The organism is Blautia parvula (assembly GCF_020215665.1).
GTDB classification, from domain to species: domain Bacteria; phylum Bacillota; class Clostridia; order Lachnospirales; family Lachnospiraceae; genus Blautia; species Blautia celeris.
Map to the genome: position 1 here is coordinate 57,672 of NZ_CP084061.1, position 115,343 is coordinate 173,014.

The window sequence follows — 115,343 nt, forward strand, 5'->3', positions numbered from 1 at the left end:
CAAAGTATTTCGTGGGAAATATATGGATGAACTGAAAAATCTCTGGAATACAGATCAGCTTGAGTTTCATGGAACAGCAGAAAAATACCGTAATTATTATGAATTCAAAGAACTTATAGATTCCTGTTATGACGCAGAATGGGTTCCTTACTGTAAGAAAACTTTTAACGGTGCACAATCTGTGATTGATTACCTTGGAAAGTATACCCATAGGATCGCTATCAGCAATCACCGCATCATCCATATGGATGATGAAAATGTTACTTTTTCCGTTAAGGATTACCGGAAAGAAGGACAATGGAAGGAACTGACCATTTCCGGCATTGAATTTATACGGCGTTTTCTGATGCATGTGCCACCCAGACGTTTTGTCAGGATCCGGCATTATGGACTTCTATGTTCCCGCAGCAAACACAAAAAACTCACTTTATGCCGGCATCTCCTCGGATGCAAAAAATATCTTTCAAAGCTCAGGGATAAGGAGATGCCGGAAATATTGAAACAGCTATATGGGATAAACATCCATGTATGTAAATCCTGCGGTGGACATCTTGGAAAACCACAGCTTCGAATACCGCAAAGGCGTTAAAGCCCATTTCCTATTTATATGTTTTTTTAGCCTCAAAATCCTGAGGTTTTATTGTTGTACCTATTTATCTGAAAACACGTGATTTCTGTAGCATCTGCATAGGAGATCCTGTATAATTATGGATAAGAGCAAAAGATTGAAAGTCCATAGGCAGTAGCTGCCCGGACGCTCACTTTGTTCAATTAGGTCAAATCGAAAATGGTGTAAACGAAGGGGCAGTTCACTGGAATGTCAAAACTGCTTTTTCGTTTACCCCATCATCGATTCTAACCTAAAGGATTTGTCCGTTTCTTCATACCCATATTATAGCAGTTCCATATATCCGTTACAATGAAAATTTATTCGGCAAGCCTATTTTTTCGGCTGTCCCTGCATGTTATTATTCTGTGGACTGCCTGCTTTTTGGTTGCCTTTGTTCTTCAAGACAATATCCTCTGCTTTTACATACCAGTCCACATCTGCACCACCAAACGTCTTTCTTGATACCGTATCGGCTACGGGATTGACAAGCTCCACGACTGCATTGTACGGAAATTCCCTTAACGGCACTTCTGGCGGTACAGATACGGGGATAATTCCACCATGCAGACTGCACTTCAAATCATAGATACGCTTTTTAAGCTGGGTACTCGGTGTCCCGTCCTCATTCTGTAAGAACACATCACGCACCGCTGTAAATTTTAATTCTCCAAATGTTTTCTCTTTGTCAATGACAAACCCGTTTGATAATCTCATAAATTCTTCACTCCTTTACTTTTCTTCAACTACTACAATATCATCAGCAAGCAACACATAATCGGTATGTCCCATATCCCCGATTGCGTAACCTCTGCCGTATAACTTCGGATTGACAAGTTTTACTTTCTGTTCATACTTAAAATGCTTTTCGCCAGCCTGCACGGGAATTTCCACCACAACATTTTCGCCTTTCTGTACGTCAGAGTAAAGGTTATAGCTTCGTCTAGTTAAGACCCTTCGGTTATTTTTATCTTTTTCAAAGACTGGCTCGCTTTCGCCTGCAAATTCAAGAGTTCCAAAAGACTGTGCCATATCTGGCACGACATATTTCATTTCCATATTGTTTTACCTCGTTTCTTTCTATATTTGATAAGTTAATTACAATCAATTTCTTATTCTGGCGGTTAGGAAAGTACCAGCAATCCCACCGATAGTAAAGGGTAAAATAAATGCTTACGCACCCTTGACTATCCGTGTTCTTGCAGGTTGTTTGCAGACAAGCCAGAATAAGCGGAAGTCTGCCGTTTGACAGCTTCGGCGGAGAGCGTGATTTTTCTTTCATCATACTGTTACCGCCTTATGATTTCTTCATTTTACGGCGTTTGTAAAGATATGTTCCAGCCAGTCCACCAGCAGACGCAAGCAACATCACGACAAATGCCATTACATTTGTACTGTCGCCCGTTTTGGGACTGTCGCTAGGCTTATTTGGCTTTTCTGGTGTCTGTGGTGTTTCGGGTTTCTCTGGTTCTTCTGGGACTTCTGGCTTTTCCTTAAAGGTAATCGTCTGTCCCTCGTCCTCAATGTCTTTATGTTCGGTAACTTTCTTCGGCTCGTCTGGATTGCTGAAATCGTACAATTCCTCAAAAGTTACAAGCTGTTTGCCGTCAAGAGAAGTAGCGTCAAAGGTAAAGGCAACTTCCACTTTCATAGTTTCGCTATCAGCGGTAAAAGTGTAATCACTTTCCACACGTTTTCCATTGATAAGAAGTTCTGCATTTTCTTCTTTCAATATCTGCCAGCCCACAAGTTTATACTGTGTACCGACTTCCAAGCCCTCTAAGGTTACAGTATCAATGATTGTAACGTCTTTTCCAGCTTCAAGCTCTTTGTTGCCGTCCTTATTGGTAGCAGTCGTATGAATTTTGATGATACGCTCTGTGATAAGTACCGTCTGTCCGTCGTCCTCAATGTCTTTGTGTTCCGCAACTTTTACGGGTTCGTCTGGATTGCTCAAATCGTATAATTCCTCGAATGTTACCAGATTTTTACCGCCAAGCTCGGACGCATTGAATGTATAGGCAATTTCCACTTTCATTTCTTCATCATCAGCGACAAAGGTATAATCGTTTTCAACACGTTTCCCGTCAATGATAAGCTCGGCGTTTTCTTCCTTTAACATCTGCCAGCCTTTGAGCTGATATTTTGTGCCTTTGGTAAGTCCGTCTAATTTTACAGTATCTACAATCGTGATTTCTTTTCCAGCAAGGATAGTCTTTTCGCCGTCCTTGCTGGTCGCTGTGGTATGGATAGAGATTTCTTTTTCGTATTCATCAGTTAAAGTCCCTAAATCAATCACAAGGTTATTTCTTGATACCACGATTTCAAAAGGCGGGATAAGCTCAAAGCCTTTGTTGCTTTCACATTTCAATTCTTCAATGATGTAAGTATCATAAAGTAATGCACCCTTGCTGTCGTCTGGTTCAGAAGTCCCAAACCATACACCGTCCTCGCTGGTCTGTCCTTTGTTGGTATTGTGCTTATGGGAAGCCCAGTCAGCAGAAGTGGAGAATTGCCCGTTATCATCAGTTACCACAACATGACTTTCTCCCGTCGTCTTGCTTGTGATCCGAAAGGGAACATCAGCAAGACGCTTGTGTGTACCTGCACCGATTTTTATGCCCTCAATATCTCCACGCTTAATCTGATTGTAGATAGAATGGGCTTTGTCGGTTAAGTCCACGATTTTTCCATTTTCTGTAATTGTAAAATCAATCTGTTTTGCACCGTCAGTTAAGTAACCGTTGGGAGCTTCACTTTCAACGATACGGAATTTTCCATAAGGTAAGAGGTCAGAAGAAGTAGAAGCGATACCCTCAATATCTGTACGAATAGTTTTTACGACTTCATTTTTCTTGTATAGCTTGCCCTCAACCAAAACAGAATTATCATTTAAGGAAATGATGTCAAAGGCAGTATCTTTCAAAGTGGCACTTCCTTGTGGCTTTGTATCGCCCGTTTCTAAATCTCGTTTCTGAATTTTGACACCGCCACGGATAACTTTGTCAGATACGGAAAACTGGTTACTTCCAGATAGTACGGCAAGGTCGCCGTCCTCGGTAATTTGTGTTACATATAAGCCCTTAATCTGTTCGGACTTATCGCCAGCCTGCATATATGCACCGTCTAACAAGTAGCCGTTTGGAGCTTTCGTTTCCTCAACGGTTAGCGTTCCAAGTGGAAGAACTGCTTTGCCGTCCTGCATATAGAAGCTGTCGCCAGACACCTTGTAAGCGTCCGCTAATTTTGTGATGTAGTGGGTTGTTCCGTCGCTGTCTGTTTCAGAGATTGTCTTTGTAACCCATGTACGAGTAGCTTCGGCAGGGAGATTGTCTTTCTCATAGAAGCCTGCATAATACTTCCATGTAAATTCCGCACCTGCTAAAGAAGCGTTTCCCTGCGGATTGACTTTCTGTGTTTCCATATCAATCTTGAAAAGCTCAATCAAAGTGTCTGTTACTTTTGGTGTATCTGATACTTTCAAAGTCGCTGTCTTTCCAGCTTCAACCTTTAAGGAATATACAGTTTTATCTACTTTATATCCTGCTGGTGCGGATAATTCCTTGATATAGACTATGCCTGCTTTTACCTCTGCAACATCTGTATTTCCGTTTTCATCAGTCGTAAGGGTGGCAAGCTGTTTTGTGCAGTCCTTATCAGCAAAGACACCGTAAGTTGCACCAGCGATTGAGTAATTCCCGTTACCGTCTGTAATGCTGGCATTACTGGAAACCTTTTGCAGTTTCGCTTTTCCGACATTCAGTTTCGCCCAGAATTGTCCCAATTCCTGCCCCTCGCCAGAGTAGATATAACCGCCACATTCATAGCGTCCTTTATTTTCTTTGACAAAGGCTCTTGCACCAGAGAAAACTTCGTCCTGTGTTGCCTTTGGAATTTCATCATAAGAAGCTCGCACGTTATCACATTGCCAGCCAAGATGTACGCTCAATCTCTGCCAGACAACACATTGTTCCAACAGATAAACTTGTTTATAGTTCAATTCCTTGTGAGCTTCGCCATACTGTTTGACATACTCTAAGGATAACGCCACATCTGAAATCTGGTCGGCACTCATGCGTGAGCTTGCGTCAGCTCTGGTCTTGTAGCCGTTCTTAAAATCTGTATTGATGTCAATACAGTAAGCGTCCTCTCCCTCAACGGTCAAATGTCCCTCATTAAAGGTAGAACCAATCGAACCGTCATTCATTACTTTTTCAACGATACCGACACGCTCTTTTGACTCAGTCCAGTATTGTTTACTTTCTGCATGAACGGGTGTAGTCGGTAAAGCAGTAACGACAGTTGCAAGAGCTAAGAAGCCCGTACACAATCGTTTCCATGTCTTTTTCATAAATCTAATGCTCCTTTCATTTTGGGTAATAAAATAGCCGTCCAATAAGAACGACTGAAAATAGAAAAGGAACGTCATTTTAGGCGTTCCATAGTCTATGAAATATTCAATTTTTTCTTGTTTTAATACTGATGTGCTGTACCATATCTTTGCATATCTAGGAAAACCTGCGTATCAAGGCTCATTCGTTAGTAGTAAATAAGTAGTAAATTGATGTGTTTGTTTCCTTGAAAATGCTGATAGATACTGTGTTTTAGCGGATAATCAGATTTTTATTGTGTTTTTATCAAAAAAATCATGAAAGCGAGGAACTTACATGTGACAGAATGGGAAGTATTTGGCGTTATTGTCGCTCTTATAGCCTTTGCAATATCCATAGGGACGCCAATAGTGAAGCTAAACACATCAATCACCCGGTTAATTGACCGGTTAAATATGCTGGATGAGGGGATGGATGAACTGACAGCCAGAAATAGCAAATCCCATGAGAGGCTGTGGAAGCACAATGAAGAGCAGGATGATAAGCTGCATGACCACGAAACACGAATCACTATATTAGAGAAAAAGGAGAAATGAACATGGATTTAAGCTTTTTGACAAACTACATTAACCCGGTAATTTTGGGCATCTGCTTGTTAGTGGGGTATGTGATCAAGACCGCGATACCGGCAATCAAAAATAGGTACATCCCACTTGCCGCTCTTACGATGGGCACCATTATTGCAATACTTATCAACATGAGCAGTGGCATTAATGCAGAGGTGATTATAAGCGGTATGACTTCAGGTTTGGCAAGTACGGGCCTTTATGAAATGCTGCGAAATTTGGTTGATAAAGACGGAAAGAAAAAAGCAGAAAATGGACCAGGAGAAGAGGGCGAGTAATCGCTCTCTTTTTATGAAAGGAGCAATATGGGCGTATTGATAATGGGCAGGGCATCTGCATCCGTGAAGCAGATGCAAAAATATATCAAGAGTAAAAATCCAGGTGTGGAACAGACCGTACTGGATATGATACCGCTATATCTGACAGAGGGTGAAGTAGAGGGAGTAAAAGGAGATATAGCATTTGCGCAATCATGTTTGGAGACAGGAAATTTTACCTTCGCCGGATCTGCAGTCAACCTGAGGCAGAATAATTTTTGCGGAATGGGTGTGATGAAAAATGGAGAGAAAGGTAACAATTTTCCCAGCCCACAATTGGGAATCCGCGCACAGGTCCAGCACCTAAAAGCCTATGCCTGTAACCAACCGCTTAAACAGGGATGTGTAGACCCGCGTTTTCATTTCGTGAAGCGCGGGATGGCGGAATATGTGGAGTGGCTGGGAATACAAGAAAATCCGAATCACACAGGATGGGCGGCAGGTAAAGGATACGGAGAAAAAATCTTGAAGATACATCGGGATATTTTAAATGTGGAAAGTGAGGAAGAAGGAATGAGAATCAATGTACATGCAGGACATAACTTTAAGGTTCCAGGAGCGGCTGGGGTATTTTCTGAAACAACGGAAGACCGGAAGGTGAAAGACCTGGTGATTCGTAAGCTGCAGGCAGCAGGCCATACAGTCTATGACTGTACGGATGAAAATTCCGGAAGTGTAAGCGGAAACCTTGCAGCTATCGTAGCAAAATGTAATGCCCATGCAGTTGATCTGGATGTATCCATTCATTTTAACTGTTATAATGGCGCGGCACATGGAACAGAGGTATTTATATATAATTGGGGCACGGCGGCAGAGCCTTACGCCCAGAGGATTGTAGACAAAATAGGGGAGCTGGGATACACCAAAAGAGGTGTAAAGACAAACTCCAGCCTTTATGTGTTACGGCATACAGCAAGTCCGGCGCTCCTGGTGGAATGTTGTTTCTGTGACAGCGCAGAAGATGCCGGGAAATATACTGCGGAAAAGATGGCGAATGCTATTGTTTCCGGTATTACAGGAAGTGCGATGTCCGGCAATACTCCATCCGGCGATACTAAAGATTGGCTGTCCAGAGGCGATACCGGAGCAGAAGTGACAGAATGGCAGAAAAAACTGAACATCTTTGGCAGTGGAGTACATGTGGACGGAGAGTTTGGACCGGACACAGAGACACAGACTATCCGGGTGCAGCGCCTTGTGGGTGTGAATCCTGATGGATGCGCAGGTGAGAAGACAAGGGTAGCCGTAGATACATACCTGAAAAAGAATAACTGGATACAGGTCCGCGATGGCCGCTGGTGGTACCGCCATGCAGACGGCGGATATGTAAAAAACGATTGGGAGAAGATTGGGGGTGTATGGTTCTTCTTTGATGGCAGCGGCTGGATGAAAACCGGCTGGATTGAATGGAAAAAGAATTGGTATTACCTCAAAGCCAATGGTGCTATGGTATCTGATAACCTGGTCCGTACCGACGGAAAGGTCTACTATGTGGACAAGTCAGGAAAGATGTGCTACACAGATTCTTCCGGTGCGCTCAAATAAACAAAAGGTCCAGGTTTTATCACCAGGGCCTTGAAAATCAAGTTTTATGCTGTTATAATTTAGTTGCTGGGGGAGCGGTGGCAAGCCCGCCCTCCCTTGGTATTCTCTAAGCTATTTTCTTTTTTAATTCGTCTACTTCTTTTTGCAAGTCTTTAATCATCTGCAAAAGCAGGCTCGTGTTTTCGTTTTCAAGCTTGTTGATTCTGTAGTATTGCTTGATTTCTTCCATGTTTGATTCCACCATATTTATCTTATCCGTAAGCCGCGTCTGGACATTGTCAAGTTCAGATAGAATCATGTTTGTTTGTGAGTTAAGTAAATCTGCAATTGATTTTAAATCTTTTTCATCTAACATTTTAAGACCTCCATATTTGATTTGTTAAAGACACTTGCCCTTCTTTAACTGTCTTTATTTCATCGCTTTTAAAAGTGATAATCAAGCTTTTGAAGAGAACTTTGATAAAAGATTTTTCTTTTCCTCCTCATTTTCCACATACATGATGATATCTTTTGGTTGCATATCTAAAATGGTACATACCTTGTTTAGAGAATCCAAAGAAATACTTGTATCTTCATTTTTTATCTTTTTAAGGGTGTTTTGACTTAAAACTTTTGTGGTTTTTGCTTTATACATATTTAAGCCAGCACGTTCTAATGCTTCTCCCACATTAAATTTGTATTTTAACATATGGCATGACCTCCTTTATTAAAGAGTAACACATGCCTCATAGTTAGTCAATAAAATATCATCTTAAAAAGTTATAAACTATTTTTAGTTTAATACCAAGAAACTAATTAAACTTATTTTGGTTTATTTTCGCTTTCCACATATTTGATAATATTTCCAGGTTGCATATCCAGTAATTCACATAATTGTTCAAGTGTTTTAATTCCGACCATATCCCCCTTTCTTAACTTTTGCATTGCAGACTGGCTCAATATGTTTTCTTTTAATATGCGCGTGCTGTTATACCCTGATTCTTTCAAGGTGTCAATAACATTGATTTTATAAACAAGCATTTAGAATACCTCCTTTTCTTATATTGTAAAACTACCTCGTTTTAATGTCAATAAAATAATCCAAAAAAAGTTTAAAAATCCATTGACAATAAACCAAATATGGTTTATAATGTAATCATAGAAAGGAGGTGAGAACAATGGGAAAGAAAAAGAAAAGCGGCAATGAGAAACGGCTCGCAACCATCCTTCTCATTACCGCAACACTTAATCTAATCCAAGCCCTGATTGATTTAATCAATCATCTGCTAGATTAGGGGGCGGGGGCGAAAGCCCCTTCCCTTAAAATAAGGATATCGTTTTCTTTGCCCATTGTCAAGTATGGCAACCATAGAAATTATATTAGATGTCGTGCAGATTATTGTTAGCACAGGAATCATTGTGGTGTTACTCAAAGACCGGAAATGCAAATAGGAACCACCGGACCGGCGCCCGGTTATGCGTCGGTAAAAAGATAAAAGCATTATACATCCGTTTCAGGGGACGAATTAAAGGCATTTAAGAACCACCTAGAAAAAATCGAGGTGGTCAAAAATAGGACTTCTCACCTATACCTCTGGACAGAAAAAGGTGCCCTCCTCCACGCCAAGTCCCTTAACACTGACAAGGCGTGGGAGGTGTATGATTATCTGGTGGATTTCTATTTCCGAGCGCAGAATGAGATAAAGGTGGGTAATCAAATAACAGGTCTAGTCACAACGGCAAAACAGCAGACGTTGCAGGTGGTAAATATCATGGACAATGATGAAGCGCAAAAATTGATTATTAATCTTAAAAAGGGTATGGCAACGCTGGAGGTATTAATAGATGGTTGTAACAAGCGCATAGAAAGAAGTAAGTATGAAAACCTTAAATCAGCGATTGCCGAAGTAACGATGACGGTTGCAAACAATGCGAGCAAATTAGCATTGTTGGAACCAGGGCCGATGGAACAGTGGTATTAAAATAAGACTGTTGAACGGATGGGCCGCTGCTAATAAATGAATTTTAAACCATTGATAACCTCAATGTGCCCATTCCTCAGTACCTGCCTCATCATCGGTTTTACACCCATGGAGAGAAGATAAAGATAGCAGCAGTCACAGAGAGATGTTATACTGAAAGAAGAATACAAAAAGAAAATTACCCATTGTCAAAAACAGAGACACACGGGAGGAAAGAGAATATGTACAAAACAGAAACTTATACAGCAGTGGTACCGGTGGAGGACTACATAGAAGGCTATGTGGATGTGGACACATTTCTGGAGTGCTGCAGGGCATGTCCGAATTATGAAAAGGTATGGTCCTGCCCATCTTATGATTTTGATGTTCTGTCATACTGGAGGAAATACGAGACCCTGGAACTGACAGCCGTTAAAATAATCTTTGATGAGGAGTTTGCAGGGAAGGCATTTACAAAGGCGGAGCAGGATAAAATCCTTGGACAGTCCCTCCGTGTGGAGAAGGAAAAGCTGTCGGAAATGCTCTGGGAGAAGGAAAAACAATATCCGGGAAGTATCAGCCTGTCAGCAGGCTCCTGTATTTTGTGCGAAGGAAACTGTACCAGACCGGATAAAAAAGCGTGTCGATTTCCGGAAAAGATGCGTTATTCCATAGAATCCATCGGAGGCAATGTGGGACTGACACTTAGCAAGCTGATGGGAATAGAACTGGAATGGATGGAAGAGGGAAGGCTGCCCCATTATTTTGTTCTGGTATGCGGGCTTTTGAAGTAAACAATATATGGAAGAAAAAGGAAGTTGACAGAGAAAGATATTTGCTGTACACTTTTATCATAAACTTATAAAAGTATCTGATAAAAGTGAAAAGGAGAATGCATATGGACACTCTGACTGCCAGACCAAGAGTATTGAAACAGGCAAATCTTTCCCTCATACGAAAAGTCCTGAAAGCAAAAGGAACTGCCACCAGGGCAGAGATTGCCTATGAGACGAAGATCAGTTCCACCACAGTCCGTTCTCTGCTGTCTGAAATGATGCAGAACGGAGAAATCGAGAGTGTTGGATACGATGAATCCAGCGGAGGAAGAAAAGCAGAGCGCTATGGGTTCCGGCCCAACCGGTATTACGGCGCGGCTTTCTGCATCACAGGAGACCAGATCTACGGTCTGCTGATCAATGTCTGCGGAGAGATCGTGGAAAAAACAAGGCTGGAGGCAGCAAACGGAGATTTTGAAAGCGCCATCACCGCTTGGATGGATGAACAGATAAAAAAAAGAGAAATCAAGTCTATAGGCATTGGCGTACCCGGCGCGGTGGAAGGGAAAGGGTACTGGAGAACAAATGAGGCGGACGGGAAATTATATAAAATAGATATTGGCGACAGCCTTGAAAAGCGGTACAAGATTCCTGTGGTGCTGGAAAATGACCTGAATGCCACTGCCATCGGATTCGGACGGTGTTACGCAAAGGAGTTTCCTTGTGAGAATCCGGAGAACACGAATATGGCTTTTCTCTACTTTGAAAAGGGCTGTGTAAGTGCCGGTTTTATCTCAGGGGGCAGAGTTGTACGCGGACATCATAATTTTGCAGGGGAGCTGGGTCTGCTGCCCATGGAAGACGGAAAGACGCTGGATGCGTGCATGGCAGAGCCTATGGAGGATGTCAGATATGTTGATCTGGTGGTTCGGGTCATCAGTTTTATCTGCGGGATTCTGAATCCGCAGTATGTGGTCCTTGGCGGCCCGAGTCTGCAAAAGGACTGTATCGGGCCTATCGGTGACGGGCTTTCCGCCTTCCTGCCTAAACACCTGCTGGCAGAGATTCTCTACTCCCCGGATGTGTGGCATGATTATTTTGACGGGATGGCAAGTCTGACCGCTGCAAAGATGTTTGATGAGGTACAGTTTATAAAGGAGCAGCCATGTTTATGAAGCGGAGAGAGAAAATTCTGGATACCGGGCCACGGATCTGCTTTTTTGTGCAGACAGCATTTGGAACGGCGTTTTCGTATCTGACCAGCGGCGTGTTTTTAAGTGGCCTTGCGCTTCTTATGGGAGCAGGGGATGTGCTGGTCAGTTATCTGAGCGTGATCGTGAATATCTGCGGGGTGCTGATCCTTGGATTTGCGGCATATCTGGAGCGGTTTCAGAGCCGTAAGCGGCTGACTGTTATATTTACGGCACTTTCCAGAATCGCCACGCTTTTCATTGTACTCATACCGGCTGTGGTGCCGAACCGGATGCAGATCGCCGTCTTTGTCCTGGCGGTGGTCATGGCTTTTACGCTTCAGGCCCAGACGACGGTAGTGCTGAACCAGTGGATGATGGGGTTTATGGATGAAAAGAAAAGCGGACGTTACATATCACTGAGACAGACGCTGACACTGGGCGTTACGGTCCTGTTATCTGTGGCTGGCGGTTTCTGGATGGACCATATGCAGGGGGAATACCTGGGATTTGCCGTTCTGTTCGGGGCAGCGGCGGTGATGAGTATCTGTGAAGTCATGCTTCTGATGCGGACACCTGACAGCGCGCCGTACCGGCCTTTGAAAATAAATTGCGGACTTGGGGATGCACTGAAGATACCTCTGAAAGACAGGAAGTTTGTGGGATTTGTGGTTTATATCCTGGCTTTTTATCTGCTTCTCAATATTTCAGACAGCTTTACCATGGTGTATATGATGAAATATCTGGCACTTCCCTATAAAACGGTGACGGCTATGTATATGATCATATCCCTGCCCCAGATCGTGCTTCTGGGCTTATGGGGGAGGATCAGCGATAAGCGGGGACATGAATTTGTTTTGAAAACCTCCATCTGGCTTTTTGCAGGTGAGACATTGTTTATGTCTTTTGCGGCGCCGAAGAACTGCCTGTTGTTTATTCCGGCTGCGTTTCTTATATCTTCCGTTGCAAATGCCGGTTTTGTAGTCGCTGTGTTTAACAGACGGTATGAGCTGATGCCGAAAGACAACAGGATCATGTATGATAATTTTTATACGGCAGTTATTGGACTCGGGTTTATTTTAGGCCCCATGATCGGAGGGGCAGTGAAAGGATTTCTGGAGGCAGGCGCAGCAGTGAAATCCACTGCTGCCATAAACGGAATTCACTGCCTGTATCTGATATCTACGGCAGGCATTCTGCTGCTGCAGGTCATTTATTACCGTGTGCAGGGAAGAAGGGAGGTGTGTGTCCATGTCAAGGGTTGATCTTCATATCCATACAAAGTTCAGTGATGACGGGGAGTTTTCTCCGGAAGAGATCATCAGGCAGTGTGAGGCATGCGGGATGGAGTGGATTGCCGTAACAGACCACAATAGTGTCCGTGGCGTGGCCGAGGCTTTAAAAGCAGCCGTTAAAGTCAGGGTTATCCAGGGTGTGGAGCTGGACTGTGTGTATAGAGGACAGAATTTTCACCTGTTGGGATATGGCATTGATGTGAACCGTGAAGAATTTGCAGCCGTGGAACAAGATATTTTACAACAGGAGAGAAGGGCGGCAGAGGAAAAAATCCGGCTTTTCCGGCAGGCAGCAGGTATTGTGGTGGATGCGGATGAAATTCTTGCCGGGGCAGATAACGGCGTTGTGACCGGGGAACAGATTGCTGAACATGTCTTAAAACGCGGGGATGCAGACCGGTATGAAATACTGGCCCCCTACCTTCCGGGCGGGGAGAAAAGTGATATGCCAAATGTGCGGTTTTACTGGGATTTTTTTGCAAAGGGAAAGCCGGCCTATGTGGAGATATCCTATCTATCCCTTCCTGATGCTGCGGCCCTGATACACAGCGCGGGCGGTGCGGCGGTTCTTGCGCATCCGGGGCAGAATCTGGGCGGAGATGATGAACTGCTGGATCAGATCACGGAGGAGAAGATTGACGGCATTGAAGTATTTTCTTCCTACCACAGCAGGGAGCAGGCACTGCATTATCTGGAAGCCGCGGAACAAAAAGGCCTGTTTGTCACCTGCGGCAGCGATTTCCATGGCAAAAATAAGCCGAACATCGTACTGGGAGGTCATAATGCCCTGTGGAGCGATGAAAGACTTACATCAGAATTGAAAAAATGCTCCTTATGGAAACTGCCTGTTCTATAGCAGAACAGGCGGTCCCATAAGGAGCGGTAAGAATTATAATACATCCTCTATTTCACATCCGCAGGCAAAAGGACCTGCAAGCGGCATCATATCGCGCTTTCTTCCAAAGTAATCCCGGTCAAATACAATAGGAGTTCCGTCAGGTGCTTCAAATTTCTGTTCCGGCTCAAATGCCTCACCCAGCAGTTCTGTGCTTACAAACGGAGTCTCAAATTTTGGCAGGTAATCATACAGATTGGTCTCCAGACGGTATTCTCCGCCTTCCTCTTTTAATTCCAGCGTGATCTTGTGTTCCTCATCCACTTTATAATTTTCCTCTGCATCACACGGTTTGGCGCCGTTAAAGTATACATTGCCTCCGGTGTAGATGGGAAGATGGTCATAATAGATGTCTTTGTTGTCATGGTCCACAGCAGTCTCTGCGTTGAAGCGTCCAAAGTACGTCTCTGCCGTGGGATATCCGTCGTACGGTTTTGTTCCGCAGATAAACTGGTATTTATCCATGGTGCCCATGCCCTCAGATTCCGCATAGGCAGCCAGGTCCCGGCGGATTTCCTTCTGCACGAATATATTGTTGTAGAAACGTGCATCACCGTGAAGGATCGTCATAAATCCGGCAACCTCTGTGCGGTGCGGTACGTGATATGGCGTATACCTCGGGGATGGCAGATATTGTCCGCCGTTATCTACACCGGCGCCTACCCAGGTAAAGGAACCTGCGATCAGGTTGTGTACAAGAGCGGTGCCCTGTGTGCTGATGCGGCATGCGCAGTCGGACAGAAGCAGATTGTTGTCAACCAGTGTGGGACCGTGGGAAACCTCGATAAAAATGTCCTCAGCCAGAGCCAGACCATTGGCAATCTCTGTTCCTTTTGGCGGAACATTGTCGTGGAACAGATTCTGTGTGACACGGGTCCCCTGTGCCTGCCAATCCAGCCACAGGCCGCGGGTGCAGTGGTGGAAATGGTTGCGGCGGATGATCACGTCAATGGCAGCATGCATTTTGATACCGCCGATCTCTGCGCCTGCCAGGTCCTGTTTATTGTTGATATGGTGAATGTGGTTGTCCTCGATCACAGAGAACACGCCGCCTAAATGTCCTACAATACCGGTCTGTCCGCAGTCGTGGATGTTGCAGCGGCGGACAATGTGGGAACCGATGTTCTCTTTTGTCCATCCCTCAATCTGTGCCTGGCAGATGGCGTCACGTTCTGTCTGGGTTCCGTCTTTATAGAATCTGGTGGTCCACTTGTTTTCATTGTTCGGCTGCAGATATTTTCCCAGGGAGATACCGGAGCATTTGGAATCGGAAACCTCACAGTCCTCAATGATCCAGCCCTTTGACCAGTGGGGGCCGATCATGCCTTCCTGGTAAGCAGTGGGCGGTGCCCATGTGGTAGCTGCCTGTTTTACCGTGAAGCCTGACAGCGTGATATAATTAACGCCTGTCTTATCCGGGTAGAAGCAGTTGCGCCGCACATTGATCTCCACATTTTCCTTGTTGGGGTCAGCACCCTGGAAGTTGGCGTAGATGACAGTGAAGCCGTCTTCCTGTTTTGTGTACCATTTGTAGAGGGTAAAATCCGGGTCCCAGGAACCTTTGTAAATGGATGGGTTTGTGACATCCTCCAGTGAAAATGCCTCATACATGGATTTGCCGTTTATGTATACCTCACCGGTATGCACCGGTTCCGGAGCACGGTACCAGTCACCTGCAATGACTGTGGTGTAGGGGTTATAGCAGCCGAAGATACCGTTGGGAATACGGGCTGTCCAGACATTGCCCTGATACTGTGTCCAGTTTTTTACAGGTTCCGCGCCGGTAATGACAGCGGCCAGCGGCTCCTCTGAGCGGTAGACAATACGATTGTTTTCGTCTGTACCGCCGTTTTTCGGATTTACATATTCCCGGTAAATACCCGGAGCTACCAGGACTTCGTCTCCTGCGCGGGCGGCAGCGGCTGCCTCACTGATGGTCTGAAACGGTTTTTCCTTAGTACCGCATCCGTTTCTGGGAGCATTTGCGGCTACATAATAAATCATAGATGTTATCCTCCTTTGGCTGTTTAAAACTAGTTACTATTCACAGTCCTGCAAAAAGCGCAGTTCTGTGAACAGTAACTTTTCTATTGACCTTCCCGGTCTTGTGATAATATAATTATACTGTGGATTTAGGGATATATAAATAATCATACTGCCTGAAAATATAAGAATCCTGCCATATACGGAGGTCGCTATGGTACAATTCAGAAAATTGGATATGGACGGAAGAAAAAAGGAAAAAATCGTTTATCAGAATCAGATGCTTCACTATGGCTTATATGTGCCGAGACCGGAGGCGTATTTCTTCGGGGATATTCCGTGGCACTGGCATGATGAATTTGAGTTCGGACATATTTTGGGCGGAAGTATGCAGTATAAGACCAATCATCATGAATTCATACTGCATGAGGGGGACGGAATATTTGTCAATTCCGGGGTTCTGCATTATCTGCATCCTCTGGAGCCTGTGGAGGAGGTAAGGCTGCAGTCACAGTTCTTTGACCGTTCTTTTCTGGCAGGCGCATCGGGAAGCATTCTGGATATCAAATATATTGTTCCTGTGCTGGAACAGAAACAACTGGACGCAGTGCCCCTTTACTGTTCCGATACGGGAAGCGCGGAGTTTCTGGAAAAAATGAGGGAAGGGGCAGAACTGAGCAGCAAGGGGGAGCCATTTTTTGAGCTTCGTCTGCGGAATCTTTTCTCAAAGCTCTGGGAGATGGTGTATTCCTGGGCAATGGATGAGAAGAAAAGCGGGACAGGTTTCAACGCCCTGGAGGATGAACGAATCAAACAGATGCTGTCCTATATTCAGGAACATTACAGTGAGAAGATCACGGTGCAGGATATTGCATCCAGTATACATATCAGTGAGCGGGAGTGCTACCGTCTGTTTCAGACGAGTCTTGGGGAGACACCTGTGGAGTTCATGATCTCCCTGCGTCTGCAGAAGGCACAGGAGCTGCTGCGTTATACGGATAAAAGTGTTCTGGAGGTGGCTGTGGAGACCGGATTCGGGACCAGCAGCTATTTTGGAAAAATATTTAAACAATATCATCATATTACACCGAAACAGTATAAGAAGCTTAATTTTGACAGGAAAGAACATCCCGAAAAGGAGACCTGAAACGTGTGCGGCTGTCTGCGGAAACGCAAACAGCCGCACACGTTGCTTTACGCCGGAAGTTCTCCGTCTGCGGGCATCCGCCTTATCTCTTTCCGGACCAGAAGAACTGCCAGGATACCGGCAGCCGCGTCCGCAATAGGACCGGCATACATGACTCCGTCAATTCCCATAAAGAGGGGGAAGATCAGGATCATGGGGATCAGGAACAGAATCTGTCTTGTCATGGAAAGCACAATACCGCGGGTGGCTTTGCCGATGGAAGTGAAAAAGTTAGCGGTCACCGGCTGCAGGCCGTTCAGGAAGGTACAGAACATAAAAATGCGGAAATACTTCTGGGCAAACTGATAATAAAGCTTGTCTCCGGAACCGAAAAGGCTGACGATCTGCCTGGGGAAGATCTGGAAACATATAAATGCAGTCACAGCCAGAATAGTTGCTGTTCCGGCTGCGCACAGATACGTCTTTTTCACCCGGGAATAGTTTTTGGCGCCGTAATTAAATCCCACGATCGGCTGTGAACCCTGGGCGATCCCGATGACAATGGACAGGAATACCATATTCACCTTGGCTACGATCCCTACCACCGCAAGGGGAATGTCGCTTCCGTAGACGGAGTGGGAACCATAGTGGCGAAGCACATTGTTCATGGTTATCTGGACCACGGTAAGGGCCAGCTGATTGAAGCAGGAGGCCATTCCGAGGGACGCGATAGCTTTGATACAGTGAGACCGGGGAATGAGATTTTTAAGCTTCAGCTCCACGGTTTTATACCGGGGCAGATAGAAGAGGACCAAACAGGCGGAGAATACCTGGCCGGTCACCGTTGCCCATGCAGCTCCGGCAATACCCCAGCCGAAGGTAAAAATGAACAGGGGGTCCAGCACAGTATTGATCAGAGCGCCGGAGACCATGGATATCATGGAATAGGTAGGACTGCCGTCCGCCCGGATCAGATGGTTGCCGCCTGTTGTCAGCATAAAAAACGGAATGCCCCAGGTGGTGATCCCCACATAGGTCATGGAATAGGGCAGAACCTTGGGGGTAGCGCCGAAGGCCAGGATCAGCGGCTTCAGGAACAGGCGGATCAAAATGACCAGGATGAGGCCGCACAGGATGAGGCTGCCGAAACCTGTGCCTGCAATATGCTTTGCCTTTTCTTCATGTTTACGTCCAAGTTCCAGATTAAAATTGGAGGCGCCTCCGATTCCTATGAGGAGAGCGATAGCTGTAGTTATGGTGGTAATGGGAAAAGCCACGTTTGTCGCGGCATTTCCGTACATGCCCACGCCCTGCCCGATGAAGATCTGGTCCACAATATTATACAGCGCGTTGACCAGCATGCTGATGATAGCCGGTACCGCGAATTTGGGCAGTAATTTACCGATGGGGCTGAAGCCCAGCGGGTTTTCTTTTATCTGTTGCGTATTCTCCATATGAGTTCTCCATCCTTTCTGATTTTATTTTAAGCCATCTGAAGAAGAAATCCAATACAGAAATTTGATGAATCTGAAAAAAAGAGAAAATAGTATTGACAGACAGGATAATACTTTGTATATTATATATGAACATATGAATATGTATTCATATGAAAACAAGATGAACGGAAAAGGAGAAAGTAAATATGAGAAAAACATTTAAACTGGTAGATTTAGACTGTGCACACTGTGCTGCAAAAATTGAGGACTCTGTAAGGAAGATGGAAGGTGTAACCGGAGTAGAAGTGAACTTTCTGAGTCAGAAGATGGTTCTGGAGGCATCTGAGGAGTATTTTTCTGAGATTGCGGACAAAGTGGTGAAACGGATTCGGAAAATTGAGCCGGATGTCACAGTGAAAAAAATTTAAGATCATTGCGGCAGGGGGAACTGCCTGCCGCCGCAATTTATGAAAGGAAGAGAATTATGACAAAAAAACAGAAAAAACAATTATACCGCATACTCACATCCATTCTCATTTTTCTGCCGGTCTTATGGCTGCCTCTGAATGAAACAGGAAAATTCATAGGATTTCTTGTCTGTTATGCCGTGATTGGGTGGGATATTATCTGGAAAGCTGTCACCAACATTCTGCATGGTCAGGTATTCGATGAAAATTTTCTGATGACCGTTGCCACTGTGGGAGCCATGTGTCTGGGGGACTATAAAGAAGGTGTGGCAGTCATGCTGTTTTATCAGGTGGGAGAACTGTTTCAGTCCTATGCTGTCAGCAAATCACGCCGTTCCATTGCAGGACTGATGGATATACGCCCGGACTATGCCAACGTTGTGAGGGATGGAAAAGAGACCAGGGTGGAACCGGATGAAGTTCTTGTTGGAGATGTGATTCTGGTCAAACCGGGAGAACGCATACCCCTTGACGGAATCGTTCTGGAGGGCAGCTCCACTCTGGACACCTCTGCACTGACAGGGGAATCCATGCCAAGGGAAACCGGGGCAGGGGCGGAGGTCATCAGCGGATGCATTAATCAGACAGGAACCCTGAGAATCCGCGTATCCAGGCCCTACGGGGAATCCACAGTTTCTAAAATATTGGATCTGGTGGAGAACGCCAGCAGCAAAAAATCAAAGTCCGAGGCATTTATCACACGTTTTGCCAGATACTACACACCCTCAGTTGTGGCAGCAGCAGCACTGCTTGCCATATTGCCGCCTCTTATTACCGGGCAGGCGTTTGCCCCCTGGATACACAGGGCGCTGACCTTCCTGGTGATCTCCTGCCCGTGTGCGCTAGTAATCTCTGTTCCGCTGAGTTTCTTCGGCGGCATCGGCGGAGCTTCAAAGTGCGGTGTGCTGATCAAGGGAAGCAATTACCTGGAGGCACTGGCAAAAGCAGAGACTGTTGTGTTTGACAAGACAGGTACTCTGACGAAAGGGTCTTTTGCAGTGACGCGATGCTATCCCCGGGGAATCACCGGTGAAAGATTACTGGAACTGGCAGCCTGTGCAGAAAAAGACTCCAATCACCCCATTTCCAGGTCTATTGTGAGGGCATACAGAAAGAATACCGAACAGTTTACAGTTTCTGATGTACAGGAGATCCCGGGACACGGTATCTCTGTCACTCAGAATGGAAAAAATGTACTGGCAGGAAATGCAAAGCTGATGAAAAGCAGAAAAATCACGTTTCAGCCAGTGAAAGAAGCAGGTACCGTTGTCTACGTGGCGGAAGACGGGAAATACCGCGGTGCTGTCCTGATCGAGGATGAGATCAAGGAGGACGCAGCCTTTGCTGTCAGCGAACTGAAAAAAGCAGGGGTGCAGAAAACGGTTATGCTCACCGGAGACACAAAGGCAGTGGGCGAAAAGGTAGCAGGGAAATTAGGGCTGGATCTGGTCTATACAGAACTGCTTCCCGCGGATAAAGTGGCACACATGGAAGAACTGCTGGCCAGGACAAGTGAAAAAGGCAGGCTGGCTTTTGTGGGAGACGGGATCAATGATGCGCCGGTGCTCGCAAGAGCAGATATAGGAATCGCTATGGGTGGACTTGGTTCCGATGCGGCAATTGAGGCGGCAGACATTGTCATCATGACAGATGAACCGTCAAAGATAGCGGCAGCTATGCGGATTTCCAGAAAGACACTGGCAATCGTGCGCCAGAATATAGTTTTTGCTCTGGGAGTGAAGGCCGTTGTTCTGCTTCTGGGAGCACTTGGAATTGCATCTATGTGGGCAGCAGTCTTTGCAGATGTGGGTGTTGCTGTCATTGCCATATTAAATGCAGTCCGCGCGCTCCGAGTGCCGAAGGAGGAGAAGGTGTTGAGAAAAGAAAATTTCCGGGAGGCGCCGGCAGGGTGAATTTTACTAAATTGAACCGCTTATTTTCGGCAATTATTTACGAAATCCATTCACTGTGGTAGAATTATTCTATAATTGTATTGACAGAAAAAGAAAAAAGAATATAATGAACTTATCACTTGTCCTACAAGTTGAGACGAAGGGAAGATATATGAAAATAAAACGTGTCAATGTAACCAGCCAGGTGGTGGATTATCTGAAGAAGAATATTGAATCCGGAAACTGGACAGTTGGTGAGAAGATACCGTCAGAAAACCAGATGACAGAGGAGCTGGGCGTGAGCCGTTCCAGTATCAGAACGGCGCTGCAGTATCTGATTGGCCTTGGTGTCCTGGAAAGTGTGCATGGCAAAGGGACTTATCTGATCAACAGCCGTGTGGAGAACTGGGATGAGACGGAGAACAAGATCACATCCGAGGACTGCAGGGATATTGAAAAGGTATTGGAATTCAGAAAAATACTGGAACCAGATGCCTGCAGACTGGCAGTGGAAAAATGTACGCCCAAGATCATCACCGCTCTGGAGACATATCTGGAGCAAATGCAGATGTTCCAGGGAAATCGGGAAAAGTTTGTAAATGCAGACCTGAAATTCCATGAAGTTATCTGCCGTTCTACAGGCAACGCCCTGCTGGAAAAAAGCCTGCACAAGGTTTTCCAGGAGACCAGGCAGAATCATGAACAGATGAATGAACTGTTTGGCTATGATTCAGGGATCCATTACCATGCGCAGATTCTGGATGCATTTAAGAATGGCGATGCGGATGCAGCTCATGATATTATGTATGAACATCTGGACGCAGCTATGAAAAAGCTGTGAATCAGATTCTTACAGAACTGCCTGTTTCCCGTGGGAACGGGCAGTTATATGGAAAATGACAATGTTTTTATATTCTAACTTGTATGATGAGTAACAAGTAATAGGAGGAGAGAGATGTCAGTTAAAATTCAGGACATACGGGTCATATGTACAGCGCCGGAGGGCATTAACCTTGTCGTAGTCAAAGTGGAGACAAATCAGCCGGGATTGTACGGCCTGGGCTGTGCTACATTTGCTTACCGCCATCTGACGGTAAAGCACCTGATCGAGGAATATTTAAAACCGCTTCTTGTGGGGCGGGACGCTGAGAATATTGAGGAATTATGGCAGCTTATGCACCAGAACGGCTACTGGAGAAACGGCCCTATTGAAAATAATGCGATTTCAGGCATTGATATGGCGTTGTGGGATATCAAAGGCAAGATGGCAGATATGCCGGTGTATCAGCTGTTCGGAGGAAAAGTAAGGGAAGGGATTCCGGTATACCGCCATGTGGACGGAAAAGATATCGGGGAAATCTGTGAAAATATTCAAAGATTCCAGGAGATGGGAATTACGCATCTGCGCTGCCAGTGCGGCGGCTACGGCGGGGCACCTTACGGACAGACACCTGAGACAGCGCCGGAAGGGGCACATGACGGGATGTATCTGGACTCCAGGAAGTATATTCGTGACACAGTAAAACTTTTTGGAGAAATCCGTGACAGAATCGGATATGATATGGAATTGGTACATGATGTACATGAGCGCATCGCTCCTGTGGAAGCTATCAAACTGGCAAAGGAGCTGGAACCCTTTGATCTGTTTTTCCTGGAGGACCCGGTTCCGCTGGAGCAGACAAACTGGCTGAGAAACTTGCGGGAACAGACCAGCATCCCCATTGCCCAGGGAGAGCTTTTCAACAATCCTAAAGAGTGGAAAACTCTCATAGCAGAGCAGCTGATTGATTTTATCCGTGTACATATCAGTCAGATAGGAGGCATCACACCAGCCAGAAAACTTCAGATTTTCGCGGAGCAGTTTGGTGTGCGCACCGCATGGCATGGGCCGGGTGATATGTCACCCCTGGCTCACGCGGCAAATATCCATATTGATCTGGCGGCACCTAATTTCGGAGTGCAGGAGTGGTCAGGAATCGAACCGCCTAATTTTGTGATACAGGATCTGAAGGGGCCGCATGGCGCGCTGCTGGAAGTCTTTCAAGGTCTTCCCGAATTTCGCAGGGGTTATGTGTATGCCAATGATAAACCGGGTCTGGGTGTGGATATTGATGAGAAGGAAGCAGCAAAATATCCGTGTGAGAAGACAGTCACCACATGGACGCAGACGAGATTGAGAGACGGTTCTCTGCAGACACCGTAAAGGGAGGGTAACATGAAGGTAAGAAAACTGGCAGCATTGTCCATAGCGGGAATACTCGCAGCACTGGCTATGGCGGGATGCGGCAAAGACAGCAGTATTTATGATGAAAACGGAAAAGTGAGCCTGAGAATGGCACAGACATCAGCAGCAGACGGAGCCATTGGAATCTCCATGGAGGAGTTTGCCGAGAATGTAAAAGAAAAATCAGAGGGCAGAATTGAGATATCTGTTTTCCACAACGGACAGCTCGGCTCAGAGAGAGATAATATCGAGGCATGTGAACTGGGCAATCTGGATATAGCAGTGGTAAATCAAAGTGTGCTGGCGAATTTCATTCCTGAGATCGCAGCGTTTGACCTGCCCTATGTGATCGAGGGTACAGAGCATGCGGATAAGGTGTTTATGGGAGAAATCGGGCAGGACTTTCTCAAAAGACTGGGTAAGGTGGAGCTGAAAGGATTAGGAATCTGGGAATCCGGGTTCCGTAATCTGACCAATTCCAAGAAAGAGATCAACAGTGCCGAGGATGTGAAGGGACTGAGAATCCGTGTTATGGAAAATGAAATCCATCAGAAGCTCTGGAAAGCGCTGGGGGCGGATCCGGTGCCCATGGCCTGGAGTGAGGCATATACCGCAATGCAGCAGGGCGCCATTGACGGACAGGAAAACCCTGCTACGGTCATTGACAAAAATAATGTGGTGGAAGTAAATAAGCATATGGCCATTACAGAACATGTGTATTCCACGGTGTATGTTCTGATGGCGCCCAAAACATGGAATTCCCTCACAGATGAGGACCGGCAGGTCATTGCGGAGTGTATGGAGGAAGCCAACCTTGCGGAGCGGGAACTGAGCCGGAAGATGGATGCGGAGGCTGTTTCCACACTGGAGGAACAGGGAATGAAGGTGACTTATCCGGATAAGACAGAACTGATTGCAGAGACACAGAGTGTCAGGGATACTTACGGTGCAGACTACAAAGAGACTCTTGACAGGATAGCAGCAGCAAAATAGCAAAGGAGAAGGAAGATGGAGAAAGCAAAGCAGGTTTTTAGCAGGCTGCAGGGTGCTGTGAATGCATTGACTGCGGTTATACTGGTGGCAATTATGGTGATCATACTGGTGCAGACTTTTACCAGATACGTTATTTTTTACAGCATACCCTGGTCTGAGGAGGCATCCAGGTATCTGTTCGTGGCAATGATCCTTCTGGGAATCAATATGGGTATATCCCAGAATCTCATGGTACGCATTGACATTATAGATAATTTTCTGCCGTCCGGAGTGAAAAAGGCCTTTGAGATAGGAAGGCAGGTTCTGGCACTGGCTATATCTGCTGTGTTTTTTTACAGCACTTTTGGTATGCTGCGCATTGGAGGATACCAGTTGAGTCCGGCCATGAGGATTCCCATGAATGTTATGTACGGAATCCTGTGTCTCGGATTTGGACTTGCAGTGATTTCCGTAATCTTTAAACTGCAGGAAACCGTAACAATGAAAACAACCGAAGAGAAAGGGGGAAATAACTGATGTCAGCTTCCGCAGCAGCTTTGATCGTTGTACTGATTGTTCTCATGCTTCTCGGCCTGCCGATTACCTGGGCCCTGGGAGGTGCATGCATCTGTGCTATATTTTTAGACCCGGCATTATCACTGGCCATGATCACCCAGAAGATTTTTACGGGGTGTGATAACTTTTCCATGCTGGCTCTGCCCGCGTTCTTTCTGGCAGGTGATATCATGTCAAAGGGCGGTCTTTCCAAAAGGCTGGTGGCCTTTGCAGATTCCTTTGTAGGCTGGATCTCAGGAGGAATTTCACTTGTATCTATTGTGGCGTGTACCTTTTTTGCGGCAATTTCCGGCTCCTCTGTTGCGACAACAGCGGCTATCGGCGGTCTGATGTACCCGGAAATGGTAAAAAGAGGATATCCCAAGGATTATGCGGCAGCCGTACAGGCAATTGGCGGAACACTGGGAATCGTCATTCCGCCGTCCACAGTATTTGTTATTTATGGTAATATTACCGGTGTATCTGTGGCAAAACTGCTGATGGCAGGTGTTCTGCCGGGTATCCTGTGCGGAATCCTGCTCTGTGTATATGCCTTTTATAAAGCAAAAAAATGTAATTTTCCAAAAGAGGCGGGATTTTCCTTCAGGAGATTTCTTCTTTCCTTCAAGGATGCAATCTGGGCATTGATCATGCCCATCGTGATCCTGGGCGGCATTTACGCAGGTATTTTTACTCCGACGGAATCCGCAGTGGTTGCAGTGTTCTACGGATTTCTGGTGTGCATTGCTATCTACAGGGAGATCAGCGGAAAAGATGTATGGGAGATTCTGAAAGGAACTGCTGTCAGCACTGCAAACCTAATGTTCCTGGTTGTTACGGCACAGATGTTCGGATATCTGATCACTTATTATAAGATTCCGGTTGCGGTCACCAATGCATTCATGGCAGTGGCAAGTAATAAATATGTGTTCCTGGCACTGATCATTGTGCTGCTTCTTATCTGCGGTATGTTTCTGGAGGTGGGCGCCACCAATTTGATCCTCGGTCCGATTCTGGCACCGATCGCAGTGGCATTCGGCGTGGACCCGGTTCATTTTGGTATGCTGTTCGTATTTCTGTTGGCACTTGGCCAGGCGACACCGCCATTTGGGACGACTATGTTTGTGGCCTGTGGATTTTCGGAGCAGCCGGTCAGCAAAGTGGCAAAGAATCTAATTCCTTTTGTGGCGGTGGAAGTAGTTTGTGCAATTATTTTTGCCTATGTTCCGGCACTCTCCACACTGCTGCCGAATCTGGTTTCCTGACAGAGAGATGATACTGAATTTTAATTAAGAATATGAAATACTGCCCGGAATTCATTTCGGGCAGGGGGATTACCCGGAAAGGAAAGAAAAATGAAGAATACAATGAAGGAAGTAGTGGTTGTAAGGCCGCATCAGGTAGAAGTGCGTGAAGTCCCGGTTCCCGTTCCCGGTGATGATGAGGTTTTGATTCAGATGAAGGCAGCAGGCGTATGCGGAAGTGACCATCACATTTATCACGGCGCAAATCCCTGTTCTACATATCCTCGTATCCCGGGCCATGAAAATGCGGGGATTGTTGTGAAGGCAGGAAAAAATGCAGCAAATGTAAAAGAAGGAGACCATGTGATCGTAGACCTGATCCACACATGCGGAGAATGTTATCAGTGCAGGATCGGCAGAAAAAATGTATGTGAAAAGGTAATGGTCAGAGGCTCCGGGATGGACGGCGGCTGGAGAGAATATTTTACGGCACCGGCAAATGAAGTTTATAAGATTGATGACAGCGTGTCATGGGAGGACGCGGCTCTTGTGGAACCCTACGCTATCGGTGCGCACTGTACAGCCAGAGGACGTGTAGTACCGGAAGATACTGTCCTGATTCTGGGAACAGGAACCATCGGTGCCATAATCCTGCAGACCTGTAAAGCAAAGGGGTGCAAAACAGTGATCTGCTGTGACATCAGCGACAGCTCCCTGGAACGTGCAAAGGGATACGGCGCAGATTATGTGATCAATACAAAGAAAGAAAATCTGGCGGAAGCAGTCCGGAACATCACAGACGGCCATGGAGTCACCATCGCGTTTGATTCAGCCTGCTTTCCCGGTTCCCTCACAATGATCATGCAGCCGGGGATCGTCTGCAACGCAGGGCGTGTGGTCCCGCTGGGATTTTGTACGAAACCGGAGGAAATCACACAGGCCATGATCAATCAAAGGGAACTGGACATTATAGGAACCAGGATGTCCTGTTATAAATTTGAACCGACCATTGCGTGCATGGAGAAGAAGCAGTTTAACACAGAAGGAATCGCTACTACATTTATAAAATTCAGTGAGATTGAAAAAGTATTTCATTATATGGATAATCCGGAACCGTCGGTAAAGAAAATGGTAATTATGTTTTAGCTACAGCATACATTCAGGTTTTTGAAAGGAGGGCAGGATCCGGTATCCTGCAGCACAGACATGAAGGGAAATGAATTATTTAACATAGAAGGAAAAAAAGCGATCGTGACAGGCGGAACAAGAGGTCTTGGATACGGAATGGCAGAAGGCCTTATGGAGGCCGGCTGTGAGGTGGTCATTGTGGGAACATCCCATAAGGTCCATGAAACAGCGAAACAGTTTCAGGAAAGAGGCTACAAGTGTCATGGTGTAAAAGCCAATCTGGCAGTGCGTGAGGAAGTGTACCGCTGTTTTCAGGAATGTGTGGAAAAGCTGGGAAATGATCTGGACATTCTTGTGACTGCCCATGGCATTCAGAGGCGCCACAGCGCGGAAGTGTTCCCTGTTGAGGAATGGGATGAGGTTCTGAATGTGAATCTGAATTCCGTATTTATCCTCTGCCAGGAGGCAGCTAAAATCATGCTGGAAAAAGGATATGGGAAGATCATCAATATTGCCTCCATGGTATCCTGGTTTGGAGGACAGACCGTTCCTGCCTATACAGCGGCAAAAGGCGGAGTGACACAGCTTACAAAGGAACTGAGCAATGACTGGATCGCAAGAGGAATTAACGTAAACGCCATTGCACCGGGATATATGGCAACAGAGATGAATGCTGCCCTTCTGGATAAGGAAAATCCCAGATATCAGCAGATTACAGACAGGATTCCTGCAAACCGCTGGGGAACAGGGGATGATATGAAAGGAGCCTGTATTTTCCTGGCCTCCCATGCCAGTGATTATCTGGGCGGAGCCATTATTCCCGTAGACGGAGGATATCTTGTAAAATAAAATACAGGAGAAGTATGCTGTGATGTCAGGGGGGGGGGGTGAGCAAAAGGATGAACGGCTGTATTACATTGTCCTGATAAATTTTCTGATAAGGAAGAATGTCTTGTTTTAAAGAAAAATAGGGGATACAATAGAAGATGAAAACTTATATCAGAAAGCATGTGTATCAGGAGGTGAAAAATATGGCAGTTTTAGACGGATGTGAAAGCAAATACAGAACCCCGGTATCGGAAGACCGGATATGTCCAAAATGCGGTGAGGAAGTGGAAGTTTTTACTGTAAGAGGCAGAGTTGTGGAGGAGACCAGTTGTTCCTGCGGATATGTATTTCAGGCGGAGGAAGTGGAACCTCTGAAGACGGAAAAAGAAGAGAAGTAATAGAAAGTTTAGAAGTACCCGGAAGCGGCAGACAGAATAAATGCGGCTTCCGGGTATTTTTATAAAGGAAAATTATTTCCGGCATAACAAAATTTCTGTTTCCGCATACTCTATTATAAGGAGTCATCAGGGGATGTTATGTGGGAAACAGTATGGAAAAGAGCAATTTTTTGCAGCAGGAAAATGTACATAGGATTGCGTTGACTAAGGAGCAGCAGAAGAATTTCAGCAGGCAGCTGAAGCGGGGAATCTGCAGGGAACTCCATGCGCAGAGTCTGCTGACAGATGAGCAGCTCGGCATATTGCTGAATGAGCTGGAAGAATGAGAGTATATGGCTGTTGGAATATGTTTCCGGCGGCCTTATATTTTTATTTCCTGTTTTGGCGTATAAGTCCGGCATACAGGAATTTTAATATAGAAGTTGGAGGCTTTACAGGTGGGAAATAAAGTGAGGGCGGCTGCGTACGGAAGAGTATCGACGGAGAAGGATGATCAGGCAAATTCCCTTAAAAGCCAGCGAAAATATTTTTCCGATTACATCAGTCAGCATGAGGACTGGGAGCTGACAGGTATTTATTATGATGAGGGAATCAGCGGAACCCAGACTGCAAAACGAAAAGGGTTCAATCAAATGATCCAGGATGCCATGGCAGGCAGGATAGATTTGATCCTCACAAAAGAAGTGTCCAGGTTTGCCAGAAATACGGTGGATACCCTGTCTTTTGTCAGAAAGTTGAAGGCAAAAGGCGTCCGGGTTATTTTTACGATAGATAATATTGATACAATGGACGGAGATGGGGAACTGCGTCTGTCCATCATGGCTACCCTTGCCCAGGATGAAAGCAGGAAGACTTCCGAACGTGTAAAGTGGGGACAGAAACGCAGAATGGAGCAGGGTGTGGTATTCGGAAGGGACCTTCTCGGATATACGGTGAAGCAGGGCAGGATGTTTGTGAATGAGGAGGAGGCAGAGATTGTCAGAAGCATATTTCATAAATATACAAATGAGCAAAAAGGTACCCATATCATTGCAAGGGAACTGCAGGAAGAAGGAATACAGCCGAATCGGGGCACTATGTGGTCAAATACTATGATCCTGAAAGTATTGAAAAATGAAAAATACGCAGGTGACTTGTGTCAGAAAAAGACGATCACTCCGGATTACCTGTCCCACAGGAAAAAGAAGAATGAGGGTGAGGAGGAAATGGTTTACCTGAAAAACCATCATACCCCTATAATTGACAGAGTGCTGTGGGAAAGAACTCAGAAGGAGCTGGAAAGAAGGTCTTTATCCTATCACAAGGCTTCACAGTGCAGCCGTTATTGGTGCAGTGGAATGGTGAAGTGTGGTGAATGCGGGGCCGGCTTTGTGGTCCGTACAAAAAAACGAAGGGACGGAAGTATCTACAGGGCATGGAGATGCTATCATCATGCGAACTATGGAAAGAGGAAGGAAGTTGGGGAAGGGGCAGAATACGGATGTGACAACACTGCGGTCAGTGATCTGGCGCTGCGCACCTGTGTGCATTATGCAGTAAAACAGGTGGACTTTGACTGGGATGCCGTGGAAACAGAAATTCTCTGGCGCATTAAAAATTTGAGGCAGGCAGATACATATGCAGAGGATACTGCCGTGATTGAGAAAAAAATAGAGGAAATCCAGACAAAAAAGAAAAAATGTGTTGATCTGGCTTTGGAGGGGATTTTAAGTGCCGATGAACTGACAGAGCAGAAGGAATGGTATGACGGGCAGAAGGAGAGACTGGAGAGAAAACTTCTGAGAGCCAGAAAGGAAGAAGAGACAGAGAAGAAGAGAAGGTCCTGCTTTGAGAGATATGTGGGGGCGGTTGATAAGATATTGCATTTTAATGTGGAGGAAGAGTCTCTTTACCGGGAATTAGTGGATGAGATTATTGTATATCCCGGTCAGATCGTGTGTGTATGGCTGAAATACATACCGTTTGGGATACAGATGAGGATTCATAGCTGTGGAAGACGTGACCGTTATCAAACGGAAATTTTAGAGTCGGTTTTGGTGGGGAAGTGAGAGCAGGGATATGAAAAGATGAGGACAGAAAGCGGAGGGGGTAATAGCGGTTACGATATACCTATATCATTCAGGGTACCCATGGCAATGCGGTTCGGCATGGCAAAACGCTGTGACAGGTAACGCATGGAAGCGGCGATTTCGCCATCCGGTCCACCGGAGTGCAGTAACCTATAATAGTGCTTCAAACCCGCTGTTTATGCGGGTTCCGGGCATTTTTTAAGTGGCAAAATTGTTACAAAAGTATTAAACTAAGAAATTATGATATCAAAATAGAGTTTGCCGGAAACCTTGTCATAAACGATCTGGTTGACGATAGTACGGATAAACATGCCCTTTGTTTCATAGTCATTTTCTGGATCCCGAACGATTTCGTAGACATTCCTTATTTCCTCTACTACATCTTTTTTCTCTGGCTGCTCGGTATTTTGAAAGATATTTTCCAATGAAGCAATCTCTTTCATGAGATACTCCCTTTGGGCATTTAAGCGTTTCCTGTTTTCTTTGTACTCTTCCAGAGTGTCTATCTCATTTTCATAGGCAGCCCGTACACGCTGCTCTTTGATGGTGATGCGGTCCAGCTCATGCTTTAAGTTATCCAGTTCGGATGTATCCGTTGAGGATATATTATCACCTTTGTAGGTATATGTAAAATCCTCTCCATTCACGATTTTTTCCAGATAATCAATGACTGCCGTTTCAACCTTCTTTACAGAAATACTGACAGATGTCTTATGGAACCCTTTGGCATATTTCCAACATTGAAAATATGGACAGGCCTGGTTGCCGGTATAGGAGAGCGTAGCACCGCAAATAGAGCATTTTAACAGACCTGAGAGCCAATGCTTGCAGGCAGACACATTCCGGTTCTTGGCGGGGCGTCTACGGGCATTCATGAGTCTAAGGCGTTTTTTGTAACGTTCTTTTGAAAGACGAGCTTCATGTGTACCCTCAAATTCAGTTCCATTCCAGATTACGGTTCCGGTATAAAAAGGGTTTTTTAAAATAAAGTCAATGTTTCTCCGTTCAAAGAGATTTCCCCGCTTGGTCCGATATCCCAGATCATTGCATTTCCGCGCAATCGCTGTGGTGTCAACATTATAATTGTCGTACTGATCCATAATGTAATCTATGATTCGGTATTCTTTTTCGTTAATAATGAATGGCTGGCCGTTTCCTACGGCATCATATCCGAGGCATGGAGTAGCCTGATATCCGTTCTTTAGAGCTTTTTCCTTCATGCCACGAAGAACTTCGCCGGACAAACGGATGGAATAGTATTCATCCATCCATTCAATGATTCTTTCTATGAGTGTTCCAAACGGACCGTCAATGAGTGGTTCGGAAACACTGATGACCTCCACACCATCTTTTTTCAACATACTTTTGTAAACAATGGATTCCTCCTGGTTCCTGGCAAAACGGCTGTATTTCCATACCAGAATGACGTCAATGGGGTGGCTTTCCTGCTTGGCAGTGGCAATCATCTTTTGAAACTCAGGCCTCTTCTGGGCCCGGCGGCCGGAAACACTTTCCATGTAAACAAAATCATTGGATATGACAATGTTATTCTTTTTGGCATAATCCAGAAGGAGACGTTTCTGTGCGTCCGGGGACAGCTCTGCCTGATCAGCGGTGCTGACGCGGATGTAGAGGGCACCGGTCCGTAGTTGTTTTGTATCATTTTCGGACATTATTTTATCACCTCTTATATATAATATTGATTTTTAGGTACAAAAATAACAGCCAGCGAACTTTTGTTCCGCTTGCGTGGCTGCTCCGGAGATGATACAATATCAGTGTCTAAGTAATAAGTATGCATCTTCGGATGTATGGCCGGTCTCTGTTGGCGCAGGGGCCGGTTTTACTATTTGACATTTCGGTATATTTTGCTATAATATACTTAACAAGACAGCCGACAGGTAGGTGCACGCTACCCGTCCCGGCGAAATATAGTTACACTATTTAAAAATAGCCGTTCCTAAACTTTGACGAGAGCAGGACGGCTATTTTTTATGTATCTGAACAATCAGTGCGATTATACCTGTTATCATGATGATAAAGGTAAAGAGGTCACTATAAGTCACGTACATAAGCACCACCCCTTTCCGCAAGACTCGGAACGGGATAGAGGGCCGCCTGTTCGGCTGCCTGGGTGAGTATATTATTTTTGTGGCCCCTGCTGTTGGGGCAGGGGCCGGTTGTTTTGTATGATGGAATATTTAACATTTGGACAAAACCGCGTAAATATAGGTATCATATTCGTTGGATTTAATTCAAATTAGCTATCGCATAATCGGCTTCTTCAGCAGTAAACTGTTCGCCATACTCTGAAGTAAGCTGGTCACGTATGGCTTCGGGAGACATATCCATTGTATCCTGATAGTTCTTTGCTGTTGCTAAAGCATTTGCATTCCAGTCAGCTTCTATGGTGTCGACAGCATACTGGGCTTCTTCTGGAGTAAATTGTTCTCCATTTTCTGATACAAGTTGATTGTATAGACCCATTTTAGACATATGCATGGTTTCGTTGTAGTTTTCAGCTGTTGCCAATGCATTTGCATTCCAGTCAGCTTCTATGGTGTCGACAGCATACTGGGCAGCTTCAGCAGAAAATTTTTCACCGTATTCTGAGGTGAGCTGGTCATAAAGGCCTGCTTTAGACATATGCATGGTTTCGCTATAGCTTTTGGCTTTATTAAGTGCAGATTTGTACTCCTTGGGGACCTGATCATCTTTGGAATTATCGGTAGCAGACTGCTCCTCTTTGGGTTCAGTAGATTTATCTTGTTCTTCAGTCTTTTCTGTTGATGCGGCTGTTTTTTTGGTCGTGTTTTGGGCCTTGTCTTTGTCACCGCCTATTGTTGAACCGATTCCTCCTATTATTGCGAGTGCAAGAACAATTATAAGTAATGTTTTAAGACAGCTCCCTTTCTTTTTTCCTTCTTTAGACATGTAGATTTCCTCCTTAACTTATACGAATATAGAATCATTGGTCAATTTTATCAACATATACTCCAGGGATAGTAATGGTTCCTCCTAAAGTTGATTTATAGCTGATTGTACCAACAGAAGTTCCATATATCGTTATATGGTCATCTTCTAATATCCTAGAGGAAACTATACTTTTTGAATATTCTGCAAGTAAAACTGTATCATAATCATCGTTGACTGCTAGGCGGATCTGGGTACTAGTATCGCCCTCCATGACTTGAATTACTTTACCTGAAAATTTAACTTTTTTTGAAAGATAATCATCAGGAGTTCTGGCTAACTGGTCATATGAAATACCAGTTTCGTAACCTTGGGCCTCCTCCTCAGCAGCAGCCTGTTCCTGAGCGGATAATGAGGCATCAGCCGCTTGAACTGCCTGCATTAGTTCATTTTTTTTGGTTTCATCAGTTAAAGTATTAACCTTGGCTAAGGCATCATTATATAATTCTCTAGTAGCCCCGGATACCAACGTACCATTAGCAAAATCCCATATTTTATTTACGGCATCAGTAGCGGCAGTTTGATTTTGTGATTCCTTTTGGGCGGCTTCAGCTTCAGCCTTTTTTTGTTCAGCTTCGGCCGCTTCCATTTCCTCAAATGGCTTCATTTTTTCTTTGTACTTATCAAACTCTGATTTTAGTGAATCATAATCAGACTGCAATGCTATAAGGTCAGATTTTGATTTTTCAAGTTCGTCTTTTGAATCTTCTAATTGAGATTCCAGTTTGCTGTTTTTTTCTTTGGCAGAGTTATAATCAGCTTCATTGATTCCGCATGATGTGAACGTCAAGGACATTGACATTGCAAGTAATAGTGCTGCCATTTTTTTCTTCATAAGTTTTTCCCCCAGTACATTATAATATTTATTAATACGCCGAAGCGGATTAATCTACATCTGCTCATCAGGTAATATGTTAAGTGTGCGGTCGTTGGTTAGAGATAATATTCCATTCACCTCCTAGATGGTGGCAGTTGAACTATCTTGCATCATAAGTGGTATAAACGTTATAGTGTACATGTACTTCGTTTCTCTGATTGATATACCTAAACCCTTAAGACTAGCTGTTAAATCTCCTATAAAATATTGATATGAAAAATCAAGTACTAAAACTTCATAATCATCTTCTGGTTTTGTTTTTTTATTCTCACTCCCTATTGAGTCAATATATTGGTCTTTTCTTCGATAGATCATCTGACATAGCCCAACACAGGGCATATAACTCAGAGCACAGATATCTTGCTCGTTCGTACGTAAATACTTTAAATCCGTAGTATTCAAAGACAGCGATATAATCAAATGGGAAGTCTTTAATTCCACATTCTGTACAGACTTCTCAGACTTTTTTATGTAGTTTTTCAGGATTCATTTTGTTCTCCAGAATTACTCAATTCTTTCGGACAAAAGTTGTATCAGGTGCAATTTCTGCTCTTTTGACATTTGTTTCCCATTTCTGGCAATGAGGCGTTCGACATCATCATATGACGGCTCATGTTTTGAGATGTCTTCATCAGTGTCACAAAAATATTCAGCGTCTACGCCAAGTTCTTTAGCAAGCTTAAAGAGAACTTCTATATCTGCTTTTTTACTGTCGCGTCTAATCATAGAATAAATAGTGGTAGGAGCAACTCCAATATTTTGTGCTAATTCATTTGCATTCATGTTTCTTTTTTTTAGTAACTTCTCCAGTTTGGCTCCAATTCCCATCATATCACCGCCTTTCATATAAATATATGATAACACATTTAAATAAGTAAGTAAATGAAAGAATGCGCAAATGCGTAAAAAACATTGAAATATTACTCATTTAGGATTGATGTATGGTTATGAATGACGCATTTGAATATAAGTGGGAATGTAAGGGGGTACTTGAATCTAAAAGCAGAGATGGCAAAGAAGGGAATAATCTTTGAAAATGTAGCACAATTATAGACAGGAAATAGTGGAAAATCAATAAGTATCCCAGACAACCCCAGTTACATACCATAATCAGAGAGGGTGATGGCATGAAAATAGAAGTAGTACCCCGTTTTCGTATAGAAGGGAAATACTATACGATGGACCAGTTACCAGAAGAACAGGTGAGGGAGATTGTCATAGAGAAGCTTGACCTGGCAATGGCCGCATTGAAATACGAGAGGAAAAGAGCCGCCAAATAAGGCGGTAAGAAGGAGAGGAAAAGTTCATGCACTATGAAACCATAAAAGACGCAGCCTTATGTACCGCTCTTGCTACATCAACCAGATTTTAGCAGCCACGGGACTGGGAAAGACAGATAAAAAAGAGTTAATTATGGGATAGATGCGAATAGATGTACGTCCTTATTATATGACTTTCACATTATTTTTTTGTGAATTTAATGATTGGTTTGTTCTTTATCTTATTCCATATAAATAGTAACAGTCCAATAATTGCAATAATAAAACCGTGTATAGGCTTTGTAACAACAAGATAAGCAACTACCAGCCAAAAAATAAGGGATAATAAAGCTTTAAAAAAATCTTTTTTCTTTTTAGTCATAAGTCAACCTCTTTTTCTTTTCATTATACTCCTATGGTAGGAGAAAATCCAGATTAGTGTAATGTTGTGCTTATAAAGAAGGAGGGCCGGGTCAGCAGGCCCGGCAGTATGAAAAAGAAAAGTCTATATGAAAAAGGTTATTGCCCTTTGTTGAGTATTACTATACCGGGAAAATGTGATGAAACTGTGGTAAAAAGATAAAAGAAATGTAAAGAGTTTTTGAAAGATTTATGAAAGCAGATGTGAGGTGATGACGATGGATAAGAAGACGTTCCCTTTACTGAGGTGCGGACGTCTGTACATATAGATGAGTCGAAAGAGACTGACGAGATTGACCGGCGGCTGTGGATAGGAAAGAGAGGGGGGATGGAGTTTGAAGAGTTTATATCGTTTGCAGGCTGTCTTGGAATATGGAAATGTCATTGGTGTTGATGACTTTGCATTTAAAAGCGGCACACATACGGTACAATCATTGTAAATCAGGCTACCCATAGGCCGGTTGCGGTACTTGATGGACGTGATGGAATGACCCTAAAGGAATGGCTTAAGAACAATAAGCATATTAAAGCAGTTACACGAGACAGGAGAAGTGCCTATGCGTCTGCTATTCAGGAAATACTGTCCGATGCTATGCAGATAGCGGATAGATATCATCTCCACCAAAACCTTCTGGAAGCCATTAAGGTATGACAGTTGAAGGGGATGATGGTAAAAAGTATCATATCCGCTCAGTTGGAATGGTGAAATCTGCAGATAGTATCACTGCTACGACACCCTGCTTTGATTGAAGGTGAATTTGATCTTGATAGTTGGTAGTTCACACACTTAGAAACGGAGAATTAGAAGATGAAGACCAGGAAAATTATGAATTTATGTCTTTTTGAGGAAGGCGGTGACGGCAGCCAGACAAGCTCCGGAAATGTGATATTGGACAGAAGCAGACCACAAAACAGGTATGGGATAAGAAATTTATCACGGTAGAAGAAATCGCAGTCATTGTGCCGGACCCGAATCCGTGCTGGATAACTCTGACTATGATATCTGGGGCAAAGTTAAGCTCAGAATTGTGGAAGTATTTGGTCAAAAAAATGGCGGGCCGTATTTTTTGATGTAGATAAGCCGTCTACATGGAGAGATGGCGTTGTTGCTACAGCAACAAAAGGGGTTCTGCAGTTGATTTTGGAGAATCTGATAATCTGTATGAGAAAATTATGGGTGAGGACGGTGCGATTGCGAAGGGCGGAGCATTCCGGCTTTTTTGTTAATGGGCATATAGCTGATATCTCTATGAAAGCGGAGCTCAGAGGTTTGGGGGATGATAGAAATTATATTAGACGTGGTGCAGATCATTGTCAGCACAGGAATCATTGTAGTGCTGCTCAAAGACCGGAAATGCAAGTAAGAACTACCGGACCGGCGCCCGGTTATGCGCCGGATCTATTCGATTTTACTATGAATTTTTATTATAGGTTATTACACTCCGGTCCACCATACTGACTCATAATAAACAAAGCAGCCTTGGCATTCGGCGTTTTAATATTTATCGGATACTGTAATCTCTTCTCATAATTCCACATACTCTGACTCCCTCCTTTCTATTCCCAAGGCCACGGCTGCATCACCCAGTCCCATGAGGTGCTGCAGTCATCATCAGCAGTTGCAATGGTAAGCGGGCCATAATACATGGCGTATTCTTTCAGTGCCTCTTCACGGATGCGAATCTTATCTGTCATAAATTCCATGGCACATTTGTCATCCGGATGGGTGTCGAGGTAGAGGTTCATATCGTTGACAGCGAAGCTGACCTCATTGATCAGCTGCATTAACTGCGCTTTGCTGCGTCTGCATTCTTTCATCGACAGCCACCTCTCTTTCCACAGAATGGTTTGCACAGTTCAGGGAAGATGGTTCCCATCTGCAGTGCTTTACACAGTTCAAAGGTGGTTTTAAATTTCTGCATTGGCACATATGCCATGGTAAGCGGCAGCTTATCAGCATGTTCGTAGATTGAGGTGTTGTCTACCATATCGCAGTTACAGCCGCAGGGTGTACGGCGGCCGCAGTTGTTCCGTGCCGGCATTTCCCTGTTCGGCGGAGAATACGGACGGACGCCCTGATAATTCATTCGACATTTTTCCATATCTGGTTTTCCTTTATATTTACTTATACAGTAATATCTTATGAAAGACTGCATAAAATGTTAAATATTCTTTACGCTGAAGCGCTAAAATGGTATAATAACAAAAACGGGCCGATGCGGGGCAGAACCCGGCGGCAGGTGTTTCGGGGCAAAGGTATGGAAAGGTCCGGAATGCCGTTTTAGAGTAAAATGGATGGAAAGGAATTTACAGCAATGGAGAATTATTATCAGCCGGAAGTCGAATGTGCCTCAAGAGAGCAGATTCGCAAGTGGCAGGACGAGCGCCTGGCAAAACAGGTAAAGCACGTATATGACAACGTGCCCTATTACAGAGCAAAAATGGAGGAAAAGGGCATTGTGCCTGAGGATATCAAATCCGTGGACGACCTACATAAGCTTCCCTTCTTGACAAAAGAAGATCTGCGTGAAGCGTATCCCTACGGACTGCTGGCAGTCCCCCTTTCTGACTGTGTGCGTATTCAGTCTACAAGCGGCACCACGGGCAGAAGAGTGGTGGCATTTTATACACAGCACGATCTGGATCTGTGGGATGACTGCTGCGCCAGAGCTATCATGGCAGCAGGCGGAACGAAGGACGATGTGGTACATGTGTGTTACGGATACGGACTGTTTACAGGAGGTCCGGGACTCAACGGCGGTTCCCACAAAGTGGGTTCCCTGACACTTCCCATGTCTTCCGGTAATACAGACAGACAGATCCAGTTTATGTGCGACCTCGGCTCCACGATCCTCTGCTGTACCCCTTCTTATGCGGCATACCTGGCGGAGACCATCTGCGAGAGAGGTCTCAGGGACAAGATTAAGCTGAAAGCAGGTATCTTCGGCGCTGAGGCATGGAGTGAAGAGATGCGCCGTGATGTGGAGGAGAAGCTTGGAATCCGTGCGTATGACATTTATGGCCTTACCGAGATTTCCGGTCCCGGTGTCTCCTTTGAGTGCAGCGCCCAGGGCGGCATGCATATCAATGAGGACCATTTTATAGCTGAGATCATTGACCCGGCCACAGGCGAAGTGCTGCCGGACGGAGAGAAGGGCGAACTGGTATTTACCAGCATTACAAAAGAGGCATTCCCGCTTCTCCGTTACAGGACAAGAGATATCTGCGTACTGAACCGTGAAAAATGCTCCTGCGGCAGAACGCATGTGCGCATGTCCAAACCAATGGGCAGAAGTGATGATATGCTCATCGTCAAGGGCGTCAATGTATTCCCGAGCCAGATTGAAACGGTGCTTCTCAATAAGGGCTACCCGGCTAACTACCAGATCATCGTAAGCCGCGAGAAGAACAGTGACAAGCTGGAGGTTCAGGTGGAGATGACACCGGAAATGTTCTCTGACTCCATCCGCGAGATTGAAGTGAGAGAGCGCGAGCTGATTGAGGCTCTGAAGTCCATGCTGGGCATTTATGCAGTAGTGAAACTGGTTGCGCCGAAGACCATCGCACGAAGCGAAGGCAAGGCAAAACGCGTGATCGATAACCGTAATCTTTACTAGAAAAAGGGGGGATTTTTATGACAGTAAAACAGATTTCCGTATTTGTGGAAAATAAACCGGGTATGCTGGCAGAGCTGGCAAATGCGCTGAATGAGAATAAGATCAATATGAGGGCATTGTCTCTGGCCGAGACAAAGGATTTCGGTATTATCCGCCTAATCCTGGATGATCCCTTCAATGCAGTCAGAGTATTGAAAGACTGCGGATATGTATGCTCCATCACAAAGGTACTGGCAATCGCCATTTCCAATCAACCGGGAAGCCTTGGAAAAGTCATGCAGATCCTGGGAGACAACCAGATCAATGTGGAATACACTTATGCCTTCACCGCAGGCGTGAAAGACAAGGCATGCATGATCTTAAGGGTAGGGGACAATGAAAAAGCCATTGAAGCCCTGACGAAAAATGGTGTAAAACCTCTCTGCCAGGACGATCTGGATGAGCTGTACAGATAAAAAAGTCTGCTGCACCCGGAAACTGTCTGCATAGGACATGCTTCTGCGAAAAAAAGATGCCGCTGAATCACCGAAAAAGTGATCAGCGGCATTCTTTCTATACTTCCACAAGCATTCCCTGTACCTTGTCGTACCGGCAGTATTTTCCGTTTTCTGATATGAATGGAAAATAATCCCCGGTGCGGATATTCTTTATGTACACGATCTTGGTGGCTTTCATATAGACAAAGGAAAATCTTTCGTTAGGTGAGGAAATCCATTCAAAGAGATTCTGTTTCCCATCCTCAGCCAGTACAAGGGAGTAACCGCCCTCACAGGCATCCAGATGGAAATAGCTCCTCTTCTGTTCACTGTCCTCTGTAAATACATGGCCGTAAATATAGTCGGAAAATGTATTTTCTACAAATTTTCGGAAACTTTTGAGATTTAAAACATCTCCGGAAGCCTCCACAGTAATTCTGTCGCCCCGTTCCAGACGCGCACGGAAAATCCCCAGAATTTCAACGGCCTGGTTTAAAAAAGAAATACTGCTGTACTCCAGTGATTCCAACAAAGTATCGGTTACTTCCTTTGACAGGACAGGAGATTCCTTGGCCTGTGTATACAATTCATCTGGTGTCATAACGTTACCCTCCACTACATGTTTTTAACTACCTAAATTTATTATAATATAGAGGTTGAGAAAGTCAAGGTGAAAAGAATTATTTGTATACTTGTGTTATGGGTATAATATTTGTTAAAATAAAAGAAACAGCCAGCGCGGCATCTGTGGGCTGACAGAATCAGAGGCGGGAAGTGACAGGCATGAAACAGATTTTCAGAAGTATGTGGAGAGCAGTAAAAAAGAATATGGTCAGTCTTTTGCTTTTTGAGACAGGTTACAGAACGGCTTCCTTTCTGCTGGTAATGCATGCTGTCTCCGCTGCGGTCGATTACTCTTTGAAAGCGCAGAACTTCAGTTATCTGACGGCTGAAAACTATCTGAAATTTCTTGCAAGCCCCCTGTCTGTTGTGCTGCTTCTGGGGATTCTGATACTTATCTTACTGCTGTTTCTTATAGAGATTTCCGCCCTTTTATCCTGTTTCAGGCATTCCTACCAGGGACGGAAAATTTATACCAGCGACATGCTCATTGAGGGTGTGAAACGGTCCTGGGATTTTCTGAAAAACAGCCATGTATCCTGGTTCTGGTGTATTATTCTGGCCGCCCCCTTTTTGTCCATATATTTTCTTATCCGGGAAATTTCCTATATCAGAGTCCTGGAATTTACGGCCAGACAGATTTATAAAATAGTCAGTCCCCACTGGATTTTATACGGTCTTATAGGAATTATACTTCTCTTCTCCTTCTTATTCATCTTTTCCCTGCCCTATTGCCTTTTGGAAGAGCAGAAGAGTCGGAAGGGAATGAAAGACGGCCTGAAACTGCTGAAAAGGCAGTGGAAAAAGACGCTTCTGGGATTTGTCCTGCTTCATATAGGAATGCTGGTGTTTATTGCCCTGGTCTATGTGTTGGTGCTGGCAGGCATGACGGGCATCGCCATGCTGACAAAATCCGGTTCTTCGGTAGTCAGCTCAGTGCTCATATACAGCAGTTGGATCGACATGGGGCTTGGAATCTTTGCCGGTGCGGTGCAGTTGATCTGCAGCCTGGCATTTGTGTACGTGGTATATGCCAGATTTCATGTGCAGCCCCGGACAGAGGCTGCCATGGAAGCCATTATCCGTAACCATATCTGGTTTTCAAAAGTGGGCAGGCGGAAGATCGCGGCAGCCCTTACCCTGCTGCTGCTTCTGGGAGAGGGGACGTATCTTGTAGTCCTGGCCTCCTCACACGACAGCGCGGTGAACAGCCTGCTCACCACCATGGGCGTCACGGCTCACCGGGGAGGCGCGCTGATGGCACCGGAGAATACCATAAGTTCTCTGGGATACACCATAGACAGCGGCGCAGACTTCGCGGAGATTGACGTGCAGGAGACAAAGGACGGGGAATTGGTGCTGCTTCATGACAATTCCCTGAAGCGGACAGCCGGTGTCAATAAAAATGTGTGGGAGATGGAATATGCGGAGATAGAGAAACTGGATGCCGGTTCCAGTTTCCACAAAAAGTTCCGGGGTGAAAAAATCCCCACACTGGACGAGGTTTTAAAATTTTGTAAAGGAAGACTGGACTTAAATATAGAGATTAAGTATAATGGTAAAAATAAGGGCATTGTAAAAAAAGTGGTCAGGGTCATAGAACAGAATGGATTTGAGGACCACTGTGTCATAACTTCCATGAATTACGGATTTCTGCAGCAGGTGAAAAAGGCAAACCCCAATATCCGTACCGGCTACATCATGACAATGACTTACGGAAGTATTTCACGGATCACAGCGGCAGATTTTTTCAGTGTGAAATACACATACATTGATGAAGAATTTGTCAGGGAGGCCCATTCCTTAGGTAAAGAAGTCCATGCCTGGACCGTCAATTACCGCGGTGACATCAAGCGGATGATCGATGTGGGAGCGGACAATATCATCACTGATAATCCGGTGCTGGTGCGTAAGGTAATGAACCGGGAAAGTGAGACGGAGACTGGCTTCTGGGAGCTTATGAAGTATGCCCTGAGAATATAAGACAGCTCAAGCGGAGGAAACAGATGGCATTAAATATGGCTAAAAAAGCCGGAACAGCGAAAAAGAGAAAAAGAGGCCAGCCTGTAGGCAGGTTTGCAAACAGAGTGCGCTACTATGATTTTAATCTGGTGGCAGTGGTACTGCTTCTCACCTGCTTCGGTCTGGTAATGCTTTACAGTACCAGTTCCTATCTGGCACAGGTAAAGAGGGGCAGTGACATGGCTTACTTTGGGAAACAGGCACTCATCAGCGCAGTCAGCATAGGATTCGCGCTGTGGCTGTCAAGGTTTGACTATCATGTGCTGTTTCACCTGTCACCCTTTATCTATGTGGCGGCCATGTTTTTAATGTGTCTGGTGCCTACACCTCTGGGTGTTACGGTCAACGGTGCGAAGCGGTGGCTGAAGTTCGGCCCGTCGTGGACACAGTTCCAGCCTTCTGAGATTGCCAAGATAGCTGTTATCACCTTCATTCCCTGTCTGATCATCAAGATAGGGAGGAAGATAAAGCAGTGGCAGTCCATGGTACTGCTTCTGGCGGTGGGCGGCGTGCTGGCCCTGGGCGCTTTCCTCTTGACAGATAACCTGAGTACAGGTATTATAATCGGAGCTATCACTGTACTGCTGATCTTTATGGCGCATCCCAAAATGAAACCGTTTCTCATCGGAGGAGCCATACTGGGCGGTGTGCTGGTGACTGTGATCGTCATCCTGCATATGACACTGGGAAGCGGTGTGGGGAACATTGAGGATTTCCGTCTCCGCCGTATTATGGTGTGGCTGCAGCCTGAGCATTATTCCAAGGACGGCGGCTATCAAATTATGCAGGCACTGTATGCCATCGGTTCCGGAGGATTTTTCGGAAAAGGGCTGGGCAACAGTGTACAGAAGCTGGGGCCTGTTCCGGAGGCACAGAATGATATGATCTTTTCGATCATCTGTGAGGAGCTGGGAGTGTTTGGGGGGATGATCGTACTGGCATTGTTCGGATATCTTTTATACAGGCTGTTTTTTATTGCGCAGAATGCGCCGGACCTGTACGGTTCCATGATTGTGAGCGGAATCTTCTTCCACATTGCCCTTCAGGTCATCTTGAATATCTGCGTAGTCATCAACCTGATTCCCACCACCGGAATCACACTGCCGTTTGTCAGTTACGGAGGTACATCCATTCTCTTTCTTATGATAGAAATGGGAATTGCTCTGAGCGTATCAAAACAGATAAAGTTTGAAACCTAGGAGTACCCGGCAAAATCCTATCGCAAAGGTGAGGATACATGGATTTTGCCTTTGATCGCAAGACATGAACGGCTGCACATAGAAAAGGGTTGACAAATGGTGGTAAAGAAGATATACTTTGGTCATCAAAGTATTTCAAAAAAATCAAATCAGAAAAACAAATTCACAAGATGGATTTGAATAAGATGTATTTTAAAGGAGAATAAGAAATCATGTTAGAAAAAATGAGAGAAATCATTGCAGAGCAGTTAAATTGTGAAGAAAGCGAAATCAATCCGGAAACAAATTTCAAGGATGATTTAGGAGCAGATTCTCTGGATTTATTCGAACTGGTTATGGCACTTGAGGATGAGTATTCTGTAGAAATTCCTGCTGAGGAATTACAGGAGCTGACAACTGTGGGCGCTGTTATGGATTATCTGAAAAATAAAGGCGTTGAAGAATAATAACTGTTCAGCCGGTCTGTGCATGTAACTGCGAAGAGATTGGACAGTTACATCAGATAGGTCCACACTCTGAGAAGTTTCGAGTATGGATGGAAACAAAGAAAGTGCAGATGAATGGAATCTGCCGCGGCGGTTGGCACTGCCATGGCAGGTTCTATTTTTTAAAATAATTACTTTGAAATACAAAATATTCTACAGCCAAAGGAGTTTGGGACGATATGGGAAAAACAGCATTTATATTTCCGGGCCAGGGAGCACAGTATGTGGGAATGGGCCAGGATTTTTACGATACAATGCCTGTCTGCAGACAGGTGATGGATAAAGCCGGTGAAATTACCGGCCTGGATATTCCGAAAATATGTTTTACAGAAAATGAGGAGATCCATATTACTGAGTATACACAGATTGCCATGCTGAGTGTGGAGGCAGCCATATTAAAGGCGCTTGAGCAGGAGGGGCTTGTACCTGACGTGAGCGCGGGTCTGAGCCTGGGCGAGTACGGAGCCTGCATCGCTTCGAGGGTGCTCTCTTTGGAGGATGCCTTCTTTGTTGTGCGCAAGCGCGGAATTTTCATGCAGGAGGCTGTTCCGTCAGGCGGCGCCATGTCCGCAGTCATGGGAACAGATGCGGCAGTGATCGAACAGGCCTGTCAGGAGACAGAAGGCATTGTCTCCATAGCCAACTATAACTGCCCGGGACAGATTGTCATTACCGGGGAGGAGAGGGCAGTGGCAGAGGCTTCCGAAAAACTAAAAGAGCTTGGTGCCAGAAGAATCGTTCCCCTGAACGTGTCAGGGCCGTTTCATTCTGCCATGCTGACAGGAGCCGGGGAAAAGCTGGCAGAAGTTCTGGAACATGTGACAGTCGGGGAGCCAAAGATTCCCTACGCTGCCAACGTGACTGCCCAGTATGTGACAGAGGCCTCCCAGGCAAAGGATTTGCTGATCAGACAGGTATCCTCCTCCGTGAAATGGCAGCAGTGTGTGGAGACAATGATCGCGGACGGAGTGGACACTTTCGTGGAGATCGGACCCGGAAAGACACTGAGCGGATTCATGCGGAAGATCTGCCGCGATGTGAAGATGCTGAACATCCAGACAACGGAAGATTTCACAAAAGCAGTGGAAACACTGAAAAAACAGAGTACAGAAGCATAAGCGAGATGTAAATAACCGGAAAAGTGAGGGAATATAGTATGTTGGAAAATAAAGTAGCCTTAGTCACCGGAGCGAGCCGCGGCATCGGCAGAGCCATTGCCATTGCCCTTGCGGCGCAGGGAGCCGCCGTGGTGATCAATTATAACGGTTCAGAAGAACGCGCCCGGGAAACAGCCGACGCCATCAAGAGCCGGGGTGGCCGGGCATCTCTGTACCGGTGCAGCGTCGGAGACTTTCAGGCCTGCCAGGAGATGATCCAGCACGTGATCAAAGAATACGGGCATCTGGACATACTCGTAAACAATGCGGGGATCACAAGAGACAGCCTGATCATGAAAATGAAGGAAGAGGATTTTGACGCGGTCATTGAGACGAACCTGAAAGGCGCTTTCAATACCATCCGCCATGTTTCACGCCAGATGTTAAAGCAGAGAAGCGGAAAGATCATCAATATATCATCTGTGTCCGGAATCCTGGGGAACGCGGGCCAGGCGAATTACGCGGCCAGCAAGGCAGGTGTCATCGGGCTTACAAAGACCATGGCAAGAGAACTGGCAAGCAGAGGGATCACAGTCAACGCAGTGGCACCCGGTTTTGTGGCAACGGAGATGACAGATGTACTCAGCGAGGAGATCAAAGAGGCAGCCTGCGGTCAGATTCCGCTTGGAAAATTCGGAAAGCCGGAAGATATTGCTGAGATGGTGGTATTTCTGGCATCAGAAAAAGCAGATTACATTACCGGCCAGGTCATCAGTGTAGACGGCGGTATGAACATATAGGAGGATTTCATGAAAAGAGTAGTAGTGACAGGGATGGGGGCCATTACCCCGCTGGGATTAAATGTGGATGAATTCTGGAATGGCATAAAGGAAGGAAAGCACGGGTTTGGGGAGATCACCAAATTCGATGCTTCCGAATATAAGGCGCACCTTGCAGGCGAAGTAAAAGGCTTCGTGGGCAAAGAATACATGGATGTAAAAGCGGCAAAACGTATGGAACTGTTCTGCCAGTACGCAGTGGCTGCAGCAAAAGAGGCCATTGCCCAGTCAGGATATTCCCTGGAAGAAGAGGACCCGTACAGAGTGGGATGCTCTATTGGTTCCGGCATCGGAAGTCTGCAGACTGTTGAGAGAGAGCACAAGAAACTGCTGGAAAAGGGACCGAACCGTGTGAATCCCCTTATGGTTCCCATGATGATCTCCAATATGGCAGCAGGAAATGTGTCCATCCAGTTCGGTTTAAAGGGAAAGAGCATCAATGTGGTGACAGCCTGCGCGTCCGGTACACATTGTATCGGTGAAGCTTACAGAACCATTCAGTTCGGTGATGCGGATATTATGGTGGCAGGCGGCGCGGAGTCCTGTATTACCCCGGTGGGGGTCAGCGGTTTTGCGGCTCTGACTGCCCTTTCAAAATCTACAGACCCGGAACGCTGCTCCATTCCTTTTGACAAAGAGAGAGACGGATTTGTCATGGGAGAAGGTGCAGGTATTGTTGTTCTGGAGGAGCTGGAGCACGCAAAGAAACGCGGCGCAAAGATCCTGGCTGAGGTTGTGGGATACGGCGCAACCAGTGACGCCTACCACATCACCTCTCCGGCTGAGGACGGAGAAGGTGCGGCGAGAGCCATGAAGAATGCTGTGGATGAGGCCGATATCTCCCTGGAAGATGTGACTTACATCAATGCCCATGGCACCAGCACACACCACAACGACCTGTTTGAGACAAGAGCCATCAAGAAGCTGTTCGGGGAACATGCATATAAAATGAAAGTGAATTCCACAAAATCCATGATCGGACACCTGCTGGGAGCAGCAGGAGCCGTGGAATTTATCGCCTGTGTGAAAGAGATGGAACATAATTTCGTACACGTAACCGCAGGATACCAGGTACCGGACGAGGAGTGCGACCTGGATTATGTGACAGGAAACGGTGTGGAGATGGAAATCCCCTATGCACTTACCAACTCACTGGGTTTTGGCGGACACAATGCCAGCCTGTTGATCAAAAAGTACGAAGACTAGGAGGCCGCATATGGAATTTGATAAGATCATTCAGTTAATTAAGACAGTCAGTGACTCAAACCTGACCCAGTTTTCTATGGAGGAGGGCAGTCTGAAAATCTCCATGAAGACCAACAAACAGACCAAGATCATTGCAGCACCCATGATGGCACCTGCTCCCGGACCGGATATGGGCCCGGCAGCAGGCAGCCCTGCGATGCAGAACTTCCAGTCACAGGCAGGCCCGGCCCAGACAGAGGTTACATTCCAGGAAGCTGAGGAGACCATCCTCTCCGGAAATGTGGTGAAATCCCCGCTGGTAGGCACTTTTTATAATGCGTCCTCACCGGATGCGGAGGCATTTGTAAAAGTTGGAGATACTGTAAAAAAAGGCCAGGTTCTTGGAATCGTGGAAGCCATGAAGCTGATGAATGAGATTGAGTCTGAATTTGACGGAACCGTGGAACAGATTCTGGTGGAGAATGAAGAAGTTGTAGAGTACGGACAGCCCCTGTTCGTAATCCGTTAGGAGGCGTAGATATGAAACTGAACACAAAGGAAATTATGGAGATTATCCCTCACAGACAGCCGTTTCTGCTGATTGACACCATTGAGGAGCTGGAACCCGGTGTCCGCGCGGTAGGGAAAAAGTGTGTGAGCTACAATGAACCGTACTTTGCAGGACATTTCCCGAAGGAACCGGTCATGCCCGGCGTGCTTCAGCTTGAGGCCCTGGCTCAGGTAGGTGCAGTGGCAATTCTGAGCAAACCGGAGAATAAGGGAAAGACAGCGTATTTCGGAGGCATCAGCTCCGCGAAATTCAAGACAAAAGTAGTGCCGGGTGATGTACTGACCCTGGAGCTGGAGATCATCAGGGAAAAAGGGCCTATCGGCGTGGGAAAAGCAGTTGCCAGGAATCAGGACGGCAAAATAACCACATCCGCTGAGATGACATTTGCAATCGGATAGGAGATCGGATATGTTTCAGAAGATATTAATCGCAAACAGAGGAGAAATTGCAGTCCGCATCATCCGTGCCTGCAGAGAGATGGGAATTAAGACGGTGGCAGTCTATTCAGAGGCGGACAGGGATGCCCTTCACGCGCAGCTTGCGGATGAGGCGGTCTGCATTGGCCCGGCGGCTGCACAGGAGAGCTATCTGAACATGGAGCGCATCTTAAGCGCCACCATCGCCACAAAGGCGGAAGCCATCCATCCGGGATTCGGCTTTTTGTCTGAGAACAGCAAGTTTGTGGAGATGTGTGAAAAATGCAATGTGACCTTTATCGGCCCCTCCGCAGCAGTCATCAACAAGATGGGGAATAAATCAGAGGCCAGAAGGACTATGATGGAGGCAGGCGTCCCTGTGGTCCCCGGCACCAAAGAGCCGGTGTACACTGTGGAGGAAGCACTGAAGGAAGCAGAAAAGATAGGCTTTCCCATAATGATCAAGGCATCCTCAGGCGGCGGCGGTAAAGGCATGCGCATATCTGAGAGCAGAGAAGACTTTGAAGAAAATTTCAGTACGGCCCAGAGGGAGTCTGTCAATGCATTTGCTGACAATACCATGTATCTGGAACGTTACGTGGGCAGGCCGCGCCACATCGAAGTACAGATCATCGCAGACCGGTTCGGTCAGGTGGTACAGTTAGGGGAGCGTGACTGCTCCATCCAGCGCCGCCATCAGAAAATGATCGAGGAGTCCCCTTCCTGTGCCATCTCAGAAGAGCTTCGCAGGAAAATGGGGGAGACAGCGGTGCGTGCCGCAAAAGCGGTAGGTTACGAGAGTGCTGGGACCATAGAGTTTCTGCTTGACAAAAGCGGTGAATTTTTCTTCATGGAAATGAATACCAGAATTCAGGTGGAGCATCCGGTAACGGAATTTGTCTCCGGCGTGGACCTGGTGAAGGAGCAGATCCGGGTGGCGGCGGGACTTCCCCTGTCTGTGAAGCAGGAAGATATCTGCATGAGAGGCCATGCCATTGAGTGCAGGATCAACGCGGAGAACCCGGCAAAGAATTTCATGCCCTGTCCCGGCGTGATTGAGAATCTGCATGTCCCGGGCGGAAACGGTGTCCGCATTGACACAGCAGTGTATAACGGCTATCAGATACCGCCAAACTATGATTCCATGATCATGAAGGTCATTGTCCACGACAAGGACAGAGCGTCTGCCATTGCGAAAATGAGGAGTACGCTGGGTGAAGTGATCATTGAAGGGGTGCAGACAAACCTGGATTTCCAATATGATATATTGAACCAGAAGGATTTTCTGGATGGGAATGTGACTACACATTTTATAGAAGAGCATTACGAGTAACCGTTTAGGCATCTGAACAGTTATCATTACGAGTAAGGAGCAGGCAGATATGTCCAGATTAAAGGATTTATTCAAGAAGACTACCAATGTACAGGAGCCGGAGACCGAGGAGAGTAAAGTGCCCGGGGAAGAGACACCCGGCAGTGAAAACACCCCCTCCGTCCCGGAAGGTTTATGGGTCAAATGTCCCAAATGCGGGGAACTCCTCTACAAGGAAGACGTTGTAAAAAATGATTATGTATGTCCGAAATGCAAGGGATATTTCCGGATCAAGGCCAAGACCAGAATCCGTATGGTCGCGGACAAGGGATCTTTCCAGGAATGGTGTACAGGGCTTCATACCTTTAATCCCCTGGACTATCCGGAGTATGAGGAGAAGATTGCAAAACAGCAGGAAAAGACACACCTGGAAGAGGCTATCCGCATTGGTGAGGCCAGGATTGACGGCACCAGGGTGGTGCTGGGTGTCTGCGACGCCCGTTTTCTCATGGGGAGCATGGGATACGTGGTGGGGGAGAAGATCACCCGCTCCTTTGAGCGGGCCACAGAGGAAAAACTGCCGGTTATCCTGTTCTGCTGTTCCGGCGGTGCCAGAATGCAGGAGGGCATGGTATCCCTGATGCAGATGGCAAAGACTTCCGCAGCCATTAAAAGGCACAGTGAGGCAGGGCTTCTCTATATTCCTGTGCTCACAGACCCCACCACAGGCGGGGTGACAGCCAGCTTTGCCATGCTGGGAGATATTATCCTGGCCGAGCCGGGAGCGCTGATTGGTTTTGCCGGCCCGAGAGTTATTGCGCAGACCATTGGACAGAAGCTGCCGGAAGGGTTCCAGAAACCGGAATTTCTGGTAGAGCACGGCATTATTGACGGAATCGTCACAAGGAACCTGTTGAAAAAAACCTTATCAGGGCTTGTGAAGTTTCATGAAAGAAAGAACGGCTACTGCCAGTTCACCAGGATTACTCTGCCGGAAATGGCGGAGGAAGGGGAGAAGAAACACAGACGCAGAAACCGGGATAAGAACATGACTGCCTGGGAGCGGGTGGAGACGGCAAGGGATTCCAAACGCCCCACCAGCCTTGACTATATAGAGACTGTTTTTGAAGAATTTATGGAACTGCACGGAGACCGGGCATTTCGGGATGACGGTGCCATTGTGGGAGGTCTGGCTGTGCTGGACGGGCAGCCGGTGACCGTGATCGGTGTGCAGAAGGGGAGAAATACCAAGGATAACATTTTAAGAAACTTCGGCATGCCCTCCCCGGAAGGCTACCGAAAAGCCCTGCGCCTTATGAAGCAGGCAGAAAAATTCAACCGGCCTGTCATCAATTTCATTGACACCCCGGGTGCATTCTGCGGCATCGAGGCAGAGGAGAGAGGGCAGGGGGAGGCCATAGCCAGAAACCTGCTGGAAATGTCTGACCTGAAGGTGCCTGTGCTGAGTATCGTTATCGGCGAAGGCGGAAGCGGCGGTGCGCTGGCCCTGGGTGTGGGCAATGAGGTCTGGATGATGGAAAATGCCACATATTCTGTGCTCTCACCGGAGGGATTTGCCTCCATTCTCTGGAAGGACAGCAAGAGGGCAAAGGAAGCGGCAGAGGTCATGAAGATCACAGCCAGGGACTTGAAGAATCTGGGAATCATCGAACATGTGATACCGGAGGATATTCCTGCCTGTGCCCAGAACCTGCCGGAGATTGCCGAGGATATGAAAAACCGTATGCACCAGTTCCTTTCAGAGATGGAAGGAAAGACACCGGAAGAGCTGGCGGCCCTCCGGTATGAGCGATTCAGAAAAATGTGAGCCAGAAAGAGTTAGAGTATGAGAAAACCATTGATGATAGGTGATTTGACAGCTAAGATACCTGTGATACAGGGCGGCATGGGAGTGGGGATCAGCCTTTCCCGTCTGGCGGGCAGTGTGGCTGCCTGCGGCGGTGTAGGCGTCATATCCACCGCGCAGATCGGCTGGCGGGAGCCGGATTTTCGGGAACATCCCTTTGAGGCCAACTACAGAGCCATAGGGAAAGAAATCCAAAAGGCCAGGGAGATCGCAGAGGGCGGCATTATCGGCGTGAACATAATGGTAGCTACCCAGAGATATGAGGAATATGTGAAAACTGCGGTGAAGGCAGGCGTGGATCTGATCATCTCAGGCGCCGGACTGCCCATTGACCTTCCGAAATATGTGGAGGGCACGAAGACAAAGATCGCCCCTATTGTATCCTCCCTGAAGTCCCTGAACGTCATCTGCCGTATGTGGGAGAGAAAGTATAAGAAGGCGCCTGATCTGGTGGTCATTGAGGGACCAAAGGCAGGAGGCCATCTGGGATTTTCCAGGGAAGAGCTGGATACCTTTACAGATGAGTCTTATGACGGCGTGATTCGCTCCATTATTGAAAAGGTAAAGGAATACGGTGAGAAGTTCAGCAAAAAGATTCCTGTGGTAGTGGCAGGCGGCATTTATGACAGAGCGGATATGGACCATGCGCTTTCGCTGGGCGCAGACGGAGTACAGATGGGGACCCGGTTCGTGACGACGGAGGAGTGCGACGCCGCGCCGGAATACAAACAGGCATACATCCGGGCTGAAAAAGAGGATATCTGTATTGTGCAGAGTCCTGTGGGAATGCCGGGAAGAGCGATCAAAAATGCTTTTATGGACAGGGTGAAGACGGAAAAGTGCAGAATCGAACACTGCTATCACTGCATCGTCACCTGCAGGCCCGCAGAGATACCGTATTGTATCACACAGGCACTGGTGAATGCAGCGGAGGGAAGAGTGGAGGACGCGCTTCTGTTCTGCGGCTCCAATGCCTGCCGCTCCCATAAGATTGAAAAAGTGGAAGATATCATGAAAGAGCTTGGCTGAAATGAGAAGGTGCCGGGATAAGAAATGAAAAAGGAAAGCTGCTGATATCTGCGGGAAACCGCGGAGAGGGCAGCTTTTTTGTGTTTTAAGAGGCCCGGCCGAATGATTCGACCGGGCCTCCCTAAAAGAGGATTTATTTTATGAAGGCTTTACATGTTGACCTTCATTTTATATTTTTTCTCCTGATATCTGCTTCCCTGTTCTCTGCCTTCGGTGTGCTCATTTACAGTCCCGGTGTTTTGGACACTGTGGAAATCATTCAGATGTGCACTGCCGAATTCTTCTTCCATCCAGATGTGGCGGAAGTTCTTTTTCTGCTGAATAGCCTGGCAGAATCTGCCAATCACAAAAATGGTTTTATCCCGTAACCCCGTTTCTGTTGTGCGTCTGGAAGAACGAAGCCAGTATTCCATCAAAGTCCAGCAGACTAACAGGAATCCAGCGGCAAAAATTAAAGTGACTATCAATCTTTCCAACATTATGAACACCCCTTTCCACGTTTTACTTGTTATCTTTATATTAATTCTTTTGATAAAAATAGTCAATGATTAAATGGAAGAAAAATCATATTTTCTAAAAATTTAATAGTATAACAGGATTCGTTTGATTTTATACTACAGAGGCAGATACCATTTGACGCCAGATATTGTCACAGACCGGAGAGATAGGATGACCGTCCTTATCTGTGAGAACCGGCAGGCGTGTCTCTTCCAGCTCTTCCAGGCAGGCAATCTTTCCCTCCGCGTAGTCTGTCATGCGGGCAGCACAGCTTTTAAGGCGTTCCATCAGACCGCCCAGCCGGATATCCAGGACTTCATATCCGAAACATTTATTTTCCGCAAACCACTGTTCCTTCAGGGCATGTTTAAATTGTTCCACAAGCCCTGCGGTTTTGATGCAGGATTCGGCAGTCGCCAGAAGAGCGGCTCTGTCTTCCGCGTCGTAGGCAGCTTTCGCATCAAGGCCCAGGGTCACTTTTCTGGCGAGCACTTCACTCAGAAGCGCAAGCGTGCCAAAAACAGGGGCATACTCCCCGCCCTTTTCGGCAATGGCCCGAAGCTCTTTTGCACAGCGTCTGTAATGCTCCGGATAGGTCTGTGCATCCACATGGCAGTCATAGATGCCCATGAGGACATCCTGATACAGCAGATATCTGGCGGGGGCGGCACTCATTTTACCGGGCATAGGATTATCAGGTGTCAGGTTCGGGTTGTCCAGCTTCAGAAAATCTTCCAGCACAGCGCCGGTGCAGGCCAGAAGACGGGGCGCCAGATCCCGGTCGCCGGCGGCCCGGGTATAGTTAAATTCTGCGAAGAGTGAGAGTACGGGAAGTACGGCGGACTGGGAAGCTTCACCGCCGTCATCCCCCCATCCGGTCACAAGTACATTGGTGATGCCATGTTTTTCACATTGTCTCAGGGCAAGACGGGATACCTGCATGCTGTGGCTGATAAGAGGGGCATACCCGTTCCATTTCCAGGCACCTCCGGCAAACCCCACATTTCCGGCCAGTTCCCTGTGGTATTTCATCATCTGGTCATAGGTCTCTTCGTCTCGGGAATAGTAATCCCAGTAGAGAAGCTCTACATTTGCCGGAATCTTCTTCTTGATCTCCTCTGTGATATGGAATTCTTTGCCGTAGTATTCGCCTCCGGAGATCATTTTGAAAAACATATCACTCCACATCATAGCGGTGTATCCGTATTTTTCACAGATTTCCAGGACGCGGTGCAGATGGCGTTCCATAATATCAATGCGTTCCTCATAGCCGAAACGGTTCAGGTAAGCGCCACGGCCGATCATCTCCGCTTCATCCATTCCGATGTTGATGGTACGGCTTTGAAAGGTCTCTGACCAGGTGCGTACCATGGCTTCTATCAGACTGTAAGTATCCTCGCTTCCGCACAACAGAATATCTCCCGTGTCATGTACCGGCTCAAAGGCAGGCCAGCGGAAAATCGCGTTTAAATGGGCCAGGGTCTGGATGCAGGGCACCATCTCTATACCGAGGGCTGCCGCGAATCTGTCCAGCTCCTGCAGCTCCTGTCTGCTGTACCGGCCCCTGAAATGTCCGAAATAAGGGTATCCCTCCACTTCATACGTGTCCTCTGTGTAGAGCATGAGCCGGTCATATCCCATGAGGGAGAGTTTGATAATAAGCCTTCTCACAAAATCAGGGCTGCACACAGCGTTGCGGGAACAGTCAGCCATGTAGGTGAGATGCTCAAAGACTGCCTGTTCTTCTTTGGCAGCGCTTTGGCGGTTTTGGGTGATCCATTCCTTGATGATCCCGAGGCCGCGGAAAAATTCAGAGGTTCTGCTGTATGTAATGCAGGCTCTATCCCCGTCCAGACGGACAGACAGGCCGCTGCCGCTTTTTTCCGAAGTGATTTCTATGCAGCGGTCCCCGGTCATATCTCTTTCCAGATATTCCGCAGCGGATAAGGCTCCGGTCATCAGAGACGGGTCTATATGTGCAAGATTAAAAATTTCCATAAGTGATCTCCTTTTCTTACTCTTCAAACTTATTCCGGTGTCCTTTTATTGTAAAGGAGTTTTAGGGAGGAGTCAACGAAAGAAACTTCAGCACGAAAGAAACTTCAGCAGCACGGATAAAACAATAAAGATGCACCAGAATAATAATGTAAAAAGCATAGGTAAAAGACTATGATCATTGTTATGATAAAACTATTTTACAGCCATGAGAAAAGAGACTATACTATGATAAAATCATAGAATGAAAGCTGGTGTTTTTATGGAGAGAAAAGAAAAGATACGGATTTTGTGGAAGTTGTTTTATTCTACATTGTACCTGAGTGCTTTTACCTTTGGGGGAGGATATGTGATCATTACCCTGATGAAGAAAAAATTTGTAGATGAGTACCGCTGGATTGAAGAGGAGGAGATGCTGGATCTGGTGGCTATCGCCCAGTCTTCACCCGGACCCATTGCAGTAAACGGAGCCATTGTAGTGGGGTATAAGCTGGCGGGCATGGCGGGCGTTCTGGTCTCCATTCTGGGAACGGTACTGCCTCCATTTGTGATTCTTACGGTTGTTTCTTTCTTTTATGAAGCTTTCCAGTCTAATTTCTACGTGAAAACCATACTGGACGGCATGCAGTGCGGGGTGGCTGCAGTCATCGCCTCTGTAGTTTATGACATGGGAAAAGGTGTGATAGAGGGGAAGAGTCTGGTGTCCAATCTGATCATGGCGGCTGCCTTTACTGTCACTTTTTTCTTTCAGATGAATGTGGTCTATGTAGTGCTCATATGTATCGGACTTGGGGTGTTGAGGGTCCTGTGGGGAAGAAGAGGTGAGAAGTCATGATCTATCTGCAGTTATTCTGGAGTTTTCTCCAGATAGGATTATTTAGTTTTGGAGGCGGCTATGCGGCTATGCCCCTGATTCAGAATCAGGTAGTGGCTGTCCATGGCTGGCTGACCCAGAGAGAGTTTACCGACCTGGTCACCATTTCCCAGATGACACCCGGACCGATCGCCATTAATTCCGCTACTTTTGTAGGCTCTAAAATTGCAGGAACGGGAGGCTCTTTGGCAGCTACTATAGGCTGTATCCTGCCTTCCTGTATTATCGTGTCCCTGCTGGCTTATATGTATATGAAGTACAGAAAACTGGACATGATGCAGGGTATCCTGAACACTCTGCGGCCTGCCGTGGTCTCCATGATCGCCACTGCCGGCATGGCAATTCTGATTACTGCCTTCTTTGGTGAAGAGGGAGTCGTGAAATTGTCAGCTATGCGCTGGGATGCGATAATCATCTTTATTCTGGCCGTGGCGGCGCTGAGGCTGAAGAAATGGAATCCCATCCTTGTCATGGTGCTGGCCGGTGTTCTGGAACTGGCCTGGAAAGCAGTCGGCGGCCATTAAACAAGAGACTGTCTGAAGCATTCTGCCTCGGGATTTTCATGCCCTCAGTCTGAAAATACCTGGCAGGAAACTGGCATGTGGGCAGTAACAGTACAAAATCTATATTGTGTTTCCAGTTCCGTGAATATTGACTTTTCGACCTGTGTATACTATACTAAGAATAGTAATTCGCTGTAGTAATACGGTGAAAAACAGGACTTATATATGTTCATAATGCGGGTTGAACGTTTCTACCAGCTACCGAAATAGCTGACTATAAGTCCCCTGATAATTGGGGGCTTTGCAGTCTGGTTCCGGTGGCTGGTTTTTTATTTTCAGAAGGATTCTGAAAAGTACGGCGGCCGGATTCAGCAATCGCTCCTTGTATAGGAGGTAAAACATGAGAAAAGAAGAAAACAGAGCAGATACCTTTATATTGAAGGGAAACATCTGCTACAGTGAGACGGCAGAGACGGTCCGGACCGTTCCAAATGCTTACCTGGTATGCCGGGAGGGCATCTGCCAGGGGGTGTTTGAGGAACTTCCGGAAGAATGGAGGGACTTCCCGTTGACAGACTGTGGGAATGCCCTGATCCTGCCGGGATTGGTGGATCTGCATCTGCACGCGCCTCAGTACGCATTTACGGGCCTTGGTATGGATATGGAGCTTCTGGAGTGGCTGGATACACGGACATTTCCCGAGGAGGGAAAGTACGGGGATATGGCATACGCGGAAAAGGCATATGGCATATTTACAGAAGACCTGAAAAACAGCGCAACCACCAGGGCGTGTATCTTTGCCACACGCCATGTGCCGGCAACCATTCTCCTGATGGATATGCTGGAAGGATCGGGCCTTAAAACTATGGTGGGAAAAGTAAATATGGACCGGAACGCGCCGGATTATCTCTGTGAGGAAAGTGCGGAAAAATCAGCTCTGGACACCCGCCTGTGGCTGAAGGAGGTAAACGGAAGATACAAAAATGTCAGGCCCATCCTCACACCGCGGTTTATCCCAAGCTGTTCAGATGATCTTATGAAAATGCTCAGTGAAATCCGAAAGGAGTATGACCTTCCCATCCAGTCTCATCTCTCTGAGAATAAAGGGGAGATTGCCTGGGTGAAGGAACTGTGCCCCTGGTCCTCTTTTTACGGGGATGCCTATGAGCAGTTCGGTATGTTCGGGGGAAATTATCCGGCAGTTATGGCGCACTGCGTACATCCCACAGAGGAAGAGATAGTATTGATGAGGAAAAACGGGGTCTTTGCAGCCCACTGTCCTCACTCTAACACCGATTTATCCTCAGGGGTGGCACCGATAAGGAGATATCTGGATGAGGGTATCCATGTGGGCCTGGGAAGTGATATTGCAGGAGGCCATGTACTCTCCCTGTTTCAGGTGATGGTGGGCGCTGTGCAGGCATCCAAACTTCGCTGGCGTCTGGAGGATGATTCGCAGAAGCCGCTCACTGTGGATGAGGTGTTCTACCTGGGCACAAAGGGAGGCGGCGCCTTCTTCGGGCAGGTGGGCAGCTTTGAAAAAGGGTATGAATTTGACGCGGTGATCATGGATGACTCCAGACTGAAAACACCCAGAAAGCTGACATTGAAAGAACGTCTGGAACGTGTGGTATACCTGTCAGATGACAGGGATGTGAGAGGAAAATATGTGGCAGGCAGAAAAATCTTTGCAGCTATTTAGTCAGGTCTGCGCATTTGCTGCACAGACCGTGCACAAAAGTGGCAGCAGCGGCTGTTCACAGATGGAAAAGAGGGATGATTTATGGGAGTTGGCAGTTCAAAGAATCGTGTGGATGCCTGGGAAAAAGTAACGGGGCAGGCAAAATACACGGCGGATCTGATGCCGCAGAATCTGTATACGGCAAAAGTGGTACACAGCACCATAGCAAACGGATGGGTAAAAAGTTTTGATCTGGAAGAGGCATTAAAGGTTCCCGGCGTGGTGAAGATCGTCACCTGTTTTGATGTGCCTGATATTCAGTTTCCGACACCGGGGCACCCCTGGTCAGTGGAAAAAGCACATCAGGATATTAAGGACAGAAAGCTTCTGAACCGGCGGGTACGCATGTATGGGGATGACATTGCAGCCGTGATCGCGGAGGATGATATCGCAGCCAGACGTGCGGCAGATAAGATTAAAGTGGAATATGAGGAATACCCGGTGATACTGGACCCGGAGGCATCCATGAAGGAGGGAGCACCTCTTCTGCATGAGGAAAAGCCGGGAAATGTGATCGCGCACACCAGTTTTGTGCTGGGGGACGGAAGTTTTGAGGAGGCGGCCTGTGAGGAAGGGCTGGCCGTGATCGAGAAGGAGTACAGGACACAGCCGGTCCAGCACTGTCACATTGAGGTGCCGGTTTCCTATGCCTATATGGAGAAGGGAAGGATCGTCATAGTGACCTCCACCCAGATTCCCCATATTGTGAGGCGTGTGGTCAGCCAGGCTCTGGGGATTCCCATTGGGCAGATCCGGGTGATCAAGCCGTATATCGGCGGCGGATTCGGCAACAAGCAGGATGTGCTGTATGAGCCGTTAAACGCGTTTTTATGTACCCAGGCAGGCGGTCACGGCGTCAGGCTGGAGCTGTCCAGGGAGGAGACTCTTGGCTGTACCCGTGTGCGCCATGCGTTTACCTGGAAGATCAAAGGGGCAGTCAGGGAGGACGGCACACTGGTGGCGAGGAAATATGAAGCCTACTCCAACCAGGGCGCTTATGCTTCCCATGCTCACGCCATTGCAGCCAACGCAGCCAATATTTTCAAACAGCTTTACCAGGATGAGAAGGTTCTGGAGTCGGACAGCTACACGGTTTATACGAACCTGATGACAGGCGGTGCCATGCGCGGATATGGGATTCCTCAGGGGGATTTTGTGACAGAGTGCGTGGCTGACGATCTGGCCCGCGCTGTGGGTATGGACCCCCTGGAGTTCCGGTTGAAAAACTGTGTGAAGGAAGGGTATAAAGATCCGCATCTGGGCATTGCCTTCCACTCTTACGGGCTGAAAGCCTGTATAGAAAAAGGGAGGGAATATATCCGCTGGGAGGAAAAACGAAAGGCATATGAGAACCAGTCCGGGCCCGTGAGAAGAGGCGTGGGTATGGCAATCTTCAACTATAAGACAGGGGTTTATCCCATTTCTCTTGAGACGTCATCCTGCCGTATGGTTCTGAATCAGGACGGCTCCATGCAGCTCTTTATGGGGGCAACTGAGATCGGCCAGGGAGCTGACACGGTGTTTACCCAGATGGCAGCAGAGATCACAGGCATAACGGAGGACAGGATACATATAGAGACCGTACAGGATACAGATACCACGCCTTTTGACACAGGAGCCTATGCTTCCAGGCAGACTTATGTGAGCGGAAAAGCTGTGAAAAAGACAGGAGAATTGTTTAAGCAGAGGATTCTGGAGTATGCGGCATTTAAGCTGAAGCTGCCCTGCGGGGATATGCCTTTGGGAGAGGAAAAAAATGCAGAGGCAGGCGCAGGTGCTTCTGAAGCTGCGGAAGCATGTGCTGAATCGTCAGCGTGGAAGAGGCTGGATATCAAAGAGAATCAGGTGATCGACAAGGCCTCAGGGGAGGTGCTTCTTTCCCTGGCAGCCCTCGCGGAGGAGGCATTGTACAGCCTGGAAAAATCTGTGCATATCACTGCTGAGACGACCAGCCACTGTAAGGAAAACTCCTTTGCCTCAGGTGTCTGCTTTGCAGAGGTGGAGGTGGATATGCCGGTGGGTAAGATCCGCATACTGGATATCATCAATGTCCATGACAGCGGAAAACTGATTAATCCCAGCCTTGCCAAAGCGCAGGTGCACGGGGGCATGAGCATGGGCATTGGTTATGCGCTGAGTGAAGAACTGCTGGTGGATGAAAAGACAGGAAGGCCGCTGAATGCCAACCTCCTTGACTATAAGATCCCCACAGCTATGGACACACCGAATCTGCATACGGATTTTGTGGAGATGGATGACCCCACAGGTCCTTTCGGCAACAAAGCGCTGGGAGAACCTCCCACTATTCCTGTGGCTCCGGCTATCAGAAATGCCGTGCTGCACGCCACCGGAATTGCTTTTGATTCCCTTCCGCTGTCACCGCAGAAACTGGTGGAGCGTTTTATGAAAGAGGGAATGATCGGAGCCGAAAGCGGGAAGTTAAAAGGGGGTGAAACACATGTATGACATTGAAAAATATTATCAGGCCAAAGATGTGGAAGACGCTGTGAGAGCACTGGAGGAAGACGCGGATGCGGTGGTGATCTCCGGAGGAAGTGATGTGCTGATCAAGATCAGGGAAGGGAAGCTTGCCGGCTGTTCCCTGGTAAGCATACATGGGATACCGGCTCTTGAAGGAGTCAGGATGGAGGCGGACGGCACCATTGTCATAGGTCCTGCCACTACATTTTCACACATCACCTATGACTCTGTGATACAAAAATATATCCCTGCACTGGGATGGGCAGTGGATCAGGTGGGAGGCCCCCAGATCCGCAACATAGGAACCATCGGGGGAAATGTCTGTAATGGCGTGACGAGTGCAGACAGCGCGGCTCTGCTTTTTACTCTGAATGCGGTGCTGGAGCTGACAGGTCCAAAAGGCACAAGAGAGATACCTGTTGCTGAGTTTTACACAGGTCCGGGCCGGACCCTGCGGGAACATGCAGAAATTCTGACTGCCATAAAGATCACCAGGGAGAATTACCGGGGATTTTACGGACATTATACAAAATACGGGAAAAGAAACGCTATGGAGATTGCCACTCTCGGCTGTGCGGTACATGTGAAATTAAGTGCTGACAACATGCGGATTTCGGAGTTCCGGCTGGGATTCGGCGTGGCTGCGCCTACCCCCATACGCTGTTTTAAAACAGAGGAAACGGTAAAAGGAATGGCGGTCACAGACCCGGAACTGTATGAGAAGATACAAGAGGGAGCAGTCTCTGAAGTGACACCCCGTTCCAGTTGGCGTGCATCCAGGGAATTCCGTCTTCAGCTGGTGCGGGAGCTGTCCGTGCGAACTGCAAAAGAAGCCATAGAAAAAGCTTCAGGAGGTGAGGCAGATGCTTAAGATCATAACCATGACCGTCAATGGAAAAGAGACAGAACTGGCAGTGGATGACAGGGAAGCCCTGCTTGATACTTTAAGAAACCGCCTGGGACTTACCAGTGTGAAACGCGGCTGTGAGGTAGGGGAATGCGGCGCCTGTACGGTCCTTGTGGACGGCGAAGCCATTGATTCGTGTATCTATCTGACCATGTGGGCGGAGGGAAAACACATCATGACCGTGGAGGGCTTAAAGGGCAGAAATGGGGAACTTTCCCCTATCCAGACAGCTTTTGTGGAGGAGGCTGCAGTCCAGTGCGGCTTCTGCACACCGGGTCTTATTATGAGCGCAGTGGAGATTGTGGGCACAGGGAAGAGATACAGCAGAGAAGAACTGAAAAAACTGATCTCCGGACATCTGTGCCGCTGTACAGGGTATGAGAATATTCTGAATGCCATGGAAAGGATTGTGGAGGAGACTTACCGGACGGTAAATCGGGAATAAAAGAGAATTTCACACGCCGCTGGCCTGCGGGAACAGTAATACTTATTTTCCGCTGAAGTGGGAAAATTCTGTTTCCCACTTGAAAAGTAGAAAACCTTACGGTATAATTTCAATGATATGGGGTATTTGGCCGACAATGTCCATGTACCCCTTTTTCGTGGAAAAACCAGGAGAAAAAAGGAACCGATAAGGAGATTGACAATATGAGTACCGTAAGAACAAGATTTGCCCCAAGCCCCACAGGAAAAATGCATGTGGGAAATTTGAGAACTGCTTTATATGCGTATCTGATCGCAAAGCATGAGAACGGAAGCTTTATGCTCCGTATTGAGGATACAGACCAGGAACGTTTTGTGGACGGCGCGCTGGAGATCATTTACCGCACACTGGCAAAGACGGGACTGGTTCACGACGAAGGCCCGGATAAGGACGGCGGCTACGGCCCTTATGTCCAGAGTGAGAGAAACGCACAGGGCATTTATCTGAAATACGCCAAACAACTGATCGAACAGGGAGATGCATATTACTGTTTCTGTACAAAAGAGCGTCTGGATTCCCTGAAAGCCAGCGTGGGAGAGGACGGCAAGGAAATTGCGGTCTATGACAAGCACTGTCTGCATCTAAGCAAAGAGGAAGTGGAGGCAAAGCTTGCTGCAGGAGAACCCCATGTGATCCGCTTCAATATGCCGGCAGAGGGAACCACAACCTTCCATGATGATATTTACGGTGACATCACTGTGCCGAACAATGAACTGGATGACCTGATCCTGATCAAATCAGACGGCTATCCCACCTATAACTTTGCAAACGTGATCGATGATCATCTCATGGGGATCACCCATGTGGTGCGCGGAAATGAATACCTGTCCTCCTCACCGAAATATAACAGGATCTACGAGGCATTTGGCTGGGAGATTCCCACTTATGTACACTGTCCGCTGATCACCAATGAGGAGCACAAAAAGCTGAGCAAACGCTCCGGCCACTCCTCCTATGAGGATTTGCTGGACCAGGGATTTCTCACAGAGGCAATTGTAAATTACGTGGCGCTGCTTGGATGGTGCCCGGAGGACAACCGTGAGATCTTCAGCCTGGAAGAGCTGGTGAAAGAATTTGACTATCATCATATGAGTAAATCCCCGGCTGTGTTTGATATGACAAAGCTGAAATGGATGAACGGAGAATACATCAAAGCGATGGATTTTGACAAGTTCTATGACATGGCGCTTCCGTTTGTGAAAGAGGCAGTCAAAAAAGATCTGAACCTTGAGAAAATAGCGGGCATGGTAAAGACAAGGATTGAAGTTTTCCCGGATATCCCGGCTCTCATTGACTTCTTTGAGGCAGTACCGGAGTATGATGTGTCCATGTATACACACAAGAAAATGAAAACCAACCCGGAAATCTCACTGGAGGTTCTGAATAAGGTCATACCGGTTCTGGAAGGTTTTGACAATTATACAAACGATGCGCTGTATGAACTGCTCTGCGGTTTTGCAAAGGAAAACGGCTATAAAAACGGACAGATCCTCTGGCCTGTACGCACCGCCCTTTCCGGCAAGCAGATGACACCTGCCGGTGCTACGGAGATTCTGGAAGTGCTGGGAAAAGAGGAGTCCATGAAACGTCTGCATGCTGCAGTGGAAAAACTGGAGCAGGCATAAACAAATACTATTGGAGTAACCCATATATGCAGAAAAATTCCTCACAGGAACGAGCAGTATCCCACAACCGGGGCCCCATGATGCTTCTTGCAGGCCCCGGTTCCGGGAAAACCACCACCATCACCAGGAGGGTGGCTAACTTAATAAAGGAATACCAGGTAACTCCTTCATCCATTCTGGTGGTGACGTTTACAAAAGCGGCTGCCAGGGAGATGAAGGAGCGTTTTTTACGCCTGTGTGATATGGAAGGTATGGCAGGCCCTTACAGGGAGGTGACTTTTGGCACGTTCCATGGCATTTTTTACGGAATCCTACGCCATGCCTATCGGCTGTCCGCAAAGAACATTCTTGGGGAAGAGCGGAAATACGATATTTTAAAGGAAATCGTCTACCGCCAGAGAATGCGGATCGACGACGAGAAGGAGTTTTTTGAGGGGCTGGTACAGGAAATCTCCATTGTAAAGAACGGCAGGATGCCCATAGAGCATTATTATTCCGCCAACTGCCCGGATGACACATTCAGAAAGATTTACCGCTCCTATGTGGATGCCTGCAGACAGTCCAGGCTTCTGGATTTCGATGACATGCTGCTGTACTGTTATGACCTTCTGACAGGAAGAAAAGATATCCTGGCCGGTTGGCAGAATAAGTTCCGGTATGTGCTTGTGGATGAGTTCCAGGACATCAATCAGCTTCAGTATGACATTATAAAGCTGCTGGCAGCGCCCCAGAATAACCTCTTTATCGTGGGGGATGATGACCAGTCCATCTACGCGTTCAGAGGGGCAAAGCCGGAGATTATGCTCCATTTCCCAAAGGATTTTCCGGATGCAAAGACAGAACTGCTGGCCTGTAATTACCGCTCCACAAAGCAGATCGTGGAGGCCTCCAAACGTGTGATCGGGAGAAACAAGAACCGCTATCCAAAGGAGTTTTTTACGGAAAACGGAGAGGGAAAACCGGTGGTGGTGCGTGCGTTTGAGGACGGCAAGGAGGAGGAGCTTTTCGTAAAGGAATGTATAAAAAAGGCAGTGCAGGAGGGGGAAGCCTACGAGGAGACAGCTATTCTCTACCGCACGAATCTGGGAGCCAGGTTCCTGGTGGAGACATTGATGGAATACCAGATCCCCTTTCAGATGCGGGATGCCCTGCCGAATCTGTATGAGCACTGGATATCCAGAAATATCATTTCCTATATAAAGCTGGCCCAGGGCGACAGAAGCCGCCGGGAATTTCTGCAGGTTATGAACCGTCCAAACCGTTATATATCCAGGGACGCGCTGGACGATGCCACAGTGTCCTTTGAGGGGCTGCGCTGGTTTTATGAGGGAAAGGACTGGATGTGCGACAGAATCGACAAGCTGGAGGAAGACCTGACAACACTGAAGCGCATGACACCCTATGGGGCAATCAATTATATCCGGTACGGCATCGGGTATGAAGAGTATCTGAAGGATTACGCCTCTTACCGGAAGATCAAAGTGGATGACCTGTATGAAGTCATGGAGGAGCTGGCAGAGAGTGCCAAAGGATATAAAAGCTTCGGTGAATGGTTTGCGCATATTTCCGACTACACGGACAAGTTAAAGGAACAGGCAAAGAAACAGGATATTGAGAAAAAAGGCGTCACAGTGTCCACTCTGCACAGCATCAAAGGCCTGGAATTTGACCGGGTGTTTCTCATGGATGTGAATGAAGGGACTATTCCCTACCATAAAGCTGTTTCAGACAGCAGCATAGAGGAGGAGCGGCGGCTCTTCTATGTGGGCATGACAAGGGCCAGAAAAGAGCTTTACATACTTTATGCAAAATGCAGGCACGACAAGGATTTGGAAGTGTCAAGATTTCTCAAGGAAAGCGGGCTTATACCGGAAAAGAAGGAGTAACGGCTGTGGAAAAGGTTTGGGTTTTTTACGGAAAAACAGAGGGACTGACAGGCAGAGCAGAAGCAAAAGGTGAAAAAGGAAGGCTGGAAACACGGGCCGGACGTGTTCTTCTTGCCCATGCCTTAAAAAAGCTGTACGGACTGTCCGTTCCGGATGGAGAGGAAGGGGCAGCCCAGCTTGAAAAGATGCTTGCAAAAGGAGAAAACGGAAAGCCATATCTCCACGGATATCCTGAGATCCATTTTAATATCAGCCATTCCGGCGCATATGCGGTCTGCGCTCTGGCAGGGATTCCGGTAGGGATTGACATTCAGATCCGTCAGCCGGTGAGAGGAAAAAGGCTTCTGGAGCGGACTATGAATGCCCTGGAACAGGAAGTGATCCAAAACGCCAAAGACCCGGAAATGGCATTTGCGTTTTTCTGGGCCAGGAAGGAGAGTTATCTCAAATGGAGCGGGGAGGGAATCACCAGGGACCTTTCAAAACTGTCCATGGAAGATGCTGTCATGGAGGAAATTCCGGTGGAAGAGGGATACGTCTGTCAGGTCTGTACGGCAGTTCCGTTTTCCTTTGAAAAAATAGAATTACCGTTACAGCTTTGAAGAAAGGAAAGTCCGTTCAGAAAAAGACAGCCGCAGGCGGCACGCTTCGGCGTAGGAAGACTGCGGCGTGAAATTCTGAATTACTGCATGAAAAAGTCCTGCGGGCAGAAGGCGGCTGCGTTTCGACGCAGAACCCCGGCCGGCAGGACTTTTTCAAATATGGCCATACTTTGTGAAAGTACAGGGGATGGATTGAAACAGATTAAAGTGCCATAGAAAGCTCGTCAATCTGTTTCAGCTCTTCTTCTGTAAACGGAGCACTTTTGAGTACTTTCAGGTTATCAAGAATCTGTTCTGCCTTGGAGGCACCTACAAGTACACTGGTCACTACGTCATCTTTCAATACCCATTTCAGCGCCATCTGCGCAAGACTTTCTCCTCTTTCGGATGCAATCCGGTTCAGACCCCGGATGCAGTCAAGACGGCTGTCTGTGAGCTGTTCTGCGTTTAGGAAACGTCCGTCTGTGACTACCCGGCTGTCCGAAGGGATTCCTTTTAGATAGCGGTCCGTCAGCATGCCCTGGGCCAGCGGGCTGAAGGAGATGATCCCTTTTTTCTCCTCCGCGCAGGCTTTCTTCAGACCGTTGTTCTCTATGGTGCGGTTGAAGATGTTGTAGGAGTTCTGGTTAATGACAAAGGGGCATTTCAGTTCCTTTAAAATAGCAGCCGCCCTCTTCATAGTCTCCCCGTCGTAGTTGGACAGTCCCACATACAGGGCTTTTCCGCTTCTCACTGCCTGATCCAGGGCACCCATGGTTTCCTCAAGGGGAGTTTCCGGGTCCATTCTGTGATGGTAGAAAATATCCACATATGCAAGGCCCATGCGCATAAGACTCTGGTCCAGGCTGGCAGTCAGATATTTTCTGCTGCCCCAGTCCCCGTAAGGACCCGGCCACATATCATAGCCTGCCTTGGTGCTGACGATTATCTCATCCCTGTAGGCGGATAGATTTTCTTTAACGATCCTGCCGAAATTTTTCTCCGCGCTTCCCGGTTCGGGTCCGTAATTGTTTGCCAGGTCAAAGTGGGTGATGCCGTTGTCAAAGGCAGTAAAGCACAGCTTTTTCATGTTGTCATAGACTGCGGTGTCACCAAAATTGTGCCATAGTCCCAGGGAGACTGCAGGAAGCTTTAGGCCGCTGTATCCGCAGCGGTTGTATGTCATGGTTTCATATCGTTTGTCATCTGCTCTGTACATAAGTGATCTCCTTTTGTAACTGTTCAGTGTCCTCACAGTTACAGGCAAAAATCCATACAAAATCGCCTTTGGCGATGGGATTTTTGCTTGGCTGTGAAACGTTTTCTTACGGTCAGCGCAGTAAATGCGCAGACCTGCTGAATAATTGTCATCTTTTTTTGTTTCTTTACAAAGTTTAGCACTTCAAGTATACTTGAAGTCAATAAAGGACCTTAACTTTGTTATATACGCCGAAAATAAGGAGGGTATTATGACAACATACACAATAAAACAGGTTTCCCAGATGTTTGGGCTGCCGGCATCCACGCTCAGGTACTACGAGGAGATTGGTCTTTTGCCTGCAGTGGAAAAGACAAAGGCAAATCAGCGCATTTATACCGAAGAGCATATCGGCCGTCTGGGCGCCATACGCTGTTTTAAGGAGACAGGCATGTCCATGGCAAAGCTTCTGGAGTTTTTTACATACGAGGAGGAGGAACAGGAGCATATCGGGGAAATCCTCGCTCTGCTAAAGGAGCAGGACCGGCATGTGGCAGAGCAGATTGAGAAACTGCAGTCTGCCAGAAAGCAGATAAACCGTAAACTGAGATATTACAGTGACATTAAGGCGTCCATGGACAGCGGGAGTACATATCCTTTCTGGGGTGACTACTAAAAAAGGCTGCCGCTGTTTCCGAATGCGCGTCATAGCGTGTGAGTCTTCTCATGACCGAAAAACAGCTCTCCCTGCCGCTGCTTCCGGGTGCGTATCAGAGTGTGTTGATCTTTTTCTGGTCAAAGGCTTTCCGGTACTGGGTGGGAGTCATGCCTTCAAACTGCCGGAACAGTTTCATGAAATGCTTTTCATCCGCGAATCCACACATGGAAGAAATCTGCCGAATGGTCAGGGAATGGCTGTTCAGCAGATTTTTTGATACGCTGATGCGTGTGCGGTTGATATAGGTGACAAGGGGATAACCGGTGTATTGTTTGATCAGTGCGGACAGGTAGGTAGGGTGGTACCCGAATTTTTCCGCCAGGCCGCTGACTGTAAGGGGCTGGTCAAAATGGCTCTGCACCCATTCTATGATATCCTGCACGGCAGTCGGCAGAAGGTCCTGTCCAAAGTGCTCTGCCTGCAGATACTCACGGCTGATCTCCAGAAGCAGCAGATTCAGCGCATGGCGGCAGCTCCAGGTCCTCTGATAGCTGCTGCGCTTAGCCAGATCCAGAAGCTGGAGAAACAGGAGCTGGGAACGTTTTTCCGGGGAGATTCTGCCGTGCTCCGGAAGAAAAACCTGCTCGGCAGAGAAGGCATCTGTGAGGGGAAGGCCCCGGGCCTGCTGATAGATTCCGGCAGAATGAGGCAGATTTTTGACCGTATCCGCAGGAGTGCCCGGCAGTGCAAAATGCACCCAGCAGTAGGAGAGATATCCATGGGAGGGCTTATAACCATAATGGGTGCTGCCGGGAAACAGGACGAAGAATTCTCCCGGGCCCACATCGCAGGCCCTGTCGTCCTGGCAGATGTGCAGTGTTCCCTCCTGTACCAAGATCAGAACAAAGAAGTCCAGGGTCCTGCTTAAATGCATAAATCCGTTTTCACTTATAAGGTTGCCGCAGGTCAGGTATTCTGCCGGCTTTGAGGCATCACAAATACAATGCAACATCTGGGATATGACCACCTTTTCTTTTGATTTATATGTTGTTTCCGAAATTGTAGATGATACAATCATTTCATAAGATAAAACCTGATAAACAAAGGGAAAAAATAGGAATCCGGCTGCTGCCTTACAAAGTTTTCCATATCTTTATGGTAGCACGGGGAATCTTGGAATTCAACATGAAATTTAGGAGGTATGGCATGTTAGAAAAGAAAGTGAAAATGATGCCGCTGGGCGATGTATCGATTCAGGATGATTTCTGGAAAGAGTATATGGAGCTGGTGAGAAACCATGTGATCCCTTACCAGTGGGAGGCATTAAATGACAGGATCGAGGGGGCGGAGCCCAGTTACTGTATGCAGAATTTCCGTGTTGCCGCTGGTATGGAGGAAGGCTGTTTTCAGGGAATGGTATTTCAGGACAGTGATGCCTATAAGTGGCTGGAGGCTGTGGCCTACTCTCTCATGTGGCATCCGGACAAGGAGCTGGAGGCAACGGCGGATGAGGCCATTGATATCATCTGTGCGGCACAGCAGCCGGACGGGTATCTGGACACCTATTATATCCTGAATGGTCTGGAAAAACGCTTTACAAACCTTATGGATCACCACGAGCTCTACTGCCTGGGTCATATGGTGGAAGGTGCTGTAGCCTATTATAAGGCAACCGGAAAACGGAAATTTCTGGACACAGCCATTGGCTATGTAAATTGTGTTTATGAAAATATAGGAAATGCGCCCGGTAAGAAACCCGGATATCCCGGTCATGAGGTAGCGGAGATGGCCCTTGTGGGACTCTATGAGGTGACAAAGGATGAAAAACATCTGGAGCTTGCCAAATATTTCATTGACCAGAGGGGGCAGGCACCGCTGTATTTTGCAGAGGAGAGGGAAAAAAACGGCAATGATTTCTTCTGGAAAGACAGTTATTTCCAAGACCAGTATTATCAGGCCGGCAAGCCGGTCCGCCAGCAGGACAGGGCAGAAGGCCATGCGGTACGTGCCGTATATCTCTATACGGGAATGGCTGAAGTGGCCAGTGCAGCCGAAGACCGGGAGTTATTTGAAGCCTGCCGGAAAATCTGGAATAATATTGTGGAAAAGCAGATGTATGTAACCGGTTCTATCGGTTCCTCGCAGTACGGTGAGGCATTTACCTTTGACTATGATCTGCCAAACGATACGGTTTACGCGGAAACCTGTGCTGCCATCGGATTTATTTTCTTTGCCAGAAGGATGTTTGAGATCACAAAGGACAGCCGGTACACAGATGTGATGGAGCGCTGTCTCTACAACGGAGTAATCAGCGGCATGTCCCTGGACGGTAAGAAATTCTTCTATGTAAATCCTCTGGAGGCCGTGCCGGAGGCTTCCGAGAAAGATTATCACAAAAAACATGTGAAAGTGGAGCGTCAGAAATGGTTCGGATGCGCCTGCTGCCCTCCCAATGTGGCCCGTCTCCTCTCCTCCATCGGGGGATATGCTTATGAGTACAATGAGAAAGAGATCTATATGAATCTGTTTATCGGCGGCAGTATGCAGGCTGTTCTGAACGGGAAAAAGAATCAGTTCCGAGTGGAGACTGATTATCCGTGGAGCGGTGATGTGAAGATACAGGTGGAAAATGAGGCGGATACGGCGTTTACATATGCCATCCGCGTGCCGGGCTGGTGCCGCGGCTATAGCCTGAAACTCAATGGGGAAGCGGTGGATTGTCCTGTGGAGAACGGATATCTGCTTTTAGACCGCTGCTGGAAGAACGGGGACGTGCTTGTATTTTCCATGGAAATGCCGGTGGAACTGGTGGCAGCCAATCCAAAAGTCAGGGAGGATGTCGGTAAGGTGGCAGTGATGCGCGGTCCGGTTGTGTATTGCCTGGAAGAGGCGGACAACGGGGACCAGCTCCAGGAATTATACCTGGATGAGAATCCACAGTTTACAGTGAAATATGAGAAAGATCTGCTGAAAGGGGTTGTGACACTGACCACAGAGGGAAAACGCCTCTCAGAGGATGAGTGGGATGAGAAAACGCTTTATAAACCCTATGCGGGAAGAAAATTTGAGCGCAAGACGCTGAAATTCATTCCATACTATGCCTGGACAAACAGGACAGTGGGTGAGATGCTTGTGTGGGTGAGAATTTGAGATACAGACAGAGACCATAAATAGGAAACGCCGGACTGCGTGGGAGGATTGTTATCCCGGGGTCCGGCGTTTCCTGATTTACTGCCCTTTGGAGTGGGCTTTCGTCTCACTGTCCAGCACATTCCGCATTTCCTCCAGCAGGATATCATCGGTAAAATACGATTTTCCGTACTGAAGATTAAAGTCGTAGTCAAAGTCCGGCGGATTTTTTCCTGTATTATGCTGGATGATCGTCTCCGCCTTATCCAGAGCCTTTACCAGACGGGCTTCGGGCGTTTGGCCGTCCTCATACTCCTGCCAGACGGCCATGAAATCTTCTTTTTGTTTTTCGGGCAGCAGGGAGAAGACACGGCTGGCAGCACGGTATTCCTCCTGGTACTTGCGGGAACTGTCCGGGAGGAGTGCGGCGGAGATGTCGCCTTCATAGATTTCCCCTATGTCGTGGAGAAGGCACATGAGCAGTGTTTTTCGGATGTCCAGCCCGGGGTACTCTTCCAGCATGACCGCGGCAAAGAGCGCAAGGTGCCAGGAATGTTCCGCGGTACTTTCCTGTTTCCCGGAACCGGTCCAGGCTGTCCTTGTCACGGATTTCAGCAGTTCCGTCTCTTTCATAAAAGCCAGATAGGCGTCTATGGTTTCTTTCATGATCTCTCTCCTTTTTAAAATGAACCGCGTCCAAAAGCGTATTGGAAAATTTTCAAGCGCTTACATGAACTGCTGCAAAAAAATGCAGTTTCAGGACTTGCGGAGATAGTATCAGCATAAGATAAGAAGAAAAAAAGGTCAACAGAAATCTGCGCAAACCCATATATACTCTGCGTCGAGATATTTTTCGTATGAAACAGGGATTGTCCTCATATATTATCTTAAAGAGGTGAGACAATGAGAGAAAGGGATATTATACGGTTATTTCCCCAGAAGATCAGGGCAGCCCTGGAGCATGCGGAGTTTGATATGGAGCACTTGTATGAAATCAGGCTGAGGGTCAACGCGCCGCTGATCTTAATTTACAAAGGGAATGAGTATTTTCTTACAAAAGAAGGAAAACTGACCAAGCAGATGCAGGGCGTCTGCCAGGTAGAGGCAAAGGACCTGCGGGAGACCATGGAGTATGTGAGCAATTATTCCATGTACGCATTTGAGGAAGAGATCCGGCAGGGATTCATCACCATTCAGGGAGGCCACCGTGTGGGAATTGCCGGTAAAACGGTACTGGACGGAGCAAAGATCAAAAGCCTGAAATACATATCTTATATAAATCTGAGACTTTCACACCAGATAAAAGGATGTGCCAACCAGATTCTTCCCTATGTGGTCAACAAGGGGAATGTCTGCCACACCCTGATCATTTCCCCGCCCATGTGCGGGAAGACCACCCTGCTGCGCGACCTGATTCGACAGGTCAGTGACGGCAATACCTATCTGCCGGGCATGTCAGTGGGGGTGGTGGATGAGCGTTCCGAGATCGCCGGTTCCTATCAGGGGATTCCGCAGAATGACCTGGGAATCCGCACGGATATTTTGGATTGCTGTCCAAAGGCGGAGGGTATGATGATGCTGATCCGCTCCATGTCACCGGAAGTGGTGGCCGTGGATGAGCTGGGGGATTATGAGGACATTCATGCCATTGAATCCGTTATCCACTGCGGATGCAAGCTGTTTGCCACGGTTCACGGAAGCTCCATTGAGGATATCAAGAGGAAGCCCCTGATGCAGCGTCTGGTGCAGGAAAAGATATTTGAGAGGTATATTATTCTCCACAATAAGGACAAGGCAGGAAAAGTGAAGGCCGTGTTTGATGAGAGGGGCACCTGTCTGTTTGATGAAACAAGGAGGAGAGGAACTTTATGCTGAAAGTGCTGGGAGTCTGTCTTGTGGTGCTCTCCTGTACGGCTCTGGGTTTTGAGAGAAGCCTGAAGCTTACCAGAAGACTTTCCGGTCTTCGGGAGCTTCAGCGGATGGTCCTGCTTATAAAAGGAGAGATCAGCTACCGCAAGGAGGCGCTTCCGGAGGCTCTTATCCGGGCAGCAGGCAGACTGACCCCGCCGTTTTCCGATTTTTTGAGAAATGTGGCAGAGCGGGCGGATGCCTATGACGGAATCTTGTTTGCCGATATTTTTATGCAGGAGGCGGAAACCGCGTTCGGAGACAGTGCGCTTACAAAAGAAGACAAGGAGGAGCTAAGACAGCTGGGCCAGTATCTGGGCTATCTGGATATTTCCCAGCAGGAAAATGCCATGGCTTTGTTTCAGCAGGAATTGGAGCGGAAAATTCAGGCAGTGCAGGCTGAGATTCCTGTGAAAAAAAGACTTTATCAGAGTCTGGGGGTGCTGGGAGGAATATTTCTTGCCATTACGCTGATCTGAAAAAAGGCAGGGCACGCGGGACATGAGATCCAGGAGGAAGGGAGGAAGATAAGTGGAGGTAACAATTTTATTCAAAATCGGCGCAGTGGGGATTCTGGTCTCTGTGCTGTGCCAGATTTTAAAACACAGCCAGCGGGAAGAACTGGCTTTTTTGACAAGCCTTGCCGGACTTTTACTGGTGCTGTTCTGGGTGCTGCCTTACATCAACGATTTATTCCAGACCATACAGGAGTTATTTGCGCTGTAGAGGAAAGGAGGGCTTTGGATGGAAGTGGTGAAAATCGTCATGCTGGGCATGACAGGAGTGGTGCTGGCGCTGTTTTTAAAAGAGACAAAGCCGGAGTATTCTCTGTATCTGAGCCTGGCAGTGGGAATCTGCATCTTTACCTTCATGGCGCAGAAGCTCTCCTACCTGCTGGACTCTGTGCTGAAGATCCAGGAGTATGTGCCTGTGGATACAAAATATCTGACCATACTGCTGAAAATGATAGGGGCTGCCTACATCGGCCAGTTCTCCGCCAGCATCTGCAAAGACGCGGGATACGGGGCTATTGGGAACCAGATTGAGATCTTTGTCAAACTTTATATCATGGTATTGTCCATGCCGGTGCTGCTTGCACTGATGGAGGCCATCTACGGGTTTCTGGTATGAAAGGGGGGATAGGAAAAAGAGTCAGGGCAGCAGGATGCGTGCTGGCAGTGCTGTTTCTGGTATTGGCTGCGGCAGTGGAGGTGAGAGCCTCTTTTTTTTCGGCAAATGCAGGACAAGATGTGATGAAAAACCAGCCGCAGAATACCGTAACGCAGGATGGGCAGCCAAAAGATAACGGGGACGGAAAAGCGGCGGAGAAGGGGAATGCGGCAGAGAACAGGAATGCGGCAGAGAATGGGAATGCGGCAGAGAATGGGAATGCGGCAGAGAACGGGAATGCGGCGGAGAACGGGAATACGGCAGAGAACAAAGACGCAGCAGATGAAAAGTCAGAGGAAGAGATCCGTCAGGACACACAGAGTGCCACAGAGGAAAAACTCATGGATGACATGGAGTTAGAGCAGATGCAGGATGCCATCAATGAGCTTCTGGGGGAGGAAAGCTTCAGTCTGGAGGACGCCCTGCATAAGATTTTAAGCGGAGAGAAGCTGTTCTCAAAAGAGTATTTTTTTGCGCTGGCCAAGAATTTTCTGCTGGAAAACCTGGCGGCGGAGAGGGATACCATGATCCATGTGGTGCTGCTGGTGCTGCTGGCTTCTCTGTTTTCCAATTTTTCCAATGTATTCAACAACGGACAGATGGGGGAGATCAGTTTTTACATTGTATACATGCTTCTTCTGGCAGCTTTGGTGCATTCCTTCGGTACACTCAGCATAGAGATAAGTGAGGGGCTGACAGGCTTTGTCACTTTTATGAAAGCGCTGATGCCCTCCTACTTCCTGGCAGTCACTGCGGCTACGGGGAGTGCCACAGCCATGGTCTTCTATGAAGTGGTCCTGGTGCTGGTGTATGTGGTACAGGTTATCTTTTTAAAAGGTGTTCTGCCGGGTATCCATATATACGTGCTGCTTCAGCTTGTAAACTTTCTGCACAGTGAGGATTTCCTCTCCAAAATGGCAGAGCTTGTGAGGACCATAGTGGAATGGGTCATGCGGACCTGTATAGCAGTTGTGATCGGAATGCAGATCATCCAGAACATGATAAGCCCTGCCATAGACACGCTGAAGCGGGACGTCATCGGCAAGACGGCGGCAGCTATCCCGGGCATCGGAAACGCCATAAACGGCGTGACAGAGGTAGCCCTCGGAACCGCTGTCCTGGTGAGGAACGGGCTGGGAGTTATCGGGATCATAGTCATCCTGTGTGTGGGACTTCCCCCTGTCATCCGGCTGGGGATGACGACTCTGCTCTACAAGCTTTTGGCAGCCATTGTCCAGCCTATTTCGGACAAAAGAATGGTGGGGGCTCTGGCTACCATCGGGGACGGCTGTATGCTGCTTTTAAAGGTGCTGCTCACTATGGAACTGCTGTTTTTGATCACCATTGCAGTACTCACCATTTCATTTATCGGACATTAGGAGGCCGGCAATATGACAGATACCCTTTACGGCTGGATGCGGAACCTGGCGTGCTACTTTATTTTTTTATCCGCAGTGATGCATTTTCTGCCGGACAACAATTATAAAAAGTACATTCAGTTTTATATGGGACTGCTTCTGATACTCCTATTGCTCTCGCCTGTGCTGGATTTCCTGCAGCTTGAGAATAAAATCGACGCGGGTGTGGACCGGTACATGGAAGAGGAGGAGCGGGACCGGGAGGAATGGGAGAACTATGCAAGGGAGATTGAGGAGGAGTACGGCTGGAATAAAAAAAGTGAGGATACCGGGGATACACAGCCGCAGGATGAGGAAGATTCCCTGCAGGAAGGAGCGGTGGGACCATGAAGCCATTTCCGGAAATGCTGAAAAAGGAGCAGATTGTGGTAGTGCTGCTGGCAGGCATCCTGCTGCTCATCATTGCCATGCCTGTGAAGAAAAAGGATACCGAGGAACAGACTGCCAAGAGTACACCCACAAGCGAAGCAAGCCAGAAAACCAATTATGAGGACCAGCTTCAGCAGCGGCTTAAGGAGGTGCTGGCTGAGGTAAAGGGAATCGGAAAGACAGACGTCTTCGTCACATTTGAGGACACAGGAGAGAGGGTGGTGGAAAAGGACGGCACAGACACCGTATATTCCAAGGATTCCAAGGGCAACCAGGAGCCGTATCTGTCAAATGAGCGTTACCCGAAAATAAGCGGCGTAGTGGTTGTGGCCGAGGGCGGGGAAGATCCCCATGTAATTCAGAATATTCAGGAGGCTGTGCAGGCATTATTTCAGGTAGAAGCCCATAAAATTAAAGTAATGAAGATGGTGACTGACCGCTGACGCCCAAAAAGGCGTTCTTTCGGCAGGGCAGTTGCTAAAATGAATTAAAGGAGTAGCTCGCATGAAAAAAATCTTTAAGAAGAATCAGGTCATTATCACCGCACTGGCAATCATGATCGCGGTTGCCGGGTACATCAATTATTCAGATAACCATCTGGGGATTGACAAGACACTTAAGAAAGCCAGCACAAACACAGCGGATGATAAGAGCAAAGAGACAGCGGACGCAGACGGAATCGTGGAGGATATTGACAGCCTGGATTACGACCTTACAGACGAGTCCGCTTTACTTGAAGAGAATGCAGCGGCGGAAAACGGGGATACCGGCACCACAGAGGACAATAATACAACACAGGATCAGAGCTCCTCATCCACAGACGGCACAGCCACTGGGGAGGACGGAAACACCACGGACAACAATGCAGACAGCAAAGACGCGTCCGCTGAGACACCAGGTGAGGCAGTTCTGACAGGAGCATCCAATTTTGTGGCACAGGCAAAGGTCAGCAGGGAACAGGTGCGCTCCGCCAACAAAGAGACCCTTCTTGAGATCATCAACAATGAGAACATTGGAGACGAGCAGAAACAGGAAGCCATTGCATCTATGGTGAAAATGACAGATCTGGCTGAGCAGGAGGAAGCTGCGGAGCTGCTGCTGGATGCCAAGGGATTTGAGAACGTGGTAGTGAATCTGACCAATGACTCCGCGGACGTGATCGTTCCCCAGGAGTACATGGCAGATGATAAACGCGCCCAGATCGAGGACATCGTAAAACGGAAAACAAGCGTTCCGGTAGAGAATATCGTGATCACACCAATGGATGAAGGAACCTCCGACGGGGAATAATGAGATAAGAGAAAGTTTAAGAAGTCCTTGACACCATATTCCCGGTATACTAAAATGTTTTAAGCGTGTTAAAAGAATAAGGAGGTCCCTCAAGTGGCTGACTATACGAAAGAAATTACGAAAAGACGTACATTTGCGATCATATCCCATCCCGATGCCGGTAAGACCACACTGACGGAAAAGTTCCTTCTCTACGGAGGAGCCATCAATCTGGCAGGAAGTGTGAAGGGCAAGGCAACCTCACGCCATGCGGTTTCTGACTGGATGGAAATTGAAAAAGAGAGAGGTATTTCCGTTACTTCCTCTGTGCTGCAGTTTAACTATGATGGTTATTGCATTAACATATTGGATACTCCGGGACATCAGGATTTCTCGGAGGACACATATCGTACCCTGATGGCAGCAGATTCTGCGGTCATGGTCATTGACGCCTCAAAAGGTGTGGAGGCACAGACCAGAAAGCTGTTCAAAGTCTGTGCCATGCGTCATATCCCTATTTTTACCTTTATCAACAAGCTGGATAGGGATGCAAACGATACCTTTGATCTGCTGGACGACATTGAGAAGGAGCTGGGAATTCCCACCTGCCCCATCAACTGGCCCATTGGTTCCGGCAAGAAGTTCAGAGGTGTGTATGACAGAGATACCGGGAAGGTACTCACCTTCTCCGATACCATGAAAGGTACAAAAGAGGGGATTGAGGAAGAGATCGGCATTGACGAACCGCGCCTTGATCAGGTGCTGGATGCAGAACAGAAGGAACAGCTTCTGGAAGAGATCGAACTGCTGGATGGTGCCAGTGCGGAATTTGACCAGGATCTGGTCAACCAGGGAAAACTGTCTCCCGTATTTTTCGGCTCCGCCCTCACCAACTTTGGTGTAGAGACATTCCTTGAGCATTTCCTGAAAATGACATCCTCACCGCTGCCAAGAACTGCGGATATCGGAGTCATTGACCCTATGAAGGAAGAATTCTCTGCTTTTGTATTTAAGATTCAGGCAAATATGAATAAGAACCACAGAGACCGAATCGCGTTTATGCGTATCTGTTCCGGAAAATTCGACGCTTCCCAGGAAGTGTACCATGTCCAGGGAAATAAAAAGATGCGTCTTTCCCAGCCTCAGCAGATGATGGCTTCAGATCGTCATGTGGTGGAGGAGGCCTATGCAGGTGACATTATCGGTGTCTTTGACCCGGGCATTTTCTCCATCGGCGACACAGTGTGTTCACCGGGAAAAAAATACGCCTATGAAGGTATCCCAACCTTCGCGCCGGAGCATTTTGCAAGGGTTCGTCTCATGGACAGCATGAAGAGAAAACAGTTTGTCAAAGGTGTCAACCAGATTGCCCAGGAAGGTGCGATCCAGATCTTCCAGGAATTTATGGGCGGCATGGAGGAGATCATTGTAGGCGTAGTAGGTGTCCTGCAGTTTGACGTGCTGAAATACAGACTGGAAAATGAGTATAATGTGGAAATCCGTCTGGAGAACCTGCCGTACGAACATATCCGCTGGATTGCCAACAAGGAATCCGTGGATATTGAAAAGCTGACAGGAACCTCAGATATGAAGAAAGTAAAAGATATGAGAGGAAATCCGCTGCTTCTGTTTGTCAATGCCTGGAGTGTGGGCATGACGCTGGACAGGAACGAAGGCCTGGAGCTTGCGGAATTTAGCAGAAACTGAGAAAAAGAGTCCGACAGGGCTCTTTTTTAATTGCCTGTTTTCAAAGGAGGAAAAATACAGTATAATAAAAAAGCGGCAGAAAGTTTCGTCAAACAGAGAGGGGAGTGCACAGCAACGGGGGTAATAAAATGGAATACCAAATAATTTACGGCAGCAGGACTACAGTGGGAATCCAGATCACACCGGAAGGGAATGTGGTAGTCCGGGCGCCAAAGCATTATCCTAAGCGAAAAATCAAACAGTTTGTACGAATGAAAAAAGAATGGATACATAAAAAGGCAGAGGCCGGGAAAACCGATGCCTGGTATATCAATGCCCAGCCATATCAGAAGGAAGAAAAGGCCCAGTACCTTGATTCTGCACTGGAAATCTTCGCTGTGAAAGCAGATTACTATGCGTCACTTATGGGAGTTTCTTATGAGCAGATCCAGGTTATGGAAAAATATGGTCAATGGGGAAAATGCACAAAGGACGGCAGGCTCTTTTTTAACTGGAGACTGATCCTTGCACCGGAGGAGGTGCTGGACTATGTGGTCATCCTCACACTGGCCCGTGTGAAAAATTATCCTTTTCTGACCATCAGACTGGTGGAACAGCTCATGCCGGATTTTCAGGTATGGAAACAGTGGCTGAAAGAGCGTTCCATTTTGTTATGGAGCCGTGAGTGAGCCGAAGATCCATTTTAACAAAATAAGTAATGATTGCAAAGGCAAAGCTGTCAAATAGCTTTGCCTTTTGTATTTTACGAAAAATTATGGATATTTATCGGATGAATTGCATGAAAATACATTCTTGTTCCGGAGATACAAATAATATTTTGAAATACAAAGTAATATAGATATAATTTACAGAAAAATATAATAAAAATAAACAAATTGCATTGACTATAATCGGTCGAATCTCTATAATAAAGGTAACAGTGCAGCGTGAACACAGGAGGTGGATAGGCGTATGAGAGAAGCAAAAATCATTGCCGTTGCAGGTAAAGGAGGTGTGGGAAAGACATCGGTTTCCGCCATGATCGTTCGTATCCTGACACGGAAATATCCGGATGCCAGGATCCTGGCCATCGACGCGGACCCGGCTGTAGGGCTTGCCACAGCACTTGGGGTTACTGTGGAGAGCACCATGGATGACATACGGAAGGCAATTGTTGAAAATGTTCAAAAAGGTCAGAAAAAGGAAGCGGTGGAGTGCCTGGGGGAGGCCAGAAATTTAATGTTTGATGCTCTGAAAGAGCAGGAGGGATTTGCGTTTCTGGCGATCGGACGCCCGGAGGCTGCAGGATGTTACTGTGCGGTAAACGCATATCTGAAGGAAGTCATCACCATGATGGCAGAGCAGTTTGACTATGTGGTGATTGACGGTGAGGCCGGGATTGAACAGATCAACCGCCGTGTTATGGAGCGCGTGACCCATTTGATTCTCATCACAGATCCCAGCCAGAAAGGGCTGCAGGTCATCAAAACCATAAAAAAAGTGGCGGATGAGCTGGTCATGTATGAAGCCTGCGGTGCGCTTGTGAACCGTCTGCCGGATACGGAAATGCTGAGGTTTCTGGATTTTGAGAAGATTCCTTTTCTCGGGTCCATCGGACAGGACAGCAGTCTGACAGAGTTTGATCTGAAGGGGGAGAACATTTTAGACCTGCCTGACAGTTCCCTGCTGGCAGCAGGCGTGGGAGAGGCACTGGAAAAACTGCATATTGTATAAGGAGGTGTGAACCGGGTGAAAGATTTAAAGCACTTGTTTTACTTTGAAAACCTGCTTCAGGAGGCTAACAATGAACTGGTACAGCAGGCAAAAAAGGAGGGAAAACTGGCGATTGGATATACCTGTTTCCATATGCCGGAGGTTCTGCTCAATGTGGACAACTGTTTTTCTCTCAGGATGAGGGCGCCCAGGACAGGTTCCCTGGAGATTGCCACATATTACATGTCAAACTATACCTGTGAGTATTGCCGCGCCCTTTTGGAGCGGGCAGTGGAGGGCGGCTACAATTTCCTGGACGGTATAGCAGCGGTTGATGCCTGTGCCCAGATGAACCGTTCCATGGAAAATATCCTGGTGCAGAAGCTGATACCGGGAGACAAATTTTTCATGTCCCATGTGGATGTGCCCTATAAGGTGACGGAACATGGGGTGGAGCACCAGGCAGAACAGATTCGGACAAAGGTCTTTAAAAAACTTGAGGAAAACTACGGGGTGGACACTTCGGATGATGCCATCAGAAAGGCCGTGGAGGAGCACAATAAAATCTGCCGTATCATCACAGAGATCGGGGAATACCGCAAGGAAGAGAATCCCCGCATTACAGGCTACGAATTCCATATTCTGAACCTGGTCACCTATGTCTGTCCGAAATATCTGATCCTGGACAGGCTGCAGGAGACGCTGGAGGAGATTAGAAACAGAGAACCGGATGAAAAAAAGAATTACCGGGCCAGGGTGGTCATTGCGGGCAGTGAGATCGATGACCCTGATTTTACGAAGCTGGTGGAGGAGGCCGGTGCCCTTGTGGTAGCAGACCGTTTCTGCTTTGGCTCCTTTCCGGGAAGACAGGAGATACACATTGGAGAAGAGGAGGACGCACTGAAGGCAGTATGCCGCAGATATATGGAGGACAGCCAGTGTGCCCGTTATATGAGCCACGAGAAGATCCAGGCAAGACGTGATTTTGTGAGAAAACTCTATGAGGATTACCATGCGGACGGCATTATATATGAGCAGTTAAAATTCTGTGACTACTGGGGATATGAAAGAGCCTTAGTCAGTCATATCATGCAGGAGGAATACGAACTTCCGGTACTGTCCGTGGACAGACCTTACAGGGTCGGCTCCTCCGGGCAGATGCGTACCAGGATCCAGGCTTTTGTGGAACGGATGGAAATTAAGAAGATCCAGAACCAGAGAGGAGGCGCCCTCCATGGATAAAAAAATAGAAGAACTGCTGGAAAAGGGAAAAGAACTGAAAACACAGGGCAGTGAGATTCTGAAAAAGGAGAAAAAAACAGTCTCCAGAGCCTTTCATGCCTGGAAAGACATGGACCATCACAAGGGAGATGTCCACACCGGTGAGCTGACAACCGCCTTCAGAGAGTGGAGAGGTGTAAAGGACACAGCCTACGACTTTGCAAAATGGCTGCAGGTGTGGGGAGATATGAGCCTTATGATCATGAAAAATCCTGTGGGTTCCGTAAAGGGACTGTGGAAATACAGATGGTTCAGTTCCTATCTGCAGACCCCCATGTTCATTGACGCCCAGCTCACAGGACTGCGCGGGCCGCAGCTCCGTATTGCCAGGGAGCATATGAGGATGATCGTGCGGTTCTGTACCCGCCTTCTGGAAAACACCTTCAAGGCAGATGAGAACCTGAACGGACCCAATGCCTTAAGCGATAAAATCGTACTTTTTGACGAGATGATGCCCATACATATCATGGCAGGTTTTCCGAACCTCATAGGCATGCCGTCCCAGATGGCCCCTGTGTACATCACTTCCCTTCTGGATCAGCAGATGCAGGTACATTATCTGGATGAGACGGAAAACTACGGGCTTCCGGCAGACGTATGTCCCCTTCCCTCCGCGGAGGCAGGATGCGGCATCGCCGGGGATTATCCCATATTCGGAAAATGCTATATAACCAGCAGCATGCCCTGCGACGGAAGCGTTATGACAAATATATTCCAGGACAGATATTTTAAGCTCCCCACCTATCCGCTGACTCTTCCGGTGCGCTATCTGGATGAGCAGGCCGTGGACTATGCGGTGGAGGAGATCAAGGGTATGATCCGCTTTATCGAGGAGAATACAGGGGAGACATTTGACTGGGACGCTTATTTTGAAGCCATGGAAAGATACAATAAGGAGACAGAGTATGAGCAGGAGAAATGGGATGTAAACCAGACCGCGTATCCGCAGATCACAGGCTCCATCCTGGCTATCTACCGGGAGCTGAGCTATATGGCAGACGCAGGCCGGGATCCCAGATTTTTGAAGACAGATGAGAGAGTGAACAAGATCATGATGAAGGCCTACAGGGAGAAGAACCCCTGTGCAAAAGAGATGCGGCACCGGGCTGTGGTATGGTCCTGTCCGGCCCACTATTACGCCAACTTCGGAAATTGGGCAGAACAGTGCTGGGGGATTGATGTGCTCATTGATATGGAGAGCATGATGTCCATGAAATTCATCAATACGGAGGACAAAGAGGAATCTTTAAAGGATATTGCATGGACCTATGAGCGAATGGCCATGAGAAAACACACCAACGGCGGCTATGCCAATGTGCTGGATGAACTCTGGAAGGTCTGTGAGGAATTCCATGCGGATATGGTTATCATGTACAGCCACATTTCCTGCAAGACCATGGCAGGGCTTCAGGGACTGTTTGACGATCAGGCAAGGGAGCGGGGAATCCGTTTTATCTGGGTGGAACACGATCTGATGGACCCCAGAACGGTCTCCAGGCGCCATATGAGAGAGTCCGTGAACCGCTACATGCGCACAGTCATGCATGAGGAACCCGTGGACCCGTCTTTGGAAGATTTTGACGATGAGAAAGAATGGTAGATATCCGGGAAAAGGAGGTTGCAGGCAATGAAAAAATATTATGGGGGTTGTGACGTGGGCTCCACCTATACCAAATGCGTGATACTGGATGAGGAGGGAAATATAGCTGCCCACACAACAATAAAAAGTAAGATCAATCCATCGGAAAGCTCCGTGATCGCCATGGATGAAACCGTAAAACAGGTGGAGGAGTTAAAAAGCCCGGAGGACCTGGCTTATCTCATCGGCACCGGCTACGGAAGAAACAAGGTACCCTTTGCGGACGAAAATATCTCGGAGATAAGCTGCCATGCCATGGGTGTCCATGTGACGAATCCGGAAGTGCGCGCCATCATTGATATCGGCGGACAGGATGTGAAGGGAATTGCCATAGACACAGACGGCACCGTCAAGAACTTTGCCATGAATGACAAGTGTGCCGCCGGAACGGGACGCTTTTTCGAGACCATGGCAAATGCCTTTGAAATGTCCCTGGAGGATTTTTCAAATCTGTCTCTGAGCGCGAAAAATGTCATTCCCATCACTGCCCAGTGCACCGTATTTGCGGAGAGTGAAGTGATCACACTGGTAGGCGAGGGAAAGGCAAGGGACGAGATCGCAGCCGGCATTGAGCTGGCAGTGGCAAAACGCTGTTTTGTCATGGCAAAGAAAGCCGGTGTCACGGACAGGATCACCCTGACCGGAGGCTGCGCCAAGAATGCAGGACTGAAAAAGGCCATTGAGCATGTTCTGAAGGTAAAAGTGATCGATCTGGATGTGGACCCGCAGCTTATGGGCGCCCTGGGCGCAGCGGAATATGCCCGCCAGAAGGGCAGAAGATAAAGGAGGAATCCCTATGAAGAAAGAATGCTGTGTAAAGACATGCTGTATCAAAAAGCACGGATGCATCCTGAAAAAGATACTGGCAGTAAGCGGAATCGCAGCCGTCCTGCTTTTCATCATATATATCTTTAACCTGGATGTGAAGCTGATCGGCTTTGTCTATAAGCTGCTTGGCAAACATTACGACGATATGGACAGGGAGAGAAAACTGTAATGGATATACAGGATCAGATCATCCGGGATACCCGTTCTCTGCTGCAGCAGATCCCTGCCGCCTGTTTTCCCTATAATGCACAGGACTGCGCACCCGCCCGGAAGGACAGCCAGGTGCTGCTTCTAAAAGAGACGGCCTTTGAGCTTGGCGGCAGAGAGAAAAAGAGCGCAGCGTATACCTGTGTTTCCTCCACGCCGGGCATAGTGGGGGAAAGCAAAACCCTGCTGTACGGGCCGGATCTTGGGCAGATCAGGGGGCCTCTTTCCTATGCCAGAATCACATTTGCGGAGACGGAGGAGATTGGGGAGGACGACAGGGCGTATCACATCTGTAAGGACATTGACCTGATCAAATACAGTGTCTACCCCGAAGGATTTATGGTAAGAGCCTCCTCTATGGAGGAGCGGGAACAGGTCAGAGTAGGAAAAAAAGCCGTTAAGGAAGGGCTGTCCTTTGCCCGGGTAGGCAGTCTGTATATAAATAAATATCTGGAATACCCCGGTGTAAAAGCTGTGCAGGTACTGTTCATAACCGAGGAGTCAGCAGATATTTTGTCGCTTAAGCGGCTGGCAGAGAAGAATAAAATGATAACAAAAGCACTGAATAAAATCATGGAAAAAGCAGACAAAGAGTGCAGCACCTGCGGATTAAAGGAAATCTGCGATGAGGTGGAAGGGCTTCGGAAACTGCATTTCCAGAACAGAAAGAGGTGACATGTTTGAAAACTGATAAAATCGTTCAGAAGCTGGTAGACAGCTACGGAAGCTGGGTACAGGAGGAGAAGGAAAACTGTCCCGGACACTCTGCTGTCATGAGCAGTAAGCTTTACCCCTACGACGCGATCTTTTCACCTATACGGGTCAACCGCATGACATTGAAAAACAGGGTGGTCATGGCCCCCATGGGCAATCTGAACATGTGTGAGGAGAACGGACGGCCAAATGACAAGATGCTCCAGTATTTTTTTGCCAGGGCAAAAGGAGGGACCGGCCTTCTTACAACCGGCCTGATCCCCATCAGCCACGGGATTGACAATACCGTTACCGAGCCCGGGAAGCTGAGCTTTTTCCCCAGGATCGACAGAAGCCGGACGGTTTTCTCCGGGTGGAGAGATCTGGCTCAGGGAGTACATGCATACGGGAGCCGCATTTTTATCCAGCTCACCCCGGGGCTCGGAAGGGTAGGACCGCCCCAGTGTGTCATCAATGAGATGAAGCTGCCCTGTTCCGCCTCTCTGAACCCTAATTTCTACATTCCGGAGCTTCCCTGTCTGCCGCTGACAGACCTGGCTCTCCATAAAATCATTAAAAACGGCGGCCAGGCCGCCTCCGACGCCAAGACAGCGGGACTTGACGGCGTTTACCTCCACGGCCATGAGGGTTATCTGCTGGATCAGCTCACAAACCCTGCGTTCAACAGGAGAAAAGCAGGGAGATATGCTTACTGGCAGAACTTCGGCCTGGACCTGGTAAGGGAAATCAGAAAACGAGTGGGAGACGCTTATCCTATCATGTACAGGATCGATCTGTCCCTGGCTCTCAATGAGACGTACAAGGAGCGGATGGAGAGCGTAAAATCCCTGAAGAAATTCGGAAACGGAAGAACCATCTACGATACCCTGCGCTACATGGAAAATCTGATAAAAGCCGGCGTGGATATGTTTGACGTGGATCTGGGCTGCTATGACAACTGGTGGCTGCCCCATCCCCCGGCAGGTATGCCGGCAGGCTGTTTTTTGGAAATTTCCAGGATCGCAAAGAAATATTTCAAGACCAGGGAAGTGAAATCCAATGCCGGTCTGGAGGTACCGATCGTGGCAGTGGGGAAACTGGGATACCCGGATTTGGCGGAAAAGGCTTTAAGAGACGGCATGTGCGACCTTGTCATGCTGGGGCGTCCCCTTCTTGCTGACCCGGACTGGTGCAAAAAGGCATATGCCGGGGAGGTGGACCGGATCCGTCCCTGCATCGGATGCCAGGAGGGCTGCATCAACGAGTTTGTGGAGGGCGGCCATCCCCAGTGCGCAGTAAACCCGAGAACCGGCTTTGAGGACGTGATACCGGAGACTCTGCCAAAAGCGGAGAACAAAAAGAAGATCGCAGTTGTGGGAGCCGGCCCATCAGGCATGCAGTTTGCCCTGACCGCATCTGCCCGCGGCCATGAGGTAACCCTGATCGAGCGGGAAAAGGTGCTTGGCGGCAAGGTGGTTCCCGGCAGCAGACCGAAGATAAAATTTGATTTTAAAAACTATCTGGATTACCTCATAAGGGAAGTACGGCTGGCAGAGGAAAAAGGCGGCATTATCCTGCAGACCGGTGTGGAGGCAGACACACAGTGGCTGAAAGAACAGAACTTTGACGCCATTGTCTACAACATCGGAACCACCAGCGTAGTCCCCAGAATCCCCGGCGTGGACCAGGCAGACTGGGTGCAGGCCACAGACCTTCTCTGCGAACCCGAGAAACTGGGAGATGCCAGAAGAACCGTGGTCATCGGCGGCGGCGTTGTGGGATGTGAGACGGCATACTGGCTTAAATACGAAAAGGGCTGCGACGTGACCGTTGTGGAGATGCTCCCCTACATTATGAGCGGCGCCTGCACAGCGAACCGTTACCATCTGATCCATTACATGGAGAAGGCGGGAGTGAAGCTGTTAAACTGTGCAAAAGTCACGGGATTTACTAAGAACAGTGTACAGATAGAAAAGAACATCTCAAAAGGGGTTCCGGACCCCTACAATACCTGGCAGCCACAGCTTCCTGAAAACATTGCCAATCCCCTGGCTAAAAAAATCGGCCCGGAGACAGAGGTACAGGAGCTTCCCGCCGATCTGGTGGTATTTGCCATGGGAGGCAGACCGGATGAGAGTCTGTATCTGGAAGGGCTTCGGATGCATGCAGCCAAAGAGCTTTACAACATCGGAGACAGTTTCGCAGGCGGAAGAGTGTTGGAGGCGGCACGGGCGGCTTATCGTTTGGCACGGGATATTTAGACGATAGGTGGTTGGCAGGGGGGACGGGCTGGCGGGGGAGGCTGTTGTGGTCTTCTGGCAGCCAGCTTCGTTCCCCTTCCGTCCGCCCTCCACCCTGCCACAAAAAAATTTCTCTTTTATTTTCTATAGGAATTTGGTATAATAACAACCAGGAGATTTTCCTATAGGAGGTTGAAACTATGGCGGAAGACAGAAATACGTATAAGATACATGATAACGGTTCGCTTGGTGAAGTGCAGATTGCTGATGAAGTGGTTGCCATCATCGCCGGACTGGCTGCTACAGAAGTTGACGGTGTCGGCTCCATGGCAGGAAATATCACCAATGAACTGGTAGGCAAGCTGGGCATGAAGAACCTTTCCAAGGGCGTCAAAGTGGACGTGCTTGAGGACGTTGTATGTGTGGATTTGGCCCTGAATATTGAATATGGTTTCAATATCCTGGAAACCAGCAAAAAGGTGCAGGAAAGAGTAAAATCTGCGATTGAAAATATGACAGGTCTGAATGTTTCCGATGTGAATGTGCGGATTGCCAGTGTGGAGATGGAAAAGACCAAATAAGGTGTAAAGCCGTTAGAGTACCCTGACAAGTGAAGCACAGCATTTTAGAAATGAAAAAATGAAAAGGTGTCTTTTACAAAAAGGGCACCTTTTCTTTATAGAAGATGGAATGGATTACAAACACAAACGGAGGATAACCATGGGTAGAAGAGAAATGAGGGAGCACATTTTCAAGCTCCTGTTTTTGAGAGAATTTAATCCGTCAGAGGAGATGCCGGAGCAGATTCGGATGTATTTTGAATCTCTGGAGGAACTGACCCCGATGAATGAGGTCTATATGCAGGACAAATACGGAAAGATTCTGGAACATCTCGCTGAGATTGACGAAGTCCTGAATCAGGCATCCTCCGGATGGAAAGTGAGCCGTATGAGCAAGGTGGATGTGAATATTCTGCGTCTTGCGGTCTATGAGATGAAATATGATGAGGATGTGCCTGTGAAGGTGGCGATCAACGAGGCAGTGGAGCTGGCGAAGAAATTCGGCGGCGATGATTCCTCTTCCTTTGTCAACGGTATTTTAGGAAAGATTGCCAAGGAGCTGTCATGAACAGCGTCTACTCCGTAGGCCAGGTGAACACCTACATTAAAAATATGTTCACACAGGACTTCCTTCTAAATAAAATCTATATAAAAGGGGAAGTATCCAATTGTAAATACCACACTTCCGGCCATATTTATTTCTCCCTGAAGGACGAGACAGGAGCCATGGCCTGCGTTATGTTTGCAGGAGCCAGAAAAGGCCTGGCCTTCCAGATGAAGAACGGGGATAAGGTGATCGTGGGCGGCAGTGTGAATGTATACGAAAGAGACGGCAAATACCAGCTCTACGCAAAGGAGATCACCCTGGAAGGGGCCGGCCTTCTGTATGAGCGTTATCTGGCTCTGAAACGTGAGCTGGAGGAGATGGGAATGTTTGCCCAGGATTATAAACAGCCCATACCAAAACACATCCGCACCCTGGGTGTGGTCACAGCTCCAACCGGGGCTGCCGTGCAGGATATCAGGAATGTGGCCGGCAGAAGAAATCCCTATGTGCAGATCATTCTCTACCCTGCCCTTGTACAGGGAGAAGGTGCGAAGGAGAGCATTGTGAAAGGGATTCAGATGCTGGATGACTATGGTGTGGACGTGATGATCGTGGGAAGAGGCGGAGGCTCCATTGAAGATCTGTGGGCCTTTAATGAGGAGGAAGTGGCACGTGCCATTTTCAACTGCAGGACGCCTGTGATCTCAGCCGTAGGGCATGAGACAGATACCACCATTGCGGACTATGTAGCAGATCTGCGGGCTCCCACGCCCTCCGCGGCGGCAGAGCTGGCAGTGGGCGATGTGCGCATGCTGCTGAAGACCTTTGAGGATTACAGGGATAAGCTGTCAAGAAGCGTGGAGAACAGAATTTTACTGCTTCGCCAGCATTTGCGCCTGTATCAGAACAAGCTTAGGTTCTTAAGCCCGGAGAATCAGATTCGGGAAAAACGTCAGCACCTGATGGATTTGGAGGATAAGATGGAGGCTGCCATGAAGAATCAGATCTATATGGCAAGAAGAAGCTTGGACATCTATATTGAGAGGATGAAGGGTCTGTCACCTCTTGAAAAGCTGAATCAGGGATTTTCTTATGTGGAAGATGAAAGACATCATGCGGTGACCAGTATAGAGCATGTGAAGACAGACGATATTCTGCGTATCCAGGTCAGTGACGGCTGCATACTGTCACGAGTGACAGGCGTGCAGGCTGTGAGCAGAAATGACCGTCCCGGCAGTTCCGACAGCGCACAGATGGGACAGTGATTTGAAAACAGACCGGATAGTAAACCGAAAGCAGATGGGACAGTAGGCAGACCGGACAGTGAACCGAAAGCAGGCCGGACAGTAGGCAGACCCGACATCGAACCGAAAGCAGACGTGACAAAGAAGGAAAACGCTAAGAGAGGTGTGACATTTGGCAGCGAAAAAAGAAGCAGAAGAAAAGACGATCGAGGAATCCTTAAAAGAACTGGACACCATTGTGGAAAAGCTGGAGAGCCGGGAGATTTCCCTGGAGGACTCCTTTACCATGTACCAGCAGGGCATGGAGCTTTTAAAACAGTGCAGCAATAAAATTGATACTGTGGAAAAAAAGATGCTCAAGATGAATGAGAATGGTGAATTAAGTGAATTTTAAAGAAGAATTACAAATGAGGACGGAACTGGCGGAACAGGTCATCAGAAAATACCTGCCCCGGGAGTCCGGATTTTCAAAAAAGATGGCTGAGGCGGTGAACTATAGCATGCTGGCAGGCGGAAAGAGACTGCGTCCTGTCTTTATGTATGAGACATACCGCATGTTCGGAGGCACTGAGAAACTGGTGGAACCGTTTATGGCAGCCATGGAGATGGTGCACACACATTCCCTGATCCATGACGACCTGCCGGCCCTTGACAATGACGAGTACCGCAGAGGAAGGAAGACCACACATGTGGTCTACGGGGAATCCGCGGCTATACTGGCAGGGGATGCTTTGCTGAATTATGCCTATGAGACGGCATTTACCGCGTTTGATATGGAAAGCGCGCGCGGGGAAGGCAGACAGGCAGAGATCGCCCGGGCCCTTCAGATCCTGGGAAGGAAAACAGGCATTCACGGAATGCTGGGCGGTCAGGGCGTGGACGTGGAAAATGACGGAAAACCTCTTTCCAGGGAAATGCTTGATTACATTTATGAGAACAAGACTTCAGCCCTGATCGAGTGTGCCATGATGATAGGCGCCGTGCTGGCAGGGGCATCCGGGGAAGAGACAGAAAAAATAGAACAGGCAGCAAGCCGTATCGGCATTGCCTTCCAGATCCAGGATGATATACTGGATGTGACAGGCAGCTCAAAGGAGCTTGGAAAAGCTGTGGGCAGCGACGAGAAAAACCATAAAACCACATACGTGACCCTGGAAGGAATCGAAAAAGCGGGAGAGAAGGTCAGGATTCTGACAGATGAAGCCATCGGGCTTCTGCAGGAGCTTCCCGGAGAAAAAGAATTTCTCACAGAATTGCTGATCTCACTTTGCACCCGCAGAAAATAGAGGTGCAGTAAGAAATGCTGTTAGAGCAGATAGAAAAAGAAAATGATATCAAGAAGATCCCGCCTGAGAATTTCCCGCAGCTTGCACAGGAGATCAGGGAATTTCTGCTGGAACATCTGAGCAGAACAGGGGGACATCTGGCTTCCAATCTGGGAGCTGTGGAGCTTACCATGGCTCTGCACTATGTCTTTGACCTGCCCAAGGATAAGATCATCTGGGATGTGGGGCATCAGTCCTATACCCATAAAATCCTGACCGGGCGGAAGGAAGGCTTTGATGAACTTAGAAAATTCGGCGGACTGAGCGGTTTCCCCAAAAGGTCGGAGAGCTCATGTGACGCTTATGATACAGGACACAGCTCCACTTCCATTTCCGCAGGGGTGGGCTATGTCAGCGCGCGTGATCTGAAAAAAGAGGATTACCGGGTGGTCTCCGTGATTGGGGACGGTGCCCTGACAGGCGGCCTGGCCTACGAAGCACTCAACAACGCGGCGCAGTTAAAAAAGAATTTTATCATTGTCTTAAATGACAATAAAATGTCCATTTCCGAGAATGTGGGCGGCATCTCCCAGTACCTGAGCAATCTGCGCACAGCGGAATCCTACACAGGGCTCAAGACAGAGGTGAAGCGCACGCTGAACAAGGTGCCGGGGATCGGCCCTGCCATGGTGCAGAGGATACACAAGACAAAGGACAGTATCAAACAACTGATCATTCCCGGTATGTTCTTTGAAGATATGGGCATCAAATATCTGGGACCCATCAGCGGCCACGACTGCGGGCGTATGATCCAGGTACTCAATGAGGCCAGGAAAGTGGAGGGGCCGGTGCTGGTCCATGTGCTCACGGAAAAAGGCAGGGGATACGAGCCTGCCATGCGGCATCCCGCCAGATTCCACGGCACAGCGGCATTTGACCTGGAACACGGAATTCCCCTTGCCAACAGCGGGAAGGCCAACTACACGGATATTTTTTCCACAGTCATGAGGAAATTCGGCGACAGGGAGGAACGCGTGGTAGCAGTCACAGCGGCCATGCCGGACGGAACAGGGCTGAAACGGTTCCGCAATATGTTCCCGGAACGTTTTTTTGATGTGGGCATTGCCGAGGAACACGCCGTGACCTTTGCGGCAGGCCTTGCCCTGGGGGGATTGATTCCCGTGGTGGCGATTTATTCCACTTTTCTGCAGAGGGCAGTGGACCAGGTGATCGAGGATGTGTGCCTCCAGAATCTGCATGTGATATTCGCAGTGGACCGGGCAGGCATTGTGGGAAGCGATGGGGAGACCCATCAGGGCTGTTTTGACTTATCTTATCTGTCCATGATTCCCAACATGACCGTGATGGCTCCGAAAAACAAATGGGAGCTTTCCGATATGATGAAATTCGCGGTGCGCTACAGCGGCCCTATCGCAGTGCGCTATCCCCGCGGGGAAGCCTATGACGGCCTGGAAGAGTACAGGGAGCCTATGGTGTACGGGAAAAGTGAGCTGATCTATAAAGGGCGCGACATTGCGCTGGTGCCTGTGGGCAGCATGGTCAGGACAGCAGAGGAAGTTTACAATATGCTGAAAGAGGAGGGCAAAGACCCCACTCTGGTAAATGCCAGGTTTGTGAAGCCTCTGGATACCAGGATGCTGGATAGCCTGGCAAAGGCCCATAAAGTGCTGGTGACCATGGAGGAGAATGTGAAATCCGGAGGTTTCGGAAGTGCTGTGCTCTCCTATATGCATGAGAACCATCCTGAGGTAAGGGTGGAGATTGTGGCCATTCCGGACGCATTCATTTCCCACGGCAATCCGGAAGTGCTGAAAAAAGAAGCGGGCATGGATGCTCTGTCAGTATACAAGAAAATCAAGGAGGCATACGAAGGATGAAAGAGCGTCTGGATGTGATGCTGGTTAAACAGGGGCTTGCGCCTTCCAGGGAGAAGGCTAAGGCTATAATTATGTCAGGCAATGTCTATGTGGACAACCAGAAAGAGGATAAGGCGGGCTCTATGTTCGCCGATACCGTGAAGATAGAGGTAAGGGGCAGTACCCTTAAGTATGTAAGCCGTGGCGGGCTGAAGCTTGAAAAGGCTATGGAGCGCTTCGGTGTAACTCTGGAAGGCAAAGTGTGCATGGATGTGGGCTCCTCCACAGGAGGGTTTACGGACTGCATGCTGCAGAACGGAGCTGTGAAAGTCTATGCCATTGATGTGGGGCACGGACAGCTTGACTGGAAGCTCAGAAATGATGCGCGTGTGGTCTGCATGGAGCGTACCAATATCCGCTATGTGGTGCCGGAGGATTTGGGGGAGAGAGCCGGATTTTCGTCCATAGACGTATCCTTTATCTCCCTGACAAAAGTGCTTCTGCCTGTGCGGGAGCTGCTGCTGGAAGGCGGCGAGATCGTCTGCCTGATCAAGCCCCAGTTTGAGGCGGGGAGAGAAAAGGTGGGGAAAAAAGGCGTGGTCCGTGACCCGGGAGTACATGAGGAAGTCATTGAAAAAGTGATGGCATATGCAAAGAGCATCGGATTTGCCGCCCTGCACCTGGACTTTTCACCAATCAAAGGGCCCGAAGGTAATATTGAGTACCTGTTGCACTTAAAGAAAAAAGATGGAGAAGAGCCAGCAGAAGATGCCGCTCTGGATGTTCATACAGTGGTAAGCGAGGCGCACAAAGAGCTGGACAAATAGACAAATGGAAAAATTTTTTATCATAGCCAACTGTGAAAAAGACGAAGGACTGAAAATTTCCAGAAAAGCGGAGGCCTATCTCAAAAGCAAAGGAAAAATGTGTACCATCGGGGCAGAGAAATCCTGCGAAAGAGATGCCGACAACCATTACACGGACGCGTCTGCCATACCGGAAGGGGTGGAGTGCGTCATTGTCCTGGGCGGGGACGGCACACTGCTCCACGCGGCCAGGGATGTGGTGGACCGGCAGATTCCCCTGCTGGGCATTAACCTGGGAACCCTGGGATATCTGGCGGAGATTGACCATTCAAATATTGAGTCAGCCCTGAACCACCTGATGCTGGATGAATATACCATTGAAAAACGCATGATGCTCAGCGGCAGGGTATTCCATCAGGGAGAGCTTATGGCCAGGGACGTGGCACTCAATGATATCGTCATCGGAAGAGAAGGACCTCTTCGCGTCACACGGTTTCATAATTTTGTAAACGGGGAATTTCTGAATTCCTACACAGCAGACGGCATTATCATTTCCACGGCAACAGGTTCCACAGGATACAGCCTCTCCGCAGGAGGGCCTATCGTATCCCCGGAGACGAATATTCTGATCATGACACCGGTAGCGCCGCATACCCTGAATACGAGAAGCGTGATCTTCCCGGCGGATGATGAGATCACCGTGGAGATCGGTGAGGGCAGGCAGAAGGGTATGGCCCGGGCAGTGGCATCTTTTGACGGGGATACCAATGTGACCATGACCACAGGAGACAGGATTGTCATCAGACGCTCCGTCAGGGATACCCAGATCGTGAAGATCAGCAACATCAGCTTTCTGGAAGTGCTGCGGCGGAAGATGAAGAACTGACAATGGCTTGAATCGAAATTTCACACAAGGAGGGAACCATGAAGATTGCCAGACATTCAAAAATCATAGATTTGATCAACCAGTATGACATTGAGACACAGGAAGAACTGGCTGCAAAACTGCAGGAGGCCGGCTTTGCGGTAACGCAGGCCACCGTTTCACGCGATATCCGGGAGCTGAAGCTGATGAAGATCGCCAAGCCGGACGGCGGCTCCAGGTACACCGTTATGGGGCAGCGTGACAGCCAGAACAGCGAGAAGTACATAAGGGTTTTGAAAGATGCCTTTCTATCCATGGAGATGGCACAGAATATTCTGGTGATCAAAACGGTTTCCGGTATGGCAAATGCAGCAGGTGCAGCCCTGGACAACATGAACTACAGTGAAGTGGTGGGCTGCATCGCAGGGGATGACACCATTGCCTGCATCAACAGAAGTACAGATGACACGATCATCCTGATGGATAAAATTAAAAAAATAATCAATGCTTATGAAGAGAGTACAAGGTAGAGAGTATGCTGGTACATTTACATGTAAAAAATCTGGCGCTGATCGATGAGATAGAAGTGGACTTTGCGGAAGGCCTGAATATCCTTACAGGTGAGACAGGCGCAGGTAAATCCGTACTCATCGGCTCTGTCAATCTGGCGCTGGGACAGAAGGCTTCCAGAGAAATGATCCGGGAAGGCGCCGAATTTGCTTTTGTGGAGCTGGTCTTTGAAGTGAATGAAAAAACAGCGGCACATTTGAAGGCCATGGATATTTTTCCTGAAGATGGGCAGATTATTATCAGCAGGAAAATTACCGGGAGCAGAAGTATCTGCAAAATTAACGGTGAGACCTGCACCGTGTCCGCTGTGAAGGAAGCAGCGTCCTATCTGCTTGATATCCACGGACAGCATGAACACCAGTCCTTATTATATCCGGAAAAACAAATGGATATTCTGGATGCATACGGCAGAGAGGATATTCTTCCCTGCAGGGAACAGGTGAGCAGACTTTACAGAGAATATGCAGATATGAAAAAAGAACTTTCCACCTACCAGCTTGACGAGGAACAACGGAAGCGGGAGATGGACTTTCTTGCATTTGAGATTGGTGAGATAGAAGATGCCCAGTTAAAGGAAGGCGAGGATGAAACTCTGGAGACAGAGTACCGCCGCCTGATCAATGGCAAAAAGATCACGGAAGCGTTAAATGAGATCCATGAGCAGACCGGATATGAGAGGGATGGAAGCGCCGACCGAATCGGAAGATCTGTGCGGCGTCTTGCCCAGGTGACAGAATTTGATGAGAACCTGTCCGGGCTGTACGCGTCACTGAGTGATGTGGATGCACTTCTGAGCGATTTTAACAGGGAACTGTCCTCCTATTTGAATGATTTTTCTTTTTCCCAGGAAGAGTTTCTGCAGCTTGAGGAGAGGCTGAACCTGATCAACCACCTGAAGGCAAAATATGGAAGGACCATCCGGGATATCCTCTCTTATAAAGAAGAGAAAGAAAAAGAACTGGAACGTCTCCAGAACTTTGAGCTTTACAGGGAACGGCTGAAAAAAGAGCTGTCCGTGAAAGCGGAGGCACTCACCGGGAAAAGCGATGTCCTGACCAAAGCCAGAAAGACCTGGGCAGGGAAGCTGGAGCGTGAGATCACCCAGGCACTGAAGGATTTGAATTTTCTGGAAGTGGTATTTCGTATCGACTTTGCAAGAAAGGAAGCTTTTGGAGAAAACGGTGTGGACCGTATCTGCTTTATGATCTCCACCAATCCGGGCGAACCGGTGAAGGATCTGACAAAAGTGGTATCCGGCGGTGAGCTGTCCAGAATCATGCTTGCCATCAAGACTATTCTGGCTGACAAGGATGAGAAGGAGACCCTGATCTTCGATGAGATCGACACAGGAATCAGCGGCAGGACAGCCTGGAAGGTGTCTGAGAAGATGGCAGTCATCGGCAGGCAGCATCAGGTGCTCTGCATCACCCATCTGCCCCAGATCGCGGCCCAGGCGGATTTCCATTTCCTTATTGAAAAAAATGTGGAAAATAAGGGGACGCGGACCAGGATATTGAAGCTTGGAAAGCAGGACTCCGTAAGAGAACTGGCAAGGATGCTGGGCGGTGACAGGATCACAGACGCCGTATTATCCAATGCTTCCGAAATGAAAGATTTGGCACGTCAACAAAAAAATACAAGATTGAAATAGATGAATCATCACATACTAAAAAGGGTACACAAGAGTGTATCCTTTTTTCTTTTTAAAAAAATTATGAAAGGATGTGATTTTTTGTCGAAAAAGCGTAATTATCGGCGCCTTCTTTTCGTATTCTTAATAGCAGATATTATTGCAGCCGGCACAATGGGATATAAGGAGGTTAAAGACTCCATACCGGACACCCTGTATGTCCGTTCAGGAAATGAGGATGGGATCAGCAAAATGCTGGATAATCCCCTGGTCACTTACCCGGAAACCCTGAACGTGGCAGACAGCGGCACCTACCGGATTCCCTGCAGCCTGCTTGGAGTAGTTCCGCTTAAGGATGTGAAAGTGGAGACTGTGGAGGAGAAATGGGTATCTGTGTGCGGCATGCCCATAGGCCTCTATATGGACACACAGGGAGTTTTGATCGTGGATACAGGGGAAATCATTGGCAGCGATGGAATTCCCTGTGAGCCGGCCGCTAACATTGCCAAATCAGGAGATTACATCCTGCAGGTTGACGGAGAAGCTGTCAATTCCAAAAAAGATCTGATCTCAAGGATCCATGACTGCGGCGGAAAGCCTGTCACCCTTCTTGTAAAGCGCGGCGAGGAGGAAGTTCCCATCTCCATCGACCCGGTCATGGGGGAGGATCAGGAGTATAAACTGGGCATCTGGGTCAGGGACAATACCCAGGGTATCGGCACCCTCACTTATGTGGAGGAGGATGGAAGCTATGGTGCGCTGGGCCATGGGATCAGCGATACGGATACAGGTGAGCTTCTTGATATAGCCGGCGGGGAACTGTATCAGGCACAGATCGTATCTGTCTTAAAAGGGACAAAGGGAAATCCGGGGGAACTCTCGGGCTATATTGATTATGATGACAGCAAAAGGATCGGCACCATTGACAGCAACACGCAAAAGGGTATATTCGGTTCTGTGGGCGATGGCTGCATGTATAAGCTTCCGCTTACTTCCATGGAGGTGGGCTACAAACAGGAGGTGGAGACAGGGGAAGCCCAGATACTGGCAGAACTGGAAGGTGAGGTAAAGGCTTACCAGGTAAATATCACGGATATTTACAGGGACCAGGCGGACACGAACAAAGCTTTTGCCATACAGGTGACAGATCCGGAGCTGCTTGCGGCAACAGGCGGGATCGTGCAGGGCATGAGCGGAAGTCCTATTGTACAGAACGGAAAACTGATCGGCGCTGTGACACATGTTTTTGTACAGGATTCTACCAAAGGCTACGGCATTTTTATTGAAAAAATGCTGGAGGATTAGGCGAAAAAATATCTGCAAAATCAGGTTAGATGTCGAAAAAATGATGAATGTGGCAGAATACGGTGAAAGTTGTAAGATGATTTAGCTTGATTATGAAAACAACTGATAATATAATACAAGTAGTCTTCAGAAATGACGATTCAACAGGGCGCCCGTCATTTACTGAAGAAAAAGAGCAACATGACATGGAGGACGAGTTATGGAAAAGTTAAATGTCGCTATAGCAGATGATAATGAGAAAATGTTGGATTTACTGGGGAATCTCATCAATGAAGATAAAGAGCTGGAATTGGTAGGTCATGCCAACAATGGCGCCGATATATACGATATAATCAGAGAAAAAGAACCTGACGTAGTACTTTTAGATATCATAATGCCGAAAGTGGACGGATTGAGCGTGATGGAACGTGTCGGAAGGGACGGCAATCTGAAAAAACATCCCGCTTTTATCGTGGTATCCGCTGTCGGACAGGAGCAGATCACAGAAGATGCCTTTAATCTGGGGGCAAATTATTATATTATGAAACCGTTTGACAACAAGATGCTTCTGTCCCGCATCAAGCATATCAGGCAGTCCAGGGACACGAGAGTGAAGGAACTGCGCAAAGTCAATGCATATGAGGATAAGGGTACTTATTTCGAGAGAAATCTGGAAGCAGATGTGACCAACATCATCCACGAGATTGGTGTTCCTGCACACATCAAGGGCTATCAGTATCTGAGAGATGCGATCATACTCTCTGTCAATGACATGGAAATGCTCAATTCTATTACGAAGATCTTATATCCAACCATAGCAAAAAAACACCAGACAACACCCAGCCGCGTAGAACGGGCAATCCGCCACGCCATTGAAGTGGCATGGAGCAGAGGAAAGATGGATACCATCGACGAGCTGTTTGGCTATACCGTAAGTACAGGAAAAGGCAAACCCACCAATTCGGAATTTATTGCCTTAATTGCAGATAAAATCAGATTAGAATACAAGAAATAAAAATCACCGCCAAAAAAGCACTTTTCATTGCACTGAAAATAGGGTATAATCATTATAATAGGCAGGTTGAGATACTGTCTAAAATATGCAGGCATGGCAGACTTGGGAGGTTTGTGAGGAAGGTGCCTGGCTGAAGGAGGGTATTTCAGTGAAGAAGATATTGTTTGTGGCTTCAGAGGCCGTACCGTTTATTAAAACAGGAGGGCTGGCAGATGTTGTCGGCGCGCTGCCCAAGTGCTTTGATAAGAATTATTTTGATGTGCGGGTGATTATCCCCAAATACATGTGCATGAAGGAAGAGTTCAAGAACCAGCTTCAGTATGTTACACATTTTTATATGGACATAGGCTACCGCAGAGAATATGTGGGCATCATGCAGATGGAATATGACGGTGTTCAGTTCTATTTCATTGATAACGAATACTATTTTTCAGGATACCAGCCATATGGTGATATCCGTTTTGACATTGAGAAATTTGCGTTTTTCTCAAAAGCCGCACTGTCCATCCTGCCTGTAATTGATTTCAGGCCTGATGTGATCCACTGCCATGACTGGCAGACAGGACTGGTACCGGTTTACTTAAAGGACAGGTTCCAGGAAGGTGCCTTTTATCAGGGTATTAAGACAATCATGACCATACATAACCTGAAATTCCAGGGTACCTGGGATATTAAGACGATCCGAGAACTGACCGGACTTCCGGCATATTATTTTACCCCTGACAAGCTGGAGTCATTCAAGGACGGCAACCTCTTAAAAGGCGGACTGGTGTATGCGGATGCCATTACAACTGTGAGTAATACCTATGCAGAAGAGATTAAGACTGAATTTTACGGAGAAAAACTGGACGGACTGCTTCGCGCCCGCGCCCATGACCTGCGCGGTATCGTAAATGGAATTGACTATGATGAATACAACCCCGAAACTGACCGTATGATCGCGAAGAACTACAATGCGAAGACGTTCCGCAAAGAAAAAATAAAGAACAAGACAGCTCTGCAGAGCGAACTGGGATTGAACCAGGATCCGAAGGCTATGATGATTGGTATTGTGTCACGTCTGACAGACCAGAAGGGCCTTGATTTGATCGCTTATGTAATGGATGAGCTGTGCCAGGATGCGATCCAGCTTGTAGTGCTGGGCACTGGTGAAGAACGATACGAGAATATGTTCCGCCATTTCGCATGGAAATATCAAGGCAAGGTGTCCGCCAATATTTTCTATGACAATGCGTTATCTCACAGAATCTATGCATCATGTGATGCGTTCCTGATGCCGTCACTGTTTGAGCCATGCGGCCTGAGTCAGTTGATGAGCCTTCGTTACGGAACCATTCCCATTGTGCGTGAGACTGGCGGTTTGAAAGACACAGTAGAACCATACAATGAATTTGAAAGTACAGGAACAGGCTTCAGCTTTACGAACTACAATGCTCATGAGATGCTGAGTACGATTCGCTATGCAGAGTCTGTATACTACGATAGGAAGCGCGAGTGGAACAAACTGATCGACCGCGCAATGGCCAAGGATTATTCCTGGTCCAATTCTGCGAACCAGTATGAAGAAATGTACAACTGGCTGATTGGATCATGACAGGAAGGATTCTTGTAAAAAGCTGAGAGTGAACCGGATGCGGCAGAGGCTGCGTCCGGTTTTCTGGTTGTGCAGCCGCGCAGAGAAAAGATCACTTACCCGGCTGCAGAAGAAAGAAGGGATAGATATGAAAGTTCTTTTGACGGAAGACGATGACAAACTGCGCACAGAGCTGGCGCTGTTTTTTAAAATGCACGGATATGATACCGGGGAGATCACGGATTACAAAAATGCAGTGGAGGAGATCTGCCGTGCAGGGGGCGATATTCTGCTTTTAGACCTCTCCCTGCCGGACGCAGACGGAAAATACATCTGTAAGGAGCTGAGAAAACGTCTGGCGATTCCCATTGTCATCATAACCAGCCAGAATACGGAGATGAATGAGCTTCTGTGTCTTAATTACGGGGCAGATGATTTTATAGCGAAGCCGTTTAATCCCCAGATCCTTTTGGCCCATGTGGAGGCAGTGCTGAAGAGAAGCCAGGGAAGCCTGCAAGAGACAGAGGAGATATCCTGCGGTGACTTTATTCTGGATATTTCCCGGAGCGTGGCAAAAGCAGGGGAGCAGGAGGCGGACCTGACGAAAAATGAGAGCAGGATACTGTACTGCCTTGCGAAAAACAGGGGAAAGATCGTGTCCAGGGATGTGATCATCAATGATCTGTGGGACAGTGAACTGTTTGTAGATGACAATACCCTGACTGTGAATATCACAAGGCTTCGGGCAAAACTGGAATCTATCGGACGAAAGGGCGTGATCCATACCAAGAGAGGGCAGGGGTATCTGTTAGAATGAATCTGAGAGAATATATAAAGGAGCGATGGCTGCAGTTTATTATGCTGCTGGCAGTTCTCACGGTGGTGATCCTTTTCGGTGTGCTGGTCATGATACCGAACTTTTACCTGCTGCTGGTAGGGGTCTCTTTTGTCAGCATCTGGTTCGCGGTGTGGTGCACGGATTATATGAGAAAACGCCGTTTTTACAGGACAGTGGAAAATCATCTGGCACATCTTGACCAGAAATACCTGCTTCCCGAGCTGCTGGAATGCCCGGGTTTTCTGGAAGGGAAATTCATGTATGAAACCCTGCAGGAAATGGCGGAATCCATGAACTGGCGGGTGGGAGAGTACAGACGCAAAAGCGATGAGTACAAGGAATACATTGAACTGTGGGTTCATGAGGTGAAGCTCCCCATAGCCACCGGGAAAATGATTCTGGAAAACAACAGGGACAGCTGCAGTGAAAGCCTTTCGGAGGAGCTGGACAAGATCGATGACTTTGCAGAGCAGGCACTTTTTTACGCCAGAAGCAATTACGTGGAAAAGGACTATATACTGAAAAAGCTGAATCTGGAGGAGCTGGCACGCGAGGTTATACGCAAAAACAAGAAAGCACTTATAGGCGGAAAATTCTCCATAGCCCTGCATGACCTGAATGTATGTGTGTATTCTGACAGTAAGTGGCTGGCCTTTATTCTGAACCAGATCCTGGCAAACAGCATCAAATACCGGAAGGAAGACAGCGCGGGAATCGAGTGGTATGCTGCTGCCGAAAAGGAAAAAGTCATCCTGTGCATGAAGGACAAGGGCATCGGTATTCCGGTCATGGATGCAGGCCGTGTTTTTGACAAGGGTTTTACCGGCTCCAATGGCCGTTTTGGCAAAAAGTCCACGGGTATAGGCCTCTACCTGTGTAGAAAACTCTGTGAGAAAATGGGACACAAAATCTACCTGACATCCAGGGAAGGGGAAGGCTGTGAAGTCTTTATTGAATTTCCAAAAGGCAGTATGACCGGATTTCTGGAGTGATCCCTTCTGCCTATGTGACTCTGTTACGGAAAACCCATCCGAATCTGTGTATGATAGTGGCAATGAGAAAACAGACCAACCACAAAAAAGGAGTGTTTCAGATATGCCAAAAAAGACAGTGATAATCGGAGGCGTAGCAGGAGGAGCCACAGCAGCGGCCAGACTGCGCAGAAGAGATGAGAATATGGAGATTGTTGTTCTGGAAAAAGGAGACTATATATCCTTTGCCAACTGCGGCCTTCCCTACTATATCGGGGATGTGATAAAGAGCAGAGATGCCCTTCTTCTCCAGACACCGGAGGCCATGAAGAAAAAATTCAATATTGATGTCCGCACAAAAGCAGAGGCAGCCGCCATTGATCCGAAGGAGCACAAAGTCCTGGTACGCAGCCTTTCCACCGGAGAGGAATACGAGGAAACCTACGACAGCCTTATCCTTGCCACCGGTTCCTCTCCCTTAAAACCGCCTATCCCCGGCATTGACGGGCAGGGTATTTTCACCCTCTGGAATATTCCGGATACGGACAATATAAAGCATTACATGGAACAGCATCATCCGGGCAGGGCGGCCGTGATCGGCGGAGGCTTTATCGGCCTTGAGATGGCGGAAAATCTGCACAGGGCAGGTCTTGACGTGACGATCATAGAGATGCAGAATCAGGTCATGGCGCCTCTTGACTACGAAATGGCGCAGCTTCTCCACGAAAACATCCGCATGAACAACACCAGGCTGATCCTGGAGGACGGTGTCGACCACTTTGAGACACAAAACGGCAGTACAAAAATCCATCTGAAAAGCGGCAGAATCGTGGAGGCTGAGCTGGTTCTCCTCTCCATCGGCGTAAGGCCCAACAGTGCACTTGCAAAAGACGCAGGCCTTGCCTTAAATGCCCGTGGAGGCATTCAGGTCGATGCCTGTCTCAGGACTTCCGAACCGGATATCTATGCAGTAGGTGATGTCATAGAAGTCAACCATCTGGTGACCGGTGAGAAAACCATGATTCCCCTTGCAGGACCTGCCAACAAGCAGGCCAGAATCTGCGCGGACAACATTACGGGCAGCCAAAAAACATACGAGGGTTCCATGGGAACCTCTGTTGCCCAGGTCTTTGACCGGACCGCAGCTGCAGTGGGTCTGAACGAAAAAGCCCTTCTGGCATCCGGCAGGAAAAAGGGAACAGATTATGAGACTGTTGTCATCAACCAGAAATCCCATGCCGGCTACTATCCCCAGGCTACACCCATCACTCTGAAGCTTCTCTTTGACAAAGAGGGAAAGATACTGGGGGCCCAGGCAGTAGGCCAGGATAAAGTGGATAAAAGGATAGATACCATAGCCACGGTCATGAGCATGAAGGGAACCACAGAGAATCTTGCAAAACTGGAACTGGCCTATGCCCCGCCCTTTTCCTCAGCCAAGGATCCTGTCAATATGCTGGGCTTTGTGGCGGAGAATATTCGGAACAACATGGTATCCTTTGTCACCCCCGCGGAGCTGGATCTGCTTCTGCAGGCAGAGCATGAGGGCGTTACCGTCCTGGATGTTACAGAGGAGGCTGAACGCATGGTATTTTCCATTCCCGGTTCTGTCCACATGCCTCTCGGCACCCTGCGGAGCCGTCTCAGGGAGCTGAATCCGGATAAGAGGATTGTAGCGTATTGTTCCATAGGCGTGCGTTCCTACAATGCGGCCCGCATCCTTATGCAGAGCGGATTTCAAAAGGTAAGTGTACTGGCCGGCGGTACATCCTTCTACAAAACATATCACCACACTGCATCCGGTGAGACACCGCCGGTTTTTACTTCCGCTGAAAAAAGCCCTGCGGCGCCGGAGCCTGCCAAAGACTCACCGCAGAAGCTTCAGATTCTGGACTGCAGCGGCCTTCAGTGCCCCGGTCCCATCATGAAAGTAAATGAGACCCTGAAGAAGATGCCCGAAGGCTCCAGACTTCAGGTGTCCGCCACAGACATGGGATTTGCCCGGGATATAGACGCCTGGTGCCGGAGAACCGGCAACACTCTATTGTCCACAGAACGCCAGGGCAGGGAAAACATTGTGACTATTCAAAAAGGCACTGCATCCTCCTCAGCTGTAGATGCAGCCTCCTGTCCGTCCCACAACCGGGATGATTTGAGCGCAGCCTCCTGCCCGTCCCACAACCGGGATGATTTGAGCGCAGCCTCCTGGCCGTCCCATGACCGGGATGATCAGGGAAAGACAATTATCGTCTTCGACGGTGATTTAGACAAAGTTCTGGCCTCCTTCATCATAGCCAACGGCGCTGCTGCCATGGGCCGCCCGGTCACCATGTTCTTTACCTTCTGGGGCCTGAACGCTCTTAGAAAACCGGAAAAAGTCCATGTCAAAAAGCCTTTTATTGAGAAAATGTTCGGTTTCATGATGCCCCGGGGCACCACAAAACTGAAGCTTTCCAAAATGAACATGATGGGCATGGGCACCAAAATGATGAAAAAAGTCATGAAATCCAAAAATGTCTCCTCTCTGGAAGAACTCATCAGGCAGGCCCAGGAAAACGGCGTAAAGCTGGTAGCCTGCACCATGTCCATGGATGTCATGGGCATTACCCCGGAGGAACTCATAGACGGCGTAGAACTGGCCGGTGTAGCCTCCTACCTGGGCGACGCGGAGCAGTCCAACGTAAATCTGTTTGTATAAGCAAAACGTCCGGCATCTGTTTTTTACAGAGCCGGGCGTTTCTCTTTGTCCTCCGGAATCACCTGAATTTGGCGTGCGGGAATCCTGAGCTTCAGCAGAATATTTTTACATACAAGAACAGAAAGTATGTTCGAAAAACATTGTCATACTCCTGCTAATCCTGTATACTATAACTAAATTCAGCCCTGAAAAAGCAGCACCAATCCATTTCAAAAATTTTTGGGGCAGCTACTAATATGAACAAAGGACGGTGTTTTGATGATTATTACAAAAGCTACAAAAGAGGACTTATCAGAAATTCTACAACTGCAATATTTGTCTTATCAAAGCGAGGCAAAACTATTAAATAATTTTGATATTCCGCCACTAAAGCAGACATTACAAGAGGTTCAAAACGAATATGATAATGGGACAATATTAAAAGTTCTTGATGATAATAACAGAATTATCGGTTCAGTACGTGGCTATATAGAAAATGGTACTCTATACATTGGAAAATTATTCGTACACCCATTTTGGCAAGGAAAAGGGATAGGCACAAAATTATTAAAAGAAATTGAACACACTTGTCCACATAACCGATGTGAATTGTTTACAAGTTCAAAAAGTGCAAAAAATTTACAGCTGTATGAACAGGTTGGATATGAAATTTTTAAACAACAGGAAGTTTCGAATGAACTTACTTTTATATACTTAGAAAAATAGACAACAATGGAGGATGAATCGTCTGCCTGTTAAATTATTGTGTTATTTTACGGCACATGAGTTTAAGACGCATGATATAAGAATAATGTTGACCGGAAAACCGATAGATATATAAGCGAGGATAAATATGAATAAAAATTTTATTAACCTGACAACCGAAAACCTTCCCGCTGAGCATTTATGCTGCATCATCCGCAGCAAAAAGCCCCATCCCGGCGTTGAGGCAAAGCGGCAATGGCTTTCTTACCGCCTGAAAGAGGGCCATGTCTTCAGAAAATTAAACGAAAAAGCAGTGGTCTTCATAGAATACGCTCCTCTGGAAACCGCCTGGGTCCCCATAACCGGCTATAATTACTATTATATATACTGCCTGTGGGTCACGGGTGCCCACAAAGGAAACGGTTACGGCAGATTACTGATGGAATACTGCATAGCCGACGCCAAAGCAAAGGGAAAGTCCGGCATCTGCATGCTCGGCTCCAAAAAACAAAAAGCCTGGCTTTCCGACCAGGCATTTGCCAAAAAGTTCGGCTTTGAAGTTGTCGACACCACAGACTCCGGCTACGACCTTCTTGCCCTCTCCTTCGACGGAACCACCCCTCAATTTACCAAAAGCGCCAAAGCCCAAACAATCGAGAACAAAATCCTCACCATCTACTACGACCATCAATGCCCCTACACCTACCAAACCATAGAAACCATAAAAAAATACTGCGAATCCACCAATACCCCCTCCGCCTTCATCCAGGTAGACACACTACAAAAAGCAAAAACCCTCCCCTGTGTATTCAACAACTGGGCCATATTCTACAAAGGAAACTTTGAAACCGTAAATCTTGCAGACCTCAACACCATAAAACGAATCCTAAACAAATAAAAATAATTTTTCTGCATAAAGAAAAAGAAGCTTCCACGGTTTTAAATATCAACCGTGGAAACTTCTTTTTTCTACCGCTTTCACTGTCCCTTATATCACATCAAAGAAACAAAGGCGTAAACACCACCGCCACAATCGTCATCAACTTAATCAAAATATTGATCGAAGGCCCCGAAGTATCCTTAAACGGATCCCCCACTGTATCACCGACAACCGCCGCCTTATGCGCCTCGCTGCCCTTACCGCCGTGAGCCCCCTCCTCAATAAACTTCTTGGCATTATCCCATGCCCCGCCGGAATTTGCCATAAAAACAGCCATCAGCACTCCTGTGACCAATGCCCCGGCCAATAACCCGCCAAGCGCTGCCGGCCCCAGAACCAGCCCCACAAACAGTGGAGCCACAACAGCCATAATACCTGGAACCAGCATCTCTCTTAACGCTGCCTGGGTAGAAATCTGCACGCAGGAAGAGTAATCCGGCTTCCCTGTCCCTTCCATAATACCCGGAATCGTCTTAAACTGCCTCCGCACCTCCTCGATCATTTTATTTGCCGCCTTGGAAACAGAATCCATGGTAAGCGCAGAGAATAAAAACGGCAGCATACCGCCAATAAACAGCCCCACAATAACCTGCGGATTCAGAATATCGATGGTATCCAGATTCACCGCCTCCGCGTAAGACACAAACAATGCCAAAGCCGTTAACGCCGCGGAGCCAATGGCAAATCCTTTGCCCATGGCAGCAGTGGTATTTCCCACAGAATCCAGCTTATCCGTAATATTCCGTACAGATTCATCAAGCCCTGCCATCTCCGCGATACCGCCTGCATTATCCGCAATCGGCCCATAGGCATCGATGGCGATGGTGATACCGGCTGTGGAAAGCATTCCCACTGCGGAAAGAGCAATCCCGTACAGTCCGCTGAAATGATAAGCAGCCAGGATTCCGACAGCAATAAAAAGGATCGGGAGCATAGTGGAACGCATACCCACAGACAGTCCGCTGATAATAGTAGTGGCAGCACCTGTCTCAGACTGGGATGCAATCTTCTGAACCGGCTTAAAATCCCCGGAAGTATAATACTCTGTGGTGATACCGATCAGCAGTCCCACGATCAGTCCGCTGATAATGGCGACAGCCGCCTTAAAATTTCCAAAGAACATATGACTTAACACAAGGGAGAGCACCAGTACCACTACACTGGAACCGTAAGTTCCTACCTTCAGTGCCTTGCCGGGGTCTGCGCTGCTGCTGGCTTTCACCAGGAAAGTGCCAGCCATGGAAGCCAGAATCCCCACACCTGCCAGCACCAGCGGGAATACGGCACCGGAACCCTGAAAATAGATCAGCCCCAGCGTGATGGCAGATACCAGGGAACCCACATAAGATTCAAACAGGTCAGCCCCCATACCGGCCACATCACCTACATTGTCACCTACATTATCGGCAATAACAGCCGGATTTCTGGGGTCATCCTCAGGAATCCCCGCCTCCACCTTTCCAACCAGATCGGCGCCCACATCAGCCGCTTTTGTATAGATACCGCCGCCCACACGGGCAAAAAGCGCGATAGAGGAAGCGCCCAGGCCGAAACCGGAGATGATTCCGGCATCCTTTGTCACAAGATAAACCAGGCTGACACCCAGAAGGCCCAGGCCGGTTACACACATACCCATAACAGAACCGCCTGAGAAGGCAATAGAAAGTGCCTGTTTCATGCCGGATTCCTTTGCAGCGCCTGCTGTGCGCACATTGGCCTTTGTGGCAACCTGCATGCCGCAGTAGCCGGATACGGAGGAGAAGACCGCTCCCATAAGAAACGCGGCTGCAGTCATCCAGCTTTTCAGAGCGATACCTAAAATCAGGAAGAACACCACAACGAAAATGATCAGTATCTTGTACTCAGCCGTTAAAAAAGCCTGTGCCCCCTCATGAATGTAGGAGGCGATCTCCTTCATCCTGTCATTTCCGGCCTGCTGTTTTTTTATGGTGCAGGTCAGAAAGAAGGCGAAGAGAAGTCCCAGTATCCCTATAACAGGGACGAGATAAAGCAGTTGTTCCATAATATAATTCCCTTCCTTTCCCTGTGAGGACATTTGGCTGCGCAGGGGTGCGGAGGAGTTTCACCCGGCGTGGACGTTTGTCCTGTCACAAATAAGTTTTGTAATATCATTATATAACAAATATGTCGAAAATACATAAAAAAACTTAAAAAAACATGACATTTTTCAGTAAATCGCTAATTTTTATCAAAAACGCATGGAAAACCTTACAAATCTGAAAGATAAATGTAAGTCAAATCGATGGGATGGATTTTTAAACGGTTGTATGATAGAATCATCAATCAAGGAAGGAGTTACCATCATGAATACAGTATTGGAAGTAGCGAATGTGGAAAAATATTATGGAAATAAAAGTAACCTGACAAAAGCCCTGGACGGAATCAGCTTTTCTGTGGAGGAGGGTGAATTTGTGGGGATCATGGGAGCGTCGGGAAGCGGTAAGACAACACTGCTCAACTGTGTCTCTACGATTGACCGTGTGACCAGCGGAAAGATCATCGTCAATGATATAGATGTGACAAGACTCAGGGGAAATCACCTTAATCAGTTCAGAAGAGAGGAGCTGGGTTTTATTTTCCAGGATTTCAACCTTCTGGATACATTGACCGCCTATGAGAATATTTCCCTGGCACTCACGATTCAGCGCATCAGCCCGGCGAAAATCCATAAGTCGGTAAAAGAGATCGCAGATAAGCTGGGAATTGAGGACATTTTAGAGAAATATCCCTATCAGATGTCAGGAGGCCAGAAGCAGCGTGTGGCCTGCGCAAGAGCCATGATAACAAATCCGCAGATCGTAATGGCCGATGAGCCCACAGGCGCTCTGGATTCCAAGTCTGCCAGGATGCTGCTGGAGAGCTTCCAGTATCTGAACCAACAGATGGCTGCCACGATCCTTATGGTCACGCACGACGCCTTTACCGCCAGTTATGCCAACAGGATTCTGTTTATCAAGGACGGAAAGCTGTTCAATGAACTGGTAAGGGGAAGGGACACGAGAAAAGAATTTTTCAACCGCATCATCGAGGTGGTTACTCTCCTGGGAGGTGAGCTGAACGATGTTATTTAAGCTTTCGGTCAAGAATATCAGAAAGAGCCTGAAGGACTATGCTATCTATTTCATGACACTGATACTGGGGGTTGCCATTTTTTATATTTTCAACTCCCTGGATTCCCAGCAGGCCATGACGGATCTGTCCTCCTCCACAAAAGAGATCATACGGCTCATGATCACCATGTTAGGCGGGGTCTCCGTGTTTGTTTCCTGTATCCTGGCGTTTCTCATCGTTTACGCCAACAATTTCCTGATCAGGAGAAGGAAAAAAGAATTTGGGGTATATATGACACTGGGAATGGGAAAAGGGCAGATATCCAGGATCCTTGTGGGAGAGACCTTTCTCATCGGTCTTCTGTCCCTGGCAGTTGGACTGTTCATCGGCGTTTTGGGAGCGCAGTTCATGTCCGTGCTGGTGGTGAAAATGTTTGAGGTGGATATGGAGTCCTATGTCTTCGTATTTTCCAAAACGGCCTTCTTCAAAACGATTTTATACTTTGGGATCATGTACCTGGCTGTCCTGGTCTTCAATACTGTCAGCATCTCAAAATGCAGCCTCATAGACCTTTTATCTGCCGGGAAGAAGACAGAGCAGATCAAAATGAAAAAGCCGGCAGTCTGCATACTGCTGTTCCTTGCTTCCGCTGCGCTTCTGGGAGTGCTCTACTATCTGGTAGCTGTTACACCGGATAAGCTGGATACCGGTTCCTACGGGATCATCATTTTACTGGGCTGCCTGGCTACATTCCTGATCTTCTGGTCTCTGTCAGGATTTCTTCTGCACATGGTGAAGCGGAATAAAAAATATTATCTGAAGGATTTAAACGCTTTTGTTCTCAGACAGATCAACAGCAAGGTCAATACCACGGTGTTTGCCATGACAGTCATCTGCATTATGCTTTTTATGACGATCACAGTGCTGTCAAGCGGTCTCGGAATAAACCACTCTTTCCGGGTATCTTTAGAGGAAATGACTCCGGTGGATGTGAATACGGAATATATGCCGCCTGAAGGGGAGAGCGCAGGGATTTCTGTTTCGGATAAACTGCAGGAGGAAGGATTTGACCTTACTGCTTTTCAGGATGACTATGTGGATATGGGTATCTATGCCACAGACCAGCTCACCATGGGCATGACTATTGGGGAAAACATAGACGAGGTGACAAAGAATTTTATGTTCCTTGACGCGAATCTGCCGGAGGACATTGTAAAACTGTCAGATTACAACCGCCTTGCAAAGCTTTACGGCAGGGAACAGTATGAGCTTGGGGATGGGGAATATCTGGTGCTCTGCAATATAGATGATGTGAAACTGCAGAGAGACAAAATGCTGAAAAAGGGGGAGAAGATCCGGCTGGACGGCGTGTCCTATTCACCCAGATACGAGGAATGCCAGGACGGTTTTCTCATGATGATGACCAACCGTATTAATCCGGGAATCTATATACTTCCGGACCATGCGGTAAAGGAAGCCTGGAGGACAGGCGGATTTCTGGCAGCCAATTATGCCGTGCAGGATAAAAAGGGCGTGGAGGAGACAGATATCAAGATCAACGCTGTGCGAAGAGAGAGCGGAATTTACAGCAATACCAGGACAGATATTGTGTCTGCCAGCATGGGGCTTTCCACGATCATTACATTTGTAGCCATATACCTGGGAATCATATTCCTGATCTCAGGGGCAGCCATTCTGGCCCTGAAAGAGCTTTCGGAGAGTTCAGACAACCGTGAACGGTATGATGTGCTGCGCAAGATCGGTGCGGATGAGAGCATGATAAACCGCTCCCTGTTCAAACAAATTGGGATATTTTTCCTCATGCCGCTCAGTTTGGCAGTGGTGCATTCCGTCTTTGGTCTGCAGTTTGTTAGGAAGATGATGATCACCATAGGAGAAGTGAACCGTTTCGGCTCCATTGTCACCACAGCGGCCGTTCTGCTGGTTATTTACGGCGGATATTTCCTCACCACATATCTGGGCAGCAAACGAATTATTCAGGGAAAATGAGAATAAGAAAAACCCGGACCTGCCATACTATTTCTGTAGACAAAACGGTGTTAGAACCACCAAAAACAGAAATAGGAGGAAAATGTCATGACAGAACTTTCAGTACTTGACTTACAGAATCTGCGCCATCTGATCGGCGGATTTGAGACTACCCACTGCAAAATGCAGGACTATGCACACGAGGCACAGGACCCACAGGTGAAACAGTTCTTCCAGAAGGCTGCACAGTCAGCTATGGAGAGCAAACAGCAGCTTATGCAGTATTTACAGTAGGAGGTAGGAAAAATGACAGATAAGACAATGGTAGTAGATACCCTGGTTGGTATCAACGGTGAACTGGTACACTATGGTGAAATGATTCCCCAGACAGAAAATGCCCAGTTAAAACAGGCTTTAAAACAGATGAGAAACCAGAGTGAAATGTCACAGGAAGAGATCTATCAGATCGCCAGAGCAAAGAGCTATTACGTTCCCGCTGCGAAAGCGACACCGGAAGAGATTTCTCATGTAAAAAGCGTACTGACACAGTTATCTGCACAGTAGACACTTCTCACACACCGCTGGCCTGCCGGGCACGGAGTAAACAGCAGTGCACAGGGACATCGGAACACATCCGGTGTCCTTTTTTTCTTGACAAATCCCGCCAGATGCTACATACTGAACACATACCGTCAAAGGCAGCTCTGCCTTTTTTATCTGTTCAAGCAGCATTCCGCTGCGCCGGTATTCCCATAGAAAAAGAACGCGCAGAAAGGGTGTGATGCGTATTGCAGGCAGGAAAATAACAGTTGACAAGGAACGAAAAGTGTACTATTATGATAACAGCAATACGAACATAAGTTCGTAGAAATGACAGAAGAAGAAATTATTGAGATGAATCGAATAAAGGAGATTTCAAATGGTCAAAGAAGATAAATTAAAAGCCCTGGATGCGGCCCTGGGACAGATTGAGAAGCAGTTTGGTAAAGGCTCTGTTATGAAACTAGGCGATTCCTCTGTACATATGAATGTGGAGACAGTACCTACAGGTTCTCTCAGCCTTGACATTGCACTGGGTCTGGGAGGCATCCCGAAAGGAAGGATCGTAGAGGTCTACGGTCCGGAATCCAGCGGTAAGACCACCGTGGCGCTGCATATGGTGGCTGAGGTACAGAAAAGAGGCGGAATTGCCGGATTTATTGATGCAGAGCATGCTCTGGACCCGGTATATGCCAAGCATATCGGCGTGGATGTGGACAATCTCTATATTTCACAGCCGGATAACGGGGAGCAGGCCCTGGAGATCACAGAGACTATGGTGCGTTCCGGTGCTGTGGACATTGTGATCGTGGACTCTGTTGCGGCTCTGGTTCCGAGAGCGGAGATCGAGGGTGATATGGGTGATTCCCATGTGGGTCTGCAGGCGCGTCTGATGTCACAGGCTCTCCGTAAACTGACGGCTGTCATCAGCAAATCCAACTGTATCGTTATCTTTATCAATCAGCTCCGTGAGAAAGTCGGAGTTATGTTCGGCAACCCGGAGACCACCACAGGCGGCCGTGCCCTGAAGTTTTATTCCTCCATCCGTCTGGATGTCAGAAGGATTGAAGCTCTGAAGCAGGCCGGAGAGATCGTTGGAAACCGTACCAGGATCAAGGTAGTTAAGAATAAGATCGCGCCTCCTTTTAAAGAGGCAGAGTTTGATATCATGTTCGGCCAGGGAATCTCCAAAGCCGGTGATATCCTGGATCTGGCAGCAGATCTGGGCATTATCAATAAAAGCGGCGCATGGTATGCATATAAGGACGGAAAGATCGGCCAGGGACGTGAAAATGCAAAACAGTACCTGAAAGAAAATCCGGACGTGGCAGCAGAAGTGGAAGCAAAAGTCAGGGAACACTACGGACTTGTTGAGGGAAATACAGAAGAAGAAGACAAGAAAGGTGCAAAAGAGGAGAAAAAGGCTGACGCCAAAGCCTCTGACACAAAAGCACCGGATATGAAGGCCGCGGAGGCACCTGCAGCGCAGGGTGCGAAAAAGGAAAATGGGGTTGTATAATGCTTGTCACAAAAATACAGGCTGTAACAAAACAAAAATACAGGATTGAACTTGACGGACAGCCCGCCTTTGTTATTTACAAAGGCGAGCTGTCTCGCTATGGAATAAAAGAAGGACAGGAGATTCCAGGACCGGTTTATCAGGAGCTTGTGGGACAGGTTCTCACCAAACGGGCCAAACTGCGCGCCATGCACCTTTTGGAGAGCATGGACCGGACCAGGGCGGAGCTTGAGAGAAAACTGCAGGCAGGTGAGTACCCCAGGGAAGCTGTGGAAGCGGCACTTGCGTATGTGGAATCTTTTGGATATCTGGATGACAGAAGATATGCCCGGCATTATGTGGAATGTAAAAAAGAGGGCAGAGGAAAAGCAAGGCTGAAGATGGAGCTGGCCCAAAAAGGTGTAGACAGAAGCATCATAGAGGAGGTTCTGGAGGAGGCGGAGCTGGATGACTCCAGGGACACGATCCGGGAACTGGTAAGGAAGAGAAGAAGGGGCAGCGGCCCCATGGATGACAGAGAACGGCAGAGAATTTACGGCTATTTAATGAGAAAAGGTTTTTCCTCCTCTGATATTTTGTCCGTATTAAAAGAAAAAGAGGATTTTTGCTGAAAAATCTTGGACAGATTTCACATACTTGTCTTTTAGAAAAATAGGTTTTATGTTGACTTTTCAGTAAAAACAGTATAAAATTAAACTGTTGTATTTGTACAATGAAAACTAAATAAGGAGGTGCTCCTGTGGCAATCTATGTAATAGTTGCAATTGTTGCTGTGGTAATCACGCTGCTGATTGCAGTTCCTGTTACAGCCAACATTTCAGTTAAGAAAAAAACTGAAAAAGATGCTGAGACGATCGGAACGGCAGAAGTAAAAGCAAGAAGCATTATAGATGAAGCATTGAAATCTGCGGAAACGAAGAAACGTGAAGCTCTCTTAGAAGCAAAAGAAGAAAATCTCCGTACTAAAAATGAGTTGGAGAAAGAGACAAAAGAGAGACGGGCAGAACTTCAGAAGTATGAGAAGCGTGTTTTATCCAGAGAAGAAGCAGTGGACAAGAAGGCTGATGCCCTGGAAAAACGAGAAGCAGATTATACAGCAAAAGAAGCCGAGCTAAAAAAGAAAGAAAAGAAAGTCGATGAATTACATGACCAGAGAGTACAAGAGCTGGAGAGAATTTCCGGCCTGACCTCCGAACAAGCAAAAGATTATTTGTTAAAAACTGTTGAGGACGAAGTAAAAATTGACACTGCCAAGCTCTACAAGGAATTGGAGAGCAAAGCAAAAGAGGAAGCCGATAAGAAGGCCAAGGAATACGTGGTGACAGCCATTCAGAAATGTGCGGCAGACCATGTATCGGAAGCTACAATTTCCGTTGTACAGCTTCCAAGCGATGAAATGAAGGGCCGTATTATCGGTAGGGAAGGACGCAATATCCGAACTTTGGAAACACTTACGGGCGTAGATCTCATTATTGACGATACCCCGGAAGCAGTCGTATTGTCCGGTTTCGATCCGATCCGGCGTGAAGTAGCACGTATTGCGCTGGAAAAACTGATTGTGGACGGAAGAATTCATCCGGCCAGAATCGAAGAGATGGTGGAAAAGGCACAAAAAGAAGTAGAGACCATGATGAGAGAAGAAGGTGAATCCGCAGCCCTGGAAGTTGGCGTACACGGTATTCATCCGGAATTGATCCGTCTGCTGGGACGTATGAAATTCCGCTCCAGTTACGGCCAGAATGCTTTAAAGCATTCTATTGAGGTGG

The 115,343-nt window shown here is 47.7% G+C and carries 113 protein-coding genes, 2 pseudogenes and 1 riboswitch (2 of these 116 cut by a window edge); of the genes and pseudogenes, 91 read left to right on the forward strand and 24 right to left on the reverse strand.

From position 1 onward, the window contains the following. On the forward strand, positions 1-589 hold the 3' portion of the coding sequence (locus tag LC508_RS00380) for an IS91 family transposase (protein WP_225305402.1). It extends 563 nt beyond the left edge of the window; only the last 589 of its 1,152 coding nucleotides appear in the window; its start codon lies off the left edge, out of view; it ends in the stop codon at positions 587-589. Positions 590-940: 351 nt separating this feature from the next. Here the strand turns inward: LC508_RS00380 and LC508_RS00385 are convergent, their stop codons facing one another. From LC508_RS00385 to LC508_RS00395, 3 genes are all read right to left on the reverse strand, one after another. Further along, entirely contained in the window at positions 941-1,324 is a 384-nt protein-coding gene (locus LC508_RS00385; RefSeq protein WP_054352306.1) for a YdcP family protein, read from the reverse strand. A 15-nt stretch (positions 1,325-1,339) separates the two neighbouring features. After that, complete coding sequence (locus LC508_RS00390; protein ID WP_054352307.1) at positions 1,340-1,666, reverse strand: YdcP family protein; 327 nt, start codon at positions 1,664-1,666, stop codon at positions 1,340-1,342. Between the two features lie 238 nt (positions 1,667-1,904). After that, positions 1,905-4,958 (reverse strand): SrtB-anchored collagen-binding adhesin, encoded by a 3,054-nt coding sequence (locus LC508_RS00395; RefSeq protein ID WP_077709439.1) that lies wholly within the window; start codon positions 4,956-4,958, stop codon positions 1,905-1,907. 318 nt (positions 4,959-5,276) lie between these two features. Here LC508_RS00395 and LC508_RS00400 point away from each other — a divergent pair, with 318 nt between their 5' ends. The 3 genes from LC508_RS00400 to LC508_RS00410 are packed head-to-tail and all read left to right on the forward strand — an operon-like array spanning position 5,277 to position 7,426. Then, entirely contained in the window at positions 5,277-5,534 is a 258-nt protein-coding gene (locus LC508_RS00400) for a hypothetical protein (protein WP_033143700.1), read from the forward strand. Positions 5,535-5,536: 2 nt separating this feature from the next. Further along, positions 5,537-5,842, forward strand: coding sequence for a phage holin family protein (locus LC508_RS00405; protein WP_054352308.1), 306 nt, complete (start codon positions 5,537-5,539; stop codon positions 5,840-5,842). 27 nt (positions 5,843-5,869) lie between these two features. Further along, a complete protein-coding gene (locus LC508_RS00410; RefSeq protein WP_118594029.1) occupies positions 5,870-7,426 on the forward strand; it encodes an N-acetylmuramoyl-L-alanine amidase in 1,557 nt (518 codons plus the stop codon). 106 nt (positions 7,427-7,532) lie between these two features. On the opposite strand, the gene LC508_RS00415 is transcribed toward LC508_RS00410, so the two are convergent. From LC508_RS00415 to LC508_RS00425, 3 genes are all read right to left on the reverse strand, one after another. Continuing rightward, positions 7,533-7,781, reverse strand: a complete 249-nt coding sequence (locus LC508_RS00415; RefSeq protein ID WP_033143695.1) for a hypothetical protein — start codon at positions 7,779-7,781, stop codon at positions 7,533-7,535. Between the two features lie 81 nt (positions 7,782-7,862). Continuing rightward, on the reverse strand, positions 7,863-8,114 hold the full coding sequence (locus LC508_RS00420; RefSeq protein WP_033143696.1) for a helix-turn-helix domain-containing protein: 252 nt from the start codon (positions 8,112-8,114) through the stop codon (positions 7,863-7,865). Between the two features lie 113 nt (positions 8,115-8,227). Next, positions 8,228-8,446: a helix-turn-helix domain-containing protein gene (locus tag LC508_RS00425; RefSeq protein WP_033143697.1), complete on the reverse strand. Its 219-nt coding sequence runs from the start codon at positions 8,444-8,446 to the stop codon at positions 8,228-8,230. A 731-nt stretch (positions 8,447-9,177) separates the two neighbouring features. On the opposite strand from LC508_RS00425, the gene LC508_RS00430 reads away from it, so the two are divergent. The 5 genes from LC508_RS00430 to LC508_RS00450 all read left to right on the forward strand — a co-directional run bounded on the left by LC508_RS00430 (position 9,178) and on the right by LC508_RS00450 (position 13,483). After that, positions 9,178-9,387, forward strand: coding sequence for a hypothetical protein (locus LC508_RS00430; protein ID WP_146051727.1), 210 nt, complete (start codon positions 9,178-9,180; stop codon positions 9,385-9,387). 221 nt (positions 9,388-9,608) lie between these two features. After that, positions 9,609-10,160: a DUF2284 domain-containing protein gene (locus tag LC508_RS00435; RefSeq protein WP_033142249.1), complete on the forward strand. Its 552-nt coding sequence runs from the start codon at positions 9,609-9,611 to the stop codon at positions 10,158-10,160. Positions 10,161-10,264: 104 nt separating this feature from the next. Continuing rightward, positions 10,265-11,317, forward strand: a complete 1,053-nt coding sequence (locus LC508_RS00440) for an ROK family protein (RefSeq protein ID WP_103732404.1) — start codon at positions 10,265-10,267, stop codon at positions 11,315-11,317. Next, positions 11,314-12,597 carry an MFS transporter gene (locus LC508_RS00445; RefSeq protein WP_225305286.1) on the forward strand — a complete coding sequence of 428 codons (1,284 nt, stop codon included), beginning with the start codon at positions 11,314-11,316 and terminating at the stop codon, positions 12,595-12,597. Before LC508_RS00440 ends, LC508_RS00445 begins: the two co-directional genes overlap by 4 nt. After that, positions 12,584-13,483 (forward strand): PHP domain-containing protein, encoded by a 900-nt coding sequence (locus LC508_RS00450; RefSeq protein WP_103732402.1) that lies wholly within the window; start codon positions 12,584-12,586, stop codon positions 13,481-13,483. Before LC508_RS00445 ends, LC508_RS00450 begins: the two co-directional genes overlap by 14 nt. Before the next feature lie 33 nt (positions 13,484-13,516). Here LC508_RS00450 and LC508_RS00455 read toward each other — a convergent pair whose 3' ends face one another. Beyond that, on the reverse strand, positions 13,517-15,526 hold the full coding sequence (locus tag LC508_RS00455; protein WP_033142245.1) for a right-handed parallel beta-helix repeat-containing protein: 2,010 nt from the start codon (positions 15,524-15,526) through the stop codon (positions 13,517-13,519). Positions 15,527-15,719: 193 nt separating this feature from the next. Here LC508_RS00455 and LC508_RS00460 point away from each other — a divergent pair, with 193 nt between their 5' ends. Beyond that, positions 15,720-16,652, forward strand: a complete 933-nt coding sequence (locus LC508_RS00460) for an AraC family transcriptional regulator (RefSeq protein ID WP_033142244.1) — start codon at positions 15,720-15,722, stop codon at positions 16,650-16,652. 47 nt (positions 16,653-16,699) lie between these two features. Here the strand turns inward: LC508_RS00460 and LC508_RS00465 are convergent, their stop codons facing one another. Continuing rightward, positions 16,700-18,085, reverse strand: a complete 1,386-nt coding sequence (locus tag LC508_RS00465; RefSeq protein ID WP_054352312.1) for an MATE family efflux transporter — start codon at positions 18,083-18,085, stop codon at positions 16,700-16,702. A 188-nt stretch (positions 18,086-18,273) separates the two neighbouring features. On the opposite strand from LC508_RS00465, the gene LC508_RS00470 reads away from it, so the two are divergent. From LC508_RS00470 to LC508_RS00525, 12 genes are all read left to right on the forward strand, one after another. Continuing rightward, complete coding sequence (locus tag LC508_RS00470) at positions 18,274-18,495, forward strand: cation transporter (RefSeq protein WP_033142242.1); 222 nt, start codon at positions 18,274-18,276, stop codon at positions 18,493-18,495. A 56-nt stretch (positions 18,496-18,551) separates the two neighbouring features. Further along, entirely contained in the window at positions 18,552-20,447 is a 1,896-nt protein-coding gene (locus LC508_RS00475; RefSeq protein ID WP_103733171.1) for a heavy metal translocating P-type ATPase, read from the forward strand. A 151-nt stretch (positions 20,448-20,598) separates the two neighbouring features. Further along, entirely contained in the window at positions 20,599-21,267 is a 669-nt protein-coding gene (locus tag LC508_RS00480; RefSeq protein ID WP_033142240.1) for a FadR/GntR family transcriptional regulator, read from the forward strand. Between the two features lie 114 nt (positions 21,268-21,381). Beyond that, entirely contained in the window at positions 21,382-22,629 is a 1,248-nt protein-coding gene (locus LC508_RS00485) for an enolase C-terminal domain-like protein (protein WP_033142239.1), read from the forward strand. 12 nt (positions 22,630-22,641) lie between these two features. Next, the gene (locus LC508_RS00490; RefSeq protein WP_054352313.1) at positions 22,642-23,643 is read left to right on the forward strand and encodes a TRAP transporter substrate-binding protein; all 1,002 of its coding nucleotides are present in this window, start codon (positions 22,642-22,644) and stop codon (positions 23,641-23,643) included. Between the two features lie 15 nt (positions 23,644-23,658). Then, the gene (locus LC508_RS00495) at positions 23,659-24,159 is read left to right on the forward strand and encodes a TRAP transporter small permease (RefSeq protein WP_054352314.1); all 501 of its coding nucleotides are present in this window, start codon (positions 23,659-23,661) and stop codon (positions 24,157-24,159) included. Then, positions 24,159-25,442, forward strand: coding sequence for a TRAP transporter large permease (locus LC508_RS00500; RefSeq protein ID WP_033142236.1), 1,284 nt, complete (start codon positions 24,159-24,161; stop codon positions 25,440-25,442). The genes LC508_RS00495 and LC508_RS00500 overlap by 1 nt, the downstream gene beginning before the upstream one ends. A 90-nt stretch (positions 25,443-25,532) precedes the next feature. Continuing rightward, positions 25,533-26,567, forward strand: a complete 1,035-nt coding sequence (locus tag LC508_RS00505) for an alcohol dehydrogenase catalytic domain-containing protein (RefSeq protein WP_033142235.1) — start codon at positions 25,533-25,535, stop codon at positions 26,565-26,567. 60 nt (positions 26,568-26,627) lie between these two features. Continuing rightward, a complete protein-coding gene (locus LC508_RS00510) occupies positions 26,628-27,398 on the forward strand; it encodes an SDR family oxidoreductase (protein WP_103732174.1) in 771 nt (256 codons plus the stop codon). A gap of 182 nt (positions 27,399-27,580) precedes the next feature. Next, positions 27,581-27,775 carry a hypothetical protein gene (locus LC508_RS00515; protein ID WP_033142252.1) on the forward strand — a complete coding sequence of 65 codons (195 nt, stop codon included), beginning with the start codon at positions 27,581-27,583 and terminating at the stop codon, positions 27,773-27,775. A 140-nt stretch (positions 27,776-27,915) separates the two neighbouring features. Continuing rightward, positions 27,916-28,101, forward strand: coding sequence for a hypothetical protein (locus LC508_RS00520; protein WP_054352315.1), 186 nt, complete (start codon positions 27,916-27,918; stop codon positions 28,099-28,101). A gap of 111 nt (positions 28,102-28,212) precedes the next feature. Further along, positions 28,213-29,823: a recombinase family protein gene (locus tag LC508_RS00525; RefSeq protein WP_158587300.1), complete on the forward strand. Its 1,611-nt coding sequence runs from the start codon at positions 28,213-28,215 to the stop codon at positions 29,821-29,823. A 59-nt stretch (positions 29,824-29,882) separates the two neighbouring features. Here the strand turns inward: LC508_RS00525 and LC508_RS28440 are convergent. The 5 genes and pseudogenes from LC508_RS28440 to LC508_RS00550 form a co-directional block, all read right to left on the reverse strand. After that, positions 29,883-29,981, reverse strand: a pseudogene (locus LC508_RS28440) (manganese catalase family protein); the annotation flags it as partial. 93 nt (positions 29,982-30,074) lie between these two features. Next, entirely contained in the window at positions 30,075-31,517 is a 1,443-nt protein-coding gene (locus tag LC508_RS00535) for a recombinase family protein (RefSeq protein ID WP_103732172.1), read from the reverse strand. A gap of 577 nt (positions 31,518-32,094) precedes the next feature. Continuing rightward, a complete protein-coding gene (locus tag LC508_RS00540) occupies positions 32,095-32,778 on the reverse strand; it encodes an Ltp family lipoprotein (RefSeq protein ID WP_118594027.1) in 684 nt (227 codons plus the stop codon). A gap of 34 nt (positions 32,779-32,812) precedes the next feature. After that, positions 32,813-33,652: a coiled-coil domain-containing protein gene (locus tag LC508_RS28295; protein ID WP_118594026.1), complete on the reverse strand. Its 840-nt coding sequence runs from the start codon at positions 33,650-33,652 to the stop codon at positions 32,813-32,815. A gap of 546 nt (positions 33,653-34,198) precedes the next feature. Continuing rightward, complete coding sequence (locus LC508_RS00550; RefSeq protein ID WP_225305287.1) at positions 34,199-34,525, reverse strand: helix-turn-helix domain-containing protein; 327 nt, start codon at positions 34,523-34,525, stop codon at positions 34,199-34,201. Between the two features lie 296 nt (positions 34,526-34,821). Between LC508_RS00550 and LC508_RS00555 the strand changes: the two genes are divergently transcribed. Continuing rightward, positions 34,822-34,974, forward strand: a complete 153-nt coding sequence (locus tag LC508_RS00555) for a hypothetical protein (protein ID WP_158587361.1) — start codon at positions 34,822-34,824, stop codon at positions 34,972-34,974. A 181-nt stretch (positions 34,975-35,155) separates the two neighbouring features. On the opposite strand, the gene LC508_RS00560 is transcribed toward LC508_RS00555, so the two are convergent. Continuing rightward, entirely contained in the window at positions 35,156-35,335 is a 180-nt protein-coding gene (locus tag LC508_RS00560) for a hypothetical protein (protein WP_118594146.1), read from the reverse strand. 471 nt (positions 35,336-35,806) lie between these two features. Between LC508_RS00560 and LC508_RS28445 the strand changes: the two genes are divergently transcribed. Together LC508_RS28445 and LC508_RS28200 are read left to right on the forward strand one after the other, a co-directional pair. Continuing rightward, positions 35,807-36,025, forward strand: coding sequence for a transposase (locus LC508_RS28445; RefSeq protein WP_242980828.1), 219 nt, complete (start codon positions 35,807-35,809; stop codon positions 36,023-36,025). Between the two features lie 156 nt (positions 36,026-36,181). Further along, on the forward strand, positions 36,182-36,316 hold the full coding sequence (locus tag LC508_RS28200; protein ID WP_255611219.1) for a hypothetical protein: 135 nt from the start codon (positions 36,182-36,184) through the stop codon (positions 36,314-36,316). 497 nt (positions 36,317-36,813) lie between these two features. On the opposite strand, the pseudogene LC508_RS28450 reads toward LC508_RS28200, so the two are convergent. The 3 genes and pseudogenes from LC508_RS28450 to LC508_RS00580 all read right to left on the reverse strand — a co-directional run. Then, positions 36,814-36,912, reverse strand: a pseudogene (locus LC508_RS28450) (manganese catalase family protein); the annotation flags it as partial. Between the two features lie 18 nt (positions 36,913-36,930). Further along, a complete protein-coding gene (locus LC508_RS00575; protein WP_033142230.1) occupies positions 36,931-37,191 on the reverse strand; it encodes a spore coat protein CotJB in 261 nt (86 codons plus the stop codon). After that, the gene (locus tag LC508_RS00580; RefSeq protein WP_225305288.1) at positions 37,188-37,475 is read right to left on the reverse strand and encodes a spore coat associated protein CotJA; all 288 of its coding nucleotides are present in this window, start codon (positions 37,473-37,475) and stop codon (positions 37,188-37,190) included. The genes LC508_RS00575 and LC508_RS00580 overlap by 4 nt, the downstream gene beginning before the upstream one ends. A gap of 213 nt (positions 37,476-37,688) precedes the next feature. On the opposite strand from LC508_RS00580, the gene LC508_RS00585 reads away from it, so the two are divergent. Both LC508_RS00585 and LC508_RS00590 read left to right on the forward strand, forming a co-directional pair. Beyond that, on the forward strand, positions 37,689-38,990 hold the full coding sequence (locus LC508_RS00585) for a phenylacetate--CoA ligase family protein (protein ID WP_033142251.1): 1,302 nt from the start codon (positions 37,689-37,691) through the stop codon (positions 38,988-38,990). 17 nt (positions 38,991-39,007) lie between these two features. Further along, on the forward strand, positions 39,008-39,445 hold the full coding sequence (locus LC508_RS00590; RefSeq protein WP_033142228.1) for an ACT domain-containing protein: 438 nt from the start codon (positions 39,008-39,010) through the stop codon (positions 39,443-39,445). 97 nt (positions 39,446-39,542) lie between these two features. Here LC508_RS00590 and LC508_RS00595 read toward each other — a convergent pair whose 3' ends face one another. Then, the gene (locus LC508_RS00595) at positions 39,543-40,067 is read right to left on the reverse strand and encodes a hypothetical protein (protein ID WP_033142227.1); all 525 of its coding nucleotides are present in this window, start codon (positions 40,065-40,067) and stop codon (positions 39,543-39,545) included. Positions 40,068-40,249: 182 nt separating this feature from the next. Here LC508_RS00595 and LC508_RS00600 point away from each other — a divergent pair, with 182 nt between their 5' ends. The 11 genes from LC508_RS00600 (at position 40,250) to LC508_RS00650 (ending at position 52,109) form a co-directional block, all read left to right on the forward strand. Further along, positions 40,250-42,070, forward strand: a complete 1,821-nt coding sequence (locus tag LC508_RS00600; protein WP_033142226.1) for a glycerophosphodiester phosphodiesterase — start codon at positions 40,250-40,252, stop codon at positions 42,068-42,070. A 23-nt stretch (positions 42,071-42,093) separates the two neighbouring features. Next, positions 42,094-43,308: an FtsW/RodA/SpoVE family cell cycle protein gene (locus tag LC508_RS00605; RefSeq protein WP_181014481.1), complete on the forward strand. Its 1,215-nt coding sequence runs from the start codon at positions 42,094-42,096 to the stop codon at positions 43,306-43,308. Between the two features lie 212 nt (positions 43,309-43,520). Further along, on the forward strand, positions 43,521-43,754 hold the full coding sequence (gene acpP / locus LC508_RS00610) for an acyl carrier protein (protein ID WP_033142225.1): 234 nt from the start codon (positions 43,521-43,523) through the stop codon (positions 43,752-43,754). A gap of 218 nt (positions 43,755-43,972) precedes the next feature. Next, entirely contained in the window at positions 43,973-44,911 is a 939-nt protein-coding gene (gene fabD, locus LC508_RS00615) for an ACP S-malonyltransferase (RefSeq protein WP_103731204.1), read from the forward strand. Between the two features lie 38 nt (positions 44,912-44,949). Beyond that, a complete protein-coding gene (gene fabG / locus LC508_RS00620; RefSeq protein ID WP_103731203.1) occupies positions 44,950-45,690 on the forward strand; it encodes a 3-oxoacyl-[acyl-carrier-protein] reductase in 741 nt (246 codons plus the stop codon). 9 nt (positions 45,691-45,699) lie between these two features. After that, complete coding sequence (fabF, locus tag LC508_RS00625; protein WP_033142222.1) at positions 45,700-46,935, forward strand: beta-ketoacyl-ACP synthase II; 1,236 nt, start codon at positions 45,700-45,702, stop codon at positions 46,933-46,935. A 10-nt stretch (positions 46,936-46,945) separates the two neighbouring features. Continuing rightward, positions 46,946-47,443 carry an acetyl-CoA carboxylase biotin carboxyl carrier protein gene (accB, locus tag LC508_RS00630; RefSeq protein ID WP_103731202.1) on the forward strand — a complete coding sequence of 166 codons (498 nt, stop codon included), beginning with the start codon at positions 46,946-46,948 and terminating at the stop codon, positions 47,441-47,443. Positions 47,444-47,454: 11 nt separating this feature from the next. Then, a complete protein-coding gene (gene fabZ, locus LC508_RS00635; RefSeq protein WP_033142220.1) occupies positions 47,455-47,883 on the forward strand; it encodes a 3-hydroxyacyl-ACP dehydratase FabZ in 429 nt (142 codons plus the stop codon). A 10-nt stretch (positions 47,884-47,893) separates the two neighbouring features. Continuing rightward, a complete protein-coding gene (locus LC508_RS00640) occupies positions 47,894-49,234 on the forward strand; it encodes an acetyl-CoA carboxylase biotin carboxylase subunit (RefSeq protein WP_033142219.1) in 1,341 nt (446 codons plus the stop codon). 49 nt (positions 49,235-49,283) lie between these two features. Further along, complete coding sequence (locus LC508_RS00645) at positions 49,284-51,041, forward strand: acetyl-CoA carboxylase carboxyltransferase subunit alpha (RefSeq protein WP_181014398.1); 1,758 nt, start codon at positions 49,284-49,286, stop codon at positions 51,039-51,041. A gap of 18 nt (positions 51,042-51,059) precedes the next feature. Further along, entirely contained in the window at positions 51,060-52,109 is a 1,050-nt protein-coding gene (locus LC508_RS00650; RefSeq protein ID WP_054352322.1) for an NAD(P)H-dependent flavin oxidoreductase, read from the forward strand. Positions 52,110-52,258: 149 nt separating this feature from the next. Here LC508_RS00650 and LC508_RS00655 read toward each other — a convergent pair whose 3' ends face one another. Together LC508_RS00655 and LC508_RS00660 are read right to left on the reverse strand one after the other, a co-directional pair. After that, on the reverse strand, positions 52,259-52,588 hold the full coding sequence (locus LC508_RS00655) for a hypothetical protein (RefSeq protein WP_033141218.1): 330 nt from the start codon (positions 52,586-52,588) through the stop codon (positions 52,259-52,261). 130 nt (positions 52,589-52,718) lie between these two features. After that, entirely contained in the window at positions 52,719-54,605 is a 1,887-nt protein-coding gene (locus LC508_RS00660; protein WP_103731201.1) for a beta-N-acetylhexosaminidase, read from the reverse strand. 259 nt (positions 54,606-54,864) lie between these two features. Here LC508_RS00660 and LC508_RS00665 point away from each other — a divergent pair, with 259 nt between their 5' ends. From LC508_RS00665 to LC508_RS00705, 9 genes are all read left to right on the forward strand, one after another. Beyond that, positions 54,865-55,437: a chromate transporter gene (locus LC508_RS00665; protein WP_103731205.1), complete on the forward strand. Its 573-nt coding sequence runs from the start codon at positions 54,865-54,867 to the stop codon at positions 55,435-55,437. Beyond that, positions 55,434-56,000 carry a chromate transporter gene (locus LC508_RS00670; RefSeq protein WP_033141217.1) on the forward strand — a complete coding sequence of 189 codons (567 nt, stop codon included), beginning with the start codon at positions 55,434-55,436 and terminating at the stop codon, positions 55,998-56,000. Before LC508_RS00665 ends, LC508_RS00670 begins: the two co-directional genes overlap by 4 nt. Positions 56,001-56,178: 178 nt before the next feature. Next, a riboswitch (purine riboswitch) is annotated at positions 56,179-56,276 on the forward strand. 103 nt (positions 56,277-56,379) lie between these two features. Continuing rightward, positions 56,380-57,681, forward strand: coding sequence for an amidohydrolase family protein (locus LC508_RS00675; RefSeq protein ID WP_103731200.1), 1,302 nt, complete (start codon positions 56,380-56,382; stop codon positions 57,679-57,681). An 81-nt stretch (positions 57,682-57,762) separates the two neighbouring features. Beyond that, positions 57,763-60,186, forward strand: a complete 2,424-nt coding sequence (gene xdhA / locus LC508_RS00680) for a xanthine dehydrogenase subunit XdhA (protein WP_103731199.1) — start codon at positions 57,763-57,765, stop codon at positions 60,184-60,186. Next, on the forward strand, positions 60,179-61,072 hold the full coding sequence (xdhB, locus tag LC508_RS00685) for a xanthine dehydrogenase subunit XdhB (protein WP_103731198.1): 894 nt from the start codon (positions 60,179-60,181) through the stop codon (positions 61,070-61,072). The genes xdhA and xdhB overlap by 8 nt, the downstream gene beginning before the upstream one ends. Next, positions 61,065-61,553, forward strand: coding sequence for a xanthine dehydrogenase subunit XdhC (gene xdhC / locus LC508_RS00690; protein WP_033141213.1), 489 nt, complete (start codon positions 61,065-61,067; stop codon positions 61,551-61,553). Before xdhB ends, xdhC begins: the two co-directional genes overlap by 8 nt. 203 nt (positions 61,554-61,756) lie before the next feature. Then, entirely contained in the window at positions 61,757-63,217 is a 1,461-nt protein-coding gene (gene gltX / locus LC508_RS00695; protein ID WP_033141212.1) for a glutamate--tRNA ligase, read from the forward strand. 26 nt (positions 63,218-63,243) lie between these two features. Continuing rightward, positions 63,244-65,103: an ATP-dependent helicase gene (locus LC508_RS00700; protein ID WP_033141211.1), complete on the forward strand. Its 1,860-nt coding sequence runs from the start codon at positions 63,244-63,246 to the stop codon at positions 65,101-65,103. A 5-nt stretch (positions 65,104-65,108) separates the two neighbouring features. Next, a complete protein-coding gene (locus LC508_RS00705; protein WP_052099420.1) occupies positions 65,109-65,705 on the forward strand; it encodes a 4'-phosphopantetheinyl transferase family protein in 597 nt (198 codons plus the stop codon). A 202-nt stretch (positions 65,706-65,907) separates the two neighbouring features. Here the strand turns inward: LC508_RS00705 and LC508_RS00710 are convergent, their stop codons facing one another. Continuing rightward, complete coding sequence (locus LC508_RS00710) at positions 65,908-66,903, reverse strand: aldo/keto reductase (protein WP_103731197.1); 996 nt, start codon at positions 66,901-66,903, stop codon at positions 65,908-65,910. 250 nt (positions 66,904-67,153) lie between these two features. On the opposite strand from LC508_RS00710, the gene LC508_RS00715 reads away from it, so the two are divergent. Further along, positions 67,154-67,558: a MerR family transcriptional regulator gene (locus LC508_RS00715; protein WP_054352326.1), complete on the forward strand. Its 405-nt coding sequence runs from the start codon at positions 67,154-67,156 to the stop codon at positions 67,556-67,558. 94 nt (positions 67,559-67,652) lie between these two features. On the opposite strand, the gene LC508_RS00720 is transcribed toward LC508_RS00715, so the two are convergent. After that, positions 67,653-68,552, reverse strand: a complete 900-nt coding sequence (locus LC508_RS00720; RefSeq protein WP_158587362.1) for an AraC family transcriptional regulator — start codon at positions 68,550-68,552, stop codon at positions 67,653-67,655. Positions 68,553-68,746: 194 nt separating this feature from the next. Here LC508_RS00720 and LC508_RS00725 point away from each other — a divergent pair, with 194 nt between their 5' ends. Next, a complete protein-coding gene (locus tag LC508_RS00725) occupies positions 68,747-70,690 on the forward strand; it encodes a glycoside hydrolase family 127 protein (protein ID WP_103731195.1) in 1,944 nt (647 codons plus the stop codon). Positions 70,691-70,768: 78 nt separating this feature from the next. On the opposite strand, the gene LC508_RS00730 is transcribed toward LC508_RS00725, so the two are convergent. Next, positions 70,769-71,335 (reverse strand): HD domain-containing protein, encoded by a 567-nt coding sequence (locus LC508_RS00730; RefSeq protein ID WP_054352330.1) that lies wholly within the window; start codon positions 71,333-71,335, stop codon positions 70,769-70,771. Between the two features lie 237 nt (positions 71,336-71,572). Here LC508_RS00730 and spoIIIAA point away from each other — a divergent pair, with 237 nt between their 5' ends. The 35 genes from spoIIIAA (at position 71,573) to LC508_RS00905 (ending at position 106,415) form a co-directional block, all read left to right on the forward strand. Next, complete coding sequence (gene spoIIIAA / locus LC508_RS00735) at positions 71,573-72,544, forward strand: stage III sporulation protein AA (RefSeq protein WP_033141206.1); 972 nt, start codon at positions 71,573-71,575, stop codon at positions 72,542-72,544. Continuing rightward, positions 72,538-73,056, forward strand: coding sequence for a stage III sporulation protein AB (locus LC508_RS00740; protein ID WP_103731194.1), 519 nt, complete (start codon positions 72,538-72,540; stop codon positions 73,054-73,056). Before spoIIIAA ends, LC508_RS00740 begins: the two co-directional genes overlap by 7 nt. A 52-nt stretch (positions 73,057-73,108) precedes the next feature. Next, complete coding sequence (gene spoIIIAC / locus LC508_RS00745; protein WP_026255597.1) at positions 73,109-73,303, forward strand: stage III sporulation protein AC; 195 nt, start codon at positions 73,109-73,111, stop codon at positions 73,301-73,303. An 18-nt stretch (positions 73,304-73,321) separates the two neighbouring features. Further along, a complete protein-coding gene (locus LC508_RS00750; RefSeq protein ID WP_018596529.1) occupies positions 73,322-73,708 on the forward strand; it encodes a stage III sporulation AC/AD family protein in 387 nt (128 codons plus the stop codon). After that, positions 73,705-75,126 carry a stage III sporulation protein AE gene (locus LC508_RS00755; protein WP_118594148.1) on the forward strand — a complete coding sequence of 474 codons (1,422 nt, stop codon included), beginning with the start codon at positions 73,705-73,707 and terminating at the stop codon, positions 75,124-75,126. The genes LC508_RS00750 and LC508_RS00755 overlap by 4 nt, the downstream gene beginning before the upstream one ends. 12 nt (positions 75,127-75,138) lie before the next feature. Then, positions 75,139-75,495 (forward strand): stage III sporulation protein AF, encoded by a 357-nt coding sequence (locus LC508_RS00760; RefSeq protein WP_052099419.1) that lies wholly within the window; start codon positions 75,139-75,141, stop codon positions 75,493-75,495. Beyond that, complete coding sequence (locus LC508_RS00765; protein ID WP_033141203.1) at positions 75,492-75,977, forward strand: stage III sporulation protein AG; 486 nt, start codon at positions 75,492-75,494, stop codon at positions 75,975-75,977. Before LC508_RS00760 ends, LC508_RS00765 begins: the two co-directional genes overlap by 4 nt. Positions 75,978-76,038: 61 nt before the next feature. Beyond that, entirely contained in the window at positions 76,039-76,824 is a 786-nt protein-coding gene (locus LC508_RS00770) for a SpoIIIAH-like family protein (protein ID WP_033141202.1), read from the forward strand. A gap of 93 nt (positions 76,825-76,917) precedes the next feature. Further along, positions 76,918-78,510, forward strand: a complete 1,593-nt coding sequence (locus LC508_RS00775) for a peptide chain release factor 3 (RefSeq protein WP_033141201.1) — start codon at positions 76,918-76,920, stop codon at positions 78,508-78,510. A 128-nt stretch (positions 78,511-78,638) separates the two neighbouring features. Further along, positions 78,639-79,178 (forward strand): M48 family metallopeptidase, encoded by a 540-nt coding sequence (locus tag LC508_RS00780; protein ID WP_033141200.1) that lies wholly within the window; start codon positions 78,639-78,641, stop codon positions 79,176-79,178. Positions 79,179-79,461: 283 nt separating this feature from the next. Further along, positions 79,462-80,223 (forward strand): ATP-binding protein, encoded by a 762-nt coding sequence (locus LC508_RS00785; protein WP_054352336.1) that lies wholly within the window; start codon positions 79,462-79,464, stop codon positions 80,221-80,223. Positions 80,224-80,238: 15 nt separating this feature from the next. Further along, complete coding sequence (locus LC508_RS00790) at positions 80,239-81,444, forward strand: 2-hydroxyacyl-CoA dehydratase family protein (RefSeq protein WP_103732582.1); 1,206 nt, start codon at positions 80,239-80,241, stop codon at positions 81,442-81,444. Next, on the forward strand, positions 81,437-83,083 hold the full coding sequence (locus LC508_RS00795; RefSeq protein ID WP_052099418.1) for a 2-hydroxyacyl-CoA dehydratase family protein: 1,647 nt from the start codon (positions 81,437-81,439) through the stop codon (positions 83,081-83,083). The genes LC508_RS00790 and LC508_RS00795 overlap by 8 nt, the downstream gene beginning before the upstream one ends. A gap of 27 nt (positions 83,084-83,110) precedes the next feature. Next, on the forward strand, positions 83,111-83,905 hold the full coding sequence (locus LC508_RS00800) for an acyl-CoA dehydratase activase (protein ID WP_103732581.1): 795 nt from the start codon (positions 83,111-83,113) through the stop codon (positions 83,903-83,905). Between the two features lie 13 nt (positions 83,906-83,918). After that, a complete protein-coding gene (locus tag LC508_RS00805) occupies positions 83,919-84,119 on the forward strand; it encodes a hypothetical protein (RefSeq protein ID WP_033141196.1) in 201 nt (66 codons plus the stop codon). Further along, the gene (locus LC508_RS00810; protein ID WP_103732580.1) at positions 84,119-84,832 is read left to right on the forward strand and encodes a hypothetical protein; all 714 of its coding nucleotides are present in this window, start codon (positions 84,119-84,121) and stop codon (positions 84,830-84,832) included. Before LC508_RS00805 ends, LC508_RS00810 begins: the two co-directional genes overlap by 1 nt. Next, complete coding sequence (locus tag LC508_RS00815) at positions 84,829-87,111, forward strand: oxidoreductase (RefSeq protein WP_225305289.1); 2,283 nt, start codon at positions 84,829-84,831, stop codon at positions 87,109-87,111. Before LC508_RS00810 ends, LC508_RS00815 begins: the two co-directional genes overlap by 4 nt. A gap of 179 nt (positions 87,112-87,290) precedes the next feature. Then, on the forward strand, positions 87,291-87,671 hold the full coding sequence (locus LC508_RS00820; protein WP_018596515.1) for an Asp23/Gls24 family envelope stress response protein: 381 nt from the start codon (positions 87,291-87,293) through the stop codon (positions 87,669-87,671). 139 nt (positions 87,672-87,810) lie between these two features. After that, positions 87,811-88,218: a transcription antitermination factor NusB gene (gene nusB, locus LC508_RS00825; protein ID WP_033141193.1), complete on the forward strand. Its 408-nt coding sequence runs from the start codon at positions 87,811-87,813 to the stop codon at positions 88,216-88,218. Then, positions 88,215-89,462, forward strand: a complete 1,248-nt coding sequence (xseA, locus tag LC508_RS00830; protein WP_103732524.1) for an exodeoxyribonuclease VII large subunit — start codon at positions 88,215-88,217, stop codon at positions 89,460-89,462. The genes nusB and xseA overlap by 4 nt, the downstream gene beginning before the upstream one ends. A gap of 151 nt (positions 89,463-89,613) precedes the next feature. Further along, positions 89,614-89,835, forward strand: a complete 222-nt coding sequence (gene xseB / locus LC508_RS00835) for an exodeoxyribonuclease VII small subunit (RefSeq protein ID WP_018596512.1) — start codon at positions 89,614-89,616, stop codon at positions 89,833-89,835. Further along, complete coding sequence (locus tag LC508_RS00840) at positions 89,825-90,727, forward strand: polyprenyl synthetase family protein (RefSeq protein WP_103732525.1); 903 nt, start codon at positions 89,825-89,827, stop codon at positions 90,725-90,727. Before xseB ends, LC508_RS00840 begins: the two co-directional genes overlap by 11 nt. A 14-nt stretch (positions 90,728-90,741) precedes the next feature. Next, positions 90,742-92,604: a 1-deoxy-D-xylulose-5-phosphate synthase gene (gene dxs, locus LC508_RS00845; RefSeq protein ID WP_033141190.1), complete on the forward strand. Its 1,863-nt coding sequence runs from the start codon at positions 90,742-90,744 to the stop codon at positions 92,602-92,604. Further along, the gene (locus tag LC508_RS00850; RefSeq protein WP_054352340.1) at positions 92,601-93,410 is read left to right on the forward strand and encodes a TlyA family RNA methyltransferase; all 810 of its coding nucleotides are present in this window, start codon (positions 92,601-92,603) and stop codon (positions 93,408-93,410) included. Before dxs ends, LC508_RS00850 begins: the two co-directional genes overlap by 4 nt. Before the next feature lie 4 nt (positions 93,411-93,414). Further along, positions 93,415-94,275, forward strand: coding sequence for an NAD(+)/NADH kinase (locus LC508_RS00855; RefSeq protein WP_033141188.1), 861 nt, complete (start codon positions 93,415-93,417; stop codon positions 94,273-94,275). A gap of 38 nt (positions 94,276-94,313) precedes the next feature. Continuing rightward, entirely contained in the window at positions 94,314-94,784 is a 471-nt protein-coding gene (argR, locus tag LC508_RS00860) for an arginine repressor (protein ID WP_033141187.1), read from the forward strand. A 5-nt stretch (positions 94,785-94,789) separates the two neighbouring features. Further along, positions 94,790-96,475: a DNA repair protein RecN gene (gene recN, locus LC508_RS00865; RefSeq protein WP_118594149.1), complete on the forward strand. Its 1,686-nt coding sequence runs from the start codon at positions 94,790-94,792 to the stop codon at positions 96,473-96,475. Positions 96,476-96,556: 81 nt separating this feature from the next. Further along, positions 96,557-97,759, forward strand: coding sequence for a SpoIVB peptidase (spoIVB, locus tag LC508_RS00870; protein ID WP_103732381.1), 1,203 nt, complete (start codon positions 96,557-96,559; stop codon positions 97,757-97,759). 199 nt (positions 97,760-97,958) lie between these two features. Next, the gene (gene spo0A, locus LC508_RS00875; protein WP_033141185.1) at positions 97,959-98,753 is read left to right on the forward strand and encodes a sporulation transcription factor Spo0A; all 795 of its coding nucleotides are present in this window, start codon (positions 97,959-97,961) and stop codon (positions 98,751-98,753) included. Positions 98,754-98,901: 148 nt separating this feature from the next. After that, on the forward strand, positions 98,902-100,347 hold the full coding sequence (gene glgA / locus LC508_RS00880) for a glycogen synthase GlgA (protein ID WP_033141221.1): 1,446 nt from the start codon (positions 98,902-98,904) through the stop codon (positions 100,345-100,347). Positions 100,348-100,474: 127 nt separating this feature from the next. After that, positions 100,475-101,143, forward strand: a complete 669-nt coding sequence (locus LC508_RS00885; RefSeq protein WP_103732382.1) for a response regulator transcription factor — start codon at positions 100,475-100,477, stop codon at positions 101,141-101,143. Then, positions 101,140-102,156, forward strand: coding sequence for a sensor histidine kinase (locus LC508_RS00890; RefSeq protein WP_103732378.1), 1,017 nt, complete (start codon positions 101,140-101,142; stop codon positions 102,154-102,156). Before LC508_RS00885 ends, LC508_RS00890 begins: the two co-directional genes overlap by 4 nt. Positions 102,157-102,259: 103 nt before the next feature. Then, entirely contained in the window at positions 102,260-104,833 is a 2,574-nt protein-coding gene (locus tag LC508_RS00895; protein ID WP_103732379.1) for a DsrE/DsrF/DrsH-like family protein, read from the forward strand. Positions 104,834-105,091: 258 nt separating this feature from the next. Then, positions 105,092-105,538 (forward strand): GNAT family N-acetyltransferase, encoded by a 447-nt coding sequence (locus tag LC508_RS00900; RefSeq protein ID WP_033141182.1) that lies wholly within the window; start codon positions 105,092-105,094, stop codon positions 105,536-105,538. A gap of 127 nt (positions 105,539-105,665) precedes the next feature. Next, positions 105,666-106,415 carry a GNAT family N-acetyltransferase gene (locus LC508_RS00905; RefSeq protein ID WP_103732380.1) on the forward strand — a complete coding sequence of 250 codons (750 nt, stop codon included), beginning with the start codon at positions 105,666-105,668 and terminating at the stop codon, positions 106,413-106,415. Positions 106,416-106,515: 100 nt separating this feature from the next. Here the strand turns inward: LC508_RS00905 and LC508_RS00910 are convergent, their stop codons facing one another. Then, positions 106,516-108,480, reverse strand: coding sequence for a sodium-translocating pyrophosphatase (locus LC508_RS00910; RefSeq protein WP_033141173.1), 1,965 nt, complete (start codon positions 108,478-108,480; stop codon positions 106,516-106,518). Positions 108,481-108,781: 301 nt separating this feature from the next. Here LC508_RS00910 and LC508_RS00915 point away from each other — a divergent pair, with 301 nt between their 5' ends. From LC508_RS00915 to rny, 7 genes are all read left to right on the forward strand, one after another. After that, complete coding sequence (locus LC508_RS00915) at positions 108,782-109,549, forward strand: ABC transporter ATP-binding protein (RefSeq protein ID WP_033141172.1); 768 nt, start codon at positions 108,782-108,784, stop codon at positions 109,547-109,549. Next, a complete protein-coding gene (locus tag LC508_RS00920; RefSeq protein WP_033141171.1) occupies positions 109,539-111,539 on the forward strand; it encodes an ABC transporter permease in 2,001 nt (666 codons plus the stop codon). Before LC508_RS00915 ends, LC508_RS00920 begins: the two co-directional genes overlap by 11 nt. 87 nt (positions 111,540-111,626) lie before the next feature. Then, positions 111,627-111,812 carry a hypothetical protein gene (locus LC508_RS00925; RefSeq protein ID WP_033141170.1) on the forward strand — a complete coding sequence of 62 codons (186 nt, stop codon included), beginning with the start codon at positions 111,627-111,629 and terminating at the stop codon, positions 111,810-111,812. A gap of 12 nt (positions 111,813-111,824) precedes the next feature. Then, positions 111,825-112,082, forward strand: a complete 258-nt coding sequence (locus tag LC508_RS00930; protein ID WP_033141169.1) for a spore coat protein — start codon at positions 111,825-111,827, stop codon at positions 112,080-112,082. 355 nt (positions 112,083-112,437) lie between these two features. After that, positions 112,438-113,577, forward strand: a complete 1,140-nt coding sequence (gene recA / locus LC508_RS00935) for a recombinase RecA (protein ID WP_103732330.1) — start codon at positions 112,438-112,440, stop codon at positions 113,575-113,577. Continuing rightward, entirely contained in the window at positions 113,577-114,188 is a 612-nt protein-coding gene (locus tag LC508_RS00940) for a regulatory protein RecX (protein WP_103732329.1), read from the forward strand. The genes recA and LC508_RS00940 overlap by 1 nt, the downstream gene beginning before the upstream one ends. Positions 114,189-114,316: 128 nt before the next feature. Then, positions 114,317-115,343 carry the 5' portion of a ribonuclease Y gene (gene rny, locus LC508_RS00945; RefSeq protein WP_033141166.1) on the forward strand. The gene runs 533 nt beyond the window's last position, so the window shows 1,027 of its 1,560 coding nt (coding positions 1-1,027); the start codon lies at positions 114,317-114,319; the stop codon falls past the right edge of the window.

Excerpts from the sequence above, each read along its gene's own strand:
- LC508_RS00445 (WP_225305286.1), top strand. The coding sequence starts at position 11,314 with ATGAAGCGGAGAGAGAAAATTCTGGATACCGGGCCACGGATCTGCTTT.
- LC508_RS00485 (WP_033142239.1), top strand. The coding sequence starts at position 21,382 with ATGTCAGTTAAAATTCAGGACATACGGGTCATATGTACAGCGCCGGAG.
- LC508_RS00885 (WP_103732382.1), top strand. The coding sequence starts at position 100,475 with ATGAAAGTTCTTTTGACGGAAGACGATGACAAACTGCGCACAGAGCTG.
- LC508_RS00410 (WP_118594029.1), top strand. The coding sequence starts at position 5,870 with ATGGGCGTATTGATAATGGGCAGGGCATCTGCATCCGTGAAGCAGATG.
- LC508_RS00905 (WP_103732380.1), top strand. The coding sequence starts at position 105,666 with ATGAATAAAAATTTTATTAACCTGACAACCGAAAACCTTCCCGCTGAG.
- LC508_RS28200 (WP_255611219.1), top strand. The coding sequence starts at position 36,182 with ATGAAGACCAGGAAAATTATGAATTTATGTCTTTTTGAGGAAGGCGGT.
- LC508_RS00640 (WP_033142219.1), top strand. The coding sequence starts at position 47,894 with ATGTTTCAGAAGATATTAATCGCAAACAGAGGAGAAATTGCAGTCCGC.
- LC508_RS00510 (WP_103732174.1), top strand. The coding sequence starts at position 26,628 with ATGAAGGGAAATGAATTATTTAACATAGAAGGAAAAAAAGCGATCGTG.
- LC508_RS00560 (WP_118594146.1), bottom strand. The coding sequence starts at position 35,335 with ATGACTAAAAAGAAAAAAGATTTTTTTAAAGCTTTATTATCCCTTATT.
- accB (WP_103731202.1), top strand. The coding sequence starts at position 46,946 with ATGGAATTTGATAAGATCATTCAGTTAATTAAGACAGTCAGTGACTCA.
- LC508_RS00595 (WP_033142227.1), bottom strand. The coding sequence starts at position 40,067 with ATGACACCAGATGAATTGTATACACAGGCCAAGGAATCTCCTGTCCTG.
- LC508_RS00490 (WP_054352313.1), top strand. The coding sequence starts at position 22,642 with ATGAAGGTAAGAAAACTGGCAGCATTGTCCATAGCGGGAATACTCGCA.
- LC508_RS00895 (WP_103732379.1), top strand. The coding sequence starts at position 102,260 with ATGCCAAAAAAGACAGTGATAATCGGAGGCGTAGCAGGAGGAGCCACA.
- LC508_RS00655 (WP_033141218.1), bottom strand. The coding sequence starts at position 52,588 with ATGTTGGAAAGATTGATAGTCACTTTAATTTTTGCCGCTGGATTCCTG.
- LC508_RS00890 (WP_103732378.1), top strand. The coding sequence starts at position 101,140 with ATGAATCTGAGAGAATATATAAAGGAGCGATGGCTGCAGTTTATTATG.
- LC508_RS00385 (WP_054352306.1), bottom strand. The coding sequence starts at position 1,324 with ATGAGATTATCAAACGGGTTTGTCATTGACAAAGAGAAAACATTTGGA.
- LC508_RS00455 (WP_033142245.1), bottom strand. The coding sequence starts at position 15,526 with ATGATTTATTATGTAGCCGCAAATGCTCCCAGAAACGGATGCGGTACT.
- LC508_RS00600 (WP_033142226.1), top strand. The coding sequence starts at position 40,250 with ATGAAACAGATTTTCAGAAGTATGTGGAGAGCAGTAAAAAAGAATATG.
- LC508_RS00810 (WP_103732580.1), top strand. The coding sequence starts at position 84,119 with ATGGATATACAGGATCAGATCATCCGGGATACCCGTTCTCTGCTGCAG.
- LC508_RS00765 (WP_033141203.1), top strand. The coding sequence starts at position 75,492 with ATGAAGCCATTTCCGGAAATGCTGAAAAAGGAGCAGATTGTGGTAGTG.
- LC508_RS00760 (WP_052099419.1), top strand. The coding sequence starts at position 75,139 with ATGACAGATACCCTTTACGGCTGGATGCGGAACCTGGCGTGCTACTTT.
- spo0A (WP_033141185.1), top strand. The coding sequence starts at position 97,959 with ATGGAAAAGTTAAATGTCGCTATAGCAGATGATAATGAGAAAATGTTG.
- LC508_RS00795 (WP_052099418.1), top strand. The coding sequence starts at position 81,437 with ATGGATAAAAAAATAGAAGAACTGCTGGAAAAGGGAAAAGAACTGAAA.
- LC508_RS00730 (WP_054352330.1), bottom strand. The coding sequence starts at position 71,335 with ATGAAAGAAACCATAGACGCCTATCTGGCTTTTATGAAAGAGACGGAA.
- LC508_RS00505 (WP_033142235.1), top strand. The coding sequence starts at position 25,533 with ATGAAGAATACAATGAAGGAAGTAGTGGTTGTAAGGCCGCATCAGGTA.
- LC508_RS00675 (WP_103731200.1), top strand. The coding sequence starts at position 56,380 with ATGAGAAAAGAAGAAAACAGAGCAGATACCTTTATATTGAAGGGAAAC.
- LC508_RS00460 (WP_033142244.1), top strand. The coding sequence starts at position 15,720 with ATGGTACAATTCAGAAAATTGGATATGGACGGAAGAAAAAAGGAAAAA.
- LC508_RS00440 (WP_103732404.1), top strand. The coding sequence starts at position 10,265 with ATGGACACTCTGACTGCCAGACCAAGAGTATTGAAACAGGCAAATCTT.
- xdhC (WP_033141213.1), top strand. The coding sequence starts at position 61,065 with ATGCTTAAGATCATAACCATGACCGTCAATGGAAAAGAGACAGAACTG.
- LC508_RS00470 (WP_033142242.1), top strand. The coding sequence starts at position 18,274 with ATGAGAAAAACATTTAAACTGGTAGATTTAGACTGTGCACACTGTGCT.
- LC508_RS00940 (WP_103732329.1), top strand. The coding sequence starts at position 113,577 with ATGCTTGTCACAAAAATACAGGCTGTAACAAAACAAAAATACAGGATT.
- LC508_RS00660 (WP_103731201.1), bottom strand. The coding sequence starts at position 54,605 with ATGGAAATTTTTAATCTTGCACATATAGACCCGTCTCTGATGACCGGA.
- LC508_RS00930 (WP_033141169.1), top strand. The coding sequence starts at position 111,825 with ATGACAGATAAGACAATGGTAGTAGATACCCTGGTTGGTATCAACGGT.
- LC508_RS00755 (WP_118594148.1), top strand. The coding sequence starts at position 73,705 with ATGAAAGGGGGGATAGGAAAAAGAGTCAGGGCAGCAGGATGCGTGCTG.
- LC508_RS00450 (WP_103732402.1), top strand. The coding sequence starts at position 12,584 with ATGTCAAGGGTTGATCTTCATATCCATACAAAGTTCAGTGATGACGGG.
- LC508_RS00555 (WP_158587361.1), top strand. The coding sequence starts at position 34,822 with ATGAAAATAGAAGTAGTACCCCGTTTTCGTATAGAAGGGAAATACTAT.
- LC508_RS00430 (WP_146051727.1), top strand. The coding sequence starts at position 9,178 with ATGGACAATGATGAAGCGCAAAAATTGATTATTAATCTTAAAAAGGGT.
- LC508_RS00405 (WP_054352308.1), top strand. The coding sequence starts at position 5,537 with ATGGATTTAAGCTTTTTGACAAACTACATTAACCCGGTAATTTTGGGC.
- LC508_RS00910 (WP_033141173.1), bottom strand. The coding sequence starts at position 108,480 with ATGGAACAACTGCTTTATCTCGTCCCTGTTATAGGGATACTGGGACTT.
- LC508_RS00850 (WP_054352340.1), top strand. The coding sequence starts at position 92,601 with ATGAAAGAGCGTCTGGATGTGATGCTGGTTAAACAGGGGCTTGCGCCT.
- LC508_RS00535 (WP_103732172.1), bottom strand. The coding sequence starts at position 31,517 with ATGTCCGAAAATGATACAAAACAACTACGGACCGGTGCCCTCTACATC.
- LC508_RS00805 (WP_033141196.1), top strand. The coding sequence starts at position 83,919 with ATGAAGAAAGAATGCTGTGTAAAGACATGCTGTATCAAAAAGCACGGA.
- LC508_RS00590 (WP_033142228.1), top strand. The coding sequence starts at position 39,008 with ATGACAGTAAAACAGATTTCCGTATTTGTGGAAAATAAACCGGGTATG.
- LC508_RS00435 (WP_033142249.1), top strand. The coding sequence starts at position 9,609 with ATGTACAAAACAGAAACTTATACAGCAGTGGTACCGGTGGAGGACTAC.
- LC508_RS00915 (WP_033141172.1), top strand. The coding sequence starts at position 108,782 with ATGAATACAGTATTGGAAGTAGCGAATGTGGAAAAATATTATGGAAAT.
- LC508_RS00665 (WP_103731205.1), top strand. The coding sequence starts at position 54,865 with ATGGAGAGAAAAGAAAAGATACGGATTTTGTGGAAGTTGTTTTATTCT.
- LC508_RS00670 (WP_033141217.1), top strand. The coding sequence starts at position 55,434 with ATGATCTATCTGCAGTTATTCTGGAGTTTTCTCCAGATAGGATTATTT.
- gltX (WP_033141212.1), top strand. The coding sequence starts at position 61,757 with ATGAGTACCGTAAGAACAAGATTTGCCCCAAGCCCCACAGGAAAAATG.
- LC508_RS00420 (WP_033143696.1), bottom strand. The coding sequence starts at position 8,114 with ATGTTAAAATACAAATTTAATGTGGGAGAAGCATTAGAACGTGCTGGC.
- LC508_RS00855 (WP_033141188.1), top strand. The coding sequence starts at position 93,415 with ATGGAAAAATTTTTTATCATAGCCAACTGTGAAAAAGACGAAGGACTG.
- nusB (WP_033141193.1), top strand. The coding sequence starts at position 87,811 with ATGGGTAGAAGAGAAATGAGGGAGCACATTTTCAAGCTCCTGTTTTTG.
- LC508_RS00920 (WP_033141171.1), top strand. The coding sequence starts at position 109,539 with ATGTTATTTAAGCTTTCGGTCAAGAATATCAGAAAGAGCCTGAAGGAC.
- LC508_RS00585 (WP_033142251.1), top strand. The coding sequence starts at position 37,689 with ATGGAGAATTATTATCAGCCGGAAGTCGAATGTGCCTCAAGAGAGCAG.
- xdhA (WP_103731199.1), top strand. The coding sequence starts at position 57,763 with ATGGGAGTTGGCAGTTCAAAGAATCGTGTGGATGCCTGGGAAAAAGTA.
- LC508_RS00780 (WP_033141200.1), top strand. The coding sequence starts at position 78,639 with ATGGAATACCAAATAATTTACGGCAGCAGGACTACAGTGGGAATCCAG.
- fabZ (WP_033142220.1), top strand. The coding sequence starts at position 47,455 with ATGAAACTGAACACAAAGGAAATTATGGAGATTATCCCTCACAGACAG.
- LC508_RS00515 (WP_033142252.1), top strand. The coding sequence starts at position 27,581 with ATGGCAGTTTTAGACGGATGTGAAAGCAAATACAGAACCCCGGTATCG.
- LC508_RS00720 (WP_158587362.1), bottom strand. The coding sequence starts at position 68,552 with ATGTTGCATTGTATTTGTGATGCCTCAAAGCCGGCAGAATACCTGACC.
- LC508_RS00395 (WP_077709439.1), bottom strand. The coding sequence starts at position 4,958 with ATGAAAAAGACATGGAAACGATTGTGTACGGGCTTCTTAGCTCTTGCA.
- LC508_RS00710 (WP_103731197.1), bottom strand. The coding sequence starts at position 66,903 with ATGTACAGAGCAGATGACAAACGATATGAAACCATGACATACAACCGC.
- LC508_RS00475 (WP_103733171.1), top strand. The coding sequence starts at position 18,552 with ATGACAAAAAAACAGAAAAAACAATTATACCGCATACTCACATCCATT.
- LC508_RS00550 (WP_225305287.1), bottom strand. The coding sequence starts at position 34,525 with ATGATGGGAATTGGAGCCAAACTGGAGAAGTTACTAAAAAAAAGAAAC.
- LC508_RS00465 (WP_054352312.1), bottom strand. The coding sequence starts at position 18,085 with ATGGAGAATACGCAACAGATAAAAGAAAACCCGCTGGGCTTCAGCCCC.
- LC508_RS00820 (WP_018596515.1), top strand. The coding sequence starts at position 87,291 with ATGGCGGAAGACAGAAATACGTATAAGATACATGATAACGGTTCGCTT.
- LC508_RS28295 (WP_118594026.1), bottom strand. The coding sequence starts at position 33,652 with ATGAAGAAAAAAATGGCAGCACTATTACTTGCAATGTCAATGTCCTTG.
- LC508_RS00390 (WP_054352307.1), bottom strand. The coding sequence starts at position 1,666 with ATGGAAATGAAATATGTCGTGCCAGATATGGCACAGTCTTTTGGAACT.
- recN (WP_118594149.1), top strand. The coding sequence starts at position 94,790 with ATGCTGGTACATTTACATGTAAAAAATCTGGCGCTGATCGATGAGATA.
- fabG (WP_103731203.1), top strand. The coding sequence starts at position 44,950 with ATGTTGGAAAATAAAGTAGCCTTAGTCACCGGAGCGAGCCGCGGCATC.
- LC508_RS00425 (WP_033143697.1), bottom strand. The coding sequence starts at position 8,446 with ATGCTTGTTTATAAAATCAATGTTATTGACACCTTGAAAGAATCAGGG.
- LC508_RS00580 (WP_225305288.1), bottom strand. The coding sequence starts at position 37,475 with ATGGAAAAATGTCGAATGAATTATCAGGGCGTCCGTCCGTATTCTCCG.
- LC508_RS00725 (WP_103731195.1), top strand. The coding sequence starts at position 68,747 with ATGTTAGAAAAGAAAGTGAAAATGATGCCGCTGGGCGATGTATCGATT.
- acpP (WP_033142225.1), top strand. The coding sequence starts at position 43,521 with ATGTTAGAAAAAATGAGAGAAATCATTGCAGAGCAGTTAAATTGTGAA.
- LC508_RS00500 (WP_033142236.1), top strand. The coding sequence starts at position 24,159 with ATGTCAGCTTCCGCAGCAGCTTTGATCGTTGTACTGATTGTTCTCATG.
- LC508_RS00650 (WP_054352322.1), top strand. The coding sequence starts at position 51,060 with ATGAGAAAACCATTGATGATAGGTGATTTGACAGCTAAGATACCTGTG.
- LC508_RS00740 (WP_103731194.1), top strand. The coding sequence starts at position 72,538 with ATGCTGAAAGTGCTGGGAGTCTGTCTTGTGGTGCTCTCCTGTACGGCT.
- LC508_RS00800 (WP_103732581.1), top strand. The coding sequence starts at position 83,111 with ATGAAAAAATATTATGGGGGTTGTGACGTGGGCTCCACCTATACCAAA.
- LC508_RS00900 (WP_033141182.1), top strand. The coding sequence starts at position 105,092 with ATGATTATTACAAAAGCTACAAAAGAGGACTTATCAGAAATTCTACAA.
- fabD (WP_103731204.1), top strand. The coding sequence starts at position 43,973 with ATGGGAAAAACAGCATTTATATTTCCGGGCCAGGGAGCACAGTATGTG.
- LC508_RS00700 (WP_033141211.1), top strand. The coding sequence starts at position 63,244 with ATGCAGAAAAATTCCTCACAGGAACGAGCAGTATCCCACAACCGGGGC.
- LC508_RS00480 (WP_033142240.1), top strand. The coding sequence starts at position 20,599 with ATGAAAATAAAACGTGTCAATGTAACCAGCCAGGTGGTGGATTATCTG.
- LC508_RS00715 (WP_054352326.1), top strand. The coding sequence starts at position 67,154 with ATGACAACATACACAATAAAACAGGTTTCCCAGATGTTTGGGCTGCCG.
- LC508_RS00925 (WP_033141170.1), top strand. The coding sequence starts at position 111,627 with ATGACAGAACTTTCAGTACTTGACTTACAGAATCTGCGCCATCTGATC.
- LC508_RS00605 (WP_181014481.1), top strand. The coding sequence starts at position 42,094 with ATGGCATTAAATATGGCTAAAAAAGCCGGAACAGCGAAAAAGAGAAAA.
- xdhB (WP_103731198.1), top strand. The coding sequence starts at position 60,179 with ATGTATGACATTGAAAAATATTATCAGGCCAAAGATGTGGAAGACGCT.
- fabF (WP_033142222.1), top strand. The coding sequence starts at position 45,700 with ATGAAAAGAGTAGTAGTGACAGGGATGGGGGCCATTACCCCGCTGGGA.
- LC508_RS00415 (WP_033143695.1), bottom strand. The coding sequence starts at position 7,781 with ATGTTAGATGAAAAAGATTTAAAATCAATTGCAGATTTACTTAACTCA.
- LC508_RS00540 (WP_118594027.1), bottom strand. The coding sequence starts at position 32,778 with ATGTCTAAAGAAGGAAAAAAGAAAGGGAGCTGTCTTAAAACATTACTT.
- argR (WP_033141187.1), top strand. The coding sequence starts at position 94,314 with ATGAAGATTGCCAGACATTCAAAAATCATAGATTTGATCAACCAGTAT.
- LC508_RS00785 (WP_054352336.1), top strand. The coding sequence starts at position 79,462 with ATGAGAGAAGCAAAAATCATTGCCGTTGCAGGTAAAGGAGGTGTGGGA.
- recA (WP_103732330.1), top strand. The coding sequence starts at position 112,438 with ATGGTCAAAGAAGATAAATTAAAAGCCCTGGATGCGGCCCTGGGACAG.
- LC508_RS00495 (WP_054352314.1), top strand. The coding sequence starts at position 23,659 with ATGGAGAAAGCAAAGCAGGTTTTTAGCAGGCTGCAGGGTGCTGTGAAT.
- spoIIIAA (WP_033141206.1), top strand. The coding sequence starts at position 71,573 with ATGAGAGAAAGGGATATTATACGGTTATTTCCCCAGAAGATCAGGGCA.
- LC508_RS00575 (WP_033142230.1), bottom strand. The coding sequence starts at position 37,191 with ATGAAAGAATGCAGACGCAGCAAAGCGCAGTTAATGCAGCTGATCAAT.
- LC508_RS00645 (WP_181014398.1), top strand. The coding sequence starts at position 49,284 with ATGTCCAGATTAAAGGATTTATTCAAGAAGACTACCAATGTACAGGAG.
- dxs (WP_033141190.1), top strand. The coding sequence starts at position 90,742 with ATGCTGTTAGAGCAGATAGAAAAAGAAAATGATATCAAGAAGATCCCG.
- LC508_RS00770 (WP_033141202.1), top strand. The coding sequence starts at position 76,039 with ATGAAAAAAATCTTTAAGAAGAATCAGGTCATTATCACCGCACTGGCA.
- xseA (WP_103732524.1), top strand. The coding sequence starts at position 88,215 with ATGAACAGCGTCTACTCCGTAGGCCAGGTGAACACCTACATTAAAAAT.
- LC508_RS00750 (WP_018596529.1), top strand. The coding sequence starts at position 73,322 with ATGGAAGTGGTGAAAATCGTCATGCTGGGCATGACAGGAGTGGTGCTG.